This is a genomic window from Hyphomicrobiales bacterium (genome assembly GCA_016710435.1).
In the GTDB taxonomy this organism is placed as follows: Bacteria; Pseudomonadota; Alphaproteobacteria; order Rhizobiales; family Aestuariivirgaceae; genus Aestuariivirga.
This window is the reverse complement of sequence record JADJVV010000001.1, coordinates 1-114,485: the sequence shown is the minus strand read 5'-3', so window position 1 is coordinate 114,485 and position 114,485 is coordinate 1. Positions and strand designations below refer to the sequence as shown.

The window sequence follows — 114,485 nt, the reverse complement described above, 5'->3', positions numbered from 1 at the left end:
GGCACGGGGCGTTCCCTGGCGGACTGGCAGGCGGAGGGCGAGCGCAACGCTTTCCTGAATCAAATCAAGGTGGAACGGCACTTCGTTGATGTGCCGCGCGAACAACTTTACGAGCGCGCCGAACGGCGCTTCGACATGATGATGGAGCAGGGCGCGCTGGATGAAGTGGAGGCGCTGCCACCGTTCGAGCCGAGCCGCCCCGTGATGAAGGCGATCGGCGTGCCGCAATTGCTGGCTCATCTGCGCGGCGAAATTTCACGCGACGATGCGGTGCGCGACGCCAAGACAGCCACCCGCCACTACATCAAGCGCCAGATGACGTGGTGGCGCGGGCAGATGAAGGGCTGGCACACGGCTCAGGCTCTCGGGTAGGGTGGCGCTGCATGTCAACCCGAGGCCTTGCATGACCCCCTGGCGTACATCTCCCTATCACCGGCATTGGCTCCTGCAGCAGGCGGACCGGCTGTTCGACACCTTCCAGTATGCGAGCCTCAACCCGGCGGGCGGTTTCTTCGACCTCTATGATGATGGCCGCCCCTTCGGCACGGTGCGGCAACTTCATGCGACGACCCGCATGGTGCATTGCTTCGCCATTGCGCACCTGCTGGGGCGCCCCGGCGCTGCGGCGGTTGTCGATCATGGCATGGACTACATCTGGCGGGCGCATCGCGACGCCAGGCATGGCGGTTATTTCTGGTCGCTGGATGACACCCGCGTCATCGATGACAGCAAGCAGGCCTATGGCCATGCCTTCGTGCTGCTGGCGGCGTCGAGTGCCAAGTGCATCGGCCATCCCATGGCCGACAAGGTGATCGCAGACGTAACGGAGGTGCTGGAACAGCGCTTCTGGGAGGCCGATCCCGGCGTCACCTCGGAGGAATATGGGCGCGACTGGTCGAAGCTCTCGGACTATCGCGGGCAGAACTCCAACATGCACCTCACCGAGGCGCTGATGGCGGCCTTCGAGGCCACGGGGGAGCGCGCGTATCTGCGCAAGGCGGGGAGCATCGCGGCGTTCATCATCGGGAAACACGCCGCCGCTCTTGATTACCGCGTGGCAGAACATTTCAATGTGAACTGGGCGCTCGACAACGACTACCGCGGCTCGGAGATTTTCCGGCCCGCAGGCTCAACGCCCGGGCACTGGCTGGAATGGGCACGGCTGCTGTTGCAACTGTGGGAACTGGGCGGGCGGCAGGAGGCGTGGCTTCCGGGTGCGGCGGAGCGCCTGTTCCGCAATGCCGTGACTTTCGGCTGGGACCATGAGAAGGGCGGCTTCTTCTATACGCTGGAATGGGACAACCGTCCGCGCCTGCGCCAGAAACTGTGGTGGCCCGCAGCGGAGGGGATTGGTGCTGCGCATTGGCTCGCGGTGCAGACGGGCAACCCCTATTTCGAGGATTGGTACCGCCGCATCTGGGGCTTTTCCGCCACGCACTTCATCGACCACGCCCATGGCGGCTGGTTCCCGGAACTGGGCGAAGACTTGAAGCCGAAGCGCGGCTTCTTCACCGGCAAGCCGGACATCTACCACGCCCTGCAAGCCTGCCTCATTCCGCTCTATCCAACAGCGGGAAGCCTCACCAAGGTGATCGCAGCCGAAAGAGCGTAACCAAACGCCTGTTATCAGGGGGCGCTGACGGGGCGGTCCTTGTCGGCGGCTTTCACCAGCATGACGCCGATGCCGACGGCGACCACGGTGCCAGCCGTGGAGAGGAGGGCGGCGTTGCTCGCCAGCGGTTCCGTCGAAAGCGGCGCCCCGGGCGGCGGCGGCAGGCTTCCTGTCACTTGCGCGTCGGACTCGATGCTGGTCTGACGGAGGTCGACGGATACGCCTTCGCAGGCGTCGGCGCCGGCCATGGAATCGTTTGCCCGCTGTGCGGCGGCCTGCATTTGCGGCCCAGCCTCGGCGACATCTCCCTCCCCGGCGTAATTCGCGAAGGCGCGATCATAGGCGCCGTTCAGCAACTTGAGTTCAGCCAGGTGATCGGCGAGGCATTGGTTGAGGACGGGATCATTCTGGGTACGGACGACTTCGAGACGGGCGGCAAGGCTGGCGCGCATGCGATGCAGTTCCGCCTGCATGGCGGCGAAGTCGATTCCGGGTGCTGATGTGGCGGCCGTGGGCACGATGTGGGCCCTGGCGGGATCGGTTGCGGCATCACAGGGTTGCGGCGCAATCACGTGCACCTTGCCGGGTGCCAGTGTCAGCGTGCAGGAGGGGAAGGCGATGACGGCGCTGGCCGCGTCAGCGACGAGGATGCGGCTTCCGATGCCGATCGGTTGGTGGACAGCAACGGGTGCGAAGCCGTGGCCGGTGCTGAGCAGCACCTTGCCGGTGCTCTGCACCAGCTCGCCCGCTCCACCTGCAGCCTGTGCAATCCCTGCCATTGCCGGAAGCACAACGAGTGCCGCGCAAGCCAAAATACGTCCAGAAATCATCTCAATCGCCCCTGACACACTTCCGAAATGGAATGCCCCTGCCGGACGGCACGCTAGGGGAATTATGGTTAATGCAATCTTACCTAGCCCTGCGCCTGGCCCTGTGGCGTCATGCAGCGGAGGCAGGGCGGCGGGGGGACTTGACCTCACCCGCAGTGCACCATAGAAGGCACAGCATGAACCGCATTCTTATCGTCGTAGGACCGCGTAGCGCCGGGCAGGGTTAACCCTGCCGGAGTTTCGGTGCTGCGCGGTAAACAGGCTCCCAGAGGGGGCCTTTTTTATTGGGAAATTTGCTTCTAGAGACGCATTGCGAGAGTGAGGACAAGATGGCTGGCACAACGAACGGGGAATTGATGTCGGGCGCGGAGATCGTGCTGAAGGCGCTGGCCGACCAGGGGGTCGCCACGGTGTTCGGCTATCCCGGTGGCGCGGTTCTGCCGATCTACGACGAATTCTTCCAGCAGGACAAGGTGAAGCACATCCTTGTGCGGCACGAGCAGGGCGCCACCCACGCGGCGGAAGGCTATGCGCGCTCCACCGGAAAGGTCGGCGTGGTGCTCGCCACCTCCGGCCCCGGCGCCACCAATTGCGTGACCGGCCTCACCGATGCGTTGCTCGACTCCATTCCCATGGTCTGCCTCACCGGCCAGGTGCCGACGCATCTCATCGGCAATGACGCCTTCCAGGAATGCGACACGGTGGGCATCACGCGGCCCTGCACCAAGCACAATTGGCTGGTGAAGGACGTGAACGATCTGGCCCGCACCATCCATGAGGCCTTCTATGTGGCGCGAACGGGCCGCCCCGGTCCGGTGGTGGTCGACATTCCGAAGGACGTGCAGTTCGCCAAGGGCAAGTATGTGGGTCCGCAGGGCGTCGTGTCGCGCACCTATGCGCCGCGCGTGAAGCCGGACCAGAATGCCATCCGCGCCGCCATCGATTTGCTGGCGACGGCGAAGAGGCCATTGTTCTACACGGGCGGCGGCGTCATCAACTCCGGCCCGACGGCCTCCAAGCTGCTGCGCGAGTTCGTGGCGATGACGGGCATTCCCATCACCTCCACGCTCATGGGCCTCGGTGCCTATCCGGCGAGCGGCAAGGAATGGCTGGGCATGCTGGGCATGCACGGCACTTACGAGGCCAACATGGCCATGCATGATTGCGACGTGATGGTGTGCGTGGGTGCGCGCTTCGACGACCGCATCACCGGCCGCCTCGATGCCTTCGCGCCCTTCTCCAAGAAAATCCACATCGACATCGACCCATCCTCCATCAACAAGACAGTGAAGGTCGACATTCCGGTGGTGGGCGACGTGGCCCATGCGCTGGAAGACATGATCCGCCTGTGGAAGTCGCGTTCGCTGAAGCTCGATGCAGCCGCGCTCAAGGATTGGAAGGCGCAGATCGCCAAGTGGAAGGGCGTCGATTGCCTGCAGTACACGCCCAACAAGGACGTGATCATGCCGCAATATGCGATCGAACGCCTCTATGCCCTCACCAAGGACATGGACTGCTACATCTCCACCGAGGTGGGCCAGCACCAGATGTGGGCGGCCCAGTTCTACAAGTTCGAGGAGCCGAACCGCTGGATGACGTCCGGTGGCCTCGGCACCATGGGGTATGGCCTGCCGGCGGCGGTGGGCATGCAGGCGGCGCATCCGAAATCGCTGTGCATCTGCGTGGCGGGCGACGCGTCCGTTCTCATGAACATGCAGGAGATGAGCACAGCCATCCAGCACGGCCTGCCCATCAAGGTATTCATCCTCAACAACCAGTACATGGGCATGGTGCGGCAGTGGCAGCAGTTGCTGCACGGCAACCGCCTCTCGGAAAGCTACATGGAGTCGCTCCCGGATTTCGTGAAGCTTGCGGAGGCCTATGGCGGCACCGGCATCCGCTGCGAGAAGCCCGGCGATCTCGATGACGCCATCAAGGAAATGATCGCGGTGAAAGGCCCGGTGCTGTTTGATTGCCGCGTGGCCAATCTCGCCAACTGCTTCCCCATGATCCCGTCGGGCAAGGCACACAACGAGATGATCCTCGGCTTCGAGATCAAGGACGAAGAGGTCGGCAACGTGATCGACGCCAAAGGCAAGCAGCTGGTGTGAGGAGAACGACAATGAACGCAGCACATCTCGCCGCCACGGGTTCCGCCTACTTCCTCGATGACAAGAAGCAGGAGCCGGAAACCCACACGCTCGCCGTCATCGCCGACAACCAGCCGGGTGTGCTTGCGCGCATCATCGGCCTGTTTGCGGGCCGCGGCTACAACATCGACTCGCTCACGGTCTCGGAGACGGAGCACGAGAAGCATGTCTCGCGCTTCACCATCGTGACGACGGGCACGCCGTCGGTCATCGCGCAGATCCGCAACCAGCTGGAACGCATGGTTCCGGTGCATTCGGTGGCCGACCTCACGGTTGCCGGAAACTACCTGGCGCGCGAGCTCGCCATGGTGAAGGTGGCGGGCAAGGGTGACAAGCGCGTGGAAGCGCTCCGCCTCGCGGACGCCTTCCGCGCCCGCGTTGTCGATGCCTCGACGGATTCGTTCGTGTTCGAACTCACGGGCAAGCCCGACAAGGTGGACCAGTTCATCTCGCTCATGGTACCGCTCGGCCTCGTCGAGGTTTCCCGCACCGGCGTCGCCGCCATCCTGCGCGGGCCGGAGTCCATGAAGGGCTGAGATGACAGAAGCGCACGCCCTGCGGCGAAACGCCGTGGGTGTGCATCCGCACGCTTGTGCACGCGATACGCGCATCCCACCTGAAGAGGTGAGGGGTGCTTTACGCACGAACGTTTTCGGAGACACCAGATGTCATTCAAATATCTCTCCATCCCGCTTGCCGCGGGGCTCTGCAGTCTTGCCTTCGCCGCCGCGCCAGTTCAGGCCGGTTCGGTGACGGACGCACTGGCGCGCTGCGGCACTTCCAGCAAATCCGCCACGGTGCATTGCTGCGAGACGGTGCTGCGCAAGAACAAGAAGCCATACTGGATGGGCGACAAGACCTGTGCCCAGGTGGTGAGCTGTTCGGGTGGCGGCGGCGGCGCGCTGCTTGCCCAGGTCGCGCCGGTTGGCGCTGCAGTCGCGAAAGCCAAGGGCAAGGGCAAGAAACACCTGTGCGCGGTCTACTATCCCAAGGACACCATGCCAGGCAAAGAGTTGAAGCCCATGAAGCAGACCGGCCGGATGTAGGCACTTCCCGGCATGCAAAACGGAGGGAGGCTCGCGGGCCTCTCTCCCTCATTGCGGCGCACAGGCCCTGTCACGCGTGAAGTAGAGATGGAAGATCTCGCCATCCTTGCGATGGAAGTAGAGGCCGCATCCGTCGGGCGTCACGGACGGTCCTTCGGTCTGGCCGGTCACGACCGAGACCGGTTGGGGGATGCCCCAGGGGGATGACGTGTCGGGCCGCGTGGCGCGCAGGATCGCGAAGGCGCCGGGCCGCTTCTTCAGGAGCGCCTTCATGTCGAGGCGGGTGAAGTACAATGTCAAACCATCCCGCGATGTGGCGGGAGCGAATTCAAGTTTGTTGGTGTTGATGTTGCTCATCATCGCGTCCGCGTTGGGGAGCCGGATGAAGCGTGCGCCATCCCTTCGCGCCATGGTGATGTCTGATGTTGCGGGCACGCCGCGCAGCAGGTTCCACCGGTTTTCGGCGACATACAACGTTTCGCCATCGGCGCTGATCTCAAGGTCGATGTTCAGGCGCAGCAGTCTCTTCGGCGTGAAGTCGGTGACGAGGGGATGCACCTCCACCACTCCGGCGCCGGTGAAACGGCCTGCCCACAATGTATTTCCGGTGCTGGCATAATCCCGCGCCGAGACGAAGTAGAAGTTGCCGCGGGTATCGAGGCTGGCAACGCCATCCAGTTCCGCACTGTTGGCCCCCATGAGCGGGCCGAGATAGCGGAAGGACGTGTCGTCCATCCGCTGTGCCACATGAAGGTCTGTCTGGTCCGACGGATCATTGCGGTTGTTGAAGAAGAGCAGCCGCCCGTCGCGCGTGAGGAACGGTTCCATCATGTGACCATTGTAGCCGAGAACCTGCACCATGCGCGGAGGCGAATAGTCGGGGTTGCGCGGGCCTGCGCATGCCTGCCCAATTGCAAGCCAGAGCGCCAGTCCGACCAGTGCCCGTGCCCCCGCCCGAGCGATCTCTTTCATTTCACCACGATCCGTCCTTCAACCTTGCTCGTCACGGTGCCAAGTTTCTTCACCAGCACCATCACGTCGTTGGCGATGAGTTTGCCGCCGCGGGCGTCCACCGTCACCTTGCCACCGGCGAAGGAGGTGTAGCCATCGCCGCCGGTGAGCATGTAGTCGTTGGTGGCGAGGGTATAGGTGGCCTTGGGATCCAGCGGCTTGCCGTCGATCTCCACTGAGACGACGCGGCTGCCGGCGGGCTTCGCCTTGTCGGCCACCACCTTCATGCCGGAGACCTGCGGAAAGCGGCCCGCGCCATCCTCGATCTTGGAGAAGCCATTCTCCAGCCCGTCCCACACCTGCTGGCCCGTCACTTCTGTGAGCACGGTCACATTGCCGAAGGGCAGTTCGGTGAGGATGTCCTTGCGGGTGATCTCGCTTCCGGCGGCATATTCCTTGTCGGCGCGAATGCCGCCACCATTGGTGATGGCGATCTGCGCGCCCACGGCGTCGCGCATCGCATCGGCGATGAGGTTGCCAATCGCCGCTTCCTGCGTGCGCACCACGTTGCGGCGTGAATCGAGCGGTCCCTCAGTCTTGCCGATGACGACGTTCAATTCCTTGTCGAGTTCGGCCTTGAAGGCGTCCACGCGCTTCTGCGTCTCGGCGTCGGGCGTCACGCTGGTGGTGTCGATGAAGCGGAAGTTGGGCTCCCATTTCACCGTACGCTTGCCGTCCTTCTCCTGCACATCGACGAGAAGGTCGACCGGCACGAGGTAGTTGGCTTCCGTCGATGTATCCACATAGGCGGTGATGCCGTTGTATTGCACCACGAGATCATGGTCATCGCCGGAGAGGATCACGTCGAAGGCCTTGGAGGCGAGCATCTTCTGGTCGTCGGAATGGGGCGCCTGCACGATGCCCACGATGATGTCGGCACCATTCTTGCGCGCTTCCTGTGCGGCGGCGATGGCGCTGTCGGCGGTGGGGCCGAAGGTGAGGTCGCCCGTCGTCGCCACCTGTGGCGAGGTATCCTGCGCCACGGGGATCAGCGCCAGCTTCACGCCCGCGATCTCCTTCATGGTGACGCCGGCAAGGCCCGCCATGGGCTTTCCATCGGCGCCAGTGATGTTGATGGCGGCCCAGGGATATTTCGACTTCTTCATCGCCGCGGCGAAAACGTCGGGTCCGAAATCGAATTCATGGTTGCCGGGCACCGCCAGATCGAACGGCACGATGTTGGTGAGTTCGATCATGTTGTCGCCCTTGTCCAGGCCAGAGAGCAGGGACGGCGAAAGCATGTCGCCATCGAAGAGGTAGAGCATGTTGGGATTGGCGGCGCGCTCCACCCGGGCCACGGCGTTGAGGCGGGCGAGACCGCCCCGCGTCTTGCCGCCCTCGAAGTTATAGATGTCGCCCACCCCCAGGAGGGTGATCAACACCGGCTCGGCGTGCAGCGCGGGTGCGCTCAATGCCGTAGCGGCCGCGACGAGAAATGCCTTTGTCAGTGTCCGGACGGTCATGCTGATTCTCCTGTCTGGGCCGAGTTCAGAAAAAATCCCCGTCATTTTTGTGACGGGGACGCTAGGCCGAAGCCGATGGGATGACAATGAGACCGTCAGGCGGTGTTGGCGGTGTGGCGGGCGAACATGACCAGCATGAGCCCCGCGCCGATGATGGTGATCAACGCGCCAATGGGGAGCAGCAGCGTTTCCTGCCCGCCATCCACCATCACCTTGCCTATGATCAGAATAAGGATGCCGATCTCATATATCACGAATTGCGCCACGGCCACGCGCGAGAGCCGCAGGGCAGGGTAGGCAAAGTGCAGCAGGCCGAACAGCACCGAGGTGACGAAGCCCAGCAGGTTGATATGGGCGTGCGAGTTGCCATAGTTCATGTGGTTGCTGGCACCCAGCCAGGTGCCAAAGATCATGCCCACGATAACCCAGGCAAGCCCCAGCAAAATGTAGTTCCGATCCAAGCGTTGCATCGTTCCCTCCAATTGCAACGCCCCCAGCCGGGCGTGACTCTACGCAGTCACGGCCTGCGCCGTAAGCAATCGGAGGTCGAGGCGCACGTGAACTCCGCCAGCAGCGGGCGAGAGAGAGGCCGCTATTGCCGTGGAACGAGAAACTCTGTGGCGCGGCCCTTGTCCCATGTTCCGCGCCACACGTGATCCTTGCCGATGGTGTAGAGCACGGGATCGTTGAAGCCCGGCACAAGTGCGGTGAGCACGTTGGAAACGAGGTTGGCCTGTCCCGTGTCGCTCTTGCCGTTGCGCCAGGACCAGTTGATGCGAAGCGCGCCATTTTCAAGCATGGCCTCTGCATCCCCATAATAGGTATTTCCGTTGGGATTGCGCCCGCGCACGTAATATTTGCCCACCAGCGCATCGAGGGAGAGCGGCTTGGGCGTTGTGTCCTGCATCATTGCGGCAGGCCCCGAAGCGATGTCGCCGAGAAATGGAATATCGATCTTGTAGGCATTGGCGGGATCGAGCGATTCAAGATGCAGGAAGCCGCTGCCACCGAGTTTCGCGAGATCGGCCGGCAGGATATCGAGGATGTCGGTGTTGCTGCCTTGCAGGGCGGCGAGGGTGGTGAATGGAGTCTGTCCGCGCAGGCCGACGCTGGCGGCCACGCGCCGCGCATCGCTGGCGTTGAGGTCGATGCGCGTGGCAAGTGTTGCGGGATCGTTGCGCAGGCGCAATTCGAAGCGGCCGCTGCCGGTGTCGATGATCCCCATGTAGAGTTTCGTGTTCGTGGGCATTCCCGCCATCAGCGGCAATTCGATGGAGATGAGGCGCGTGCCGTTGCCTTCCGCCGGTGTTGCCAGGGCCCATCCCGCAGGTGGCGCGAAGGCGGGTGCCGCGCTGCCACGCTCGGTCGCCAGGCCCTGATCAATGCAGGCATCGAGCCTGGAGATGATGTTGCTGGAGCCGCGCAAGGAATGGCTGCTGCGGCCGCTGCTGAATTCGATGTCGACAGAGTTGGCCTTGGCGAACTGGTTGATGAAGCCGTTGGCCAGATAGATCGTCACATATTTCTGTCCGGCGTTCATCACCGAGTCGAAGATCTGCATGTCGGAGAAATCATAGGGCGTCTTGCCGTTGATCCAGACCTTGCCCTTGGCCTTGGCTTCGCCCGCGGCGATCAACGCGCCGATGTTGTGGACGAGGATGAAATCATCTCCCGTGATGGAACGTCCGAGTGTCAGAGTCTGGCCATTGTCGGCGCTGGTCCTGCGGGCGATGCAAGCATCGAAGGAGGGGCCGATGTATTGCTGCGCCATCAGCCATTGGGCGTTCGAGGTGTAGTCATATTCCAGCGCCTGCTGGGCGTTGGCTGCCATGGTCCAGGATGTGATGAAAGCAAATGCAGCAAGTGCGGCAGCGCGCATGTGAAACGTCCCTCGATCTTCAGCCCCCGTGCCATGCTAAGGCAAAAAAACCAAAACGGTCCAGCGTCACGGATGATGTTGAAAGTGGACTGGCAAAATTTCCGCAATCCGGCAGTTATGAATAAGCCGCTTTGGCGCTAACCGGAGGAGTGAAAAGGAGATTTGCCTTGCCCTGCCAGTTGTCCGTGAACGTCAATGCCATTGCCTTCCTGCGCAACCGCCGCGACCTGCCGTGGCCTTCCGTGGAAGGTCTGTCGCGGGTGGCGCTGGAAGCAGGCGCGCACGGCATCACGGTTCATCCGCGTCCGGACGAGCGCCACATCCGGCGAAGCGACGTCACTGTTTTGCGGCAGATGTTGCTGAAGGATTGGCCGGGCCGGGAGTTCAACATCGAGGGTTATCCGGACGAGCGCTTCCTCGCCCTGTGCGAAATGGAGAAGCCCGAGCAGGTGACGCTTGTGCCCGACGATCCATCGCAGGCCACGTCGGATCATGGTTGGGACTTCGACCGGGACGGCGCGCGGCTGAGCGGCATCATCGCGCGGCTGCACCGATCGGGCTTCCGGGTGTCGCTGTTTGTCGATCCTGATCCCGCCGCACCCGCCAAGGCGAAGGCCGTAGGGGCGGACCGTGTGGAAATCTATACAGGCCCCTATGGCGGCGCGTTGACGGAAGCTGCGATGCGCCCGGCCTTTGACAAGGTCGTGGCGACGGGCAAGGCCGCGGCTTCAGCGGGCGTCGGCCTCAATGCGGGGCACGATCTCACGCGCGAAAACCTGCCACGCCTTGTGACGGCATTGCCCAACCTGGAAGAAGTCTCAATCGGCCATGCCATCACATCGGATGCGCTCACGTTCGGAATGGCGGAAACGGTGAAGTTGTTCCGCAAGGCCATCGGGCAGGGTTGATTGGGATCAGCCGTTCTCCGGCTTGAGGGGCAGAGGTAGTGGGGCATTGGCACTGCCGATCTTGAGTTCGACAGTGGTGAAGCTCAGCACCGTGTCGCCGATATTCTCAAGGTCATGCACCATGCTCTCGCCCTTGCCGAAACTGTAATGGCGCGTGGTGCCGAGTACATATTCGGTGTCGGCCACGCGGCCATCGGCATGGTGTGAGCGCGACTTGCCACCACTCGTCGCTGTCCAGAAATAGTTCAGCACGTGCTTGTGGAAGCCGACGCGCTCTCCCGGCCGGAGCTCGATCCGCCAGACGCGCACGGCATCCGTTTCGGAGAGGAGGCGCTGGCCCACCATGCCGTTCCCTTCCATGGCCTTTTCCATTTCGGCCTTGCGCAGGTCGTCCATCATGTTTCGATCTCCGCGTAGAGAACCACCAGCGAGGTGCAATCCAGCGGCATCACCGGATTGGTGTAAATCATCCGCGTATGCTGCCCGCGCTCCTCAAAAACGGTGTTGATGAGGTCAGAGGCTCCGTTCAGACATTTGGGGTGGTCCTTGAAATTTTCGTCCACGCCCATGGTGCCTTCCAGCCGCACGATGCGCTTGACCTTCGACAGGGTACCAAGCGCGTCCCGCAGTTGCGCAATGGCATTGAGGCAGGAGAGCTGGCAGGACAGATATCCTTGTTCCCCCGTGAGTTCACGACCGATCTTGCCGACATAGACGAGCTTGCCATCTCGCCATGGCAGGTTGCCCGAGGTCATGACGAGATTGCCCGTGATGGCCCACGGCACATAGTTCGCAACCGCTGCCGCAGGCGGGGGCAGGGCAAGGCCGAGTTTGTCGATGCGGTCTTCTGGCGTCATGTCCACCTGTCCTTTGCAGCGACGTTATCACCCACGCGCGGGATGGCAACAACGCCGGTTTTTCCTTTCCCGCGTGTTGCAGCCGTGGCATGCGCTGGCCATGACGATCACCAGCGCCGACATCCTCACTCTCGCCTCCATTGGCCTTGTGCAATTGCTGGCGGTGATATCACCGGGGCCGTCCTTCCTCATCACGGCGCGCACCGCCGTCGCACGGTCGCGGCTTGATGGCGTGAAGGTGGCGCTGGGCCTGGGTGCCGGCACGGTGATCTGGGCGGGGGCTGCGCTGTTCGGTCTCAACGCGCTGTTCCACGCCGTGCCTGTGCTGTTCCTCGTGATGAAATTTGCTGGCGCCCTGTTCCTGTTGTGGATCGCCTATCAGATCTTCGTGCACGCGAAAGTTCCGTTGAAGCTCGACGATGCTGCCGAGCAGGGCAATCCGTTTGTGCGCGGCCTCCTGGTGCAACTGAGCAATCCCAAGGTCATGGTGTTTTTCGGTTCGATCTTCATCGCCATGCTGCCCGCAAATCCGCCGCTGTGGATGTTGCTGGCGCTGCTTGCCATCGTGTCGCTCAATGAAGTGTGGTGGTATTCCGTGGTGGCGCTGTTCTTCGGCTCAGGCCCGGTGCGCAATTTCTATCTCCGCGCCAAGACGTGGATCGACCGCGTGACTGGCTTGTTCCTCGGCGCGCTCGGATTGCGCCTCTTGTGGAACGCCGCCTTCAGCGACTGAACGCGCTGCTTCAGCTTTCGTTAAGCATGTCCGGCTAGCATTTGTGTCCCCGAGGAGGCCGCGGTCACACTTGTGCCGCATTGTGGCCCCGAGAGTTCACCCCGGGACGGCATCATCACGTAAGTATTCGCTGCGCGGCGACGCGGCGGACTGAGCGGGTACATGTCGCAATCGCCTCTACCGAAAACACCACCCAAATCATCACAGGATTACAAGGCCCGCTTCGGCGTTGTGCCCAATGCACCGCAACCCAAGATGACGCGGCTGCAGGCGCGGCGTGCCAAGCGCAAGCGCTTCCGCCTCGGCATGGTCGTGTTTGCGCTGCTGCTGGGGACGGCAGCAGGCACAGCCTTCCTGATCGGGCAGGATTTCAACCGCATCGGCACATTGATGCAGGCGGCGTTCCCGTCGCAGAAGAGTGCTCCAGCCCCTGCGCCTGCCGCTCCGGCCCCGGTTGCCGAAGCACCACCCGCGCCAGCCGCTGTTCCTGCGCAGCCCGCCGCCGTGGCAGAAAATTCTCCGCCGCCGTCGCCCGTCGCGCCGGTTGATGATGCGAGCACGTCGGAGGCACCTGTGGTGGCGGAAGAATCCGTCACGCCAGAACCGGTCACGGCAGAACCCGTTACGCCAGAGCCAGAAGCTCAACCCGCGCCCGCCGTTGCGGACGCTGAACCTGTTGCGGCGGCACCCGTGCCTGCACCTCCACCCGTGATCGAACCCGAACCGGCGCCTGCCGGTGCCGTTCCGCCACCGCCCGTGGAAGTCACCTCCGCGCCGCTCGATACGGCGGAGGCTGCGCCTGCACCAGCCCCGACATCACCGCCCGTGGCGGAGGCCGTGCCTTTTCCCAGCACGGTGATCGTGGGAGCAACGCCCGCGAACCAGGATGTGACCGTCACGGAGAATGCACCTGCGGCCACAACCGCGCTGCAGCCGCAAGCCGTGCCGCAGCCTGATGCAGCGCCAGCAGTGGAAGCTCCGGCGCAGGTTGCCGTTGCTGTCACACCGCCGCCCGCCGAAACGCCACCGGTCAAACCGCAGACGCCGCTGGTGCAGGGCCAGGTGTTCCGCGATTGCGAGAATTGCCCGGACCTCATTGTCGTCGTGCCACCCACCGGATTGCCCGCCGAGCAACTGGCGCGGGTGCGGCGCCCGGCGGATGCACCGCCGCTGCAGGCTTTCGCCATCGGCCGCTATGAGATCACCTTCGACGACTGGGCGCGCTGCATGGCGGGTGGCGGCTGCACGGCGCAGCCCGGCGATGAGGGTTGGGGCCGCAATACGCGGCCTGTGATCAACGTTTCCTTCGATGAGGCCAATGCGCAATACATCGCCTGGCTTTCGCAGGTGACAGGCACGGCCTACCGCCTGCCGTCCGCCAGCGAATGGGATTTCGCGGAAGCGGGGGGCGGCGTCACACCGGCCACCGGCATTCCCCTCATCGATGCACAAACCGTGTGCCAGTCGGGCAATTACATCGCGGCACCGGGTGCCGCGCAGGAAGCGGCTTGTGCCGATGGCTTCCCCACAACGGCGCCGGTCGGCTCGCTCAAGGCCAATGCGCTCGGCCTGCACGACATGCGCGGCAATGTCTGGGAGTGGGTGTCCGACTGCTGGACGCCGGGCTTCACCTACAAGGTGAAGGACAGCGAGCGCGATTGCCGCAAGCATCTCCTGCGTGGCGGCTCGTGGTCCAGTCGTGCGCTGCTTTCGGCAACGCCCGCCCGCGGTTTCGAGGATGCCAAGCGTGCCAGCAAGACCATCGGCTTCCGGGTGGCGCGCGCGCTGCCCTGATTTTCCACGCCTTCACTTTTCTCTCACAACACAGACAGCGGAGACTTCAACATGACACGCGCAACCCTTCTCGCAGGTGCGGCCCTTCTCGGTATATTCACGGCGACGGCAACGCCCGCGCTGGCGCAGGGCATTATCCCCGGGCGCTCGCAGGCCGAAGACCTGAGCGGCACCTCGCTCGCCTCGCTCGGCACCATCACGCCGCAGGAACTGGCAACGGTGCAGCGGCTGCTCACGCGGCTCGCTTACCTGCCGCCGGGCAACCCCAACCGCACGCTCGATGCAGCAACGGTGGGCGCCATCGCCAATCACCTGGCGGCCGTGAACTGGCAGGGCGCCAGTCCCTCGCCTGAACAATTGCTGCGCTCGCTCTTCGGAGCGGTGTGGGTGAAGGAGGGCTGGTCCACCGGTTCGGCCCCCGGCCAGCAGATCATGGTCGGCAAGGACGAAGTGCGGCAGGCGCAGGACGCATTGAAGTCGCTGGGCGGCGCGCCGGGACCTGTCGATGGTATTTTCGGTCCGGCCACGCTTGCCGCCGTCGAAGGATTCCAGGCGGAGAATGGCATCAAGGTCACAGGGCTTCTGACGCCCACCATGCTGCACAACATCCTGCGTGCGGCCCAGTTCGGCAGCAAGCAGCCCGTGGCAACGCTTCGCATCCTGACGGCGGAAGGAATCGTCGATCCGGCGGCGCTGGCGGGCTTCGAGCAATCCACCAACATGCGCGTGATCCAGGACACCTACACGAGTTCATCCGAAACGAAAGCACTGCTGATGGCGGGCACCGCGGCCTACGACCTCATGGTGCAGGCGGGTGCGGAAATGCGCCAGGTGCTGGAGAAGGAAGACGCCGTCACCAAGATCGACCGATTGAAGATTCCCAATACGCTCCGCCTTGATACGGCAGCGCAGATGTACACCGAGGCGCTTGATCCGCTGAATGCCCATTCCATTCCCTACCTCTGGGGAACAGTGGGACTTGGCGTGAACAAGGAGAAAGTCATGAGTGTGGCGCCGGATGCACCCATGAACAGCATGGCGCTCCTGCTCGATCCGAAATACGCGGCCCCGCTGGCGAGTTGCGGCATCGCGCTCATTGATGAACCGATCGACGTCATTCCTTCCATCGTCAGCTATGTGGGGGGCGATTTCCGCAACGTCGGCATCACCGACCTCGAAGCCGTTGATGCCACGCTCTCGCAGATCAAGGACTACGTACAGGTGGTGCCCAAGGCGCAGTATGTGGATGGCCTTGCCAACGGCCGCTACTGCGCCTCCATCGGATTTTCCGGCGACGTGCTGACGGCACGCGAAGAGGCAAAGGTGAAGCAGACCGGCACCATCGCCTACACCGTGCCGAAGGAGGGCAGCGAGTTGTGGTTCCAGCTCTTTGTCATTCCGAAGAACGCCAAGAACCAGGACGCCGCGCACACGTTGATCGACTGGTTCCTCAAGCCGGAAGTGGCGGCGGCGGGCACCAAGGCGCTGCTCTACGCCAACACGGTGTGGGGCTCCGGGCCGCTGCTGGAAGCCAAGTTGCTGGACGATCCAGGCCTCTATCCGCCCCGCGAGGTCATGAGCAAACTCTCGATCCAGCCACCCCTCTCGGCTGACGTGGAAGCGGAGTTGAACCGCATCTGGTCGAAGCTGAAGAAGGGGTGAGAGCCCACCTCCGCGCCCGCTGAACGTCTGATGCCTCCTGTTGTCTCTTGCCCGCTTGCCAAAGCGCAAAACTGCGGGAAATGAGGAGAGGGAGTTTCATTTTTCGGAAGGAAGCAGGATGGGTGGTGAACAGAATCTCGACATTCTGCTTCGAACGCTGACGGCGACGCTCCACGATGGCGTTCACGTCTTTGCCACGCTGGCCAAGGGACACATGCCCGAGGGTCTTCATCCCATCATGCAATTCGAGGAGGCGGAGGGTACAACGCTGATCCTCCTGAAGCCGGAGGCGGATGCCCATGGGGTCAGGCATGAGTTTCCCTCCAGGATGATTACGCTCAATGTGCACTCGTCATTGGAAGCTGTCGGCTTTATCGCCCGTGTTGCGACGGAGCTTGCAACGCGGGGCATGGGCGTCAATCCCGTGTCCGGGTTCTATCATGATCACCTGTTCGTGCCGGTCGGGCGCGAGCAGGAGGCGATGGCTATTCTGGCCGGCATTGCCAAGTCTGCATAATGCATTGCCTTGCACCTTCCGCGCGCCTGGGATACGACTCCTGCCGTTAACTGGGCGCTGAGCGCGGTCTGCCTTCTCCATGGGCAGGCAACCGCGGCGTTGAAGCCCCGGTCAATTCGCGGGGCCAAGCAATGGAGCAAGCCTCGTGAAGACCATCATCGAACCTTTCCGCATCAAATCCGTCGAGCCTATCCGTTTTACCACGGTGGATGAACGCCGCGCGCTTCTCAAAGCCGCGCACTCCAATCTTTTCGCCATCAAATCCGATGACGTGCTGATCGACCTTCTCACCGACTCGGGCACGTCCGCCATGAGCGCGGCGCAGTGGGCCGCCGTGATGAAGGGTGACGAGAGCTATGCCGGTTCGCCGTCGTTCTTCCGCTTCGAGGCGGCGGTGCGGGATCTCATGCCCTTCAGGCACATTATCCCCACGCATCAGGGCCGCGCTGCGGAAGCGATTCTGTTCGGACTCATCGGCGGCAAGGGCCGCAAGATTCCCTCCAACACGCATTTCGATACGACGCGTGGCAACATCGAGGGCACAGGCGCCGAGGCCCATGACCTCCTCATCGCCGAGGGCCGGGAGCCTGCGCTGGACCATCCCTTCAAGGGCAACATGGATGTGATCCGGCTGGAGGCGTTCCTCAAGGAGCATGGCGATGCCGTGCCGTGCGTAATGATCACCATCACCAACAATGCAGGCGGCGGCCAGCCTGTCAGCCTTGCCAACATCCGCGCTACGGCGGCGGCGGCAAAGCGCCACGGAAAGCCTTTCATCATCGATGGCTGCCGCTTTGCCGAGAACGCCTGGTTCATCAAGCAGCGCGAGGAAGGGCAGGGCGGCCGCGCCATCAAGGACATCGTGCGCGACATGTTCGCCCTCGCCGATGGCATGACCATGAGCGCCAAGAAGGATGCCTTCGCCAACATCGGGGGCTGGCTTGCACTGAACGACGATGCCCTGGCCGAGAAGGCGCGCACGCGCCTCATCCAGACAGAAGGTTTCCCGACCTATGGTGGCCTCGCGGGGCGCGACCTCGATGCCATCGCCCAGGGCCTCAGCGAGATCATCGACGAGGATTACCTGCGCTACCGGGTGCGCACCAACGCCTACATTTCCGAGCGGCTGGATGCCATGGGCATTCCCGTGGTGAAGCCGGCGGGCGGGCATGCGGTGTTCGTGGATGCGCGGGGCTGGCTCGCGCACATCCCGCCGCTGCACTATCCGGGGCAGGCCCTGGCCGTGGCGCTCTATGAGGTGGCGGGCATCCGCTCCTGCGAGATCGGCACGGTGATGTTCGGCCGCCATCCGGACGGCAGCGAAACGCCCGCCGCCATGGACCTCGTCCGGCTGGCCATGCCGCGGCGGGTCTACACCCAGTCTCATGCCGACTACATCGTGGAGGCGTTCGGCGAGGTGGCGGCCCGGCTCAAGGCCCTCAAGGGTTTCCGCATCACCTGGGAGCCGCCGATGATGCGGCACTTCACGGCGCGGTTTGAGCCCCTCGGCTGATCGCCTGCGCGGGCGGGCGCTGGTCAGGGGTGCCTTGAAACCACCTTGCCTTGTGGCTTGCGTCCCGCTAAGCGCTGCCACGAAATCCATTCAAAAAGGGCTTGGGATATGCGCGTATATTATGACCGCGATGCGGATGTGAACCTGATCAAGGGCAAGAAGGTCGCCATCATCGGCTACGGCTCGCAGGGCCGCGCCCATGCGCTGAACCTCAAGGATTCCGGTGCCAAGGAACTGGCCGTGGGCCTCAAGAAGGGGTCGCCCACCGCCAAGAAGGTGGAAGCCGACGGCCTCAAGGTGATGACCGTCGCCGACGCCGCCAAGTGGGCCGACGTGATGATGATGGCCACGCCCGACGAACTCCAGGCCGACATCTGGCGCGACGACATCGCCCCCAACATCCGTGACGGTGCGGCGATTGCCTTCGCCCACGGCCTCAACGTGCACTTCAACCTGATCGAGCCGAAGAAGACCATCGACGTGATCATGATCGCGCCGAAGGGCCCCGGCCACACGGTGCGCGGCGAATACCAGAAGGGCGGCGGCGTGCCCTGCCTCATCGCCATCCACAACGACGCCTCGGGCAATGCCCATGACATCGCGCTCTCCTACGCCTGCGGCGTGGGCGGCGGACGTTCGGGCGTCATCGAGACGACGTTCAAGGAAGAATGCGAAACCGACCTGTTCGGCGAGCAGGTCGTCCTCTGCGGCGGCCTCGTGGAACTGATCCGCGCCGGCTTCGAAACGCTGGTCGAGGCGGGCTATGCCCCCGAGATGGCCTACTTCGAGTGCCTGCACGAAGTGAAGCTCATCGTCGACCTCATCTATGAAGGCGGCATCGCCAACATGAACTACTCGATCTCGAACACCGCCGAGTGGGGCGAGTACGTGACCGGCCCGCGCATCATCACCGACGAGACGAAGAAGGAAATGAAGCGCGTTCTGCACGACATCCAGACCGGCAAGTTCACCAGCCAGTGGATGCAGGAATGGAAGGCCGGTGGCGCCCGCTTCAAGGGCATCCGCCGCATGAACGATGGGCACCAGATTGAAGCCGTGGGCGAAAAGCTCCGCGCCATGATGCCCTGGATCGCCAAGAACAAGCTGGTGGACAAGGCACGGAACTAGGCCGCCCGACACGCTTGGTCGCGGGGCGATTCAGCATTGAAGAAAGGGCATCACGCGGCGCGTGATGCCTGATCGCCAAGAACAATCTGGTGGACAAGGCGAGGAACTAGGCCGCAGCTGCTTGTCACCGGGACTGCCCCGGTGATCCGAAAAGAATGCAAAAGGCCGTCCCAATCGGGGCGGCCTTTTCATTTGGTGCCGTAATCGCCTAACACTCTGTCCACCACAGGCGGTTCGGGGGATTCGTGATGTTGAAGTGGTTGCTGGTGTTCATTCCGGTCACGGCCTTCATGGAGTATTGGCTTCATGCGGGCGACATGTGGCTGTTCATCGTTGCGGCGCTGTCGATCATTCCGGTGGCGGCGCTGATGGGCGAGGCAACCGAGAACCTTGCGGTGCGCACCGGCCCCACGGGTGGCGGGTTGCTGAACGCGACCTTCGGCAATGCCACGGAACTCATCATTGCCTTTTTCGCCTTGCGGGCGGGCAAGGTCGAGGTGGTGAAGGCCTCCATCACGGGCTCCATGATCGCCAACCTCCTGCTGGTGCTGGGCCTTGCGCTGTTCCTCGGCGGGCTTCGCCACAAGATGCAGATCTTCAACAAGAACGCTGCGGGTTCGCTCGCCAGCCTGCTGCTGATCGTGATGATTGCCTTCATGGTGCCGGCCATCTTCGACGTGAGCGAACGCGTGGCGGGCGTGTCTCCGGCGCAGGCCCTGATCAGCGACGAGAAATTTTCACTGGCCGCGAGTTTCGTGCTGATCGGTCTCTACGCCTGCAACATCATCTTCAGCCTGTTCACCCACCGCGACCTGCTGTCGGGGAGCGACGACGAGCATGAGGGTGAGGTCTGGCCGGTGAGCCGGGGCATCGCCACGCTGGCGGTGGCGACGCTGGCCGTGGCCTGGCTTTCGGAAGTCCTGGTGGGGGCGCTGGAAGGTTTCAGCGCGCGGCTTGGCCTGTCGGAAGTCTTCGCCGGCCTCATCATCATTCCGATCATCGGCAATGCGGCGGAACATGCAGCGAGCGTCTTCGCCATCAAGAACAAGCTCGACCTGGCCATCCAGATCGCGCTTGGCGCCACGATCCAGATCGCGCTGCTGGTGGCGCCGGTGCTGGTGATTGCGTCCTATCTGCTCGGCACTCCCATGGACCTCGTGGTGCACCGCCCGCTGGAACTGGTGGCCCTGATCGGCGCCACGCTGATCACCGCCAGCGTCACGCGCGATGGTGAAACCAACTGGCTGGAAGGGGCCATGCTGCTGGGCGTCTACCTGCTGCTGGCGCTTGCTTTCTTCTTCCTGCCTTAATCCTGCTTCCCGCCCATGATCTCGCGGGCGGCGCGTTCGATGATGTCACGGACGCGCTGCTGTTCATCCGCGCCCGCGCCCGCGCGTGACATGATGGCGGCACGCAACGTGTGGATGGCATGCATGATGAGGGGAGAGGGCGGGCCGCCGCCGCCGCCTTCGGCCATGATGTCGATCCGCGTCATCAGCGCCTTCACGGCCTCTGCGTGTTCTTCAAGGTGGCTGAGGCCTTTGGCTGTCGCGGCGTAGGATTTCTTGGCGCCGCCGTCGGCCGTTACGGCAATGAGGTCCTGCTCTTCCAGCAGCGTGAGGGTGGGATAGACGGTGCCGGCGCTCGGCGCGTAGCTGCCGTTGAAGCGCGCTTCGATGGTGCGGATCAGATCATATCCGTGCGAGGGCTTGTCGGCGATGAGGGCGAGCAGCAGCAGGCGGAGGTCACCCTGGCCGAAGAGGCGCGGACTGCGCGGGCCGCCGCCTGGTCCGCCGAAGCCGAAGCCTCGGGCCCAGGGCGGTGACCACCCGCCCGCTTCACGGTGGCGGGCCCAGCCCCAGCGGGGTCCGCAGCCTGTCTTGCCCTTGTCTTTCATCGTGGTCCTGAATGCCGTTGGCCCTGCGCCGCTGTGGCAGCGCAGGGTAGCTGTTTCGGTGAGATGCCTCAACGCCCGATGCCGTCAGTCCTGCGTCGGCGCCGCGGGGGCAGGGGTTTCGCCGGCAGGGCCTTGCGTGGCGCGGAAGCCGTCATAGGCCTCCTGGTCGCGCTTGCGGCGCTGCTCCTGGCGGAAGGTGCGGAAGGCGTCGCGTTCGGCGCGCAGGTTCTGCATCACATCGGCCTGGTGCTCGTCGAAGGCGGCATTTCCGGTCCAGCGGCCGCGTCCGCGGCTGCAGTGGCGGTGATGACCGGGAGAGCCGAAGCCCGGTCCGGCAGCATAGGCCGGATCCCAGCCAGAGGCCCGGCGGCTTTTCCAGACGAAGTAGACGAGCGCTGCCACACCCAACGGCGGGAAGATGGCGAAGCCCGCCACCACGGCGGCAACCTTCATGGGATTGATGCCGGGGGCCTTGGCCCAGGCGAAGTAGTCGCGGTCACTCCAGCCGTTGCGGCGATCTTCCCACGATTTGCGGGGGTTGGCGGCGGAGTCAGTATCGGTCGTCATTTGCAGGGGTCCTTTCATGTTACGACAGTGCGTAAGATATATCTTAAGATAGTGCTTTCAAGGGGTGCTCCCGAATTTGTTTTCGCCACCGAGGATGTCGGGCATTGGTGAGCGAGGCCGATGACGGGCCCGGACGTGGCTGGCCAAGTGTTCGCCTATTCTGTGGGCTGGGTCTCCTAAACCGCTTGGGTTGCAGGCTTTTTTCTGCTCCCCCCGGGGGCGGGAGACCACAGAACCGCCGCATTCCGGTCATTTGATTTTTCGCTCTCCGTCAGGGATGGACGGGGCAGGCGGGGCATTAACCTTCTCTTAATCTTTCGCTTCCGCCCGACCCTCGCTCCTCCCATAGTCGATCGACGACGGCGAACGTGTGTTGAGTTGCAGGGCCCGGACATTGTGGTGGGGTCAAGCACCTTGTCTTGGGACGGCCCTTGCGAGGTAAGTCATATGAGTCAGCCAGATGTGTTGTCGTTTCCATCCCGCGGTCCCAAGAAGGCGAAAGGCCAGGGCGGCCTTCGTGTAAAGGAGGCTCTCCGCGATACTCTCACCATCACGCGCGGCGGTGAAGCTGTGCTCACGCAATTGCGTGAGTTGCTCATCGGCCCGCATCAACGTCTTTCCGAAGCGCGCTTCGAGGAACTGCTCGACATTCTCGATGAGCAGGACACCTTCAACCGCGGCAAGTTCGCGGAGATCGAATCCGGACTGGATGACGTGGGCGCCGAAACGGCCGACCTGCGCGGCAAGTTCGACGTGCTGAGCGAGCGCATCGACACGTTGATGCAGCAGGCGGAAGCCGAGAAGGCCGCCACGCGCCTCGCCTTCGAGGAAGCGGTGGTGAAGCTGCGCGACGAATTCGACGTGAAGGTGAAGATCCTCACCTCCACCCTGCGCGAAAGCCTGCAGGAAACCGAGGACGATACCCAGCGCGCCATCCGCGAACTTTCGGCCAGCGTGCAGACGTCGCGCACCGAATCCCGCAGCCTGTTCGAGAAGGCGCAGACGGCCTCGCTCGACTCGCTTGAGCAGCGCATCGCCCAGTGGCGCGCCGAGATCGAGGACGAACGTGCCGAAGACATGGAAAAGGTCGCGGCCTCGCTCGTGGACATCGGTCACAAGCTCCTCGGCCGGAAGCCGTCAGCGCCCTGAGGTTCCACCCATCAAGCGCAAGGCGCCGTTTTCGCGGCGCCTTGTGTTTTCGTTTGAGCGAACGTCTGGCTCAGGCCGCAAGGGCCTGGCTGTTGCGGGCCAACCACGACTCGAATGTTTCCGGCTCCTGTCCCGTGAGCGACTTGTAGTCCGCCGTCACGCCTGCCAATCCACCGCGCGCGATGTTGTCGTCGAAGGATGCAAACACCCGCGCCAGAGGCTCCGGCAGTCCAGCGCCGGTCATGCCTTGCACCAATCCTTCCACGGGGACATGCACCACAGTGAGCGGCTTTGCGGTGGCCTTGCTCACGAGGGCCGCAACCGTGTCGGTGGTGTATTCGCGGGGGCCGGTGAGCGTGTAGGTGGTGGCACCGTCCTTTGCCGAGACGAGGGCGGCGGCTGCGGCGCGGGCGAGGTCGTCGCGGCTGATGTGGGCGATGCCGCCATGGCCAGCGGCCGAAAACTGCGTGCCGGATTTCAGCGCCCCGGGAAGCGCGTGGAAGATGTTCTCGAAGTACCAGCTGTTGCGCAGGAACGTGTGTCCCTTGAAGCCGGCGGCCACGATGGCCTTCTCGGTGCCGACATGATCGGGCGCGAAGGAGACGGCTGAGGTGTCGGCTTTCTGCAGCGAGACATAGAGCACGTGACCGACGCCGGCCTTCTTCGCGGCGCGCACGGCGGCGAGGTGCTGTTCGAGTCGCTGGCCCGGCTTGTCGAGGCTGTCGGTCGAAATGAGGAGCAGGCGGGTCGCGCCCTTGAAGGCGCCGGCCAGAGCGGCTTCGTCGTCGAAAGATCCCTTGCGCACGGTGACGCCCTTGGCCGCGAGCGTGGCGAGCTTCGCCGGATCGCGGCTGACGGCGATGATCTGGCTCGGGGGAACATGATAGGTTTCCAGCAGGTGCTGGAGGGTGGCCCGGCCAAACTGGCCCGATGCGCCTGTGACGAGATACATGAGACTTCTCCTTGATGTGATCTCTTTTTGAGAGTAAGTCTCATTTATTGTGTTGGTGAAAAGGCGCAAGACGGCAGTTTTGCTGCCCATAGTTACGGAAAGGGAACCAGGAGATGGAGACCACGCAGGTGAGCGGGCCGGGCAATGGCTACCGGCAGTCGGCTGCCTTGAACGCGGCCTGTCCGATCCGGGATGTCCTGGACCGGGTGGGCGACAAGTGGAGTTCCCTGGTTCTCCTGTCGCTGCGCGACGGAACCAAGCGCTTCGGCATGTTGCGCCGGGAGATCGACGACATTTCCCAGCGCATGCTCACGGAGACGCTGCGCAAGCTGCAGCGCGACGGGTTCATTGCCCGCAAGGTGATCCCGTCCACGCCGCCACAGGTGGAATATTCACTGACACCCATGGGCCAGTCCCTGCAGGGCGCATTGGGCCTGCTGGCGGAATGGTCGGCGCAGCATCACCCCGACATTCGTGCGGCGCGGGACGCCTTCGATGCCCAGGCTGAGGCGATGGCCTGATCCGTCAGCCGCAGTCCTTCAGCCGCCACATGTCGATGGGCAGGAATTCGCGCGGCTCGATTCCGTACCACAACGCACCACCGAGATCGGGCACGAAGATGTAGGCCGGAGCCGGCTTGGCGGATTGCGGAAGATCGAGCGGCGTCAACTTGTCGTCGAACGGATACATGCGGAAAGAGCCGGCATCGCCGGATTCCGTGGCGTCCGGGTCGAGCGGCGGTTCTTCCTGCGCCATGTAATTGTAGGAATAGCCGTTGGAAGCCGTGAGGCTGTAGCGGTACTTGCGCGCCGGTGTCTTGAGCACCACGTCGAGATCGCTCCAGGCGAGGGGTTCGGGGCGGAGTTCCAGCGTCAGTTCAAAGCCATCGGCACCGGGCATCGTGTAGTGCGCGCTTTTGCCGGTGCAGTCCGCGGCTTGGCCCGAAGCCGGCAGGGCAAGCCCGGCGATTGCCAGTGCTGCGAACATGAGTGCCTTGCGCATGAATGTATCCCCCGGGTCTTCCTGTGGCTGTTGCGGCATGGTTTAACGCCTTCCCGAGGGAGTCGGAACCATGACAATTGAAAATGACATCGCGCGCATCCGGCTTCAGGAAGAGCGCCTGCGCTTTGCCACCTTCGACGAGGCCGCCGCATGGAAACTCGGCAGTGCGATGCGTGACCTTGCCCTGTCACGCAAGATACCTTTCGTCATCGACATCCGCACCGGCATCCGGCCGCTGTTCTATGCGGCACTTCCGGGCTCGGCGCCGGAGAATGCCGACTGGGTGCGGCGCAAGGTCAATACCGTCTACCGCTTCGAGGCGGCATCCTATCGCGTCGGGCTCGAATACAAGCAATCCGGCAAGGCCTTTGACCAGACGCGCGGCATGAACCCCATCGACTATGCCCCCGCAGGCGGAGGCTTCCCCATCCGCATCGGCGGGGTGGTGGCGGGCGTCGTCACGGTCTCGGGCGTGCCCCAGCGCGACGACCACAATTTCGTGGTGGAATGCCTCGCCGCCCACCTTGGCGTGCCGCTGGCCGAAATAGCGCTGGGCCCCGAAGGCGCGTGATGTCTCCTGACGTTCTCTTCTGGGTGCTGGCCGTCATCGCCACCTTTCTGGTGGGCGCATCGAAGGGTGGCGTGCCGGGGATCGGCATTCTCGCCGTACCGGTACTGTCGCAAGTCATCTCGCCCGTGGTGGCCGCAGGGCTGCTGCTGCCGCTCTATGTGCTCAGCGACTGGTACGGCCTTTGGCTCTACCGCAAGAACTACGACCTGTGGAACATCAAGATCATCAGCTTTGCCGCGATCATCGGCATCGGCATCGGTTGGGCCACGGCGCATTTCAACAGCGACGAACTCGTGAAGCTGATGGTGGGCCTGATTGGCATCTGGTACACGTTCGATCTCATCTTCAAGAACAGGCGCGCAACCGAGCCGAAGCCCGCCGATGTGCCGCGTGGGTTGTTCTGGGGCATCATCACCGGCTTTGTCAGTTTTGTGGCCCACGCCGGTGGCACGCCCTTCCAGATGTATGTGCTGCCGCAGCGGCTGGAGAAGATGGTCTATGCCGGCACGGCGACGATCACCTTCACCATCATCAACGCGCTCAAGCTGCCGCCCTATTTCTTCCTGGGGCAGATCAATCTGCAAAGCCTGGAGAAGTGCCTCTACCTCGCACCCGTGGCGCTGTTCGGCGCTTGGGCGGGATTCCGCCTGACGAAGATCATTCCCGAGCGCATCTTCTTCCGTGCGGTCGAGATCGCGCTGTTCATCGTCTCGGTCAAACTGATCTGGGATGCGATTGTGGGCTGGATGAGCTGAGGGGCGTGTCCCTGCGCCCGTGCCCTACAACCCGAATGCCATCCCCGCCGCCATGCCCATGCTGCAGCGCGGATCATTTGGACCGGTCCGCGTCAAACGCTCCCGGCAAGCTCGGTGTCGAGGCACCCCCGATACAGATAGTCCAGGCCCTTGGCGCCGACTTCATCCAGCCAGGTTTTGAAGGTTGATGAGATGCGGAAGCGGTGGGCCTGATCCACGGCCGTATCGAGCGCATAAATGTCACCGTCCTCAATGAGTCCATGCGGATTGGGCTCACCCGGTGCAACCCAATAAAAGCGCCCGTCATTGGGTGGCGTGTCCTTGTCAAGCCGTTCGCGCCAGATGTGAAAACCGCCGACGATTTTGCTCCTGTAGACCAGCAGCGGAAACTCCGCCCTGAGAGGGGCGTGAGGATCCCGCGTCAGCTTGTGGGACCGCCGCTTCGGGAAGCGCTCGGACACGGTTGTCACCCAGCGGAAATGCGGCGACTTCTCCACATCAATTGAGAACACAATGCGCCTGATATTGAGGTAGTAGAAGTGGCCCCAGGGCTCGGTTCCATCGTTCTGCAGGAGCCTGACCGGGAAGAACTGGTGCACGCCGGGCTCCAGTTCCTCAATCCGCGTCTTGATCCTCTCGCTGACGATCAGCCAACCGGCCTGATCCTTGTAGAAGTCCTGCACGACCTTTTCGACATTCTTGAACTTGAGCCACTTCGGGAAATGGTCCGGCTTTTGCGGGTGTCCCATCACGGCTTCACTCACCATGGTATCCGTGAGGAAGCGCTCTTCAGGCAGTCTTGGCCCGCGCGTGCCGAAGTATGTCTGACCGGAAGATTTGGGGACCGGATGGGGATGCGTTTCCGGATAGAGGAAACCCGGCGGATAGGTGCGCCTGCTATGCTTTGCGTTGCAATTGTAAATCATGAGATCACTCCCTCGGTCGAAGTTCTGAACACTGGCACCGGCAAGTTTTTGCGCGCGCGAAGGCAGGGCCGGGATGGCGACGTTTTCATGGGGCTGATCCCTGACACTGAAGCGCCCTGCCTACAACCCGAACGCCGTCCCCGCCGCCAATGGCGCGATGCCAAGGTACTTTGCGATGGATTGGCCGATGTCGGCGAAGCTCTCGCGCCTGCCGATTGATCCTGTTGCCAGTCCCGGTCCGGTGCAGAGCACAGGGATCTGTTCACGGCTGTGGTCGGTGCCTTTCCACGAGGGATCGTTGCCGTGGTCGGCGGTGAGGATGAGGCGGTCGCCCGGTTGCAGCAGCGCCAGGGGCTTTGCCAGCCAGCGGTCGAACTGTTCCAGCGCGCGGGCATAGCCCGGCACGTCGCGGCGGTGGCCGAAGTCCGTGTCGAAGTTGACGAAGTTCACCATCAGGAAGCCGCCGTCCTTCAGCTTCGGCATTTCGGCAAGGGTCGTGTCCATCAGCGTTTCGAAGCCAGCCACCTTCACTTCGCGGCCTGTGCCGGAGTGGGCGTAGATGTCGCCGATCTTGCCGACGCTGATCAAGTCGCGCCCGGCCTCGCTCAGCTTGTTGAGCAGCGTCGGGTGCGGCGGCAACACGGCGAAATCCTTGCGGTGGCCGGTGCGGGTGAAGGTCGTGGCCGTCTCGCCCACGAAGGGACGCGCAATGATGCGGCCGATGTTGAGATCGTAGGTGAGATCGCGGGCCACCTGGCACACGTCGTAGAGCCGTTGCAGGCCGAAGTGTTCTTCGTGCGCGGCGATCTGCAGCACGCTGTCGGCGCTGGTGTAGGCGATGGGCTTGCCGGTGCGGATGTGTTCCTCGCCGAACTCTTCGATCACCTCCGTGCCGGAGGCGTGGGCCAGGCACAGAAGGCCCGGCAGGTTGCAGCGGCTGGTGATGCCGTCAATCAGCCATTGCGGAAAAGCGGGAACGGCGTGGGGAAAATAACCCCAGTCCCTGTCCAGCGGCACGCCGGCCATTTCCCAGTGGCCGGTGATCGTGTCCTTGCCCTTGCTCACTTCGCGCGCCGCGCCCCACAGGCCGGTGACGGGTGCGCCCAGCACGTCCTTGCCCGAGATCAGTTCCGCCGCCTTGCCGAGTCCCAGCGCGGCGAGGTGGGGAATGTGGAGGCGTTCGCGTTCCGCCACATGGGTGAAGGTGTTCGCACCCTCGTCACCGAAAGCGGCGGCATCGGGGGCGCCGCCGATCCCGAAACCATCCATGATGAACAGGAAGAGGCGCGGCATCACTCAGTCCTCGCCGATGCGTTCGATGATGGAAGGGCCGCGCAGTCCCCGCGCGCCAATGCGATAGGCGGCGCGCACCAGCTTGCTGGCCTGATTGAAGCCCGCCTCGTCATTGGCGTGAATGCGCGCGATGGGCGTCGTCTTGTCCACGCTCGCCGTCTTGCCCATGAGGTTGGAGAGGCCGACGGCGTAGTCGATGGGATCGGACGCCACGCGGCGGCCGCCACCCATTTCAATCACCGCCATGCCGAGGAAGCGCGTGTCGATGTATTGCACCACACCCTCGGTGTCGGCGAAGACATCGCGCACGATGCCCGCCTGTTTGAGGTGTTGCGCTGCCGTGGTGCAGAAATCCTTCGGTCCGCCCAAGGCTGCCACCATGCGGTTGAAGTGTTCAGCGGCGCGGCCCGACGACAGGGCCTCTTCCAGCTTGGCATTGGCTTCGCCGGGGGCTGCGAGCTTGGCGCTTTCGAGGAGTTCGCTGCCGAGCGCCAGCGTCACCTCCTTCAATCGCTTGTCCTGCCGCTTGCCGGTGAGAAACGCCACGGCGTTGGCCACTTCGATGGCATTGCCGGCGCAAGTGGCCAATGGTTCGTCCATGTCGGTGATGAGAGCGGTTGTATGAAGCCCTGCGCCGTTCGCCACGGAGACGAGGCTTTCCGCCAGTTCGCGCGCACTTTCGAGCGTGGACATGAAGGCACCGGAGCCGCACTTCACGTCGAGCACGAGGTGGTCGAGGCCTGCGGCCAGCTTTTTCGAGAGGATGGAGGCGGTGATCAGCGGCACGGATTCCACCGTCGCCGTCACGTCACGGATGGCGTAGAGGCGCTTGTCGGCGGGGGCGAGGTCGGCCGTCTGGCCGATGATGGCGCAGCCTGCTTCGCGCGTGACGCTGCGGAACAGGTCGAGGCCGGGCTGGCTCACGTAGCCGGGAATGCTGTCGAGTTTGTCCAGCGTGCCGCCGGTGTGGCCAAGGCCACGGCCGGAAATCATCGGCACATAGAAACCGCAAGCCGCCAGCATGGGCGCCAGCATCAGCGAGACATTGTCGCCGATGCCGCCGGAGGAATGCTTGTCCACCACGGGGCCGGGAAGGTCCCACGTCAATTGCGTGCCAGAGTCGCGCATGGCGAGCGTCAGGCCCACCGCTTCCTCGCGGTTCATGCCCTTGAAGTAAACCGCCATGGCAAAGGCCGCGACCTGTCCTTCGGAGACGGTGCCCTTGGTCAGGCCCTCGATGAACTCCTTCACCAGTTCGCGGCTGAGGTCCTCGCCGTTGCGTTTGCGGCGGATCACTTCCTGGGGAAGCATCATTCCTTGGCATCCTTGAAAAAGCGGGTCAGCAACCGCTTCATGTTGGCGGCGGCCTTCTGGCCCTCACGCTTTGTTTCCTCATGGGAGGGATTAGCGCCTTTGATTCCGGCACCGAGATTGGTGACGACGGACAACCCGGCGACGGTCAATCCGAGGCGGCGCGCCATGATTGTTTCGGGCGCGGTGGACATGCCCACGGCGGAACCACCGATCACCTGCGCCATCCTGATTTCGGCGGGCGTCTCGAAGGAAGGGCCGGAAAACCAGACATAGACGCCCTGTTTCAGCGCAATCCTCTCCGCCTTCGCCGCCGCAAGAAAGCGCTTCCGCAAGCCGGGATCATAGGCGTTGGTCATGGGCACGAAGTTTTCATCCCCGTGCTGGCCGATCAAGGGATTCATGCCGGAATAGTTGATGTGGTCGGTGATGAGCATGATGGAGCCCGGTCCGATCGACATTTTCAGGGAGCCTGCGGCGTTGGTGAGAATGAGGGTCTCGATCCCCGCCTCCTTCAACTGGTCGAGCACGGGGCGCATCACGGCGGCATTGCCGCTCTCGTACGGGTGGGCGCGGCCTGCCAGCACCGCCACCTCCTGCCTGCCCACGGTGCCGACGTAGAGCTTGCCGGCATGGCCCGAAATCTTCGGGACGGGAAATCCGGGAAGCTCCGTGTACGGAATGACCAGCGGATCCTTCACGATCTCCACCACATCGCCCAGCGCCGAGCCGAGGATGATTGCCGTCCTGGGAGTGCGGCCTGCCAATTTCGATTTCAGTGTCATGTCAAATTCTCCGGACCGAAACTGGCGGGCAGCAGTTCGTCGAGTGTGAACGTGCGGATGAGTTCACCGCTTTCCGTGCAGCAGTGGATCTTGGTGTCGGGGCCTGCAAATTCGCGGATCTTCTGGCGGCAGCCACCGCAGGGTGTGCAGAGGGTGTCGCCGTTTCCCATCACCGCCACTTCGGTGATGCGCGTTCCGCCGGCCATGATGAGCGCCGAGATGGCCGATGGTTCGGCGCACCAGCCCTGCGGGTAGGACGCGTTCTCGATGTTGCCTCCGGCAAAGACGCGGCCCGTCTCGTCGCGCATGGCAGCGCCCACGTAGAATTTCGAATAGGGCGCATGGGCGCGGGCGCGGGCCAGTCTGGCCGCTTCGACGAGATCGCGCATGCTAGCGGTCCTTCGTGTATGGAATGCCGGAGGCCTTGGGGGGAATGCTCTTGCCGATGAAGCCCGCGAGCAGCACCACGGTCATGACGTAGGGCAGCATGTTGATGAACTGCACGGGGATTTCCACGCCGGCGAATTTCACACCCTGCAGGCGGGTGCCCATTGCCTGCAGGTATCCGAACAGCAGGCAGGCCCAGAGTGCGGGCCAGGCTCGCCAGTTGGCGAAGATGAGGGCAGCGAGCGCCATGAAGCCGCGGCCTGCCGTCATGTCGCGCACGAAACTCGCCGAAAGCGATGTGGAGATATAGGTGCCGGCAATGCCGCACAGCACGCCGGCGATGAGCACCGCCTGATAGCGCAACCGCGCCACCGAGATGCCCGCCGTATCGACGGCATGGGGGTTTTCACCCACGGCGCGCAGCCTGAGGCCGAAGCGCGTGCGCGCGAGGGCCCAGGCGGTCAGCGGCACCAAGGCAATCGTCAGGTAGGTGAGCAGGGAGTGGCCGGAGATGATGCGCGCCACCACGCCCAGCACCGGCACGTTGTAGAGTTCGGAGATGCCCGGCAGGTCGATGGGCATGAAACGGGCTTCGCTGGAGAGGGCGGGTGTGCGTCCGCCTTCCTTGAACCATTCGTTGCCCAGAACCACGGCAAGGCCCGCTGCCAGCATGTTGATGGCGACGCCGGAGACGACCTGGTTGCCGCGCTGGTTGATGGCGGCATAGCCGTGCACAAGCGCGAAGCCGACCGAGACGAGGATCGCCACGAAGAGCGCGAGCAGCGCGTTGTTGTAGAAGGCGGCGGTGGATGCGGCGGCGAAGGCGGCGATCAGCATCTTGCCCTCAAGGCCGATGTCCACAATGCCCGAGCGCTCGGACCACAGGCCGGCGAGGCAGGCGAGGATCAGCGGCACGGAGAGCCGGATGGTGGAGGAGAGCGTTTCCGCGCCGAGGAAGAGTTCCAGCATGGTCAGTCCTCCGCCCGGAAGAAGAGGGCTTCGAGCCAGGGCCGGAAGGTCTGCTCCAGCGCGCCCATGAACAGGATGACGAGGCCCTGGATCACCACGATCATGTCGCGGTTGATTTCGGGCTTGGCGAAAGAGAGTTCGGTGCCGCCCTGGTAGAGCAGGCCGAACAGCATGGCGGCGAGCACGATGCCCACGGGATGCGAACGGCCCATCAGCGCCACGGCAATGCCGACGAAGCCCGCGCCCTGCACGTATTCCAGCACGAGGCGGTGCTGGGCACCGAGCACTTCGTTCACCGCAACAAGCCCCGCAAGACCACCGGAAATCGCCATGGTCACCATGATGATCTTCTGCGGGCGGATGCCGGCGTAGATCGCCGCATCGGTGTTGGCGCCCACCGCGCGGATTTCATAGCCGAGCTTGGTGCGCCACAGCAGGTACCAGACGCCCCATGCCACGGCGAGGGCGAAGAGGAAGGTGGGGTTGAGCGGCGACGAGGGCAGGCGGTAGCCGAAGATGGCCAGGGAGAGTTCGCGGAGGCTCGGAATATAGGCACCGGTCAGGTCGAAGGTGGAGAAGTCGAAGTTGCCCACGGCGCGGCTTTCCACCGCCATCTTGCCCACGGGCCGGAGCCAGTAGTTGATGAAGTACACCATCAGGCTGGAGGCGATGAAGTTGAACATGATCGTGGTGATCACGATGTGGCTGCCGCGCCAGGCCTGCAGGTAGCCCGGCACCCAGCCCCAGAAAGCACCGAACAGGGCGGACATCAGCACCGCCAGCGGAATGACGATGGGCCAGGGCAGGAATTCAAGGCCCAAGCCCGTCATCGTGGCGCCGAGCCCCGCGATGTAGGCTTGGCCCTCGCCGCCGATGTTGAACAGTCCGGCGTGGAAGGCCACCGCCACGGCGAGGCCGGTGAAGATGAAGTTGGTGGAATAGTAGAGCAGGTAACTCCAGCCCTTGATGGAGCCGACAGCTCCCTTCAGCATGATCCACATGGCTTCCATCGGGCTTTCGCCGATGATGAGCACGACGATGCCGGAGACGAGGAGCGCCACCACGAGGTTGAGCACAGGAATGAGCGCCACATCCGCCCAGCCGGGAAGTTCGCCACGGGCCGACATCACGCGGCCTCCTTGGTGACACCGGCCATGAGCAGGCCGAGTTCGCGTTCGTTGGCTTCGGGGCCGCGCTCGCCCATCACCTTGCCGGCGAACATCACGATGATGCGGTCGGAGAGCGAGCGGATTTCGTCCAGTTCCACCGACACGAGAAGGATCGCCTTGCCCTGGTCGCGCAGATGGATGAGGCGGCGGTGGATGAATTCGATGGCGCCGATGTCGACACCGCGCGTGGGCTGGCCGACGATCAGCAGGTCGGGGTCGCGGGCGATTTCGCGGGCGAGGATGATCTTCTGCTGGTTGCCGCCGGAAAACTTGGAACTCTTCAGCAGCGGATTGCCGGGACGCACGTCGAACTCCGCCATTTCCTTGGTGCAGCGCGCCACCACCTTGTCGCGGTCGAGGCGGAAGCCGTGGCCGAGGCTCTCGTCATAATGCCAGCCGAGGATGCCGGACTCGCTTGCGTCAAAGGACGAGATGAGGCCGCGGTGCTGGCGGTCCTCCGGCACGTGGGCGAGGCCTTCCTCGCGAAGATGGCGCGGGTCGGCGAGCTGGCCGATGGACTTGCCCTCGAAGATGATTTCACCGGACGTGGGCCGCGTGATGCCGGCGATCACATCGAGCAATTCCGATTGCCCGTTGCCCGACACGCCTGCGATGCCGACGATTTCGCCGGCGCGCACGTTGAACGAAACGTTGTCGACGCGGGCGATGCCCTTCTTGTCTTTCCATGTGACGTTCTTCACGTCGAGCACGACCACGCCGGGCTTGGCGGGCGACTTGTCCACGTGCAGCAGCACGCGGCGGCCTACCATGGCTTCGGCGAGTTCTTCCACGCTGGTCTTCTTCGTCTCGAAGGTCGCCACCAGCTCGCCGCGGCGCATCACCGTCACGTGGTCGGTGATCGCCATGATCTCGCGCAGCTTGTGGGTGATGAGGATCACGGTTTTTCCCTGGTCGCGCAGCTGCCCCAGGATGCGGAAGAGATGATCGGCCTCATCGGGCGTCAGCACTCCCGTGGGTTCGTCGAGGATCAGGGTCTCGGCACCCTTGAACAGGGCTTTCAGGATTTCCACGCGCTGCTGCAGGCCCACGGGCAGTTCGCCCACGATGGCATCGGGATCGACGTCCATCTCGTAGTCCTGCGAGAGGTGGGTGAGGGTTTCGCGCGCCTTGGCCAGGGCAGGGCCGATCAGCGCGCCGCCCTCCGCGCCGAGCACTACGTTTTCCAGAACGGTGAAGGTATCCACCAGCATGAAGTGCTGGTGCACCATGCCGATGCCGTGGGCGATGGCATCCGAAGAGGAGCGGATCTTCAGCGGCTGTCCCTTGACGCGAATTTCGCCCTTGTCGGCCTGGTAGAAGCCGAAGAGGATCGACATCAGCGTGGATTTGCCCGCGCCGTTCTCGCCGATGATGCCGTGGATGGAGCCCTGCCGTATGGTCAGGGTGACATCCTTGTTGGCATGCACAGGCCCGAAGCGCTTGTCGATGCCGATGAGTTCGATGGCGGGGGTCGTGGATGGTGTCATCTGCCTTACCTCACCTCTCCCGCATGCGGGAGAGGACGACGCGAAGCGGCAGGTGAGGGAACGCCAAGCGTGACGTCCCTCACCGGCAATCGCTGCGCTTTGCCACCTCTCCCGCTGGCGGGAGAGGTGAAGCCGCGTCCTTACTCAACCGGGCACTTGTTGTCTTCGGTGTAGTCGTGAACCTTCACGGCGCCCGAGATGATGTCGGCCTTGGCCTTTTCCACCGCGGCCTGCATTTCCGGCGTCACCAGCGGCTTGTTGTTGTCGTCCATGGCGTAGCCGACGCCATCCTCGGCGAGGCCCAGCGCCTGCACGCCACCCTTGAAGCTGCCGTCCTTGCCGGATTTCATGACATTGTACACGGCCACATCCACGCGCTTCAGCATGGAGGTGAGCACCTTGCCGGGATGCAGGTAGTTCTGGTTGGCGTCGACGCCGATCGACAGCGCGCCGCCGTCAGCAGCGGCCTGCAGCACGCCGAGACCCGTGGCACCGGCAGCGGCGTAGATCACGTCCGCGCCTTGGCTCATCTGGCTCTTGGTGATTTCGCCACCCTTCACCGGATCGTTCCAGGCTGCACCCGTGTCGCCCGTCATGTTCTGGAAGACGGTCGCATCGGCCTTGGCAGCCTTCACGCCCTGCACATAGCCGCAGCCGAACTTGCGGATGAGCGGAATGTCCATGCCGCCCACGAAGCCCACCTTGCCGGACTTCGACGCCATGGCCGCCATGATGCCGACGAGATAGGAGCCTTCATGCTCCTTGAACACGATCGACTGCACGTTGGGCAGGTCCACCACCATGTCGACGATGGCGAACTTGAGATCGGGATATTCCTTGGCGACCTTTTCAAGGGCGGCAGCCTGGGCAAAACCTGCGGCGATGATGGGCGAATAGCCCTGGTCGGCGAAATTGCGGATGGCCTGTTCGCGCTGGGCTTCGTTGGCGATTTCGAATTCGCCATAGGCCACGCCGGTTTCCGTCTTGAACTTTTCGGAACCGTTGAACATCGACTCGTTGAACGACTTGTCGAACTTGCCGCCGATATCGAAGACGATGGCGGGCTTGTCGTCGGCGGCGAAGGCCGAGACGGCCATCATGGCGGTCAATGCCGCGGCGCCGAGCAGTTTCTTGATCATGGTTTTCTCCCTGTTTTTGACCATCGGGTCAACGTATCAAACCTCTTCGCCCCATGGAAGGGCAGGCGGCTTGAGCCCACAACTTCCCTGTGCATGAGTACAATTGACGCCAAAATCCGGTGCCCCGCAAGGGTTCTCGGGGCTCTTGCGCGTTGCTGCCCTGCCATCTCCCATGGCAACCGGGTTGAAGTCCGCGCACCCCGTTCACATATAGCGGCCAACGGTGTGCCGGGCCTCTTGCAGGACGGTGCATCCCACAAGGCTGCTGCAACAGGGTCTGATACGATGACGCGTGTATCTCTTTTTTCGTCTCCGCTCCTCCTCGGTTTTGAGGAGGTGGAACGACTCCTCGACCGGGCTGCGAAAATCCCCGGCGATGGCTATCCTCCCTACAACATCGAGCGCATCACATCAGGAAGCAACGGATCGGCCCGTGAGGCGTTACGTATCACGGTAGCCGTTGCTGGCTTCACGGCGGAGGACCTGGAGGTCACGCTCGAAGACCGGCAATTGCAGATCAAGGGCCGCCAGAAGGAGGACGAGCAGAAGGACTACCTGCACCGTGGCATCGCCGCCCGGCAATTCGCCCGCAGTTTCGTGCTGGCGGATGGCATGGAGGTCGGCACGGTACAGTTGCGCAACGGTTTGTTGACAATTGAGGTGCACCGTATCGAACCGGAGCGGTTGGTCCGGCGTATCATGATCAAGGATTTGAACTGATATGGACAAGACACTTGCCAAACTCGACGATGCGGCTCTCGCGGCACTTGGCGGCGGCGTGATCGGCTATGTCAAGGAAATCGAAGGCTCTGATGCGGAGCGGCTGCTGGGCGACAGGATCAATGTCTCGCCCAAGGCCAAGCTGTTCTGTCTCTACAACGCCGACGGCTCGCCCATTTCCATCTCCGGCTCCCGCGAAGCCGCCATCACCTCGGCCATGGAACACGAAATGGTGGCCGCCAGCGTGCACTGACATCCTGTACAGATGGCCCGCGTGAAAGCGGGCCATCCATTTCCATCGAAACCCGTCAGCCCCGGGGCGGGCCCTCCACCGTGACAAGCAGCACAATGTTTCCGTTGCTGCACCGGCCCGCCGCCCGATAGTTTCGGGCGATCATGAAGCTCACATTCCATACCCTCGATGTTTTCACCGCGCGCAAGTTTGGCGGCAATCCTTTGGCTGTTGTTCTGGGGGCCGATGCTCTCACCACGGAGCAGATGCAGAGCATCTGCCGCGAGTTCAATCTCTCCGAAACCAGTTTCGTGATGGCGCCCGAAGATCCCGCGCACACGGCCAAGGTCCGCATCTTCTTTCCGGGCGGCGAGATGCCGTTTGCGGGACACCCGACGCTTGGCACGGCGGCGCTGCTCGCGTCGTTGAAGCACAAGCCGGGATGCAGCTTCGAGACCACCATCATGCTTGAACTGCCGGCGGGCCTCACACCGGTGCGGGTAAGCCGCATTGCCGACCGCGTGCATGGCGTCTTCACCGCGCCCGTCGTGCCGTTCCACGCCCCGGTGACGCTGCCGTCTCTGGAAGAAACAGCCCAGGCGCTCAACCTTGATCCCGCCGACATCGGCTTCGACGGCCACGGCCTCGCCTCGCTGGAAGGGGGCCCGCGCTTCTTTTATGTCCCGGTGAAGAGCCGCGCCCTTCTGGAAAAGGCAAAGGTTCTCGAACCTTACTGGTCGAACGTTATAAAACCCATGAACGGGGTTGATGCGGCCTATCTCTACACAAGGGGTGGCGATGGCTCGGCCACGGCCTTCCGCGCGCGCATGTACGCCCCGACTGGGGGCATTCCCGAAGATCCGGCCACGGGCTCGGCGACCGCACTCCTCGCAGCACAACTCCTCACCGCCGAGCGCCTCGCCGACGGCAAACACACGTGGCAACTGGAGCAGGGTTATGAAATGGGCCGGCCGTCTGATCTCACCTTGGAAGCGGACGTGAAACAGGGCACACTCACGGCCGTGCGTGTCGGGGGCTGCGCCGTTTCCATGATGAACGGAGTGCTCGACATATGACCCTGCATCAAATTCTCCTTGCCCTGCACATTCTCGCCGCCGCCCTTGGCGTGGGGCTTGGCTTCGGCAATGCCTACAACGCGCGGCTCGCGGAAAGGCAGACGGGCGACGTGGCCCGCGGACTCGCCATGCACCGCCTTGCCATGCTGCCCTTCACCGACGGGGCGATTGCCGTGCTGATCCTCAGCGGCGGCGCACTGCTGGCCACCGGCAGCGTTCCCGCTGCCTCGCTGTGGTTCAACATCAAGATGGCAATGGTCGTCGCACTGCTGGTGTTCTACGTGATGCTGCGGCTCACCGTGCGGCAATTGCGCAAGGGCGGCCCCACACCCGCGCTGGCCCAGCGGCTGAAAGTGATCAGTCCACTGCTCGGCCTGTCGTCGGTGCTGATTGTGGTGTTCGCCGTGCTGGCGTTCGAGGTCTAGGCGAACCTTACTGGTCGATGCCCAGAAGCACCTTGGCTTCCGTGGCGACGGCCTGGCCTTCTTCGGTGTTGCCGGCGCCGCAAAGCTGCACGGCCTGGCTCTGCATGTCTTCGGCCTGGGCGCGCTTGTCGGCGTCGATTTCCTGGGTCTTCAGGGCATTGTCGATCTTGGCGATGTCGTCCTGGCAGGAATCCGCCAGCGCGGGTGCCGTGAGGCTGAAGATCACTGAGGCTGCGAAGAGGCAATGGCGAATCATGGTTGTGCTGTCCCGTCCTGACATGGTTCGGCGTGCATAAGCCTGAGGACTGTGACGAAACTTAGCCCGCCGCGGAGGCAAGGTTAATGCGGCATCCTCAGCAGGCATGCAAACGCCCCGTGCCGGGAGAAGGGGCACGGGGCGCAGGCAAAAAGCCTCGTCACTGGCTGATGGAAATGCCCAACGGCAGCGCAAGGTCCTTGGCGGAGGTCTGGCAGACAGCTTTGTCGCCAAGGGAGCGTGGGTTTGCAAAGGCGGGGGCTGCCAGGAAGGCACCCGCCAGCAGGATGGACAGCAGGATCGTTCTCATGTGCGGGTCTCCGGATGGGATGGAGTCATGTCCATGGAAACGGCCCTGCCGCCAAAAAGTTCAGTCCGGCGCTTTCACTCAGTTGTAGGCCGGACCTTCATCCACGTAGCCGTATCCCGCGGCATCCGGGTCGATCATCGCCATCAGTTCGCGCGTCAGTGTGGTGCAGCGTTCGAACTCGCCGTCGGTCTTGGCGGTCTTGGCCTGGCCTGCAAGCGCGTCTGCGGCGCGGGCGGTGGAAGGATCAAGCTGGCCCGACTGGATGATGGCGTCGGCCTTGATCAGGTCGGACACGCATTCGGCCGACATGGCGGGGGCTGCAAAGGCAGCGGTGGCGGCGAGGGCCGCCGTCGCGAGGAAAAGTTTCATGATTAAGTCTCCTTGTTTGTGGGGGAGATGATCTCGCCGTACCCCTATTAAACGGCGGGTGGCGGGAATGGTTCACGCGAAAATCCCTTGTCAGATCACATGGATGTGAGCCGGATTTGAAGCAGAATGTGACGAAACCGGGGCTGCCTCAGACGGTGTCCGGCGTTTCGTTGCAGTCGCGGCCCTTGCTGGGGTCGCGGAAGGGTCTCGGACTTTGCAGGGCGTTCTGGCAGGCCTGCACGTTGCCGGCGGCCTTGGCTGCGCGGCCGGCCTTGAGCAGTTCTTCCAGATAGGATTTCTGCGCCGGCGTGGCGGAGGGACTGGCGAGGGCGCCCTGGGCCGCATCGATCAGCGTGTCGCAGGCATCCGCCATGGCGGGACCGGCGGCGTGGCCGAGGAGCAGGGCGGCGAAGAGGGGGCGGATCATCATGGGCGGCACCTCCGGAAGCCGCGTCAGGCTATCACGCGGAAGGGGGCGGCAGAAGGGCGTGCTTGCCTTTGGCCGCGGCCTCGCTTAAGAGCCTCACCCATGCGCGATCCCCGCACCCTTCTGCTGTCGCTTCTGCTTACCAGCCCCTGAGGGCCGGCCGGGCGGAACGCGCCCTGGCTCTCCGGGGATCTTGACCACACCAGAGCCAACGCAGAAGACACAGAGTTTCCCATCATGATGATCAATCCCGCCGAGAAATACCGCGCCTATACGCCGGTCAATTTGCCCGACCGCCAGTGGCCGTCGCGCTCCATCACCAAACCGCCCATCTGGTGTTCCGTCGACCTCCGCGACGGCAACCAGTCGCTGATCGAACCCATGGGCCACGAGCGCAAGATGCGCATGTGGAACGCGCTGGTGAAGATGGGCTTCAAGGAAATCGAGATCGGCTTCCCCAGCGCCTCGCAGACGGATTTCGATTTCTGCCGCCACCTCATCGACAACAAGTGCATCCCCGATGACGTGACCATCCAGGTGCTCGTGCAGTGCCGCGAGGAACTGATCCGCCGCACCTTCGAGGGCATTCGCGGGGCCAAGTCGGCGATCGTGCATTTCTACAATTCGACCAGCGAACTGCAGCGCCGCGTCGTCTTCCAGAAGGACCGCCAGGGCATCATCGACATCGCCGTCTCGGGCGCGAAGCTCATCCGCAAGCTTGCCGATGAAAGCGGCATGACGGACGCCATCCGCTTCGAATATTCGCCGGAGAGCTTCACCGGCACGGAACTCGATTACGCCGTCGCCATCTGCGAAGCTGTCATGGACGAAATCAGGCCGACGCCCGCCAAGCCCCTGATCCTCAATCTCCCGGCGACGGTGGAGATGTCGACGCCCAACATCCACGCCGACCAGATCGAATGGTTCTGCCGTACGATCAAGAACCGCTCCTCGGTCATCATCTCGCTCCATCCGCACAACGACCGCGGCAGCGCCGTGGCCGCCACCGAACTCGGCCTGCTGGCCGGGGCGGACCGCGTCGAGGGCACGCTCTTCGGCAACGGCGAGCGCACCGGCAACGTCGACATCGTGACGCTGGCCATGAACCTGTTCACGCAAGGGGTGAACCCGGGCCTCGACTGCTCGAACATCAACGAACTCGTGCGCATGGCGGAATACTGCAACCAGCTGCCCATCCATCCGCGCCACCCCTACGCGGGCGAACTCGTCTTCACCGCGTTTTCGGGCTCGCACCAGGACGCCATCAACAAGGGCTTCAAGCACATGAAGGGCTCGAACGCGCCCCTGTGGGAAGTGCCCTATCTCCCCGTCGATCCGATGGACCTCGGGCGCAGCTACGAGGCCGTGGTGCGCATCAACTCGCAGAGCGGCAAGGGCGGCATCGCCTACATCATGGAGACGGAACACGGCATCGAGTTGCCGCGCCGCCTGCAGATCGAATTCTCCAAGGTGGTGCAGGCGATCGCCGATGGCGAGGGCGTGGAGGTGGAAGCCTCGCGCCTGTGGAACGCCTTCGAGCGCGAATACCTCGATGGCAACGGCCGTTATGGCTTCGTTGAGCACAGCGTGAAGGCGGGTGCGGGCGAGAAGGGCGAGCAGGCCGTCACCGCCAGGATCACCGTCGATGGCAAGGCCAAGACCATCAAGGGCCTCGGCAACGGCCCGGTCGATGGCTTCGTCGATGCGCTGCGCAAGGAAAGCGGTGTCGCCTTCGATGTCGCCGACTACCGCGAGCACGCCATGGGCCACGGCGCCAACGCCACGGCGGTCGCCTACGTCGAACTCCGCCTCGCCGATGGCTCAACCCTGTTCGGCGTCGGCATCGACAAGAACATCGTGGTGGCCAGCCTCAAAGCCGTGATGAGTGGCGTGAACCGGGCGGCAAGGCGCGCCTGACCATCCGTCTCCCTCTGCCCCGGCTCCGCTGGGGGAGGGACCACATCGCCATCTCACTGCTTTGCTTCACATCCCTCATCCAACCGCTCACACGCTCTCCATGGCCGGGCTTGACCCGGCCATTCAGACTTTGAGACTGTGCGACGTGGGACCCCACGCCCGCCGGCGATGGCGCCAGCGGCTTCGGCAACACGCTGCTGTTCCTGCTGGTGGCGCTGATCGTCACCGTCACCGGCGTTGTGATCGGCCTCCGCCGCAAGGAGCGTTATCCGTGGCTCGGATACGTGGCGCTGGCGCTGTGGGTGCTGCCGGTGATGGTGGGGTGAAGTATTCCGCGGATGAAGTTGGAAAAGTACTGACGCGCAGCAGTTTGTGCTCAACTTAATATTTTGGAAGTTAAAGCTCGCAGCAGTCTAAGCAGACTGACATTTTTTTAGTAGTTCAATCGCTTTGCTGCGATCATCATCGGACTTGAAGTATAATCTTGCGCTCTTTTCACCTAGTGATTTGACAATGTTGCTTACTTCGCCCAAAGACTGGGGCTCGCCATCTTTCTTGATCAATATGTTTTTGAGGAAGTTTTTTTCCATGACGGCGTATTGTTTGTAGGATTTTGCCGGAATTACATCTGGAACAAAATCAATCTTCTCATTCTTTAGCGCGTCTACAAATTTCATCGCAAGATTTGACTTTACCGCACCTGAGTTGGAAGCGGGAAGTTCAAGGCATTTGTAAAGGTCTCGTGAGAAATATCTCTTAGCCAAACTGGTGGCAGAACCGAATTTTCCCTCGGATATGGAGTGGAGAGCATGTATAATAGATGTGTCATCAAGTTGTAGGTAGTTATCAAGGTCCCGACTTCCCTTTTCTAGAAAGTACCGAAATATTTTCTGAGACTTGGCAATTTCTGAATCTGCGTTCGATGTTACAAATTCTCGGAGACAGTCTCGAACGACATGTTGCACGGCTCGAGTAGTTTTGTGGAAGTATACTTCCTTGTACATCTTCATGTATGAGATAACAAATTCTTCTGCTGAGCCAATTCCTTTTTCCAAAACAACAAATGAGAATTCTTTTTGTCCCTTTATGGGATCAATTGGCACTTCTTCGATTCGCAAGCTGTCGAACAACCAAGCTAGGTCGATTGCGGATGACTGAATTCCAGTATGATAGCGATCTCTCGCAAGAAAATCTAAGCGGTCGCAATCCATTTGGCTAGAAATTATAGTCGTGTATGGTGAGTAACCTGGCTCTTCACTGAAGAACTTTACTACCTCATCAATTATTCCCTGTTGTTCCAGGATGTCTTTGATCTCTGTTTCTTCAACTATTTTTCGTGTTATTGCCTCGTGTTCTTCATCAATATTAAGGCTAGAAGAAATTTCTTCGAATACATGTGAATATGGACCGTGCCCAATATCATGTAGCAAAGCGGCCGCAATAGTCGCTTTGCGCATCTTTGCATGTTCGGCATTGCCTTTGAAGATATAGGCCTTTTCGAATGCGTCCAGCATTCTTCGGGCCATTTGCATGGCGCCTAGGACATGGGCAAAACGCGTGTGCGTGGCTCCAGGATAGACGAATTCAGAAAACCCCAACTGTTTGATCCGACGTAGCCGTTGCACAGGGAATGTCGCCAACAGCCGCCACAGCAGTTTGTCCTCTTCGCTACTCGAGAAAAAGCTGATTAGATTGTGAATCGGATCCCTTATCCGCTGGTCTCTCAGTAGCTCATTACCAAGGGGCATAGTCAGTTGATGGACTCAATTTCCTGAATGATCTTGAAAGATCGATTAACCACCTCAGGAACCGACTTTGTCGGCTTCAGCCGAGTAGTTTTTGACACCGCCTCAAGCTTATCAAGGCCCAACTTCAAATAGTATTGAATTGTCGCAGCCACTTCAAGGTCGACATTTGAATACTTATCTAAGTTCTCCAAGGCCCTTGAATATCTTTCTTCGAGCTTGAGTGATTTTGAATTATCACTAATCGTATAAACGGTGGTGAACATTCGCCATTGGCCAACTTGTTCTTCTGCTTCGCTCAATAGACCAAAAAAAGATAGCTGTTCAGCAGCACCAGCAATTTCTTTGCTGTAGGGTCCAAAATCCCAAATCCTGAACTCTGCATCGCAAGAGGCGCCGATTGATTGGAGAAGAAACGCAAACTTTTGAAGACGTTTCTTGCCCCTCACCTTGTGGTGGGGCGCGCTTGAAACAATTGCCAAGACGAAATCAGATGCGTCCAATTGCCTGCCCAATGTATTGCTGATTCCCGCAGATTCGCGTGGAACGATACGGGAACACCTATTAAGAATTCATTAATGTGTCAAGGTAGGCAGTTTGTTTTTCTGTTTATTGTGATCTCACATCCAATTCTGCATTTGTTGGCCATATTCGGGAAATGCTTCAATTTCCTCCTCAATCCCGCCAGAAGCCTATTGCTTAGCGCTGTCAGTGTGTGAGGTTCGAATCTCGGACTTGACTCCCTCCCAAACTAGGACTATATGCCTTTTCGATGGTTCTGGAAAGGAGAGGGTCAGTGTCGCGAGCTTGTCTTCACTGCCAGTGCCATGAGCAGCGCCTGCGTCGGGGGTTCAAAGCAAGCCTTCGACCCGGGAGCCGGATGCGCACCCCTTGGGCACTAGGGTCCAAGCGCGGTTTACCGCAGTTCACCCACAGACTGCAGCACGCCCCGTGCTGCTGGCGGCCGGGCCCTGGCGCCCTTGCGTGCCGCCCGCCGTGGATTGGCGAGTGTGCGCCTTGCAGGCCAAAACCGCTGCGTTCCGTCATGCCGCCGCCCGGGCCTCGCCCGGATGCGGCCCGGCTTCGGGCTTTCCACCGGTTCTTCCTCCACCACGTAGCTACAGGCCTGGAGCCGGAGCGGAACATTCCTCTCCGCCCTCACGACCCCGCGGGATGGCGCGCCATGTGGTGATGCCATCCCGCGCCCGTTTGACTGCGCATGCTGCGAGGCCGCCTCGCGGCACCTCGGGCATGAGGGACTCCTGTCTCCCTCAGCCAGGGACGCATCGTGCATGCGCCCCCACGCCGTCATCATCCTCCAGCCGAAAGGAATTGCCCCATGCCCCGCAAGGCCCCGCCTGACCCCTATCGCTCGCTCACGCCGTGGGCGGGTTTCACGCCGCGCGAGCGCAAGCGCGCCGTGCCGCTGCCGCGCTGTCCCTCGGCCCAGTGCCGCCGCACCAAGGCCTGCTGCATGGCGATCGACGGGCTTTATTGCCGCCGCACCCACATCACGCCGGAAGAGGTGCGCACGCTCAAGCGCCAACAGGGCGGCAAGGGGCCTGCGCACCGTGCCGAATGGGAAACGTTGCCATCACGGCCCAGCCTCGAACAGGTGGAGGCCTATCGCATCGCCTCCGACATGACCCTCGCCCGCGCCGAGGCCCAGGCCGCGCAACGGCTGGCGCAGTGGAAGGCGGGCAGCCTTGATCACGCCTATGGCCGCTACGAGGCGCGCGGCGTGTGGATGACGGCGCCGGAGCGGCGCTATGTGGAAGATGAGCAGCGGAAGCCGTGATGCGTGAGGCGGGGATGGCGTGATGGGGACTGCGCGGGCAGGGGGTTGAATTCCGCCCCGCCGCCGCCCCACATCCACCTCACTTGCCCGCCACCTTTGCCGTTCCATCGCTCCCGGAGTCCGTCATGCTGCAATTCTTTCGTCCGAAGTCGTTCCGCATGTGGGCCATTGTTGCCTCGCTGTTTGCGGTGTTCAACGTGACGGGTGCAGCCTTCGGCGTGGCGCGCGATTCGGATTCCCCCTGTGTTTATGGCGATTGCGCGGATGCCGGCGGCGATGTGGCAACGGGCACAGATGTCCGCCGCCGCCATTCGGACGTGGTGTGAAAACCCTTCGCCGGATTCTGGGCGGCGTGGCGCTGCTCGGCGTGGTGGGTGCGGGCGTGTTCGCTGCCATGGGGCCGGCGCGGGTGTGGGATTGGTTCGGTGCGGCGGATCTGGGGCCCGTCGATTTCGCCACGCTGCAGCGGCGCGCCACCGGCAATGATGCGCTGGCCTGTCCGGACGGGCTGTGCGGCGCGCGGGCGGATCAGGTGACGGCGCTGTACCCTGTGCCCGCCGTGGCCCTGCGGCAGGCGTTTTCCAAGGCGATTGCGGGCGAACCCCGTGTCACCATCGTTGCGGCGGATGAGGCGGCGCTCACCGACCGCTATATCCAGCGCACGGCGCTCATGGGTTTTCCCGATACCATCGTGGTGCAGTATTTCGACCGGCCGGGCGGGCAATCGACGCTGGCGCTGTCGTCGCGCTCGCGGTTCGGCAAGGGGGACATGGGCGTCAACCGCGCCCGCGTGGCGCGCTGGCTGGCGCTGCTGGCGGCGCAGGTGCGGCCGCTGCCGTGAGGCCCGGCAATTTCCTGTTCGCGTTGTGCAAAACAGGGGTGGACAAGGGCCGCGGCCTCGCCTATGACCCGCCCCGTTCCCGGCGCGGCGCCGCTTTTCAGCCAGCCAAAACCCGGCAACTTCCACGAAGGATGGGCGATTAGCTCAGGTGGTAGAGCAGCTGACTCTTAATCAGCGGGTCGAAGGTTCGAGTCCTTCATCGCCCACCATCCTTCTGCTGGTCCGTATAGCCCGCCACCGCCGCCCGCACCCGCGCCACTTTATAGGCGTCGATGATCGAGAGGGCATAGACGAACAATCCCCCCGCCAGCCGCCCCACCGTCGAGGTTTCGGGGCCGGACGTCACGATGGTGAATCCGCCCAGCAGCAGAATGAAAAAGACGAAGATCAGTCCGCGCGCGGGCTGGCGGTTCAGCACCTGGCCAACACCCGGCAATACGACCGAGGTGAGCAGGACGAGATGGGGATTCATTGGCTGGGTCATTTTGTGTCTGCGCTGGCAAGAGTGTGGGCGAGATCGCGCAGGCGGTCCAGCGCGGACTTGATGGTGGCGCGCGGCAGGGGCGTTCCCATCTCGGCATCGCGGAAGAGGAGATAGCGCGTGCGGTTGGCTTCCTCCGCCAGCATCACGAGGCGCAGGCCCTTGGGCGAAATCACCAGCTCTTTCACCTGTGGATCGGCCAGCAGCGCGCGCGTCGCCGCCAGCAGCGCAGCAAGATCGGGCAGCGCCGCCGCATTGTCGGTGCGAATGGCGCAATCGGCGGGGAAGCCCGGCGGGACTTCGATCTGGATCGGCAGCCTGGCGAAATTGGAAAAGGGCTCAACCCCGCGCGGGCGCATCATGATGTCGAGTGTGGCCTGCACAGGCTGCGGCTCGGTGAGGGTATAGAGCACCCACAGCGCAGGCAGCTTGCGGTAATTCAGCGTGTCGGGTGTCACCTGCAAATCGTAGCTGAGCCCGGCGTAGGTTCCGGCGATACGGGGGAAGCCTGTTTCAATGATGCGCTTGCGACCGTCGCTGAAAAGGTCTTCGGCGGAATCGAAGAGGGCGGAACGGCGCTGGGCGCGAAGGCGCCCATCCTGCCACCACATCCAGGCGATGCGGCCGAAGAGAACGCCCGCGAGTGCCAACAACAGCAGCTTGATCAACCAGACAGTCATCGCAATCCAGATACAGGGGAAAAAAATGGTCCGGGGCGGGCCCGGACCATCGTGTGCGTTTGCGAAAGCCTTCGCTCAGTAGCCCCTGGGGCGCGGCCACGGCATGGTGAACTGGTCGCCGCGCTTCACGAAGCGGTAGCGCCAGAAGTGGAACCACAGCGACACCACGATGTAGAAACCCACCATGGCAATGAGCTGCGTGCCGTAGCCCAGGAACACGGCGAAGTAAGTCACCGCGCAGAGCGTGAGCAGAACCAGAGCCGGGACCGGGTGGAAGGGGTGTTCGTAACCGCGCTTGATGGTGTCGAGCGGCCACTTCCTCCGGAACAGGATCACGTTGATGGGCATGAAGGTATATTCCAGCAGGCCCGAGAGGATCGAGAAGGTGATCACCTGGTCCAGCGGCGCACCCAGCGCGAAGACGAGCGCGATGGGGACGAGGAAGATGATCGAGCGGTACGGCGTGCGATACTTGGGATGCACCGCGCCGAACCAGGCCGGCAGGTAGTGGTCGCGGCCCATGGCGAACCAGGCGCGCGAGGCGTCGTTGATGCAGCCGTTGGCCGAAGCCAGCGTCGAGAACAACGTGCCGATGCCGAGCAGGACGAGCAGGAAGGTCGAGCCCGAGAGGCGGCCTGCATCAAACAGCGGCACGCCAGCCTGGCCCAGATATTCCCACGGCATCAGGCCGGCGCAGACGTACCACGTCAGCGTTGCGGCGATGAGCAGGGTGATGATGCCGGCCATGGTGCCGAAGGGTAGTGCGCGCGCGGGCGAGCGCACTTCCTCGGCGGCCTGGGTCGTGCCCTCGATGCCGAGATAGTACCAGAGGCCGAAGTGCATGGCCGCCACGATGCCAATCCATCCATACGGCAAGGCGGCCTGTCCGGAGAGAAGATCGGCGTGCTTCAGGGGCGAGGCAGCACTCCACGGCATGACGCCGAGGAAGAGCAGGATGATCGCAATGAAGGCAATGGCGGTGATGACAAGGTTGAAGTTCAGCGTGGCGAGAACGCCGCGGTAGTTCAGCCAGGCCAGGAACATGATGGACAGGATGATGAACGGCCTTTGGTCGATGCCGCTGTGTCCGGCCATGTTCGCCACCGTATCCACGAGGAAGCCGATGGTGATGGCATTGCCTGCTTCCAGCATGGTGTAGGCGAACACCAGATAGAGGCCGACGTTGAAGGCCATCAGCGGGCCGATGATGTGTTTGGCCTGCGTATACTGACCACCGGCGGCCGCGACCGTGGAGGTCACTTCCGAGTCGATCATGGCGACGCAGGTGTAGAGCAGGCCGGCAAACCAGCAGGCGATCAGGGCTGCGTAAGCGCCGCCCTTGCCGACGCCGAAGTTCCAGCCCATGTATTCGCCGACGAGCACGATGCCGACACCCAGCGCCCAGACGTGGGCCGGGCCGAGAACGCGCAGAAGACTGATCTTCTCGATTTTTTCTGTTGTTGCGTTTGACATTGGTGCGTCTCTCAGAGCTTGTGCTGTTCGGTCATGGCTTCGAGTTCACCTTCGCGCGATGACGTGAGCACGTCTTCCGAATAGGTGGAGTCGATCTTGAACCAGTTGGCGATGATGAGAACCCCGAACATCGCGGAGAGGGCCCAGGCTGCGTATTCCATGTAGTTCCAGATATCCATGGCTGGCCCCTTATCTCTTTGAACCGAATTTTTCGTCGACCACGTCGCGGTACTCCTTGGTGGAGAGGCGCACGACGATGACGAAGTAACCGACCACCACCACGATCATGATGAGAAGTTCGATGGTGCTGAAGGACCAGTAGTCATAACGGGCCGTGATCATGTCGCTGACGGCGGCCGGATCAGTATAGCCGAGGGCATTCCATTTCTCGACCATCACAGGATTTTGGCCCAGCGATTCCCATGTGGGGTTTTCGACGACGGCCGGTGTCTTCGCGCCCCCGGCCATGCCAAGCCAGAGCGGAATGTAAAGGGCGCCGACGGTGAGCACGAGCAGCACGATCACGTCGATGATCTGGCCGATCTTGCTCTGGTTGGGAGGAGTGTATTTCGCCATGTGCGTCATGCCCTCAATGATGGTGGCCACGCATCTCGTCGAGATGCTTGATGTCCAGACTGTAGATGAACTGCTTGTCTTCCTTGTAGTGGCGGACAAGCGTGCCAATGGACGCTGTGTTGAACAGCAGCACCGCCGCGCCGCCAATCATGAGCACGTAGCGCCAGGGTCCCTCGGGGGCGAGGTCCCAGGTTGCGTACATGACGAAGAGCACTGCAAACCAAAGTCCGGCGACGAAAGCCCACGCGATTTTCACATCACGGGAATACATCGCCTCAATTCTTGAATTGAGGTCAGACATTTTTTCCTCTCCCGCAGGCCTGCAGTTTTTCCCCGCATGTGCCGGCCCGCCCCTTGTGTTATTGTTTGCTACGGGGCAACTTTGTTGTCTGACAGGAAAACGCCGAACGTGCCTCTTGTCAAGCGGGCGGAAGTGAACAAAAAGCGCTGCACTGCAATATCGGTGATGAAGACATGGACGAATTTCAAAACCCGCACGCCGTCAACGCAAGCGAAAACCGTTACTTAGAAGAAGCGATCGGACGCGAGGTGCGGCGTTACAGGGAGAAGCTGGGACTGACGATTTCCGAGCTTGCAAAGCAGTCGGGACTGTCAGCCGGCATGTTGTCCAAGATCGAAAACGGCGCAACGTCACCTTCACTGGCCTCGTTGCAGGCCATCAGCAGGGCGTTGCAGATTCCGTTCACGGCGCTGTTCCGGTCTTTCGAAGAGGTTCGCGACGCGACCTTCGTGAAGGCAGGGCAGGGACTCACCATCGAACGGCGTGGCACCCGGGCCGGCCATCAGTATCAGCTCCTCGGTCACAGTCCACACGGACCCGTGATGGTCGAGCCCTATCTCATCACCCTTACCCACGAGACCGACGTCTTCCCGACCTTCCAGCACAGCGGGCTCGAGTTCCTTTACATGATCGAGGGCAACGTCATTTATCGCCATGGCGACAAGACCTACGACATGCATCCTGGTGACGCGTTGTTCTTTGATGCGGAAGCGCCTCACGGTCCCGACGAAATGAAGAAGCTGCCGGCCCGGTATCTGTCGATCATCAGTTATCGCCGGGACGAGTGAACCTATTCCTGACGTGAATAAATAGTTCCTCCTAGTTGACAGAGCAAATTGCCCTGATAGGCTGCATCCCAATCGCCACAGCGGAAGGGAGTTGCACCCATGTGTGGAATTGTTGGACTTTACCTGAAAAATCAAAAGCTTCAGCCGAAGCTTGGGGCGATGTTCAAGCCCATGATCATCGAGATGACGAACCGAGGGCCGGACTCGGCCGGCGTCGCCGTCTACCGGAATCCGGTCAAGAAGAACGAGATCAAGTTTTCGCTTGCCCACGATGAATCCGATTACGACTGGAAGAAGGTCGACACCGGACTGGAACGCGCACTGAAGTGCGAGGCTTCGGTCAAGAAGATCGGCAATCACTGCATCCTCGTCACCACGGCGAAGGAAGACAAGGTGGTGAACTGGCTGAAGCACAATCATCCTGGCGTACGCATCGTGGGGTCCGGCCACACGATTGAAATCTTCAAGGAAACAGGCCTTCCCGAAAACGTCTACGACAAGTTCGAACTGGCCTCCGCCAAGGGCACGCACATCATCGGGCACACCCGCATGGCCACGGAAAGTGCCGTGACGACGGCTGGCTCGCATCCGTTTGCGACCGGTGCCGATCTTTGCCTCGTGCACAACGGCTCATTGTCGAACCACAACCGCCTGCGTGAGAACCTGCGGCGCGAAGGCATGGAATTCCAGACCGAGAACGACACGGAAGTGGCGGCTGCCTACATGACCTGGAAGCTGCGCAACGGCGCATCGCTGAAGCAGGCCATGGAAGACGGCCTCAAGGACCTTGATGGTTTCTACACCTTCCTCGTCGGTACGGCCGATGGCTTTGCCGTCGTGCGCGATCCCATCGCCTGCAAGCATGCGGTGATGGCGGAGACCGACGATTGGGTCGCCATGGCCACGGAGTGGCGGGCGATTGCACATCTTCCCGGTTCGGAAACGGCCCGCACCTGGGAACCAGAACCTGAAAAAGTCTACACATGGGGTGGCCACGCATGAGCGAAATCGACCTGAAGAAAGAAGGAGTGACGGGCGTCAACCAGCGCCTCTACAAACTCCCGAAGGACACCAATGACCGACATTGGATCATCCGCAACCCGATGGGTCAACACGCCATCGCCTGCGGCCTTGATGCGCCACTGACGGTGGAAATCCAGGGCCATGTAGGCTTCTATTGTGGCGGCATGAACAAGCACGCCGACATCATCATCCATGGCCATGCGGGTGTCGGCGTTGCCGAGAATCTGATGTCGGGCACGGTGTGGGTCAAGGGCAATGCCTCGGAATCCGCCGGTGCGACGGCCAACGGCGGATTGCTCGTCATTGACGGCGATGCCTCGTCCCGCTGCGGTATCTCGATGAAGGGCGTCGATATCGTGGTCGGCGGTTCCATCGGCCACATGTCGGCCTTCATGGCGCAGCGCGGCAACCTTGTTGTCTGCGGCGACGCGGGCGATGCCCTGGGTGACTCGATCTACGAAGCGCGCCTTTATGTGAAGGGCAAGGTCACGAGCCTCGGCTCTGACTGTATCGAGAAGGAGATGCGTGCCGAGCACCTGGAGGATCTCGCGAAACTTCTTGAGCGCGCCAGACGCAAGGACCGGCCGCAGGACTTCCGCCGCTATGGGTCTGCCCGCAAACTCTACAATTTCAACGTCGACCACGCCGACGCCTACTGAGGTCTTTCATGGACAGCAACATTCCACGCACCTTGCCGCGCAAATCGGCGACGTTCGACGACTATACGCTTTCGGAAATCCGCCGTGCCGCGACGACAGGCATCTACGATATCCGTGGTGCGGGCGCCAAGCGCCGTCTCCCGCATTTCGATGACCTCCTGTTCCTCGGTGCATCCATTTCGCGTTATCCGCTGGAAGGATACCGCGAAAAGTGCGGCACGGACGTGGTCCTCGGCACGCGTTTTGCCAAGAAGCCGATTGAGCTGAAGATCCCGATCACGATTGCTGGCATGAGCTTCGGCTCGCTCTCCGCGCAGGCCAAGGAAGCGCTGGGCCGCGGCGCGTCCATGGCCGGAACGTCGACCACGACGGGCGACGGCGGCATGACGCCTGAAGAGCGCGGCCAGTCCAGGCACCTCGTCTACCAGTATCTGCCCTCACGCTACGGCATGAACCCGGACGATCTTCGCAAGGCGGATGCCATCGAAGTCGTCGTGGGGCAGGGTGCCAAGCCCGGTGGTGGTGGCATGCTGCTCGGCCAGAAGATTTCGGACCGCGTGGCGCAAATGCGTTGCCTGCCGAAAGGCATCGACCAGCGCTCGGCCTGCCGTCATCCTGACTGGACGGGACCGGACGACCTTGAAATCAAGATTCACGAGTTGCGTGAAATCACCTCCTGGGAAAAGCCGATCTACGTGAAGGTTGGCGGCACGCGTCCCTACTACGACGTGGCGCTGGCCGTGAAGTCCGGCGCCGACGTTGTCGTCCTCGACGGCATGCAGGGCGGTACGGCTGCCACGCAGGAAGTGTTCATCGAACATGTGGGACTGCCGACGCTTGCCTGTCTCCGCCCCGCGGTGAAGGCGCTGCAGGACCTCGGCATGCACCGCAAGGTGCAGCTCATCATCTCGGGCGGCATTCGCAACGGGGCGGACGTGGCGAAGGCGCTGGCACTTGGTGCCGATGCCGTTGCCATCGGCACGGCTGCACTGGTGGCGCTGGGCGACAATGATCCGCATCTTGAGGAAGAGTACAAGGCGCTGGGAACGACGGCTGGTGCCTACGACGACTGGCACGAGGGCCGTGACCCGGCGGGCATCACCACGCAAGACCCTGATCTGGCCAAGCGCCTCGATCCGGTGAAGGCAGGGCGGCGTCTCTCCAACTACCTCAAGGTCATGACGCTCGAAGCGCAAACCGTGGCCCGCGCCTGCGGCAAGAGCCACTTGCACAATCTGGAGCCGGAAGACCTCTGCGCGTTGACGGTGGAAGCCGCGGCGATGGCAGGCGTACCACTCGCCGGGACAAGCTGGATACCGGGCCGCGGCGGATATTGATCCGCCGCACCACACACAAAAACAAAAAATCATAGGGAATGGAGACACACATGGGCGATCTCGCCAGCTTTGCGAAAGACCACAAGGAGGTCAGATTCTTCCTGTTCAATTTCACCGACCTGTTTGGCACCCAGCGTGCCAAACTTGTGCCGGTGGAGGCGGCCGCGCGGATGCAGAAGGCGGGCGCCGGTTTCGCCGGCTTTGCCACTTGGCTGGATCAGACACCGGCCCATCCCGATATTCTGGTGATGCCCGATGCATCGACCGCAATCCAGTTGCCGTGGCGTCCGGATGTGGCCTGGGTTGCTGGCGACCCCTGGATGAACGGCGAACCTCTGGCCCAGGCGCCACGTGTGGTTTTGCGCCGACTCGTTGAGAAATATTCAGCCAAAAACATGAAGTTGATGGCAGGTGTTGAACCGGAATTTCATCTGATCAATTCCGATGGCTCCGGCGTTTCCGACACCAAGGACACGCAGGACAAGCCTTGCTACGACCAGTCCGCCATCATGCGCCGCCTCGATGTGATCGGCGAAATCTGCTCGACGATGGTGAAGCTGGGCTGGGGCCCGTACCAGAACGACCATGAAGATGCGAACGGCCAGTTCGAGATCAACTGGAACTTCAACGACGCGGTGACAACCGCAGACCAGTTGGCCTTCTTCAAGTTCATGGTGAAGGCCATTGCCGAGAAGCATGGCATGCGCGCCACTTTCATGCCGAAGCCCTTCATCAACCTCACCGGCAATGGCTGCCACGTGCACCTGTCCGTGTGGGACAATGACCGCAAGAAGAACCTGTTTGAAGACGACAAGGGAGAGCTTGGCGTCTCGCAACTCGGCTATCATTTCCTGGGCGGCCTGATGCAGCATGCCGCTGCCATGGCGGCCATCACCAACCCCACGGTGAACAGCTACAAGCGCATCAACGCGCCGCGCACCATTTCCGGTGCAACGTGGTCGCCGTCGTCAATCACCTACGGCGGCAACAACCGCACCCACATGGTACGCATCCCGGACGCTGGCCGCGCCGAATACCGTTTGCCGGACGGTGCCGCCAATCCGTATCTGCTGCTTGCGTCCATCCTTGTGGCCGGCATGCACGGCATTGAAGAGAAGATGGATCCGGGCAAGCGCCTCGACATCGACATGTATGCCGAGGGCCACACGATCAAGGATGCGCGCAAGCTGCCGCTCAACCTTCTGGATGCCCTGCGCGCCTTTGAAGGTGACAGCTATCTGCAGAACGCGCTTGGCAAGGAAGTATCCGCCGGGTACCTCAAGCTCAAGCACAACGAGTGGAACCAGTATTGCCGCCATCTCACCCAGTGGGAACGCGACACCACACTGGATTGCTGAACCCGTCTCCGTGGCCGGGCGATGGTCCGGACATCCCAGCGGGTCACCGGTGCATGCGGTGATGGAGAGAAACAGAAAAGAATGAAGTACTCCGTATTTTCACTTCTCAAGAATACGCTGTCGGGACACAAGAACTGGCAGCCGGCTTGGCGTGAGCCCGAGCCGAAGAAAGATTACGACGTGGTGATCGTGGGCGGCGGCGGGCATGGTCTCGCCACCGCCTATTATCTCGCCAAGGAACACGGCATCACCAATGTGGCGGTGCTGGAGAAGTCGTGGCTCGGGTCCGGCAATATTGGACGCAACACGACGATCGTGCGTTCCAACTACATGCTGCCCGGCAACAATCCCTTCTACGAATGGTCAATGAAGTTGTGGGAAGGCCTGGAGCAGGACTTCAATTTCAATGCCATGGTGTCGCAGCGTGGCGTGCTCAATCTTTGCCACACAGATGCGCAGCGCGACGCCTTCGCGCGCCGTGGCAATGGCATGCGCATTGATGGCGTCGATGCCGAGCTTCTCGACGCCCACGACGTGAAGGCGATGTACCCGTTCTTTGATTTCGACAATCCGCGCTTCCCCATCAAGGGAGGACTGCTGCAACGGCGCGGTGGCACGGTGCGTCACGACGCGGTGGCCTGGGGCTATGCGCGCGGTGCCGACTCGCGTGGTGTCGACATCATCCAGAACTGCGAAGTCACCGGCATCCGCATCGAGAGCGGCAAGGTGGTGGGCGTTGATACCAACAAAGGCTTCATCCGGTGCAAGAAGCTTGGCCTCGCCACGGCCGGCAACTCGTCGGAAACGGCTGCCATGGCGGGATTGAAGCTCCCGATCGAGAGCCACGTCCTGCAGGCCTTCGTCTCGGAGGGTCTGAAGCCCTACATCGACGGTGTCGTGACCTTCGGTGCCGGACACTTTTATGTCTCGCAATCCGACAAGGGCGGACTGGTGTTCGGCGGCGACATCGACGGCTATAATTCGTATGCGCGGCGCGGCAACCTGCCCATGGTGGAGCACGTGATCGAAGCAGGCGTTGCCATGATCCCATCGCTGGCGCGGGTCCGCGTGCTTCGTTCCTGGGGTGGCATCATGGACATGTCCATGGATGGCTCGCCCATCATCGACAAGACACCCATTGACGGTCTCTACCTCAATGCGGGTTGGTGTTATGGCGGCTTCAAGGCAACGCCGGCTTCCGGCTGGTGCTTTGCGCACACGATTGCCAGGAACGAGTTGCACAAGCTCAACGCGGCCTACCGGCTGGACCGGTTCCGCCACGGCTACATGATCGACGAAAAAGGCCAGGGCGCGATGCCCAACCTGCACTGAGATGAGACCATGCTGATCACCTGTCCCCATTGCGGCCCCCGTCCTGTCGAGGAATTCACCTTCCTCGGCGATGCCAAGCCGCAGCGCCCGACGTCGAATGATCCGGCCACGATGGACCAGTGGTTCGACTTCGTCTACCTGCGCGACAATCCGCGCGGACCCTTCGATGAATACACCCATCATTCCGGCGGATGCCGGGCCTGGCTCGTTGTCACGCGCAACACGCAAACCCATACTGTTCTGGCCGTGGTGACAGCGCGCGACTATGCGAAAAAACGCGGGAGGGCTGGCGCATGACCTCCTTCCGTCTGGACCGCGGTGGCCTCATCGATCGTGACAGCACGCTGACATTCCGTTTCGACGGCAAGAGCTTCACCGGGCACCACGGGGATACGCTGGCGTCGGCACTTCTCGCCAACGGCGTGACGCTGATGGGCCGTTCGTTCAAATACCATCGTCCGCGCAGCGTCATCACAGCAGGTGCTGCCGAACCAAATGCGCTGGTTGAGCTGCGGGAGGGCGGGCGCAAGGAGCCCAACACCCGCGCACCGATGATCGAATTGTATGATGGACTGGTTGCGAACAGCCAGAACCGTTGGCCGTCCCTGAACTTCGATGTGGGTGCCCTGAACGGGCTTGCCTCCAAGATGTTCGTGGCGGGCTTCTACTACAAGACCTTCATGTGGCCCGCGAAGTTCTGGGAAATGATCTACGAGCCCATCATTCGCAAGGCTGCGGGGCTCGGTACGGCCTCGAAGGAACCCGATCCCGACAAATACGAGAAGTCCTACGCCCATTGCGACCTTCTGGTGATCGGTTCAGGACCCGCCGGCCTGATGGCGGCCTTGACGGCGGGGCGCAGCGGCGCCCGCGTCATTCTTGTCGATGAAGGATCGCGCCTCGGCGGTTCACTGTTGTTCGAGACGGAAGAGATCGACGGCCGGAGCGGCTTCGACTGGTCGCAAGGCGTGATCGCCGAACTGGCCTCCATGCCCAATGTCACGCTCATGCCGCGCAGCACGGTGTTCGGCTGGTTTGACGGCAACATCTTCGGCGCGGTTGAGCGTGTGAACGATCACGTTTCCGAACCATCGCCCTACGAGCCGCGGCAGCGTTATTGGCGCATCCTTGCCAAGAAAGCGGTGTTGGCGGCCGGAGCGGAAGAGCGTCCGATTGCCTTCGGTGGCAACGACGTGCCGGGTGTCATGACCGCATCCGCCATGCGCCATTACGCCAACCGTTACGCAGCAGCTGCAGGCCGCAACGTGATGGTCTTCACCAACAATGACTCCGGCTATCGCACGGCGCGGGATTTCAAGGCCCGTGGCGTGAATGTTGCCGTCATCGTGGATAGCCGTGCCGACGCGAAGGCTGATGCTGGCGGCGTTCCCGTGTTGCGCGGCCGTGCGCTGGCCGACGTGGCGGGCGGCAAGCTGGTCAATGGCGCCGAACTTACCGATGGCACACACGTGTCCTGCGATGCGGTGGCGATGTCCGGGGGCTGGTCGCCCATTGTCAACCTCATGTGCCATCGTGGGGCCAAGCCGGTGTGGAACGAGGCCATCGCGGCCTTCGTGCCGCCGGATGTGGGACCGCAATTCGTGGCGGCCGGTTCTGCCGCAGGCCACATGCTGCTCTCCGAATGCCTCGCTGATGGAGCCCGCGCCGGTACCAGCGGCAAGGCGGCGGCGTTACCGAAATGCCGCGACGAAGCCTATTCCATCTCTCCGTTGTGGTGGGTGAAGGAGAGCCACGGCAAGGCCTTCATCGACTACCAGAACGATTCCACCGCGAAGGACCTGCCGCTCGCCGCGCGCGAAGGCTACACCGACATTGAACTGGCCAAGCGCTACACCACCACGGGCATGGCCACGGATCAGGGCAAGCTCGGCAACATCAATGCCATTGCCATCCTTGCCGAAGCGACAGGCAAGTCCATCTCAGAGGTGGGCACCACCACGTTCCGGCCCTTCTACACGCCGGTCTCGTTCGGTGCCTTCGCGGGGCCCTTCACGGGGCATCACTTCCAGCCCGTTCGCAAGACGCCGCTCCATGACTGGGCCGATGAACTGGGTGCGGTGTTTGTGGAGACAGGGCTGTGGATGCGGTCCTCGTGGTTTCCGCGCGCGGGAGAGGACTGGCTTGCCGCCGCAAGCCGTGAGGTCCTCGCCACCCGCAGTGGCGTTGGACTTTGCGATGTCTCGACGCTGGGCAAGATCGACGTTCAGGGCCGCGATGCCGGCGTGTTCCTTGACAAGCTCTATTGCAACACCTTCTCCACGCTGGCGGTTGGCAAGGCGCGCTACGGGTTGATGCTGCGCGAAGATGGCATCGTCATGGATGACGGCACCACTTCGCGGCTGGCGGATGATCGCTACGTGATGACCACGACCACGGCCAACGCCGCGAAGATAATGAGCCACATGGAATTCTGCCATCAGGCGCTGTGGCCCGATCTCGATGTTCAATATGTCTCGGTCACCGAGCAGTGGGCGCAAATGGCGGTGGCGGGTCCCAAGTCGCGGGCCACGCTGCAGAAGATAGTCGATGGCCTCGTCCTGAGCGACGCGACGGTGCCTTACCTGGCGGTGCTGCCGATCACCATCCTGGGCGGCATGCCGGCGCGGCTCTTCCGCATCTCCTTCTCCGGCGAGCACGCATACGAACTCGCCGTTCCGGCCGATTTCGGCAGCATGGTTGCGCGCTCCCTCATGCAGGCGGGCGATGAATTCGGCATCACACCTTATGGCGTGGAGGCGCTTTCGATCATGCGCATCGAAAAGGGCCATGTGGCGGGCGGCGAGTTGAACGGCACGACCACGGCGGCAGATCTTGGCCTCGGCAAGATGATGTCGTCGAAGAAGGATTACATCGGCCGCATGATGGCGGGCCGCGAGGGCCTCACCGATCCGTCGCGTCCCTGCGTCGTCGGCATACGTCCGGTGGACAAGGCGGACAAGCTGCGCTCCGGGTCCCATCTGCTCACGCGCGGCACGAAGCCCTCCATGGCGAATGACCAGGGCTACATCACCTCAGTGGCGTGGTCGCCCATGCTCGAGATGTGGCTCGGCCTCGCCCTGCTGAAAGACGGCCGCAAGCGCGTTGGCGAGGTGGTGCAGGTGTTTGATGGCCTGCGCAACATCCACATGCTGGCGGAGATTTGCGATCCCATGCATTTCGACAAGGAGAATGCGAGGCTCCATGGCTAAGGCAGCACGCGCGACCGAACCCACTTTCAACCGCTTGTCGCCGCTGGCGGATGTGACGGTGCAGGGCCGTTTCGGGGCGGACAAGGGACAGCCGGGTGTCACGCTCTCGGTGCGGCATCCCCTGTCGATCGTCACGGTGATCGCCCGAAAGGGCAAGGCCAAGGCCCTTGCGGATGGGCTGGCAAACTACAAGGGTGCGGTCGTCCTGTGGGCGGGACCCGACCAGTATTCTGTCCAGGCGGAAGGCCGGGGCGAGGGGGTGCTTGCCGCAGAGTTGTCGATGATGTTCGCCGGTATCGCGTCGGTGTCGGACCAGAGCCACGGTCGGGTTGTCCTGCGCATCGCCGGAGACAGGGCGCGGACGGTGCTGGCCAAGGGCACGCCGGTTGACCTCCATCCTGATGTCTTTCCTGTGGGCAAATCGGCACTGACGCAGATGGCCCATGTTGGTGTGCACCTTACGCGCGTGGGTGACGACACCTTTGACCTGTCGGTGTTCCGTGGCTTTTCCGAGAGCTTCTGGGAGTGGCTGTCGGAACAGGCGGAGGAGTTTGGCTACCTCGTCCGTTGACGGACGAAAATCTGTGGCTGTTGATCAGCGTCAATGCGTCTTTACCGGGGGTGATTGAAAGTTCCTGCAATTCAAAACCGACGACAGACAAGGAGACTGACATGACGACCAAGATCCTTTGCGCCACCGATGGGACCGTCCATTCACAGCACGCGGTTGAACTCGCCGCGACGCTCGCCAGCCGCCTGGGTGTGCCGCTGGCCATTTGCACCGTCAATGTCGCCCGTGGCGGCGCGCGCGGTCCGCTCATCCTGTCGATGGATGATGCCAAGGTGAAGAAGATTCTGGATGGAGCCGCCGGCATCGCCCGCGCCGCCAATGTGAAGACGGTCGAGGAAGTGTCCCTCAAGGCGCGGGAAGCGGCGGCGGCCATTGTGCAGTACGCGGAAGACAATGGTTATGACCACATCATCTGTGGCACGGGCGACAAGCACGGTGTTTCGCGCCTGATGTTGGGGTCCGTCGCAGCCGATGTGGCAAGCCGGGCCCATTGCACGGTCACTGTCGCCCGCTAACTCCTCAGTTCATCGCGTCCGCCATGTGGCGGCCCGCCTTCTTGTCCGCGATGTGGCGGTAGAGATTGCGGGCGCTCACGCCCATGGCGCGGGCGGCGGCTTCGCGGTTGCCGCCATGGGCCTGCAGCATGCGTTCGATATAGGCGTCCTTCAGTTGCTCCATCGACGGTGAATGGTCGAAGTCCAGCGAAAATGCCTTCGGGCCCGCTTCGCCTGCTTCCGGTAGCGACAGGTGGCGCGGCCAGATCGTGCCATCATCGGCGGACATCAGCAATCCTCGCTCCACCACGTTCCGCAGTTCGCGGATGTTTCCGGGCCAATCATAAGCCATGAGCAGGGCTTCCGTGGAGGCATGGAAATGCTTTCGAACGTTACGCATGAAGTTGCGCGACTCGAGGAAGTGCCGCGCAAGGACGAGAATGTCGTCGCGCCGTTCGCGCAGGGGCGGCACGGTGATGACGAAGGGCGAGAGGCGGTAGAACAGGTCGCCGCGGAATTTGCCCTCTTTCACCCACTCCGAAAGATTGCGGTTTGTGGCCGTGACGAAGCGCACGTTGGCGGAAATATCGCGCGTGCCGCCGAGGCGGCGGAAGCGCGAGGTTTCCAGCACGCGCAGGAGCTTTGCCTGGATCGCCGGGCTGATTTCGCCGATTTCGTCGAGGAAGACAGTAGAGCCTTCAGCCACTTCGATCAGGCCTTCCTTCTTGCGGTCCGCTCCCGTAAAGGCGCCACGCTCGTGCCCGAACAGTTCGGACTCGAGCAGGTTCTCGTGCAACGAAGCGCAGTCGATCGTCACCAGTTGGTGCTCGCCGCGGGTACTGGAGAGATGGATGCTTTCCGCCACCAATTCCTTGCCGACACCGCTTTCACCCTGGATCAGCACTGTTGTATCCGCGGGCGCAACGAGGCCCACGAGTTGCATCACCTTCAGGTATCCCGGACTGAGACCGACCATGCGGCTGTTACCGGCCACCTTGTGCTTGCTCTCGAAGTGTTCGAGCTTGCGCCGCATGTCTTCTGTCTCGATTGCGCGTTTCACCGCGATGTCGAGACGGCCGGAGGACACGGGCTTGATCAGGTAGTCGGCAGCGCCGGCCTGCACCGCCTGCACCGCCTGGTCAATGGAGCCGAAGGCCGTGAGGATGATGACGGGGCATATTTCGCGGAAGCGGCTGATAGCTTCGATGCCCTGACCATCGGGCAAACGGATGTCGAGAATGGCGAGTGCGGGCTCCGCACCCTGGATGGCTTTCTCGGCCTCGGCGAGCGTGCGCACCCCGGTGGCGGCAAAGCCTTGCCGGTGCAACTGGTCTGTCAGCATGCGGTTGAGCGGCGGATCATCCTCGACGACGAGGATTTGCCTCTTGCGGCTGTCGTTCACGATTGCGGGTCTCCGGAATGATCAGGGTCGGGAAGGGTGACGCGGAAGGTGCTGCCTTCACCCACGGTGCTGGTGAGGGTGAGTTCACCGTTCAGGCGTTCCACCGTGGAGTGGCAGATGGCGAGACCGAGACCCGTGCCAGTGGAACCGTCGGCCCGTTTGGACCAGAACGGCCAGAAGATGCGTGCGCGGTCCTCTGCGGAAATGCCAACGCCCGTGTCGGTGAAGCTCACGCCCACGCGGCCGTTTCTGGCCCCCGCAACAACGGTGAGGGTGCCGCCCCTAGGCATGGCGTGGATTGCATTCTGGGCGAGATTGACAAAGACGATGCCGAGATCGCTCTCATTGGCAATGGCGCGGGGATTGCCCTTGATATCGAGCGTGGTCGCCACACCTGCCTGTGCCGCCTGGTAGGTGAGAAGGGACATCACGTCCTTCAGCAGCGGGGCAAGATCGAGAAGCATCTTCTCCTGCGATGAAGGTTCGCTCACCCGCAGCAGGCGCGAAGTCACGTCGAGGCAGCGTTGGATCTCGCGGTCGGCGGTGGCGATGTAGCTTTCGCCGGACACATCTTCGCCCCGGGCCGCCATGTCGCTCCGCATCGCCTCCATGGCGAGATGGATGGACCAGAGCGGATTGTGGATTTCGTGGGCGATGCCCGTCGCCAGCTGGCCGATTTCCGCAAGGCGCTGGCCGTGCGACGCCTCGGCCTGGTTGGAGAGGTCGCGAATCGATTCCACGATGCAGGGAAGGGACTTGCCATCTTGCTCCAACAGCACGCGGGCAGCCGAAACCTCAACAAACACTTCGCTGCCGTCGGCGCGCTCGTGGCGATGGCGGCATTTCACACTGCTCTTGCCATGATCCGAAAGCTCCACCATGGGGCAGGGCACCAGCGTCGGGGAGCAGGGCGCCTTGAGCCTGTGACTGGACAGATAGCAGGGCAGACCCAGAACCTGGTCCGGAGTTACTCCCAGCTGGCTGCAGTAGGCGGCGTTCACTTTCAGGATGCGGTAGTCGGGGCCGATGACGCGCATGCCGTCGGGGGCCGCGTCCAACACGTCCTGGACGAAGCGTTCGTTGGCCTGCACGGCGCGCACATTGGCGCCCACATGGGCGGCCATGGCGTTGAAACGCTGGCCCAGATCGGCAAGTTCTCCGCTGCCATGCACCAGGGTGCGGGCTTCAAGGTTGCCGTCCGAGAAGCGGCTGGCCGCTTCGGCGATGTTCGCCACGGGTTGCAAAACGTGATGCTTCACCGCCATCATGATGGCGTAGAGGGCGGCCAGCAATACAGCGAAGCCTGCCGCGGCCAGCAACAGGCCTGCGCGCCAGTAGTCGCGCACCACATCCCCGGCATCAAGGTCGACCACAAGAACACCGTTGTCAGCCAGAGCGGTGGCGCCGCCCACAGGTGTGAAACTGCGGATCACATTCTTGCCGGCGGCAGTGGTCGTGAACTGCGGTCGTTCCGGCCACGGCACGGGCAGGACGTGGCCGCTGACCACCGCGAAGGTTTTTCCTTGGATGCTGGCATCAGATGAGGCGCGAATGTCTCCGTTGGTGGTGATGAGGGAGATGGCTGTCACGCCATCTTCGCGGGAAAGACGCGTGATTGCGTCACTTATGGCGCCGCCGTCGTTTCTCATCACCGCGCTGCGGAGTGCGAATTCCAGAACCGAACTCTGTTGCGCTGCCATGCGCGCGTGGCCTTCGATCAGGCGATTGCGCAGTGCCACCACGAACAGCGTCAGGAAGAGCAGCGAACAGGCCGTCAGCACCACGGCGAGCACCATCAGGATTCGCCGCCCCAGCGACGATCCGAACAGTGCGAGTGTGGGCTGGACACGATCTGTCATGCCAGGCCTGCAAGCCGCTGCAAAAGTCCTTCGGAGGGCAGGTCCGCGGCTGTGAGTTCGATGACGTGGCCGATCATTTGCGCAGGAAGATCGTGGGCGAAGAGGGTGAGCGGCAGGATGAGGCGCTGCGGCCAGTCTTGTGCGGCGGCCTCCGCAAACCACGCTTCACGCACTTCGCGGGCAAAGAGCGAAAGCATGGCCTCCGCATTGTGCAATACCACGTCACGGCCATGGATCATTTCAGCATGGGCCGTTTCGGTGAGTGCGCGGGGTGCCAGATTTGAAGCCTGCCAACCGAGTGGCGCCATCTTCTGTTTACGGAAATCGACCAGCCGTGCCTGCAGCGCGGAGGCCATCGCCTGCACCAGGTCAGGACGATAGCCGGGGAATACGACGGCGCAGGCACAGGATGCAGGCAATGCATCGCGCCACGCCAAGACAGGTTGAAGCCACGCGGCGACAGCCGTGGGTGTTGTCATGACTCATCCTTTCCCAACGTGATTGTGCTGCCGGATTGGCAGGCCTGTCTTTGATTGGTGTCAAAGCAGTGGGGATGTCACCAACTGGGCTCCACGCCGGGCATGAAAGGACGCTCCGTTTCCGTGACCTCCTCTGCGTTGACGGCGATCCGTTCCTGGCGCGGTTCGCCGGTGACGCCCTCCAGCAACGCGCGGACCGAGAGCAGAACGGCTTCGGTTACGAGTGCTAGTCCGCTGTAGAATGCGGTGTTTGCCCGTTGGGCCACGCCACCAAGGAAATCTTTCGACCAGAGCAGCAGGTGCTGATCGAGAAAGCGGCCTGCATCGCGCGCCGCGGTTCCACCGGCGTCGCGCAACAGCGTGGATACGAATTCCAGTTCATGCACCAGATGGTCATCGGCGCGCTTGCGCCAGTCGGGAGCGGTCAATCCGTAATGCGCATACCAGTTCCGCACCTCAAACATGGGGCCCTGCCGTTCGATGTGATCATCGGTGAGCCAATAGGATTCGTTTGGGGCCACGCGCTTGCCGAAGGTGAGATAGAGATCGGCATAATCCACCCACAGCGCATCCACGCAATTGGGGGAGAGATCGGAGAGGCCGTCGTCAAGCAACCGCAAGCCCTGTTCCATTCCGTCGCCCTTCACCTGTAGTGCAAACCAGTCGCCGGCAGGTGCGGCGGCGAGGCTTTGCAGCATCTCCATGTCCGGCTCGCTGTCATGCAGGCGGGCGAGGACCGCGAGATCATCGGCGGCGGCAGCGAGAACCTGCCGCTGTTCCAGTGTCAGGAGGGGGGCGGGACTGTCCATGTCAGCTCTCCACTTTGCCCTTGGAGTGCGGCACGAAGACGATGGAGGGATTGGTGAGGCTGGGGTCGGCCATGTTCTTCACTTGGCGCACGATTTCATCATTGGGTCCGCGCGCCTTCGTCTCGTAGGTTCCGCCGCGCAGTTCCTCGATCGGCCCCACGTCCAGCACGCGCATCATGCAGGCCATGACGCAATAGGGGCGGCGGCCCGCGTCCATTTCGTCCACGCACATGTTGCACTTCTTCACCGTGTTGCTGTCGGGGTCGTATTGCGGCGCGCCGAAGGGGCAGGCGGCTTCGCAGCGGCGGCAGCCAATGCAGAGCGTGGAATCAATATCGACGATGCCGTCCTTCTGGCGCTTGAAGATCGCGCCTGTCGGGCAGGTAGGCAGACAGGCGGGTTGTGCACAGTGATTGCACGACATGTTCACCTTGAAGGCATAGACCTCCGGATAGGTGCCGCCTTCGATGTATTGCACCCGGCGGAAACGCGGGCCGGGTGCCAGGCCGTTCTTGTCCTTGCAGGCGATTTCGCAGGCGCGGCAACCAATGCAGTCCACATTGTTGTGGATGAAGCCCCACTGCACGTCGGGCGTTACCGGTGCATAGCCTTCGGCCTTCACCTTGGCGGCGGCTTCGCGAATTTTCTTCTTGTCGAGAACTTGAGCCATGATTGTCTGCTCTCCGCCTTACTGGTCGCGCCGGAAGATGAAGCTGCGGGCCGTGGCCAGCTCATCCCATCCGGGCCGGTGTTGCAGGTCGGTTTTCCGGATGTCACACAGCACCGTGTTGTAGGCGAAGGCACCGGCGGGGCTGGGTTCGTCCAGCGTCAGGAAGTCCGGGTTGCCGGAGCGGTCGGTGCCATCCTCGGCGATGTCCATCCATGCGCCTTCATGCATTACCGCGACGCCTGGCATGCAGCGTTCGGTGACAAAGACGGGGAGGACCACCTTGCCGCGGTCGTTGAAGACCTCGACGGTGTCGCCCGTCACGACGCCAATCTTCCTGGCATCGCCCGTGTACATGGTCACTTCCTGCGTGAAGGTCTCGCGCAGCCACGGGATGTTGTTGAAGATCGAGTGGGTGCGCCAGCGCGGGTGCGGCGAGATCAGGTGATATGGATGGCTCTTGGTCTTCTCGCTGTTGAGCGACTCCCATGGCTCTATCCATTTTGGAATGGAGGGGATTTCCGTACCGTAGCGGGTGCGGGTCCAGTCGGTGACCTGGGCCAGTTCCGTGGACAGGATTTCGATTCTGCCGGAGGCCGTCTCGAAGGGAATGCCGTCACGGATCTGCGCGCGGAAAGCCACGTGGGGTTCCGGCAGGATGAACTTGTGGATGCCCCGCCGCTTGAACGTCGCCCAATCGATGCCGGGATTCTGGTTGGGGATGACCTTGAAGTTCCACCAGTCCGAGAGATAGGCCTCGTCCGTTGCCGTGTTGTCGTGGAAGTAATCGCGGTTGGCCTTGGGATTGTAGCCGGGGCCGAAGCCCAGGCGATAGGCCAGCTCGGTGAAGACCTGGAAGTCGGTCTTCGATTCACCCATGGGTTCGATCACCTTGGGCCGATGGATGTAGTAGTGTCCCTTGTACCAGGGCAGTGCCACGTCATGGCGCTCGAAGTGCGTGGCGATGGGCAGCAGATAGTCGGCCCAGATGCCCGTCGGCGTGATGGTGGAATCCATGCACACCAGCAGGCTCTCGCCGTCGCCATAGGAGTCCAGCTTGCGGATGGCCTGGATTTCCTTGTTGATGTTGGTCAACTGGTTCAGCCAGTCCGACCCCTGCCAGAAGATGCCGCGAATGTTTGGGATCACGCCGTCAAACTGGTCGTCACGCGGCCACAGTCCGAGGTCTTCGCGCTTCAGGTTGGGGTAGTTGAGCACAGCATGGGCCCAACGGTCCGACTTGATGGAGGCATACCACACATTGGCAAACTGGTCGTAGGGGTAGGCGACGGCCTCGGAGTGCCAGCCCTTGCCGATGCCTTCCGAGCAGCCACCCAGCACGCCGATGTTGCCGGTCATGGCCTGCACGGCGGCGGCCATGCGGTTGTACTGTTCGCCGTAAGCGTTGCGCCCCGGCGCCCACGACGCCTTCAAGGCCGCGGGCTTGGTGGTCGCATACATGTCGGCGAGTTTCTTGATGTCGTCGGCCTTCACGCCGCAAATGGGTTCGGCCCATTCGGGTGACTTCGGCTGGCCGTCGTATGTGCCGAGAATGTAGTCCTTGAAATTCTCCTTGCCCCGCGCCCATTGCGGCATGGTGCCGGCGTCCATGCCTTGCGTGAAGCGGTCGATGAAGGCCTGGTCTTGCAGGTTGTTGGTGAAGATGTAGTGGGCCATGGCGGCGAGCATGGCCGCATCCGTATTCGGCTTGATCGGAATCCACCACGCGTCATAGGCCGCGGCCGAGTCCGTATATTGCGGATCGATCACGACGAACTTGCAGCCGCGCTGCTTGGCCATGCGCATGTAGTAGAAGGTGTTGCCGCCGTGGAAGGTGTAGGCCGGGTTCCATCCCCACATGATGATGAGCTTGGAGTGCGCGAAGGCATCGTCCTCGTTGCCGTCCTGAATGGTGCCGAAGGTCGTGCGTGACGAGAACTTGGTGCCCTCGTAGGAGGGAATGGACCACGACGAGGTGCGGCAGCCGAACATGCCCATGAAGCGTCCCAGCAGTCCTTCCACCTGGTCGGACTTGTGCAGCACGCCATAGGAGGCACCGGCATAGCTCTGGTCGAGCAGGGCTGTCGGGCCAAACTTGTTCTTGAGATACACCATGCGTTCGGAAATATCGGTGAGCGCCTGTTCCCAGGTGACACGCTTGAACTTTCCCTCACCGCGCTTGCCTACGCGCTTCATGGGGTAGAGCAGGCGTTCGGGTGAATAGAGGCGCAGGCGATAGGAACGTCCGCGCAGACAGGCGCGCATCTGCGGCATTTCTTCCGTGTCGGTGTTGAAAGCATCACCCTGGTAGGTGCCGTTGTCCGTTGACAGGCGGACGATGACGTCGCCCTTCTTGTGGGCGACGAGCATGTGGCGCGAGCCGCAATTGTGGGCGCAACTCGTCACGACCGTTTCGAGGTCGTCGTCTTTCGGATAAGGTTCGTAGGCAAAAGCATTGGCCTTGGTGGCCAGTGCGCCGGGAACGAGTCCTGCCGCAAGCGTCGCCGCACCGCCTTTCAGCACCTTGCGGCGGTTGGGGTTCAGCAGGCCGAGGAGGGGATTGCCTTTGGCTTGATAGGTCACTGTCATTCTCCTGCAGGCATCACTGTGCGGCTTTGATCTGGTAACGGGGGTCGGACTCGGTCTTCCGGTCCTTCGCCCAATCGGGAACGGTGCTGGCATCCATGCCGGGCCAGGGATGGCGCGGGTAGCGATAGGACGTCATGTACCAGGCGCGGCCTCCGTGGCAGCCGTAGCAAACGTCGGAGCTTTCCTTCGCCAGATCCTCGATGGTGGCGGCGTTGAGGTAAGTGACGTTGTGGCGGTTGGTGCGGAAGAGCTCACCGTGGCAGGTCAGGCAGCCGTTGGGCGCGTCGGCGTTCTCCAGATCCTTGCGCGCTTCCGGCCACGGCCCGGGAAGGCCCATGATGTTCACCGGGTCGGGCATGGCACCATGACAGCGCAAGCACGTCTCGCTGGGGTTCACCATCTTGCGCAACGTGAAGGGTTGGCTGCCGTTGTTGGAGGTCATGTCGGCAGCGGCCACCGTCATGTGCGGGCTTTCCTCGCGCGGATCATTCCCCTGGTGGCAGAAGGTGCACTTGAGGTTCATCACGGCCTTGGCGTAGGGCGACGACATGTGACGCTGGTGGAAGGTCATCTGCGCACCGTCATAGGTCGCCAGCGTCTGGTACCAGGCAAGCGAGGATTGCGCTTCGAGTCCAGCTGGCGACATTTCACGCACGGCCGTGTCGAGCACCTCCTGGTGGCACACCAGGCATTCGCCATTGGTGGCTGTGTCGATCGCGGGCTTGAAGTGCAGGGGATGATATTTGGCGCGCTGGCGGTCCATGCCGGACAGCGTCTTCTTCAGCGCTTCGACGGCTGCCACTTCGGCGGCGGTTTCCTCGGCCGTGGGCGCAGGCGGGTCGCTGTAGGTGATTGCAGGTGGCGCATCGGGGGCGGCCGGTTCTGCTGGGGATGAGGCTGCAGCCGCGCCAGCAACCGGTGCTTCACCTGCTGGGGCAGCGGTGGTGGCCGGTTCGTCCGCTGACGCGGCTGCAGGCGCTGCGGCACCGGCGCCAGCGGCAGCTGCGCCAAGGCCAAGGTCCGCCGCAGCGACTGGTGAATCTGAATTCTGCGCCAGGAAGGCGATGACGTCGGCCCGTTCCTTGTCCTTGGGCAGGCCCGCGAAGGCCATCTTGGTGCCTTTCACCGTTCCCTTCACATCCTTGAGGTACACATCAAGCAGTTGCGGCGTCCATGCTTCAGCGGCTTTCGCCTTCATGGCGTCGGAATATTTGTAGCCCTCTACCGATGCGACGGGGCGGTTCAGCACGCCATGGAGAGAAGGCCCAACGCCGTTCTTTCCCTTGTCAGTGGCATGGCAGGATTTGCACTTGGCGAACACGGCCTTGCCCGCAGTGGCATCCGGTACGCCGGAAGCGGCTTCGGCGACGGGTGCGGCAACAGCGGGCGCTGCAGTTTCCGTCTGCGCCACTTGCTGTTTCGTCAGCGCAGGAGAAGGTGCTGCTTCCATTGTACCTCCCGCATCGACCTTCATGCCCGGTGGGTCCGGCGGCGAGAGATCGGGGCGCGCAACGCCGAAGGTGCTGAGCGCATTCACGGCAATCACAATACCAGCGGCCAGCGTGACGAAGAGTCCGGCCTCCTGCAGTTTTTTCATTTTCTGGATTCCATCACTTGGAGAATGCGCTGGGGAAGAAAGCTCCCCCAGCGCGAGGTCGTGGGATCAGTTGGCAGGCGGGGTGAATTCTCCACCCTGCATGCCACCCATGCCGGACATTCCGCCCATGCCGGACATTCCGCCCATGCCGGACATGCCGCCCATGCCGGACATTCCGCCCATGCCGGACATTCCGCCCATGCCGGACATGCCGCCCATGCCGGACATGCCGCCCATGCCCGTCATGCCGCCGGGAGCAGCGTAGGTATATTGCGTGCAGACCCAACCGCCGCCGTTACCTGCCATGCCGCCCATGCCGGACATTCCGCCCATGCCGGACATGCCGCCCATGCCAGACATGCCGCCCATGCCGGACATGCCGCCCATGCCGGACATTCCGCCCATGCCCTGCTGGGCTTCTTCAGCGACTGCGGGAACAGCAGCCAGCACCGCGATTGCACTGGCTGCGAAAAGCATTCGCTTCATCGACTTCGTCATGATCGTATTCCTTCCGATTGAATGTCGCGCGGAGTTTTGGACGCTTCGGCATGCGCGAGTGCCGTTGCGCCATTCGTTGAATCAGTTGGCGGGTTCAGCAGGCTTGCTGGGGTGCCAACCGCGAATGTCGTACGGCCCTGTCATTCCGGGATGGAGGAAGGGCGAAAACCAGTTTCCCTGATTGACAAGGAACTTGAGGCTTGCGGGAAAGGGTTTCGAAACGCCCGTCAAAGCGGCGCTGTACCAGCCGTCGGGCTTAGCCATTTCGGCGATCACCGGCGCACCCGCCGGACGCATGCTTGGCTGCAGGCCTGCAATCTCGCTGGCACTCACAGGGGTAATCGCCACGGGCAGGAGGAGCACCATGGCTGTGACCAGGAGACGAGATCGTGGCATGCGTTGAACCCCCGCTGTATTTGCTTTGCCTTAACCATCGCAAACCACATGCCAGCTGGAAAAATAGCGCCAAGACATTGAAAAATATCAATTTTATATGAGGGCAGTTCCAGAGCGCGGCGCTCGGGAATTGACAAAAAGTCAGTGGTTTTCGGGCTTGACGGGAGAACGTCCGATGATATCGCCCTTTTCAGCCATGACATTTTGGCAGCGTAATTGACTGGGCCGGCCCAAGCGCAATGAACACGGCGAAAACCATGATTTCAGGCTTCGGCGCCCATCGCCATCTCAGCCCTTGGGAGCGGTGGAAAAGGCGTGGCTGCCGCTCTAGTGTCGGGATGATTCCCCGTTTTCTTCCGGAGTGACAGCATGAACCTCGAACACGTTTCCATCGGCCGCAATCCACCGAAGGAGGTCAACGTCATCGTCGAGGTGCCGGTGGGCGGCGAACCCATCAAGTATGAGATGGACAAGAAGTCGGGGGCGCTGGTGCTGGATCGCTTCCTGTATACCTCCATGCGCTATCCCGGAAACTACGGCTTCATTCCGCACACGCTTTCAGATGATGGCGATCCGATCGACGTGCTCATCGCCAATCAGCGCGGCATCATTCCCGGCGCCATTGTGGCAGTGCGCCCCGTGGGCGTGCTCAAGATGCAGGACGAAGCCGGCGGCGACGAGAAGGTGATTGCCGTGCCCGTGCCGCGCCTCACCCGCCGCTATGAGAGCGTGCACAATTACAAGGATCTGCCGGAAATCACCCTGCAGCAGATCGAGCACTTCTTCGCCCACTACAAGGACCTTGAAACCACCAAGTGGGTGAAGGTCATCGGCTGGGGCGATGCGGCCGAGGCAGAAGACATGATCCTCGCCGCGATCAAGCGCGCCAAGACCTGAGCGCAGCCCCGCCCGTCTCGCGGGCCGGTAGAAGCAAGGAGCCGGTTGACGGCATCTCGGGCTCGGGCTTGCATGGGGCATGGGCCTGATACGTGCCGCGTTCATCATGCTTGCCACAACGCTTGCCGCTCCGCCGGGGCAGGCGGGAACACTGGAAGACATTCACGCGCGTGGGATTGTGAATTGTGCAGTTGCCGCCTCCGCGCCCGGACTTTCGGAGATGCAGGATGGCAAGCGCAGCGGTTTGGCCATCGACTTCTGCGCCCTGATCGCCGCCGCTGTCGTCGGCCGCGCCGAGGCGGTGGCGATCATCGAGGTGGGTGCAGAGGACGGGGCCATCGCACTTCAGGCCGGAGAGGCCGACATCCTGCTTGCACCGCGCCCCTGGAAACTCGGTCCGGAGGTGCGGGATGGCGTCTTCCTCGTCGAACCGCTGCTGACCCGGTCCCGCGATGGTGCGGTGTTCGGCCCACAGGTGCGGCAGGGCGACGACAGCTGGTTCGTGGCGGTGCGCTGGGTTCTCGCGCTGGCGCGCGCTTCGTCTGCGCCAGGAGATGAAGCTGCAGACGCTTTCGCGGAGCTGGGACTCCAGTCCAGCGCGAGACAGAAAATAACTTCTTTTTCAGGTAGTTATCAAGAACTTCTGGAACGGCACATGAAAGCGTTTACGGACGATGGCTGGCAGGCTGTGACGCCGCCACCCGGCATGCAGTTCTGAGTGCGCGGGGCCTCAGCCGTTGGGGTCCTGGAACGAAGGTGCCACGGGGCGAAGTGGCGGGCGCGTCGCACCGAAGACGGCAGGCCGCGGGGCCTGGCGCATCTGCTGCTCCGGCGGCGGGGGAATCTGCGGCTGGTTCATCGAAGCGGTCGGGATGTTGCTCTCGATCACGACATCCTGGTTGCCGCCCACGAGCATCAGATGCTCGACATCGTCGCGGCGGATGAGGACGAGGCGCCTCGTCTTGTCCAGTTCATAGTATTCAGCGATGCCGAGGCGGGAACCGCGGCGGCCGCGAACCCGGCCGTTGAAGGAGCGGATGATCATCGCCGCGCCCACCAGAACCACGAGGGCGATCAGGATCAGGGCAATGACGGTGTAGTAGGGTTGCAGAAACTCCATGACTCGGTCCTCACATCCACTCGGGTCACATAGATTAGCCCATTCCGGTTAAGGAATCACTGACCATGTTGGCCCTCCCGCCCGCGGGCGCGTTTGCCGATTCACTGGCCGGGCCGAATGCCTATACTGCTCTTGATTCGGGATGGGGTTGATGACTGAACGAGACGATTCACGGGCGCCCACGCCCGCGGGCGGTGGCGCGGGCCGCCGGCTTCCGGCTGTTGCCCTCCTCACCCTTGGCGCACTCGCAGTGGCTTCGGTCTTCATCTACCTCGCGCAACGGGGCGGAGAGGCCCAGCAGCTCCTGCTGCCGGGCGTTGTGGCACTCGCCGCCATGGCGCTCCTCGGCGTGGTGGGTGGCAAGATCCTGAACCGCACGACGGCGGGCCCCACCGACCTTGTGCAGGCGATGGCGGATGCAACAGGCGACGCCATGGTGGTGGCGGACAGCAAGGGGCGGCTGCTGCATGCCAATACGGCCTTCGTCGCATTGGCCGCGAAGGCAGGGCAAGCGCGTCTCGCCGGCATGGACGTGTTGTTCGCGGGCTATCCCGATTTTGCCGAACCCATCTATCAGCTCGCGCAGGCGGCCGCCTCGGCACGGGCAATGTCGCGCGATGTGCGGCTTCCGGCCAATTCATCCGTGCCCGGAGCATCTCCGGAGGGCGCGCGCTGGATCAGACTGTCCGTGTCGCCGCTGCCGCAGGGCGATGGCCGCGTGTTGTGGCGGATGACCGACATCACGGCGGACCGCCATGGGCAGGAGACCGCCTTTGCCCGCCTGCAATACATCATCACCTATCTCGATCACGCGCCCGCGGGATTCTTTTCGCTCCTGCCGGATGGCCGCGTCGACTACATCAACGCCACGCTGGCGGAGTGGCTGAACCTTGATCTTGCAGCCGCCGAAAACGAGAAGATGCCGCTGGCGCGCCTCGTGGGCGAGGATGCCGCGCGGCACATGACATCGGTACAGGGCGGGGCGAATGTCTCGCATGTGGACCGCTTCATCGCTTCCCTGCCGAAGGGCAACAGCACGCTGTCCGTGGACATCATTTTCCGCAGTGATTTCGATGGAGAGGGGAGGCCGCTGCCGTCACGCGCCATGGTGATGCAGAAGCCGGAGTCAGCCGTGGTGGAGACTGGCGGCAACTGGTTCGATCTGCTGGCCACGGCGTCGCCCATCGGCGTTGCCGTGTTCACCAAGACGGGCGAGTTGCGCCGCGCCAACTCGCCGTTCCTCGCGCTCTCTGCGGAACTGAAACTCCACGGCGCCGTGAGCAATGCGGTGCGCGAGATGGATCGCCCGGCACTCGCCGCGGCGCTCAAGGATGCACTGGCCCGTCCGGGCAAGGCGGCGGGCTGCGAGGTCATGCTGAACAACCAGCCGCCGCGCGCCGTTCAGCTTTCGCTCTGCGACGTCGGTGATTCCGTTGCCGCCTTTGCGCTGGACCGCACGGAGGCGCGGGCGCTCGAAGTGCAGCTTGCGCAGAGTCAGAAGATGCAGGCCGTGGGCCAACTGGCGTCTGGAATCGCGCACGACTTCAACAATGTGCTGACGCCGATCATCGGCTTTGCCGACTTGCTGCTCACGAAGATGCGTCCCACCGATGCGGCCTTCGCCGACATCATGAACATCAAGCAGAATGCCAACCGCGCAGCCAATCTCGTGCGCCAGTTGCTGGCCTTCTCGCGCAAGCAGACGCTGCAGCCGCGCGTCACGCTGCTCAGCGAAGCCATGTCGGACCTCGGCAACCTCCTGGGGCGCGTGCTGGGTGAGAGGATCGGCTTCGACATCAATCACGGGCGCGACCTGGGCTACGTGCTGGTGGACTTCAACCAGTTCGAACAGGTGGTCATCAACCTCGCGGTCAATGCGCGCGATGCCATGCCGAACGGGGGGCGCCTGTCGGTTAAGACATATAATGTGTCGAAGGAACAGTCGCAGGGCGGCCGGCACAAGTTGCCCGAGGCGGAATATGTGGTGTGCGAAGTGGCCGACACGGGCACGGGAATCCCCAAGGACATCCTGGAGAAAATCTGGGAGCCCTTCTTCTCCACCAAGGACGTGGGCAAGGGCACGGGGCTCGGCCTCTCCATGGTCTACGGCATCGTCAAGCAGACGGGTGGTTTCATCTACTGCGACAGCGAAATCGGCAAGGGCACAACCTTCACCATCTATCTCCCGCGCCACTATCCGCAGGTGTCCGAACAACCTGTGCCCGCCGCCGAAAAGGTCGAAGCACCGCGCGCCGACCTCACCGGCCGCGGGCGCATCCTTGTCGTGGAGGACGAAGATTCCGTCCGCGCCTTTGCGGTGCGTGCCCTCGCCTCTCGCGGCTACACCGTGGTGGAAGCCGATTCGGGCGAGCGCGGCCTTGAGGTGATTGAGGACGACAAGGAAGGTTTCGAAGTCATCCTCTCTGACGTTGTCATGCCGGAGATGGACGGGCCGACAATGCTCTCCGAAATCCGCAAGCGCGGCGTCACCAGCCGCTTCATCTTCATGTCGGGCTATGCAGAGGACGCGTTTGAGCGCAATCTCGAAAATCCGGATGACTTCGCCTTCATCCAGAAGCCGTTCACGCTGAAGCAACTGGTTGAGAAGGTGAAAGAGGTGATGGGATGACACGCAAACGCCACGCGACGCTCGCCGAAATTTCCCGCAGCCTGGCGGACGGCAAGGTCACCGCACGCGGTCTTGCCGAGGAGTCGCTGGCGCGCATCGCCAATCCAAATGGCGAAGGAGCCCGGGCCTTCATTCATGTTGATCCGGTGCGGGTGATGCATCAGGCGGACGAGCAGGATGCCTTGCGGAGGGCAGGGCGGGCGCCATCGCCGCTGGCCGGCATTCCCATCGGCATCAAGGATCTTTTCGATGTCGCCGGCGAAGTGACGACGGCGGGATCGCGCCTTCTTGCCGCCGGGAAACCCGCCGACCGCGACAGCGATGCGGTGGCGGCTGTGCGGCAGGCGGGCATGGTGATCCTCGGCCGTACCAACATGACGGAGTTCGCTTACTCTGGCGTCGGCATCAATCCGCACTACGGCACGCCATTGTCCGTGTACGGACGGTTGGACAAGCGTATTCCCGGCGGCTCTTCATCGGGCTCTGGCGTCGCAGTTGCGGAAGGCATGTGCCCCGTTGCTCTGGGCTCAGACACCGGCGGCTCATGCCGCATTCCTGCAGCGTTCAATGGCGTGGTCGGATTCAAATCCTCGGCGCAGCGGGTGAGCAAGCGCGGGGTCTATCCCTTGTCACTGACGCTGGATTCGGTTGGCCCCATCGCCAATTCGGTGGCGTGTTGTGTTGCTGTCGACGCGCTCCTGTCCGGCACAACAGCACCGGCTCCCGGTGAAGTGCGGCGGACGATGCGCCTTGGCGTCCTCACCGATTATGTGCTGGACGGGCTGGATGACACGGTGGCCCGCGATTTCGCGGCGGCGGTGAAACGGCTCGAAGCGGCAGGGTACCGGATCGAGAATGTTTCATTCCCCGAAATCCAGGAGATGCCCCAGTTTCTTGCCAACGGCGGCATCGCTGGGGCGGAAGCCTGGGCGCACCATGCCCCCATCATTGCCGCACATGAGGCTGAATATGACCCGCGCGTGGTGAGTCGCATCCGCTTCGGAGAGAAAATCACGGCTGAAGATCTCGCCCGGATCAGGGCTCGCCGCGCAGAGGTGATTGCCCGCTTCGCGGCCATCGCCCAAGGCTATGACGCCATCATTTGTCCGACAGTGGCGATCATCCCGCCCCCCATCGCTGCGCTTGCGGATGAGAGCGATTATCGCAGGCTGAACGGCCTGTGCCTGCGCAACACTTATGTGTTCAACACCCTGGATGCCTGCGCCATCAGCTTGCCGATGCAACCTGAAGGTGGTGCTCCGACCGGATTGATGATGGCCCTGCCGAATGGCCACGACGCTGCCCTGTTCCAGGCTGCGGCCGCAGCAGAAGCTGCAATTCAGGGCTAAGAACCGCCTTTTCTGCAACTTATAGTATATTTTCTGGTCGCCCGTAAGGTTCTCTTCAACCCTCGTTAGAATTTGCTTAACAAATCACGTATTAGTTGTGTATGTGATTTGCATGCAACCAAAGAGGGTGTCATGGACGGCGGGAAACTTCTGGGACGTTTGCTGACCTCGTCAGCGCTATGGCGGGTCGAAGCTCCGATGGCGCCGGATGGTGCCGGGTCCGCAGGTCATCAGCCCGCGCGTCCGGTCCGGCCGGCACGGCTCGCTGGTCTCACGGTCCTCGAACCGCGCGTCCTGTTCGACGCGGCCCTGGGGGACACGCTGGACCAGGCGGCCGATTCGGTGAACACCGATGATATCCAGCCGGTGCCACTCTACGACGATGTGCTGATCGCCGCGCTCGTCGGTCCCGGCACGCCTGATCTTCCGCCACCGCCTGTATCCATTGCCTTCGTGGACGCGCAGGTGGAGGGCTATGGGCAGATCATCGCCGAACTTCCCGTCAATGCCGAGGTGCATCTCCTCACGGCCGAGGCGGATGGATTGTCGCAGATGGCGCAGGTCCTGTCGGGGCGCAGCAACATCGCTGCCGTTCACATCATTTCCCATGGCACGGCCGGCAGCCTGACGCTGGGATCAGCGACACTCACCGCCGAGACCATGAGCGGCGAACATGCCGATGAGCTGTCGGTGATCGCGGCATCGCTGTCTCCTGATGCTGACATCATGATCTATGGTTGCGACTTCGGTGCAGGTGAGCAGGGCGTGGAAGCCGTGAACCTGCTGGCAGCTCTCACGGGCGCAGATGTTGCGGCATCGTCCGACGACACCGGCGCCGCCGTGCAGGGCGGTGACTGGGACCTCGAAGAAACCGTGGGCGTCATTGACACGGCCAGCCTTGCCGCCCCTGGGTGGGACGGGCTCCTTACGAAGTCGGTGATCAATGCAGCGGGCGGCGCATTGGCCGACGGTTCGGATGGCCTGCGCATCCATGTGATGACCAACGGCCAGTACCAGATCACCTATCACGGCGCGAATCAGCTCTATAACGCGACGCTTGCCGATACGTCGGTCAACATCTTCAACGGCATCTACATGGCCGTGGGTTCGACTGTGGTGGGGCCGGGCACCACCTCAGGCGGCGCGGAGGCCAACGCGCCGGGTCAGATCGCGGGCGACGTCACGTTCCGTGAATTGTCGCAAACATCCACGGGTGCGGGTTCCGCAACCAATCCCTACCGCGTGACCACGTCGCTATACTACAACGCGGGCGGCACGACCGCCTATGAAGCGGCGAGCGACTACAAGGTCGATGTCGTCACGGAATATGTCTATCCCAACGGCTACATGACGCTGAACGTCACCGTCACGCCGCCACCCAGCAACGCGCAGCCCATCAAGATCTACCACTCGCTCGATACCTTCCTTGCAGGCGGCGACAATGGTCCGGCCTTCTCGTTGCCGCAGAATCTTGCGTCCACCAACAACACCACGGGCAATCCCTCTCTCGTGGCCGTGCGCAAGGACCCCGGTGGCCCCAATGACAGCTTCGTGGGCTTTGCCGAAGCACAGGGCGGGCGCGAGTTCGATTACTGGTACTCGGCAGCCTATGACGGCACCAATCTCTATGCGGCCGGCATGAACAACGGTGGCGACATCATCAATACGTGGAACACCAATGCCGCGACGGACAACGGCGTGGCCGTGCAGTTCACGCTGGGCGCCGTCAATACAGTCCAGACCTGGAGCTACCTCGTCTCGTTCACCAGCGAGGCGACGATTGACCTGGATGCCGACAACTCTTCGGGCGCGACCGGCAGCGCCTATCAGGCCACGTACAACATGGGCTCCGGCGCCACCATTCCCGTCGTGGATACGGATGCCCACATCGCCAACGTCACGGGCGACATCCAGCAGGTGCGCGCCACACTCAGCAACGCACAGGCGGGCGACAGCCTGACCATCAACGCGGGTGCCTTGCCGGTGGGCGTGCAGATTGTTTCACAAACCGGCAGCCAGATCGTTCTCGGCGCGGTCGGCGTGCCGCAGACGGAGGCGACGTTCGACCTGGCTCTGCATGCACTCGGGTTCACCACGTCAAGCAGCAGTCTCTCCGCCCGCACGGTCAATTTCGCCGTCACCAATGAACTGGGAGTTGAGGGCTTTGCCAGCGCCTCCACCATCGGCATCAACCAACCGCCCGCTGCCCATGCCGACGTTATCTACGGTGATCCGGCAACATTGCTGACCGGCAATCTCTTTGCCAACAACGGCAACGGTGCGGATGCAGACCCGGAGGCTGATCCCTTCGCGATCACGGCCATCAATGGCGCGGCCTTCACAGTCGGCGTGCCCATCACGCTGAGCCACGGCACGCTGACCATCACCAACGCCGCCACGGGTGCCTTCACCTTCCTGGCGAGCAACAGCTCCGTGGCCGACCAGCCCTTCACCTACACCATCACGGACTCCGACGGCGGCACCTCCACGGCAACCGTCAACCTCAATCCCGACGCCGATGGTGACGGTGTCAGCAACGCCGTGGACATCGACGACGACAACGACGGCATTCTCGACACGACCGAGCAGATTCCGTTCGGTCCGGAACTTGTGGTCAACGGCTCGGTGAGTTCCACTGCCAGCTGGGCCAGTACACGGCCGGCGACGGCAGGCCTCAACACGGGTGTGATCACGGAAATAGGTGATACGGACGGCACGGGGCCGCTCGGCACGACCATCTACAACACCACGCCCATCCACATCATCAACGGCGCAACATACGACTTTTCGTTCCTCGCCGCCCAAAGCTCGGGCAATGCCATTCTGGCAAATGCCCATTGGGTCCTCTTCGACGTTGCCACTCCGGCCATCAACCAGACCATCGGGCCCATGATGTCGACAGGCGGCAGCGGCACTGCGACTGGCACCCTGCTGCCTTTCACGTGGACGCCCTACAACAGCAGCCTGACGGCGAGTTTGCCGACAGGGGACTACCGGCTTGCCTTGGTCTGGGACGTGGGCGGCACGGGTGCTGCGCGTGACATTCTGATTGACGATGTTTCGCTCCGGCAAACCAACCTCGTGCGCGATACGGATGCGGATGGCATTTCTGACCATCTCGACATCGACAGCGACAACGATGGCATCACCGACAACGTGGAGGCGCAGGCGACGGCTGGTTACCTGGCGCCATCGGGCACCGACACCGATCACGACGGCCTCGACAACGCCTATGACGCAACAACAAGTGCCGGGGCAGGCGGCTCGAATGGGCTTTCCCCCGTCAACACCGATGGGGCGGACACCCCCGACTACATCGACTCCGACAGCGACAACCAAGGGGCGGCGGATATCGTCGAGCGTGGCGACGGCCAGGCGACGTCCATCACATCCACAACCGATACCGATGGCGATGGCCTGCTGGACATCTTCGAGGGTTCGGACGCCAATGACGGCTTTGACGTCAACGACCAGAATCTGAACGGTGCCATCTTCACGCTTGCCGACAGCGACAACGATACGGCCGCGACTGGCGCCGGTGCCGTGCCGCTGACCTCCGATCTCGACTACCGCGACAACATCACGCCACCGAACCTGCCGCCGGTCGTTGATCTTGACGGCGCCTTGCCACTCTCCAACGGCACGTTACCTGCAACGCCGCCGGACAATGCCTGGCAAGTGGCACTTTATGGCGGGCATTTCGGTGTACCCGGTTCGATCAATCCCACCTCCGTTGCCGAGAACGGTGCGCCTGGCGTGCCCACGCTGCACGGCGTTGGCTACGCGCCGCAGGGCTCGATCACCTTCAACGACCCGAACATTCCAATCACGGACAATCCGAGGGACAGCCTGATCGCTTCCGGGTTCAGCTATGCCGCAAATCCCGTGAACGGCGACTACACACCCGGCAATGGCGTGTGGGCCATGGTCATGAGCCGCACGCTGACGCAGGATGCGACAATCGTTGTGGGTGCGCCCGGGCAATATTTCGACGACCACGCCGAACTCTTCATCAACGGTGTCAAGGTCGACACGATCATCGGCTGGTATCCGAGCCTGCCTGCAAGCGAAGTCATCAGCTACGCGGCTTCCGCGGGCGACGTTGTGGAAATCCGGCTCACCAACGTGAATGGACTCGGCGGCTTCAACGTGTCGCTCAATACGGCCGAGCAACCGAACGACCTGGACTACAGTGCCACATTCACGGAAGGCGGCACGCCCGTTGCCGTGACGCTTCAGACACGCGCAATTGTCGCGGATGCCGAGAACGCCATCACCTCGCTTTCCATCGCGGCGGCAGGGATCATGAACGGCGCAGCCGAACACGTCACCATTGCCGGCCAGGATTTTGACCTCGCCACCACCGCGAGCCACGCCGTAACTGTGGGCGGAACCGCGCTTGCCATTTCCTATGATGCCGCGACGCAGGCCTTCACGGTCCAGAATGCAGCGGGGGCATCCTTGCCCATGGAGCTGGCGGACCTTGATGCAATGCTCCGCAGCATCACCTATGAGAACACCTCCGAAGGTGCGACCGCTGGCGACCGCACACTCACCTTCACGGTCACCGACGCGGGTGGACTGACATCTGCGCCCGCAGTGTCCACCATCACCGTCATTCCGGTGAACGACGGTCCGGTGGCAGTGGCAGACAGCATTGTGACGCTGGAGGACAGCTTTGCCGTCATTGATGTCACTGCCAATGACGTTGACCTTGATGGTGATGTGCTCACCGTCACGGAAATCAATGGCCAGGCCATCTCCATTGGCGGGCCTGCCGTTGCGGTTGCCCATGGCGGCGTCACGCTCGACGCTGCGGGCAGGGTGGTTTTCACGCCGTCGATGGACTACTTCGGCACCACCACGTTCGCCTGCACCATCGATGACGGACATGGCGGCACGGCCACGGCAGGCGTCATCGCCGATGTGCAGCCGGTCAACGATGCTCCTGTTGCGATCATCAACCAGATCGGAACCGGCGATCTCATTGTTGTCGACAGCGCCGTGCCGGATGCGGCCGGACTGATCGCGGCGCTTCCTCCGGATGCAACGGTCATTGTCATTCCCACGGGTGTGGACGGTGTGGAATACCTGGCGCAGGCACTGACCGCGTTCAGTGATATTCCTGCCCTCCACGTCCTCAGCCATGGTGATACGGGTGCGCTGCACCTCGGCACGAGCAGGCTCGATGTGGCGAGCATTTCCTCCACCTATCAGGACCTTCTCGCACGAATCGGCACGCACATGTCAGCGGCAGGTGACATCCTCGTCTATGGCTGCAACTTCGGCCAGAACGATGCAGCAGTCGCGGCGATGGCGGCGGCGACGCAGGCCGACATCGCTGCCTCGACGGACAACACCGGCGGTGCAGCGGGCGACAACTGGCTTCTGGAGAAAGTCTCCGGCGCCGTGGAGTCGACTGCAATCGCGGCACCCGCGTGGGGCGGCGAGTTGACGTTGAAGAATACCGGCGCGTGGACAGTCGCGGGCAACACCGCCACGGAGAGTTCCACCGGCATCACCACCACCATCACCTTCGCACCGGTCAGCGGCAACGCGGCCTTCAACACCATCAGCGCCCAGACCTTCAACACCATCAACGCCTTCAATGCGGCGTCGGTGCAGGGTGCAGCCTCCCTCGGCTTCGTCTTCGTCTGGGACAACACGCCGGAAGGTCCTGTCTCTGCGGCGTCAACCGATGCCGGCACGGGCACGGTCACGATCACCTTCTCGAAACCTGTGACCGACCCCATCATCAACATCGACCGGGTCGGGGGATTGGGCGGAAGCAGCACCAATTCCTCGCTGTGGACCGTAACCACGCCGGGCGCCACCCTTAGCAAGGTCTCCGGCAGCTCATCGCTCAATGTGACAGCGACGCAGTTCAACCGCACGGTTGGCGGCACATCGGTGAATACGGAATCGAGCCTCACCGACGGGACGGGAACCGCCGCTGGCTCCATCCGCGTCAATGGCACCTATTCGACGCTCACATTCTCACTCACCGGAACGGGCGTGGAGGGTGCAGGTTCGGACGGTGTGGAGATCGGGCTCACCCTCAACGTGAACCAGACGCCGAGCGCTTCGGCCACCACCTATACCACCGCGGAAGATACGCCCAAGGCCCTGACGGGCGTGAGCTTCGGGGACGTGGATGCGGCCGCCGGCAATGTCACGGTCACGCTCTCGGTCCTGCATGGCACACTCGACATCAACACGTCCGTGGGCGGTGGCGTCACGGCCGGGCAGGTGACCGGCGACAACTCCGGCACGATCACCATCACCGCACCGCTCAGCGCGATCAACGCAACGCTCGCCAATGCGTCAGGTCTGCTCTACACGCCGACGCTCAACTATACCGGCAGCGACACGCTCACCGCCGCCATCAATGACAATGGAAACACCGGGGCAGGCGGACCGCTTTCGGCCGCCACCACGGCGCCCATCGTCATCACGCCGGTGAACGACGCACCCATCGATGGCAATGAGGCCGCGACGGTGACCGAAGATCAGACGCTGACAGTTGCGGCCCTGTCCGGACTTCTGGCCAACACCACGGATGTGGATGGCGGCACGGCTTCGGTCACGCAATTCGTCATCAGCGGCACGACCCATCCCGTCAGCAGCGGCAGCCCCGGTGTGGCCGTGTTGCCGGAAGGCACACTGACGATCAGGGCGGACGGTTCCTACACCTTCGCGCCGGCTTCAAATTACGCCGGAGCACTTCCGCTCGTCACCTATATGGTGGCGGATGGCGCGGGTGGCACGGCGACCTCCACGCTCACCCTTTCCATGCAGGCGGTCAATGATCCGCCACTCATCGATCTCGACGGCAACAACTCATCGGGCGCCACCAACGCGGACTATGTCGCCACCTACATCGAGAATGCGCCCGGAATTGCCATCGCCGATGGTGCGGACCTCATCATCTCCGACGTGGACAATGCCATCGTCGAGATGACCGTGACACTGACCGATGGGAAGGTGGGCGATACCTTCAACTTCCCGTCGTCACTGCCGGGTGGCGTAACCGCCTCCATCGTGCCCGCTGCAACACTCACCACTGCCGGACCACTCACCGTCACCTTCACGGGCTCTCCCACAACAACAGCTGCGGACTGGCAGGCGATTCTGGCTTCCGTGACGCTTCTCCCGTCCACCAACAACGTCAACAACCCCGATCCGGCAGACCGTCACATCACCGTACAGGTATCGGACGACAGCAGCGCCACGTCCAACATCGCTGCATCGACAATCCATGTGGTGCCGCAGAACGACCCGCCGACACTTGACCTCGACGACGACAACTCGGGCGGCATCAACGCCGGCAACGTGCTGGTGCAATACACCGAGAATGCTGCCGCGACCCCGCTGAACAGCATCATCGTCACCAGCGATCTTGACGACACGAACTACGAGTCGGCCACGGTTGTTCACACCAATCCGCAGCCGGGCGACCAGATCTCCGTCAATGGCGTCATTGTCTCGGACGGAAGCAGCGGCACCGTCGCCGGCATTGCCTACATCGTGACGACGAATATCTCCGGCCAACTGGTCATTTCCTTCTCGGGAACCGCAACGCTTGCGAACTACAAGACAGCGTTGGAATCCGTTTCCTTCGCCAACAGCAGCGACAACCCCGCAACCGTTCAGCGCGACATCACCTTCCAGGTCAACGATGGGCTCGACAATTCGCCGCTCCGCCATGCCTATGTGAACGTGACGGCGGTCAATGACCCGCCGGTGGGCTCTCCGATCCCGCAGCAGGCCGGAGCGGATGCCGCGGCGCTGACCCCGCTCGACGCGGCGAGCTACTTCACCGATCCCGACAACGCGACGCTCACCTACAGCCTCGCACCCGGCGCACCCGCCTGGCTGTCGATCAATCCCGCAACGGGTGTCATCAGCGGCACGCCCCCGCACGATGCCAGCACCACGACCAACGGCAGCACGCCGGGCGTCTGGGATGTGACCGTGATCGCCAGTGATGGCGGCACACCCAATCTGTCGGGAAGCGTTGCCCTCTCCTACGCCATCACCAACCCGTCGCCGGTCGCGCAAGATGATGAGTTCTCAGTCACGGAGGGCACGGTTCTCCCGGCTCAGAATGTCTTTGCCGCCAATGGCAGCGGCCTCGATGCCGATCCCGATGGCGACACATTCAGCGTTTCAGCTGTAGGCGGGTTGGCAGGCCAGGTGGGGACGCCCACAGCCGGCAGCGCCGGAGGCCTGTTCACCATTGCGTCGGACGGAACCGTCACCTTCACCGAGAGCGGCCAGTTCGAAGACCTGGCTACCGGCGAGACACGCGACACCACAATCACCTATGAGATCACCGACAGTGATGGTGGCACATCGACGGCGACCGTGACGATCACCGTCACCGGCACCAACGACCAGCCAACCGTGACGGCAGCGCTGGCCAATGTGGCAGGCGCGGATGCAGGCGTTGTTGCCGGCATCGATGTGTCCGGCACTTTCTCTGATGCCGACTCAAGCGATGTGTTGGCCTATTCTGCAACGGGGTTGCCGGCTGGACTGAGCATCGATCCGGCAACTGGCATCATCTCCGGCACCATCGCTCCGTCCGCTTCGCAGAATGGCAATACCGGCGCGCCGGATGCCGGTGTCTATGCCGTTGTTGTCACGGCCAGCGATGGCCACGGCGGCATCATCTCGGACAACTTTACTTATACCATCAGCAACCCGCCGCCGGTGGCGCAGGACGATACGTTCTCAGGCGATGAGAACACCGTCGCCACGGGCGGCAACGTTCTCGCCAGCAACGGCAGTGGCCCCGACAGTGATCCGGATGGCGATGCGCTTCATGTCGGCGACGTAGACGGCTCACCCGCTGACGTGGGCGTTCCCGTCGCAGGCTCGAGCGGCGGATTTTTCACCATCGCGAGCGATGGCAGCCTGACCTTCGATCCCAATGGTGACTTCGAAAGCCTCGCGGCGGGCGAGAGCGTCACGACCTCCGTGTCCTATCAGGTGAGCGACAATGAAGGTGGCATCAGCACCGCTACCGTCACCTACACCGTGACGGGCGTCAATGACGCGCCTATGCCGCTGAACCCGCTCGACCCCGGCACACCGCCAGCGGATCCGAATGCCTTCATCCCGCAGCAGGCGGGAAATGACGGTGCGGCCGCAACGCCGCTCGATGTCTCGCTGTATGCCCACGATCCCGATGCCAGCGACACACTCACCTTCAGCCTCAATCCCGCGGAGCTGCCTCCCGGATTGACCTTCGACGGAACGACGGTCACCGGAACCTACGACGCCGCTGCCTCGCAGGGCGGTCCTGCGGGCGATGGAGTGTACCCCGTCACACTCACGGTCAGTGATGGCCACGGCGGCAGCTTCATGACCGTCATCGTCTTCACCGTCGGCAACCCTCCGCCCGTCGCACAGGATGATGCGGTGAGTGCGGGTGAAGACACAAGCTTTACCGGCAGCGTCTTCGCCAACAACGGAAGTGGCGTGGACTCAGACCCGGATAGCGATGCATTCACCGTCACGGCCGTGGGCGGAAATGCTGTTGGCGTGGGGACGGCAGTTCCCGGAACCGGTGGCGGCCTTTTCACCGTCGCGGCGAATGGCGATTTCACCTTCGATCCGGGTACCGATTTCAACGGATTGGACATCGGAGAAACCGCGCAGTCCACAGTAACCTACACGATCACGGACGCCGAAGGCGCTACCTCCACCGCAACCGTGACCGTGTCCATCGTCGGAGCCAACGACACCCCCGTGGTCATTGACCCGTCCAACCCGGGCACGCCGGACAATCCGGCCCCGGCTGCTGATCCGCTGAACATCATCCCGGATGTGGCGGCGACCGACGGGGCGACGCCGGCTCCCGTCGATGTGGGCAGCTTCCTGGCCGATCCCGATGGCGAGCCCCTGAGCTTCACGGCGACGGGGCTTCCACCCGGCATGGTGATCGATCCCGCGACCGGCATCATCAGCGGCACGCTTCCCGCCGATGCCTCGCAGGCCGGACCCTACACCGTGACGGTCACGGCGACGGACCCGGATGGCGCCTCGGTGCAGACCACCGTCACCTACACCGTCAGCAACCTGCCGCCGCTGGCTGTCGATGACACGGCGTCCGTTGGCGAGGACTCTGCGAATGTGAGCGGCAACGTCATCACCGGGGCAGGGGCGGACGCCGACACCGCTCCCGATGCCGATCCGCTCACCGTGGCGGCGGCGGTTCAGGGTGCATCTCCGGTCACCATCGGCACGCCCTTCACCACCAGTGGCGGCGGTGTCCTCACCCTCAATGCCGACGGGTCCTACAGCTTCGTTCCGGGCACGGCCTACAACGGCCTCGATGCGGGCGAGACGGCGACCGAGACCATCACCTACACGATCGATGACGGCAATGGCGGCACCGCTACCGCGACGCTGGTCATCACGGTTGCGGGAGCCAACGACACCCCCGTGGTCATTGACCCGTCCAACCCGGGCACGCCGGACAATCCGGTTCCGGCTGCTGATCCGCTGAACATCATCCCGGATGTGGCGGCGACCGACGGGGCGACGCCGGCTCCCGTCGATGTGGGCAGCTTCCTGGCCGATCCCGATGGCGAGCCCCTGAGCTTCACGGCGACGGGCCTGCCACCCGGCATGGTGATCGATCCCGCGACCGGCATCATCAGCGGCACGCTTCCCGCCGATGCCTCGCAGGCCGGACCCTACACCGTGACGGTCACGGCGACGGACCCGGATGGCGCCTCGGTGCAGACCACCGTCACCTACACCGTCAGCAACCTGCCGCCGCTGGCTGTCGATGACACGGCGTCCGTTGGCGAGGACTCTGCGAATGTGAGCGGCAACGTCATCACCGGGGCAGGGGCGGACGCCGACACCGCTCCCGATGCCGATCCGCTCACCGTGGCAGCGGCGGTTCAGGGTGCATCTCCGGTCACCATCGGCACGCCCTTCACCACGGCAGGCGGCGGTGTCCTCACCCTCAATGCCGACGGGTCCTACAGCTTCGTTCCGGGCACGGCCTACAACGGCCTCGATGCGGGCGAGACGGCGACCGAGACCATCACCTACACGATCGATGACGGCAATGGCGGCACCGCTACCGCGACGCTGGTCATCACGGTTGCGGGAGCCAACGACACCCCCGTGGTCATTGACCCGTCCAACCCGGGCACGCCGGACAATCCGGTTCCGGCTGCTGATCCGCTGAACATCATCCCGGATGTGGCGGCGACCGACGGGGCGACGCCGGCTCCCGTCGATGTGGGCAGCTTCCTGGCCGATCCCGATGGCGAGCCCCTGAGCTTCACGGCGACGGGGCTTCCACCCGGCATGGTGATCGATCCCGCGACCGGCATCATCAGCGGCACGCTTCCCGCCGATGCCTCGCAGGCCGGACCCTACACCGTGACGGTCACGGCGACGGACCCGGATGGCGCCTCGGTGCAGACCACCGTCACCTACACCGTCAGCAACCTGCCGCCGCTGGCTGTCGATGACACGGCGTCCGTTGGCGAGGACTCTGCGAATGTGAGCGGCAACGTCATCACCGGGGCAGGGGCGGACGCCGACACCGCTCCCGATGCCGATCCGCTCACCGTGGCAGCGGCGGTTCAGGGTGCATCTCCGGTCACCATCGGCACGCCCTTCACCACGGCAGGCGGCGGTGTCCTCACCCTCAATGCCGACGGGTCCTACAGCTTCGTTCCGGGCACGGCCTACAACGGCCTCGATGCGGGCGAGACGGCGACCGAGACCATCACCTACACGATCGATGACGGCAATGGCGGCACCGCTACCGCGACGCTGGTCATCACGGTTGCGGGAGCCAACGACACCCCCGTGGTCATTGACCCGTCCAACCCGGGCACGCCGGACAATCCGGTCCCCGCCGCTGATCCGCTGAACATCATCCCGGATGTGGCGGCGACCGACGGGGCGACGCCGGCTCCCGTCGATGTGGGCAGCTTCCTGGCCGATCCCGATGGCGAGCCCCTGAGCTTCACGGCGACGGGGCTTCCACCCGGCATGGTGATCGATCCCGCGACCGGCATCATCAGCGGCACGCTTCCCGCCGATGCCTCGCAGGCCGGACCCTACACCGTGACGGTCACGGCGACGGACCCGGATGGCGCCTCGGTGCAGACCACCGTCACCTACACCGTCAGCAACCTGCCGCCGCTGGCTGTCGATGACACGGCGTCCGTTGGCGAGGACTCTGCGAATGTGAGCGGCAACGTCATCACCGGGGCAGGGGCGGACGCCGACACCGCTCCCGATGCCGATCCGCTCACCGTGGCAGCGGCGGTTCAGGGTGCATCTCCGGTCACCATCGGCACGCCCTTCACCACGGCAGGCGGCGGTGTCCTCACCCTCAATGCCGACGGGTCCTACAGCTTCGTTCCGGGCACGGCCTACAACGGCCTCGATGCGGGCGAGACGGCGACCGAGACCATCACCTACACGATCGATGACGGCAATGGCGGCACCGCTACCGCGACGCTGGTCATCACGGTTGCGGGAGCCAACGACACCCCCGTGGTCATTGACCCGTCCAACCCGGGCACGCCGGACAATCCGGTTCCGGCTGCTGATCCGCTGAACATCATCCCGGATGTGGCGGCGACCGACGGGGCGACGCCGGCTCCCGTCGATGTGGGCAGCTTCCTGGCCGATCCCGATGGCGAGCCCCTGAGCTTCACGGCGACGGGGCTTCCACCCGGCATGGTGATCGATCCCGCGACCGGCATCATCAGCGGCACGCTTCCCGCCGATGCCTCGCAGGCCGGACCCTACACCGTGACGGTCACGGCGACGGACCCGGATGGCGCCTCGGTGCAGACCACCGTCACCTACACCGTCAGCAACCTGCCGCCGCTGGCTGTCGATGACTCCTCGACCAACACCGAAGACACGCCGCAATCCGGCAATGTGCTGACGGATCCAGCCACGGGTGATGCCGACACGGGCCCCGACTCAGACCCGTTGTTTGTCACCATGCTTAACGGCCAGCCTGTCGGCGCGGTCACGCCCGCGACCATCGTGCTCACCCATGGCACCTTGGTGATGCAGGCGAACGGCACGTGGTCGTTCCAACCCAACAGCACTGCAAACACACTCGCGGTGGGTGAGGTGGTCATCGAGACAGTCACCTATACGGTCTCGGATGGCAATGGTGGCACGGACACGGCGACGCTCGATATCGAAATCACCGGCGTGAATGATGCGCCCGTCACACTCGCACCCGCAGCCGATCAGGCCGCCAACGAGGGTGACAGCGTGACCACGCCCGTGGCACAGCTGTTCGGCGATCCCGACAGCAGCGACACGCTGACCTTCTCGGCGACGGGGCTTCCTGCCGGGCTTGTGATTGATCCGGCCACCGGCGTCATCAGCGGCACGGTTGCGCTGGGAGCCTCCGCAGATGGTCCCTACACGGTGACCATCACGGCCGATGATGGTCACGGTGGAACGGCATCGCTCACCTTCGCGTGGGAAGTGATCATGCCGGCTGCGCCAATGCCGGGCCCGTCACCGTCGCCGGAGCAATTGCCACCGATCGACGCGGGCAGGACTGCTCCCGCCGATATCGTGATATCAGAAATGGTGAATGATCTCGGCGACCTCCATGGCACGCCAGACCTGGGCCACGATGTCATCCTCAACGCCGTCGAAGGACTTGCGTCACTGAACAGCGCGGCAGACCTTGGCCGCGGTGACGACATCATCGGCCGGCTCGTGGAGTGGGCCCAGCGCCAGGGCCGCAGGGCAAGCTGGATGCACCAGTTGCTCGATGACCTCGCCGTTCATCCCTACATCGGCGACAGCATTTCGCTGGCTCTCTCGCTTGCCGATCATCCCATGCTGACAGTGAAGACGCTGATCAAGAATGATGCACTCTTCGTCGGTATCGACAAGCTGGATCACGGCGTGACGGTGACGGGCATCACGGGTCCGCACGGTGAAGCGCTTCCCGACACTGTGGCCGTGATTGATTCGCAGACGCTCGTGGTGAACATCCGGCCAGACCGCCAGCCGCTGCAGCTGATGATCCATGCCAGCGACGGCACGGGCCGCAGCCTGCGGTGGCCGATCATGGTCAATCCCACTTCGTCGGAAGCGGAGCCTGACGCCGGAAGCGGTGACCATATCTCCGCCCTGATCGAGGACATGCGGATGCAGATCGCCCGCATCGCGCGGCACGAGGGGCCACCTGTCGAGATGGCGCTCGCCGCGGAGTGAGTGATGTTTTCGCATGTCCTGCAACACAATCCAGAGTTTAAAACAATGAACAAACACATCCCTGAGCGGCAGCGCTCCATCGCCCATCCCATCTTGCCCTTGGCAATGCTTCTCACCGCCAGCCTGCTTGCGGGCTGCTCGGTGAAGCCGCAACTGATCGGCAGTGACGAGATGAACGGCTTCGTCACCACAAATGCCGAGCAACTGGTGGCGAACCAGGAACCGGTGTCGGGGGCCATCGGACTCTATGAGGCCATGGCCCGGGCGCTGAAGTACAATCTCGACCATCGCGTCGAGATGATGAACGTGGCGCTTGCTGCGCGTGTGGCGGACGTGAAATCCGCCGCCATGCTGCCGCAGGTGGTCGCGGCCTCGGGATACAATGGCCGCGACCCATCGGCGGGGGGCTATTCGCGGTCGCTCACCACGGGCGTGAAATCCGCCGATGCCACGACCTCTCTCGAACGCAATACGCTGGCGGCGGATGTCACTGCATCGTGGAACGTGCTTGATTTCGGCCTCTCCTATGTGCGGGCCAAGCAGGCAAGCAATGAGGCGCTGATTGCCGAAGAGCGGCGGCGCAAGATCGTCAACCGCATTGTCGAGGACGTGCGCACGGCCTACTGGCGCGCGGTCACGGCGGAACATCTGCTTGGCGGCCTGCAATCGCTGGAGGGCAGGGTGGATCACGCGCTCTCCAATTCGCGCTCGCTGGCGCGGGAAGGGGCGCTTTCGCCGCTCACTGCGCTCACCTACCAGCGCGAACTGGTGGACATCCGCAAGCAGATTCACGAACTGGAACTGGAACTGAAGACGGCCAAGATCCAGCTTGCGGCACTCATGAACATTCCGCCGGGAAGCGCCTTCAAACTGCAGGTGCCGTCGCGCGAACAGACCGCTCTCAAGCTGACGCAGTCCGGCAACCAACTCGTGGAACTGGCGATGACCCACAGGCCGGAACTGCGCGAGGCCCTGCTGAAGGCCCGCATCAGCAAACAGGAGGCCGATGCGGCGTTGCTGCAATTGCTTCCGGGCATCCAGGTGTTTGGCGGCGCCAACTGGGACTCGAATGACCTTCTTTTCCATTCCAACTGGCTGGCGTGGGGTGCCAAGGCGAGCTGGAACGTGATGCGCGTGTTCTCCTATCCGGCCATCAAGAAGGAAAACGAGGCACGCGATGATGTGGAACGCACGCAGGCGCTGGCGCTCACCATGGCGGTATTCACGCAGGTGCATGCGGCGCGCGCCCGTTACGCCCAGCAATCGCTGATCCTCAAGGATGCCAGCGACTACCTCGCGGTGCAGCAGCGCATTCTCTCGCAGGTGCGCGCCTCCGCTGCCGAGGATGCAACGAGCGAGCAGGCCCTCATCCGCGAAGAGATGAACACACTTGTTGCTTCGGTGAAGCGCGACATTGCCCACGCCGACCTGCAGAACGCATTCGCCAACATCTACGCGACAGTCGGTATCGATCCCTACGGCGAGAATGTCACGGGAGGAGAAAACGTGAAGACCCTCGCGGCGCACTTGCGCGGGGTGTGGCTGGAACGCGGCGACAGGTCTGGCGGCTGAGGGCATGATCATGGGGTGGGGAGAGATCATGAAGACGTCACTGGTTGCGCTGTTGTTCGCAGGCGCTTTGCCTGCGGCCGCAGGGGCGCAGGAGGCAACGGCGCGCGGCGTCGTGACGGCGCTGACGGAGGCGACGATCGCGGTGGACTATACGGCGCGCGTTTCAAAGCTGCCGAAACTTGAAGGCGAGATGTTTGCAAAGGGCGACACGTTGATCGTGTTCGACTGCCGCAAATATGCTGCCGAGGTGACGGCTGCCCGGGCGCAGGCCAGGGCGCGCGAACTGGTGATGGTCAACAACCGGCGGCTTCTCGCCAAGGGCGCCATGGGTGCAAACGAGGTGCGCGTATCGGAAGCCGAATACGAGCAGGCGCGGGCCGAGGCGCAGGCCTTGCAGGCGCGCACGGGCAGTTGCGACTTCAAGGCGCCGTTCGACGGCCGTCTGGTGGAGCGCATCGTGCAGGAACACGAAAGCCCCGCGCCCAACCAGCCCCTCATCAGGATTGTCGACATGACGCGGCTCGAAATCGAGACGATCATTCCTTCCAAATGGCTGACGCGGGTGAAGGCCGGCGACAGCTTCACGTTCACCGTGGACGAGACGGGTGAAACGCTTGCGGCCGAAGTGGTGCGGATGGGCGCCACTGTCGATCCCGTGAGCCAGACCATCAAGGCCTTCGGCATTCTCAAAGACCCCGGATTTTCAGTTCTGCCTGGCATGAGTGGGACGGCAACGTTCCACGCGGCTGGCAGCTGAGGCCGGGTGCGCTCGCTCTCTCCCCAGTAAAGGCGGCTTATCAACATGAACAGCCCCTACCGCGCGCACCCGGCCTTCACCCCTTCACCTGTTCCCGGAAACACCATCCCGTTTCCGGGCGGGCAGGGGAAGGCAACCCCACACGCACCTCCGCCGGCTGCTGCACCGGCGGAGTCAACACTCAGGCTCGTCAAGCTGGTCACATTGGAAGGCGAGATCCGGCAATTGCCGGCGGCAGCGGCCATTCTCTTCCATGCCCTCAATGATTCCCGCGCGCTGCTCGGTTTCCAGCAGGGCTGGTTTCTGCGCCGTTCGCGCTCGGGCCGTTTCACTGTCGAAGCCGTTTCGGACGTGCCCTCCATCGACGTGACGGCACCGCTGATCCAGTCGGTCACGCGCACGGTCAATGCCTGCAAGCTGGCGCGCGAACCGCAGGAACTTGCCCTGACAGCGGTGTCACCGACGCTGCTCCACGGACTTCTCTTGCCACTCTCGGACCGGAAGGGCGAGGTCTTTGCCGTCATCCTGCTGGCGCGGGCGACAGCATGGTCTGTTCCTGACCGTTCGGTGGCGCAGCGGGCGATGGCGACATACGCACATGCGCTGTGTGCCCTCACGCCACCCTTGCTCTTGCGCAAGCTCTCGCTGCCGCGTTGGGCGATGATCGGCGTTCCCCTGGTGCTGGCGCTTCTTCTTCTGGTGCCGGTGCCGATGACGGCGCTCGCTCCGTTCGAGGTGGTGGCCGATGAACCACGCCTCGTGACCGCACCGATGGATGGCGCGATTGCACGCGTTTCCGCCGAGGCCAATAGCCCGGTGCGGCGCGGCGAAGAATTGTTCGCGCTGGAGGATACGCAGTTGCAAGCCGAGGCCGCGATTGCGGCGCAGAAGGTGCAGGTGGCCGAGAGCCGGCTGGCGACGGCGCGGAATGGCGCATTTCAGGATGTGGAGTTGAAGCGAACGCTGGCGACGGCGGAGCAGGAGTTGCTGCTGGCCCAGGCTGAACGGGACTATGCCGCGAGCCTTCTGGCGCGCAGCGTGGTGCGGGCGGATCGTGACGGTCTCCTGATCTACTCCGCGCGGAACGATTGGCTGGGCAGGCCGGTACGGACGGGGGAGAAGGTGATGGAGATCGCCGACCCCGCCCGCGTCACCTACCGCATCGAGCTTGCGGTTGCCGATGCCATCACGCTGGATGGAGAGAAGAGCGTGTGGCTGTTCCTCGATGCAGACCCGTTGCACCCGCGCAGTGGCATGCTCACCGAGACGAGCTATCACGCCCATCCCACGGCAGCGGGCGGCATGGCCTTTGTGCTGATGGCAGCAGCATCGGACAGCGCTCTGCCGGAACGGATCGGCTTGCGCGGCACGGCGCAGATCGTGGGCGATCGTGTGCCATTGGGCTTCTATCTTTTGCGGCGGCCCATCGCGGCGCTGCGCCAGCATTTCGGCTGGTAGCATGCAGGCGGTCCGCCAGGCAGCACCGGCCCCGGAAGCGTTTCCGCGCCTGCGGGCCGGTGTCACGTTGAGCGATGCGGGGTATGACCGAACGGGCATGGCAGGCTTTGTGCTGCATGACCCGGTCCGCCACCGCTTCTACCGGCTGTCTTCCGCACTGGCGCGGATCCTGGTGCGGGGCGCGCCAGCAGGCGGAGCGGCTGAGGCACAGGAACTCGCCGACTTTCTGAAACGCCAGCGGCTTGTGGAAGGTGCCATGTCCGCAGGACTGTTGCAGGAATGGCAGGCCCAGCAGCAATCCGTGCCGGCGCGCATTCTCCACTCCTATCTTTCCTTCCGCATTCCGCTGGTCAATCCGCAGCCTTTCCTGGATGCCCTGTTGCCGGTGGCGCGACTGCTGGTGTCGCGGGTGGTGATTGCCGCTGTGCTGCTCTCGGCTCTGCTTGGCCTCTATTTTGCGGGGCGGCAGTGGGATCACTTCAAGGCGACCTTCATGGACTACCTCACGCCGCAGGGTGCGCTGCTCTATGGCGTGACGCTGACGGGACTGAAGGTGTTCCATGAGTTGGGACACGGCTTCACGGCGCGGCACCATGGCTGCAACGTGCCGGTGATGGGCATCAATTTTCTGGTGATGACACCGATGCTCTACACTGACGCCAGCGATGCCTGGCGGCTGCCATCGCGCAAGCAGCGTTTCCTCATCGGCGCTGCGGGCGTGCTGACGGAGATGGCCATCGCCAGCCTGGCACTGCTGTTGTGGGTCTTCCTGCCGGACGGGCCGTTGCGCTCCGCCACATATTTCATTGCGGCGACGGCGTGGATCATGAGCCTCACCGTCAACTTGTCGCCATTCATGCGCTTTGACGGCTATCACATGCTGGTGGATGCAACAGGTCTGCACAGCATTGGCCCGCGGGCCTTTGCGCTGGCGACGTGGCAGTTGCGCGACCTGCTGTTCCAGACGGGAGAACCGCTCCCGGAATTCCACCCCCCGGCGCGGCGGCGGGCATTGGTGGCGCTGGCGGTGGGTACGTGGATCTACCGGCTCACCGTGTTCGGCGGCATTGCCGTGCTCGTCTATCACATGTTCCCGAAGGCCGTGGGCCTGCCGCTCGGGTTCATCGAGATTCACTGGTTCATCGTGAAGCCGGTCCTCCGTGAACTGATGAATTGGAAGGAGTTGGGCATGAAGCGGCTGCTGGGCACACAACGTTCGCGCATGGTGGTGGGAGGGCTGGCGGTGCTGATGCTTCTCGCGGCACTTCCGCTGGACCGCCATGTGGCGGTGCCGGCTGTTCTCACGCCTGCGCAAGAGAGTCGCCTCTATGCACCGGAGCCCGCACAGTTGCGGTCCTTGCAGGTGAAGCCCGGCGACGCGGTGAGGGCAGGAGAGGTGCTGGCCGTGTTGCAGGCGCCGGAGATTGCCTATCGCCGGCAATCGGCCAGGCTCAGGCTTGCCATCACCGATGCCAAGCTGGCGCGGTTGGCGGCGGACGCGCATGACCGGGCGCAACTCCGCATTCTCACCGACGAGCGCGCGGCCATCACGGCCGAACTGGACGGTCTTTCGGCACGGGAGGAGCGTCTTGTCCTGCGCGCGCCCTTCGATGGCGTGGTGGCCGAGCGCATGGAGGCCCTGGCGCCGCCGCAATGGGTCTCGCCGGAACAGATGCTGTTGCAGGTGTTTGTGCCAGAGGGTGCCGTCATCAACGGACTTGTGGCCGAGCGGGAGTCGGGGCGGCTGACGGCCGGGGCGAGGGGACGTTTCATCGGCGATGACGGCGCGACATCCGCCGTGACGGCGCGCCTCGCGGTGATCGGCAATCCGGGCGGGGCGGGTCCGGCGGTGGCCTATCTTGCGGCGCGCCATGGCGGCTCCATCCTCACCGCGCCGGAAGGTGCTGCGGGGCGGGATGTGCCGGTGCAGGGCTATCTGCCGCTGATCCTGGCTGCCGACGGGCCGGCGCCAACCATGGCGCGGCGGGGGCAGGTGGTGGTGGAAGCGGCCCCGCAGAGTTTCCTCGGATTCGTTCTGGGGCGGGTGGTGACGGTCTTCCTGCGGGAAAGCGGGTTCTGATCGCCCAGAATCAGTGCAGCGTTGGGCAAACCTTTGTGCGCACGGGCTTTTCCCGCTGCGCAAAAGGGGACTTGCAAACGGAACCAAAATAGAACATACAAGAAACACCGGTGGAACTTGCTGCCGGGTCTGTCAGTTCAATTGCTTCATCGCCACCCCAGTGAAATAAGGATCGGGAACAATGGGTCAAGCTGCTCTCCGGGTTGTTGAGAATTCCATGGACAAGAACAAGGCGCTGGATGCTGCGCTGAGCCAGATCGAACGGGCGTTCGGCAAGGGCTCGATCATGAAGCTGGGAGCCAACCAGGCCATGGAGGTGGAAGCCATCTCCACCGGGTCGCTGGGGCTTGATATCGCGCTGGGCATTGGTGGCCTTCCCAAGGGCCGCATCATTGAAATCTACGGGCCGGAATCCTCCGGCAAGACCACCCTTGCGCTACATGTGCTGGCGGAAGCCCAGAAGAGGGGCGGCATCTGCGCCTTCGTGGACGCCGAGCATGCCCTCGACCCCGTTTATGCCAAGAAGCTGGGCGTGAACATCGACGACCTGCTGATCTCGCAGCCGGACACGGGCGAACAGGCGCTGGAAATCGCCGATACGCTGGTGCGCTCCGGTGCCATCGAGGTGCTGGTGGTCGACTCGGTTGCCGCCCTCACGCCGAAGGCGGAACTGGAAGGCGAGATGGGCGATTCCCTGCCCGGCCTGCAGGCCCGCCTGATGAGCCAGGCCATGCGCAAGCTCACGGCCTCCATCTCCAAGTCGAACTGCATGGTGATCTTCATCAACCAGATCCGCATGAAGATTGGCGTCATGTTCGGTTCGCCCGAAACGACGACGGGTGGCAACGCCCTCAAGTTCTACGCCTCCGTGCGCCTCGACATCCGCCGCATCGGCGCCATCAAGGAGCGCGACGAGGTGGTGGGCAACCAGACCCGCGTGAAGGTGGTCAAGAACAAGGTGGCGCCGCCCTTCAAGATGGTGGAATTCGACATCATGTACGGCGAAGGCATTTCCAAGGTCGGCGAACTGGTCGATCTCGGTGTCACGGCCGGTGTGGTCGAGAAGTCCGGTTCGTGGTTCTCCCACAATGGCGAGCGCATCGGGCAGGGCCGTGAAAACGCCAAGACCTTCCTCCGCCAGAATCCGGACATGGCCAACACCATCGAGGCCGCAATCCGCGCCAATGCCGGGCTCATTGCCGCCCGCATCGCCGACAAGGGCGGTGCCGAGGCCGGCGACGACGAGTGAGGCAGGCCGCTGTTGGCTCCGGACCGCACTGGTCCGGACCGCTTCCTTCCCGTAACCCCTTTTGGCCGGTGGCCTTTGCGTCGGGATGTTCCCACCCGTCCGGGGCATCCTGAAAGGCCTGCGTTATCCGGCCAAACTTGCGAGACGTCATCCTGAAGGTCCGGCCCGGTTTCGCAGCCTGCCGGATTTTCTGCCCCACGCTCGCTCTCCAGACACCCCTGGCTGCCCCGCCGGGGGTGTCTTTCGTTGTGGGCGGCCCGCGCGGGCGTCATTGCTGGCGCAATGCCCGCAACAAATCCGGACGGGAATTCTGGACAGGCCGCGGCCCCCCGCATATAGACGCCCCCACGTTTCGCCCCTCCAGAAAGAGACACCGAGCCCATGACCGCCGGCCTTGCGCAGATCCGTTCGACCTTCCTCGACTTCTTCAAGCGTCAGGGCCATGAAATCGTGGCTTCGTCGCCGCTCGTGCCGCGCAACGACCCGACGCTCATGTTCGCCAACTCGGGCATGGTGCAGTTCAAGAACGTCTTCACCGGCATGGAGAAGCGCCCCTACACCCGCGCCACCACGGCGCAGAAGTGCGTGCGTGCCGGCGGCAAGCACAACGACCTCGACAACGTGGGCTACACCGCCCGCCACCACACCTTCTTCGAAATGCTCGGCAACTTTTCCTTCGGCGACTACTTCAAGCCGGATGCGATTGCCTGGGCCTGGGAACTGGTGACGAAGGAATACGGCCTGCCCAAGGACAAGCTCACCGTCACGGTCTACCACGACGACGACCAGGCCTTCGACCTGTGGAAGAAGGTGGCAGGGCTTCCCGACAGCCGCATCATCCGCATCCCGACCAATGACAACTTCTGGCGCATGGGCGACACCGGGCCCTGCGGTCCGTGCTCGGAAATCTTCTTCGATCACGGCGACAAGATTCCGGGTGGCCCTCCCGGCAGCGCGGATGCCGATGGCGACCGCTTCATCGAAATCTGGAATCTCGTGTTCATGCAGTTCGAGGAGCAGCCGGGCGGCGGCCGCGTGAGCCTGCCGCGTCCGTCGATCGATACCGGCATGGGTCTCGAGCGCATCGCCGCGGTGCTGCAGGGCACGCACGACAACTACGAGACGGACCTGTTCCGGGCGTTGATCGCCGCCATCATCGACCAGACCCATGTGCCCGCCGAAGGTGCGGCCAAGGCGTCGAACCGCGTGATCGCCGATCACTTGCGCGCCTCGTCCTTCCTCATTGCCGATGGCGTGCTGCCGTCGAATGAAGGCCGCGGCTATGTTCTGCGCCGCATCATGCGCCGCGCCATGCGCCACGCCGAACTGCTGGGCATGAAGGAACCGCTGATGTGGAAGCTGGTGCCCGCGCTGGTGCGCGAGATGGGTGCCGCCTATCCCGAACTGGTGCGCGCGCAGGATCTCATCACCGAGACGCTGCGCCTGGAGGAAGGCCGCTTCCGCAAGACGCTGGAGCGCGGCCTGCGACTACTCGATGATGAATCGGCGAGCCTGGCGAAGGGCAGCACCTTCTCCGGCACCACCGCCTTCAAGCTCTATGATACCTACGGCTTCCCGCTGGACCTGACGCAGGATGCGCTGAAGTCGCGCGGCATCACGGTGGATGAAGCGGCATTCAACGGGGCCATGGAAAAGCAGAAGGCCGAAGCGCGCGCCGCCTGGAAGGGCACGGGCGAGGCGCAGACCGAGAGTGTGTGGTTTGAACTGCGCGAGAAGCTGGGCGCCACGGAATTCCTCGGCTACGACACGGAAACGGCGGAAGGCCTCATCACGGCGCTTGTGGCCAACGGCAAGCAGGTGACAAGCCTGAAGACGGGCGAGCAGGGCGCCATCGTCGTCAACCAGACTCCCTTCTACGCCGAGTCCGGCGGACAGTCCGGCGACCGCGGCGTCATCAAGACGGCCGATGGCGCGGTGTTCCAGGTGTCAGACACGCTGAAGCGGGCGGGCGATGTGTTCGTGCACATGGGCACCGTGGAAAGCGGCGAGGTGAAACTCAACGTCGCGGCCGAACTCATTGTCGATCACGGGCGCCGCTCGGGCAACCGGCAGCATCACTCGGCCACGCATCTCCTGCATGAGGCGCTCCGCCTCACGCTCGGCACCCATGTGGCGCAGAAGGGCTCGCTTGTCGAACCGAACCGCCTGCGCTTCGACATTTCGCACAACAAGTCCATCAGCCGCGAGGAGCTGGCGGAGGTCGAGCAGATCGCCAACGAGATCGTCACGCAGAACGATGCGGTGACAACGCGGCTGATGAGCGTCGATGCCGCCATCGGCGAAGGCGCCATGGCGCTGTTCGGCGAGAAGTATGGCGATGAAGTGCGCGTCGTCTCCATGGGCCGCAATGCCCATGGCGCGGGCCGCCCCATCTATTCGCTCGAACTGTGCGGCGGCACGCATGTGGGCCGCACGGGCGACATCGGCCTGATCAAGGTCGTCTCGGAAGGTGCCGTCTCTGCCGGCGTGCGCCGCATCGAGGCGCTGGCGGGCGCGGCGGCGCGGGCTTATCTCGAAGCACAGGACCGGCGCGTGCAGGCGGCTGCGGCGGCCCTCAAGGTGCCGCAGGCGGATATCGTCACGCGCATCGAAACAGTCCTCGATGAAAACCGCAAGCTGGAACGCGAACTGGCCGAGGCGCGCAAGCAGCTTGCCATGGGCGGCGGTGCCAAGGGCAGCGGTGGCGACATCACCGAGGTGAATGGCGTGAAACTGATGGCGCGCGTGCTCAAGGGCGTTTCACCGCAGGATTTGAAGCCGCTGGCCGATGAAGGCAAGAAGACCGTGGGTTCGGGCGTCGTGGCGCTGGTTGCGGTATCGGAAGATGGCAAGGGTGCCGTGGTTGTCGGCGTCACGGCCGATCTCGCGGGCAAGGTCAACGCCATCGATCTGGTGAAGCTCGGTGCAGCAGCCATGGGCGGCAAGGGCGGTGGTGGCCGCCCCGACATGGCCCAGGCCGGCGGCCCCGATGGCGCCAAGGCGGACGATGCGCTCGCGGCGATCAAATCGGCCCTTTAACGATCACCATGGATGGCCCGCCTGAAGCGGGTCATGAGGGGATCATCACGTCTGCGATCGCCAGCGCTCTGTGTCGTGATCGGGATGCTGATGCGTCCGGTAGCGTCCCCGCGCCGCGGCGGGGTTGTTCTCGTTCGTCGTTTCCGCTGGCAGGCCGGGCATGGTGTCGAACCACGCAACCTTGCTCTCCACGCCGACCTGGCCTTCCAGCGTCACGGCATTGGGATCGTCAAGCGTGCCGATGGCGATCTCGATTTGGTTGTCGCCGTCTTCCTGCATGAACAGCGGCGTTCCGCAATCCGCACAGAAGCCGCGCGCAACAGGATCCGATGAGCGGTAGAGCGCAGGCTTGCCGCGTGTCCAGGTGAAACCTTCATGCGGCACGCTGACGAGCGGTGCGCCGAAACTGCCAAAGGCCTTCTGGCACATGCGGCAATGACAGATCGAGGCGCGGCCGAGTGCGCCATTGAAATGATAGCGCACTGCGCCGCATTGGCATCCGCCACTCTTGCCGTCCATGCCACCTCCGCGTGCATTAAATCTTTAACAGTCCCTTTACCATAACCCGTCCATTTTGCCGGGCCAGCACTGATTTTTGATTGCCTCGCGGTCCGGGACGCGATGCCCACACTGTTTCTTGGAGATGACCTTGGTCAAGGCGATGGCATCACGCGTGGCGGGCTTGCGGCTTACCGCAATCATCTGCGTACTTCTTGTCCCCATCCTGCTGCTCAGCCAACTGACCCTCAACAATCTTCGCCGCGACATCAGCGTCGTCGATCGCGAGAGCAAGGGCGTGCTCCTCGCCAACATCATCATGCCGGTGGCGATCGGCCTCGCGGATGGCACGTACACGGGGCAGAAGAGCGCCGATGAACTGGTGAAGGGCGATGCGCTTGCAGCTGACCTCGGCATGGCGACAGCCTATGACGAACTGAAGGGCCGCGTGCGCGAACCCAGCATCGGCACCAGCGAGAAGCTGGCGCATCTGGTGCGCGCCATCGGCGTGCTCGGCACCGAATCGTCGCTGCTGCTTGATACGGAACCGGAAGCCACTTTTCTGGCGCAGACCAATATCCAGAACCTGCCGGAGATGCTGCTCAGTTTCCACGGCCTGCACGCCTCGCTGCAGGAGTCGATCGCTTCAAGCGGCATCGACACAACGGAAGTGAAATCGCTGCTCTATAATCTCGGCAATCTCGCGCAGTCCATCGAGCGCACGCGCAAGTCGGTGGTGCGGGCGCAGGCGAGCAGCAACAATGTCGCGACCTATGACACCTCGCTCGAACTGGTGGATGCCATCAGTGACGACGTGAAGCTCACCTTTGACGTGATTGCTGCCTCGCAACCCGGGGCGGAATGGCTGTCGCTGACGATGCTGTCGCAGCAGACGCTTGACCCCAACAAGAAATACCGCTTGGAGCGTGGCGTGTGGGAGCAGACGATGCAACGCCTCGCCGGGCTTCTCGACCGGCGTTCGGCGAACCTGCGCAACCAGCTGTATTGGCACATGGGTATCGTGGCGCTGTGTGTGCTGCTGGGTGCGGGTGCGGCGATCGGCATGTTCCGTTCCACCTTGCGGCGGCTGGATCATGTGGAACTGGCCAAGAGCCAGGCGGACCAGGCGCGCGTCGAGGCCGAGGCGATGGCCGACCGCATCACCCATGTGAATGATGAAGTGACGGCACTGAATCGCGACCTCGCCGACAAGATGCTGCGCCTGAAGCAGGCGCAGGACGAACTGGTGAAGCGCGGCCGCATGGAACAACTCGGCCAGTTGACCGCGACCGTGGCCCACGAAATCCGCAATCCTCTGGGCGCTGTGCGCACCTCGGCCTTCCTGCTCGAGCGCAAGGTGAGAGGCAAGGGGCTGGGCGTTGAAACGCAGATCGAGCGCATCAACAAGGGTGTGACTCGCTGCGATGACATCATCACGCAGTTGCTTGATTACTCCCGTACCAAGCAACTCACCTGCCGGCCCGACAAGCTGGACAACTGGCTGGCGGCGGCTGTGGAGGAAGAAGCGCAGCGGCTGCCGGCAGTCGTGGACATCACCTGCACATTGGGGCTTGGTGAACTTCTCGTGCCATTTGACCCCGGCCGCCTGCGGCGGGCCGTCATCAACCTCATCAACAATGCCTGCGAGGCGATGGTGGGAACGGGGGATGATCCCTCGCGCTTTGCCACGGCGCATCCGCGGCTCGATATTTCCACTCACCGCGCGGGGCTGGATATTGTCATTCGCGTGGCGGACAACGGGCCCGGAATTTCGGCTGACAATCTCGCGAAGATCCGCGAGCCGCTCTACACCACCAAGAGTTTCGGCACGGGCCTTGGCCTGCCTGCGGTGGAGAAAATCCTGGAACAGCACGGTGGCCACCTCGAAGTTTCCTCGGTCGCCGGCAAGGGATCGCAGTTCGACATTCATCTGCCTGTTGAAGGCGGGATGCAAAGCATGACGGAGGCCGCGTGATGACAGCCCTCAGTATCCTTGTTGTTGACGACGATATCGACAATGCCCACTCGCTGGGCGAGTTGTTCGAAATCGAAGGCCATAACGTGCGCGTGGTCCATTCAGGTGAGGATGCCATCTCGGCCTATTGCCGCGAGACATTTGACGTCGCCTTCATGGACGTGATGATGCCGGGCAAGAACGGCGTGGAAAGTTTTCTGGAAATCCGCCGCCTCAAGCCCTCGGCGCGGGTGTTCATGATGACGGGCTACAGTGTGGAGGAACTGCTGCTGCAGGCGATCCGCGGTGGCGCGCTGGGCGTTCTTGATAAGCCGTTTGATGTGAACGAGATCCTCAGCATCACGGAGCAGGTGGGGCCGGGGGCGTGGTGCTTGCACCGCCGCTGGCGCCTGGACAACTTGTGGGCGATTCCATTCATGCGGCCCTCAGCACGTCCGGCCGCAATTGCCAGATGGTGCGCCGCGCCGGCACGCGGCCGTGGCCCGTGAATGACGACATACTGGTGATCGACACGGGCCTGCCACTGATCGACGAGGTGTCCGTTCTGTCCGGATTCAAGGGCCTCGGGCACACCGGTCCCGCCTTCCTCATTCCGCCGCCGCAGATGATCCACAGCGATGATCTTCCCCTGCTGCGCGACATCGGCGTCACCGGTGTCCTGAACAAGCCGTTCGATCCGCTCGAACTGCTCAACCGACTTCCCCATCTTGCCGCGTGAAAGGACCCCCATGAGCCGCCAGTTGAATATCCTCGTTGTCGATGATGATGCCGCCAATGCGGAGTCGCTTGCCGAACTCTTCGCCATGGACAACCATCGCGTGATCGTGGCCTATGACGGTGAGCAGGCCATCGAAGCTTTCAGCCTGAACAAGGTGGATGTGGGCTTCTTCGACGTGATGATGCCGAAGAGGAATGGCGTGGACAGCTTCATGCAGATCAAGCGTCTCAACCCGGATGCGCGCGTCTACTTCATGACCGGCTACAGCGCCGACGACCTCATCGATCAGGCGGTGAAGGGTGGTGCGCTCGGTGTCTTCAGCAAGCCCGTGGATGTGGGCCGCATCCTGGAGACCGTGGAACGCGAAGCGGCCTGACCGGACGCGGCGGAAGCCTGAACCTGGGAGAAAACCATGGTCAACGACAATACGCCGCCCAAGCGGCTTGAAGACCCGCAGGTGCTGCTCAGCATCCTCGACAATCTTCCGACGTCGATCTTCGTCAAGGATGAAGACCTGAACTTCGTCTATTCCAACGCGCTGCACTGCAAGCTCATCGAGCGCAGCGAAGCTGAACTGCTGGGAAAATCGGACAGGGAGTTCTGGCCTGCGGAGACAGTGAAGGGCTTCGAGGAACACGACCGCAGCGTGATCGACAGCGGGCAGGTGAACATCTCGGAGGAAACGGTACCGGGCGAGAATGGCGGAAGGCAACCGCTGCTGACGCGCAAGGCCCGGCTGGCAGGGCCGGATGGAAAGACCTATCTCATCGGCACGAACACGGATCTGGGGGAGATCAAGAAACGCGAGGACCAATACAAGGCACTGACGGAGACGGTACCCGTAGGCGTGCTGCAGCTTGATGAGGATGGCACGGTTGCCTTCGCCAATCCGCTGCTCAATGCCTATTGCGGCGGGGATGGTGCGGCGGAGTCAAAATCCGAACTGATCGAGCGCATCAAGGCGGAGCATCCGGAGTTTCCCGGTGCTTCCTGCAAATTTGAAATGGAGATCTCGGCGCTGGGCGTGCCGCGCCGCAGCGTGATCGTCATCAGTTCGGGATGGTTGTGGATCGGCGGCACGCAGCGCTCTGCCATCATCAGCATTGTCGACGTGAGCGAGATGACGGAATTGCGCCGCATCAACGACGAGGTCTTGCGCCTCAACCGTGAACTGGCCAGCAACATGAAGCGGCTGAAAGAAGCGCAAGACGAGTTGGTGAAGAAGGGCCGCATGGAGCAGTTGGGGCAGCTGACCGCGACCGTGGCGCACGAACTGCGCAATCCGCTGGGCGCGGTGCGCACATCCGCCTTCCTCATGGAGCGCAAGCTCAAGGGCAAGGGCACGGACGTGGAGCCGCAGATCGAGCGCATCAACAAGGGCATCATCCGCTGCGACAATATCATCACGCAGCTTCTGGATTTCTCGCGCACCAAGCAGCTCAATTGCCAGTCCGGCGACCTCGACCAGTGGCTGGCTCAGGTGCTGGACGAGGAAGCAAAAAAGTTGCCGGCGGCCGTCACCATCACGTGCAACCTGGGTCTGGAGGGGCGCAGCGTGCCGTTCGATCCGGGCGCCTGCAGCGCGCTGTCGTCAACCTCATGGCGAATGCCTGCGAGGCGCTTGTGGGGCAGGGCGATGATCCGGCGAAGTTCGCGCGGCCTGATCCCGCGATTACCGTGACAACATCACTCCGTGAAGGCGGCGCCGTGATTGCGGTGAGCGACAACGGCCCGGGCATCACGCCGGAGGTTCTGGAGCGCATCCGCGAACCGCTGTTCACCACCAAGAGCTTCGGCACGGGGCTTGGCGTTCCGGCGATCGAGCAGATCACCATCCAGCATGGCGGACGCCTGGAGGTTTCATCGACGCCGGGCGAGGGCGCGCTGTTCTCCATGTGGCTGCCGCTCACGGTGCCTCAGCCCGAGGCCACGGACGCGGCGTAAGGCACGCAAGGCGGAGAAATTCTGAACGGAGTTTCGCCGCTAGTGCTTCAATTCCACCACGACATCGCCTGACACAGGATCGGTGAGGCCGAGGCCGTTGCCCTGGTCTTCCAGCATGTCGCGAATCTTGTCGAGCATGCCGATCATCTGCGGCCGGGCGGAGACAATGCTGTCGAACGAGTCCCACTTGGCCACGAGGCAATAGGCGCGGTCCCCCGTCTTCACCAGTGCACCTTCGCGCAGTCCGGCGATAGCCTGCGCTGTGCGATGGAATTCCACGAAGTCCTTTTCGCGGGCCGGCTTCACCTTGAAACGAACGATGTTGTAGGCGGTCATGACGTCCTCCATGGAGGTTGAACGCACCCGGGTGCCGGGGACGTTACTCCATGGCGCGCCGCATTTCCATGACCGTCCTGAAACGCGAATGGCCGGGCGCGGCCCGGCCATCAGGGTAATTCACCTTGGCAACGGGATCAGCCGATCGCCTTCTCGAGGTTCTTGTCCACGGCCTGAATGAAGCCTTCCGTGGTGAGCCACTGCTGCTCGGGGCCAACGAGAACCGCAAGGTCCTTCGTCATCTTGCCTTCCTCGATGGTTGCGACCGTTACCTTCTCCAGCGTCTCGGCGAAGCGGAGGAGCTTGGCATTGTCATCGAGCTTGGCGCGGTGCTTCAGGCCGCCCGTCCAGGCGAAGATGGACGCGGTGGAGTTCGTCGAGGTGGCCTTGCCCTGCTGGTGCAGGCGGTAGTGGCGCGTCACCGTGCCGTGGGCGGCTTCCGATCCCACCGTCTTGCCATCGGGCGTGATGAGCACGGAGGTCATGAGGCCGAGCGAGCCGTAGCCCTGCGCCACGAGGTCGGATTGCACGTCGCCGTCGTAATTCTTGCAGGCCCAGATGTAGCCGCCGGTCCACTTCATGGCGGAGGCCACCATGTCGTCGATCAGGCGATGCTCGTAGGTGATGCCCAGCTTCTCGTAGTCGGCCTTGTATTCGGCTTCGTAGATGGCCTGGAAGATGTCCTTGAAGCGGCCGTCATAGGCCTTGAGGATTGTGTTCTTGGAGGAGAAATAGACCGGCAGCTTGCGCTGCTTGCCGTAGGTGAGCGAGGCGCGGGCGAACTCCTTGATGGAGTCATCGAGGTTGTACATGGCCATGGCGACGCCGCCGCCGGGGGCCTTGAACACTTCCTTCTCGATCACCGTACCATCATCGCCCTTGAAGGTGATGGTGAGCGTGCCCTTGCCGGGATAGACGAAATCCGTCGCACGATACTGGTCGCCGAAGGCATGGCGGCCGATGATGATGGGCTGAGTCCAGCCGGGCACGAGGCGCGGCACGTTCTTGCAGATGATGGGTTCGCGGAAGATGACGCCACCCAGGATGTTGCGGATGGTGCCGTTGGGCGACTTCCACATCTGCTTCAGGTTGAATTCCTTCACGCGCGCTTCGTCCGGCGTGATGGTGGCGCACTTCACGCCCACGCCATATTTCTTGATGGCATTGGCGGAATCGACTGTCACCTTGTCCTCGGTCTTGTCGCGGTTTTCGACCGAGAGGTCATAATAGTGGAGGTCGACGTCGAGGTAGGGAAGGATGAGTTCCTTCTTGATCTGGTCCCAGATGATGCGGGTCATCTCGTCGCCATCGAGTTCGACGACCGGGTTGGCGACTTTGATCTTGTCCATTTTGACCTCGTTGTGCAGTGCGGAAAATCTGCAGCGCCTATAGCAGCGGCAAGGCCATCCCGCAAATGCGACGGAGGGATAAAGGGGTTGCGTGCGGTCCCTTTGACATGGCACCCAGAGCGTGGCACCCGGTGAACCATGCCCCGCCACCGCCCCTTCGGCCAACGCCCTGCGTTACCCGCCTTACGTCAAGTATATCGTGGCGCTGCTGTGCCATTCCTTCGCGGCGCAAATCATGACCGTCGCCATCGGCTGGCAGGTCTACGACATCACCCGCGACCCCTGGATGCTGGGGCTGATCGGCTTGTCGCAGTTCATGCCGGCACTGGTGCTGGTGCTGGTGACGGGGCTGGTGGCGGACCGCTTCAACAGGCGCATGATCATGGGGCTTTGCCTTTCGCTGGAAATGCTGTGTGGCCTGGCATTCCTGTTCTTCACGCTGGCGCATCCCGGTGCGGTTTGGCCCATGTTCGTGATCCTTGCGGTGCTGGGGCTGGCGCGCGCCTTCCTTGCGCCCGCAGCGGATGCGCTCACCCAACCTCCTGTCGCGCGAGGCCATTCCGCATGGCATCTCGCTCAACTCGATGAGCTGGCAATTGGCGAACATCACCGGGCCTGTGGCGGGCGGCCTTCTTTATGGCATCGCGGGTGAAGCGGCCTATGGCACGGCGGCGTGCTTGTCAGCGCTCGCGGTGGTGCTTGTCATTGCCATGCGGCGCACAACGCAAAGCAACCGGGTGGAGGAAACCACGATCCACACGTTGCTGGCAGGCTTCCGCTTCATCAAGTCCGAGCCCGTGGTGCTGGGGGCGATTTCGCTTGATCTCTTCGCGGTGCTGCTCGGCGGTGCGACGGCGCTGATGCCGGTCTATGCGCGCGACATCCTGCAGGTGAATGAGTTGGGTCTTGGCTTGCTGCGCTCGGCGCCAGGGGTCGGCGCTGTTGCCATGGCACTGTGGCTCGCCAAGTACGGCATCAAGGACCACGCAGGGCGCATCCTGTTTGTGTGCGTGGCGGCGTTCGGGGTGTTCACTGTTGTCTTCGGCGTGTCGGTGTGGCTGCCGTTGTCGATCTTCGCCCTCATGATGATGGGCGCCTTCGACATGGTTTCGGTTTATGTGCGCGAAACGCTGATGCAGCTGTGGACTCCGGACGACGTGCGCGGCCGCGTGAACGCCGTGAACCGCGTGTTCATCGGGGCCTCGAATGAACTGGGCGAGTTCCGTGCCGGCAGCGTTGCGGCACTGTTGTCCGCCAAGACGGCGGTGGTGATGGGCGGCGTCGGCACCATGGCAGTCGCAGTCCTGTGGGGCCGCATGTTCCCTGGCCTGCGCGAAGCGCGGAAGCTGGAAGCGCGTCCCTCGGCACGCGAGACCGCCACGGCCTGACACTTTGTCGTGCGACAGTGCGTGCAGCGCAAAAGCCCCGGATCGCGATCCCGGATTGATTTAGATCAAAGGCTTATCCTTTTCTCTTCTTAGACTAATTCCAATCAGGGATGCCGAATTGCCAGTCCGACTCACCTGATCCTGCTGCGGAGCGGGGCAAGCTCAGGAACGCCGCTCCACTTTCGGAATGGTACAACCATGAAACTCAAGACATTCGCAATCGCCCTCATCGCGGGGTGGCCATCTCTTCGGCTGCGCTGGCGGCCGACGATCTCCGGGCCAAGGCCACGGAAGCCTTCAAGCCGCTTCCCCTCCACCATCCCCAGCGTGAAGGACAACCCGATCACGCCGGAAAGATCGCGCTCGGCAAGGCTCTGTTCTTTGATACCCGCATGTCGAAATCGGGCGTGTTCTCGTGCAACTCCTGTCACAACCTCGCAACGGGTGGCGACGACAACCTCGAAACGTCCATCGGCCACGGCTGGCAGAAGGGCCCGCGCAACGCGCCGACCGCGCTCAACGCCGTGCTCAATGAAGCACAGTTCTGGGATGGCCGCGCCGAAGACCTGAAGGCCCAGGCCAAGGGTCCGGTGCAGGCTGGTGTTGAAATGGCCAACACCGCCGACCAGGTGGTCGCGACACTCAAGTCCATGCCCGCCTATGGCGAAGGCTTCAAGGCCGCTTTCCCCGGCGAAGCGGACCCTGTGAGCTTCGACAATTTCGCCAAGGCAATCGAGGCGTTCGAAGCGACGCTGATCACACCCGCGCCGTTCGACGCCTATCTGAACGGCGACGACGCCGCACTCTCGGACGAGCAGAAGGCCGGCATGGCCTTGTTCATCGACAAGGGGTGCTCGTCTTGCCACAACGGCGTGAACGTGGGTGGCCACGGCTACTATCCGTTCGGTGTCGTCGAGAAGCCCGGTGGTGATGTGCTGCCGGCCAAGGACAAGGGCCGTTTCCAGGTGACCAAGACGGCGGACGACTCCTACGTCTTCCGCGCCGCACCGCTGCGCAACATTGCGCTCACCGCGCCTTACTTCCACTCCGGCAAGGTGTGGGATCTGAAGCAGGCCGTGGGCATCATGGGTTCCTCGCAGCTTGGTGCTGAACTGAGCGACGACGAAGAAACCAAGATCGTGGCCTTCCTCGGCGCGCTCACCGGCAAGCTGCCGGACGTCACGCTGCCAGTGCTGCCGGCAGAAACGGCCGACACGCCGCGGCCCACCGGTGAAGTGAAGTAGTTCCACCACTGGCTTTCAGTACGGACGCCACCCCGCAAGCTGCGGGGTGGCGTTTTTCGTTGTGCAGGCAGGCCGTTTCATGCGGCGTTCATGTTGTGATACGTATGTGCGGGGGGCAGATTCTTCGGCGGAGATTATCCTGATGTTGCGACTGACCTTGGCAAGTGCGCTGGTGGCCCTTTCGTTTGCCATTCCGGCGTGGGCCGACAATGCGGAATTCGATGCGACGCTGGCAAAGGATGCGGCCAAATCCGCCGACAGTGCGCTGGTGGGGCGCTATGAGGGTGCCTTCATCGTCGGACAGACGAAAAAGGCCTTCGACGAACTGACCCTGCCGAACGGTCCGGCGCAGGGCGAAGAATATGCCGATGACAAGAAGTTCACATCAACGATGACCGTGCAGGGCCGCGTGACGCGCACCCTTTATGTGGCGCCCCAGGGCCGCTTCGTCGCTGGAGGTCTTCGCCAACTATGTGGAGGATCTCAAGGCGAAGGGCTTCACGATCGCCTATGAATGCGCCAAGGAGGCCTGCGGGCCGAGCTTCAAGCTGCTCAGTTACAACTGGAACAACAAGGCTTCGCTCGTCGTCTCTGAAGAGGCTGATACGCTGCGCGGGATGGCCTCGCAGGCGATGTTCGATTCCGTGATCGACCCGCGCTATGCGCTGCTGAAATCGGGCGAGGCGGGCAACGAAACCTATGTCTCCGTCCTGGCGGCGCAGAACCCGGGGTGGCAGTTTCGGTGACATGTCGCAGGCCCTGCAGGACCGCGTGGGCGTGCTGTTGCAGATCGTCGAGCCGAAAGCGCGAGCAGAAGATCGTGACACTGTCGGCCGATGAAATCGGTGCGGACCTCGCCAACGCCGGCCGCGTGGTGCTCTATGGCATCTTCTTCGATTTCGACAAGGCGGTGATCAAGCCCGAGAGTCAGGAGCAGATCGACCAGATGGTCGCCTATCTCGACGGCAATCCGGATGTAAAGGTCTACGTCACGGGCCATACGGACAACCAGGGTGGTCTCGACTACAATCTCAAGCTCTCCGGGGCGCGCGCCATTGCGGTCACCAAGGCGCTGGCGAAGTCGGGGGTGGATGCCAAGCGCATGACGCCCAAGGCCGTGGGGCCGTTGGCGCCGCTCGCCTCCAATGACGAGGAAGAGGGAAGCGCCAAGAACCGCCGCGTGGAACTCGTGAAGCAGTAGGCTCGCCAGCGTTCTTCACTGGCATCGGCGGCTAATCCGGCGCAGGGTATGGGCGGCCGGCGGACACTGTTTCAAGCATTCATCCCAAAAGAGGGCGGGCCGATGACCCAGACTCCTGCGATGCAATTCAATGATGGTGCGGCCTACGAACGGCTGATGGGCCGTTGGAGCCGCAAAGTGGGCGCGGATTTCCTCTCATGGATCGCCGTGCCGCCCGGCCAGTCGTGGCTCGATGTTGGCTGTGGCAACGGCGCTTTACGGAGGAGATCGTGGCGCGCGCGGTGCCGTCCGCGGTGACGGGCGTTGATCCGTCGCCGGGGCAGATCGCCCATGCCAAGACCCGGGCCTGCGCCGCGCTGGCGCAATTCGACATCGGTGATGCCCAACAGCTTCCGTCTGGGACGCCCTGTTTGATGCGGGCGTGATGGCGCTGGTCATTGCCTTCCTTGCCGATCCGCTGAAGGGGGCGAAGGAATTGAAACGCGTGGTGAAGCCGGGTGGGATCGCCGCCACCTACATGTGGGATTTGCCGGGAGGCGGGGTGCCCACTTCTCCATTCTACAAGACGCTGAAGGGCATGGGCCTGGACGTGCCGCATCCGCAAAGTGCCGAAATCTCCCGGCAGCAGGCACTTGAGCACTTGTGGAGAGACGCTGGTTTTCACGAGGTCGAGACAACGCCGCTCACGATTACCGTGCGCTTTACCGATTTCGACGATTTCTGGGAATCCAACCACCAGCCTGTCGGACCCCAGGCCGAGCGGTTGCGCAATCTCTCCGACGCGCAAAGGCAGGAATTGCAGAAGCGGCTGAAGGAAAGCCTTCTCCCTGGCCCGGATGGCAGCATCTCGTATCAGGCCGTGGCCAACGCGGTGAAGGGCAAGGCGTAAGGCAGGGATGACCGGGCGGCGGGCTATCACCGCCCCCGAATTTGCTTTTTCGGGGGGGAAACTGCCGCTATTCCACCGCCATGGCAGGCACAGACTCGACGCGCAAGATCGACTTCGGCCCGGCGCCTTCGGTGGTGCTGGTCAATCCGCAGTTGGGCGAGAACATCGGCATGGCAGCGAGGGCCATGGCGAATTTCGGGTTGTTCGACCTGAAGCTTGTGGACCCACGCGAGGGCTGGGACCGGGAGAGGGCCGTCGCCGCCGCCTCCGGTGCTCATGAAACTGTGGAAAAATCGTCCATTTTCAATACCCTGGAAGAAGCGCTTCACGAAACACATTATGTTTATGCAACCACGGCCCGGCCGCGCGGCATGACCAAGGAGGTCATGACGCCGGAGCAGGCGGGGCTGGACATGCGCGCCCGCGTTGCCCGTGGCGAGAAGATTGCGCTGATGTTCGGGCGGGAACGCTACGGCCTCAACAACGAAGAAGTTTCGCTGGCGGATGTGATTGTGACGGCACCGGTGAACCCCGCTTACGCCTCCCTCAACATTGCGCAGGCCGTGCTGCTGATGGGCTACGAGTGGTTCAAGCACGAAGCCACTTCGCTGGGCCAGGCGACGCCGGAGCTTCCGGCGCTGGAAGGCCCCGGCCTGCAGATGCCGGACACGCGGCCCGCCACCAAGGAGGAACTCTACGGCTTCTACGATCACCTCGAGCGCGAACTGTGGACGGCGGGATTCTTCAAGACGGATGAGAAGCGCCCCGGCATGATGCGCAACATCCGGAATATCTTCGCGCGCACCGCAGTTTCGGCACAAGAGGTGAGCACATTGCGCGGCATCATCTCGTCGCTCACACGCGTGCACGAGCTGCGGAAGATGAAGAAGAACGAATAGCAGGTTCCCCATGCCGACCGCGAAGCCCCGCATCCTCCTCTTCGACTCCGGCATGGGCGGCTTGACCGTGGCGCGGGCCGTGGCGCGGCAGATGCCCGATGCCCATCTCGTCTATGCCGCCGACAACGCCGCCTTTCCCTATGGTGCATGGAAGGAGAAGGAGCTTGCCCGCCGCATCGTGATGGTGATCGGCAAGCTCATCGACGAGGTTCATCCGGATGTGGTGGTGATTGCCTGCAACACGGCCTCCACCATCGCGCTCGCGGATTTGCGGGCGGCCTACAAAGGTGCCTTTCGTCGGCACGGTGCCCGCCATCATTCCAAGCCCGCTGCGCAGACGAAATCGGGTGTGATCGGCGTCCTCGCCACGCCGGGCACGGTGAGCCGCGAATACACCCATTCTCTGATCCACACCTTCGCCTTTCACTGCAAGGTGATCCTCCATGGCGCGCCGCGCCTTGCTGAAATCGCCGAGCGCAAGCTCAAGGGCACCGTCATCCTCACCTCCGCGCGGCAGTGCCTCGGAAACTCTCACCGCCTACGCCTCGATGGGTTTTCCGAAGCACATGGTGATTGACTTGCCGGCCTAGGGCAGACGATTTTCGCCTACCGGTAGATCCCCAGCGTCAGCCCTCGCACCAGATGCTTCTGAACGATCAGCACGAAGATGAAGGCGGGGACGAGGGCCGTGGTGGTGAGGGCGGAGATGAGGCCCCACATGTTCATGATGAGGACGCCGGCCTGCACCGGCATCAACCGCATGTTCTGGGTGAGGAACAGCGACAAAAGGAACTCCGTCCAGGAGAAGATGAAGCAGAGGATCGCCGTCGTGGCGAGTCCGCCCTTCATCAGCGGCAGCACGACATGGAGAAATGTTTCGCCACGCGAGGCCCCATCCAGCCGCGCGGCTTCCGACACTTCATGCGGCACGTCATCGAAGAAGGATTTCAGCAACAGCACGGCAAAGGGCAAGTTGAGTGCGGCATGGGCCAGTGCCACGCCCAGGCGCGTATCGAGCAGGCCCCAGCCGTGATAGAGCCCGACGAGCGGGAACACGATGGCGATGGGTGGCAGGAAGCGTTGCAGGATCACCGTGCGGCGGAGCGTGGTGCTGCCGCGGAAGGTCATCTGCGAGAGCGCGTAGGCCATGGGCGTAGCCGCCAGCAGCACGATGGCGCTGGAGAGCAGGGCGACAGATGTGGAGTCGACCAGGCTCTGCCGGGAGTCGAAAATGGTGCCTTCCACGCCCAGTATGACAAGGGCGAAATTGGAGAGCGTTGGTGTGAAGTCCAGCCGCAGCATGCGGGCGATATCCAGCAGTGCATCGGCAGGTGTGAAAGCAGAAAGCCCCACCACAGCAGGGGCATCACGTAAAGACTCACAAGGACGACGGCGGACACATCGCGGGCCCGGGATTTCAACTGGCGCATCGCGGCGCAAACTGCGGGCGGGGCGGCCCCGTCCACGCAGTTTGCCTTTCAAGCTGCCATGCGC

General features: G+C 62.9%; 106 protein-coding genes, 1 tRNA gene and 1 pseudogene (1 of these 108 running past the window's edge). 62 read left to right on the top strand and 46 right to left on the bottom strand.

What is annotated here, in order from left to right:
- Together miaA and IPM06_00535 are read left to right on the top strand one after the other, a co-directional pair.
- Positions 1–372: the end of a tRNA (adenosine(37)-N6)-dimethylallyltransferase MiaA gene (gene miaA, locus IPM06_00540; protein MBK8768899.1), read on the top strand. The gene continues 504 nt to the left of window position 1, outside the view; 372 of the gene's 876 nt are visible here — the last part of the coding sequence; the start codon falls outside the window, past its left edge; the stop codon is at positions 370–372.
- Between the two features lie 31 nt (positions 373–403).
- The gene (locus IPM06_00535; protein MBK8768898.1) at positions 404–1,612 is read left to right on the top strand and encodes an AGE family epimerase/isomerase; all 1,209 of its coding nucleotides are present in this window, start codon (positions 404–406) and stop codon (positions 1,610–1,612) included.
- Between the two features lie 14 nt (positions 1,613–1,626).
- Here the strand turns inward: IPM06_00535 and IPM06_00530 are convergent, their stop codons facing one another.
- Positions 1,627–2,391, bottom strand: coding sequence for a hypothetical protein (locus IPM06_00530; GenBank protein ID MBK8768897.1), 765 nt, complete (start codon positions 2,389–2,391; stop codon positions 1,627–1,629).
- Between the two features lie 407 nt (positions 2,392–2,798).
- Here IPM06_00530 and IPM06_00525 point away from each other — a divergent pair, with 407 nt between their 5' ends.
- The 3 genes from IPM06_00525 to IPM06_00515 all read left to right on the top strand — a co-directional run bounded on the left by IPM06_00525 (position 2,799) and on the right by IPM06_00515 (position 5,638).
- On the top strand, positions 2,799–4,553 hold the full coding sequence (locus IPM06_00525; protein MBK8768896.1) for an acetolactate synthase 3 large subunit: 1,755 nt from the start codon (positions 2,799–2,801) through the stop codon (positions 4,551–4,553).
- An 11-nt stretch (positions 4,554–4,564) separates the two neighbouring features.
- On the top strand, positions 4,565–5,128 hold the full coding sequence (gene ilvN, locus IPM06_00520; protein MBK8768895.1) for an acetolactate synthase small subunit: 564 nt from the start codon (positions 4,565–4,567) through the stop codon (positions 5,126–5,128).
- A 129-nt stretch (positions 5,129–5,257) separates the two neighbouring features.
- Positions 5,258–5,638 (top strand): hypothetical protein, encoded by a 381-nt coding sequence (locus IPM06_00515; GenBank protein MBK8768894.1) that lies wholly within the window; start codon positions 5,258–5,260, stop codon positions 5,636–5,638.
- Between the two features lie 48 nt (positions 5,639–5,686).
- Here IPM06_00515 and IPM06_00510 read toward each other — a convergent pair whose 3' ends face one another.
- The 4 genes from IPM06_00510 to IPM06_00495 all read right to left on the bottom strand — a co-directional run bounded on the left by IPM06_00510 (position 5,687) and on the right by IPM06_00495 (position 9,991).
- Positions 5,687–6,610, bottom strand: a complete 924-nt coding sequence (locus tag IPM06_00510) for a PD40 domain-containing protein (protein MBK8768893.1) — start codon at positions 6,608–6,610, stop codon at positions 5,687–5,689.
- Entirely contained in the window at positions 6,607–8,112 is a 1,506-nt protein-coding gene (locus IPM06_00505) for a bifunctional metallophosphatase/5'-nucleotidase (protein MBK8768892.1), read from the bottom strand. The genes IPM06_00510 and IPM06_00505 overlap by 4 nt, the downstream gene beginning before the upstream one ends.
- A gap of 95 nt (positions 8,113–8,207) precedes the next feature.
- Positions 8,208–8,582: a hypothetical protein gene (locus IPM06_00500; GenBank protein MBK8768891.1), complete on the bottom strand. Its 375-nt coding sequence runs from the start codon at positions 8,580–8,582 to the stop codon at positions 8,208–8,210.
- 122 nt (positions 8,583–8,704) lie between these two features.
- Complete coding sequence (locus tag IPM06_00495; protein ID MBK8768890.1) at positions 8,705–9,991, bottom strand: hypothetical protein; 1,287 nt, start codon at positions 9,989–9,991, stop codon at positions 8,705–8,707.
- A gap of 167 nt (positions 9,992–10,158) precedes the next feature.
- On the opposite strand from IPM06_00495, the gene IPM06_00490 reads away from it, so the two are divergent.
- On the top strand, positions 10,159–10,899 hold the full coding sequence (locus IPM06_00490; protein ID MBK8768889.1) for a pyridoxine 5'-phosphate synthase: 741 nt from the start codon (positions 10,159–10,161) through the stop codon (positions 10,897–10,899).
- A gap of 6 nt (positions 10,900–10,905) precedes the next feature.
- Here IPM06_00490 and IPM06_00485 read toward each other — a convergent pair whose 3' ends face one another.
- Complete coding sequence (locus tag IPM06_00485; protein ID MBK8768888.1) at positions 10,906–11,298, bottom strand: hypothetical protein; 393 nt, start codon at positions 11,296–11,298, stop codon at positions 10,906–10,908.
- A complete protein-coding gene (locus IPM06_00480) occupies positions 11,295–11,756 on the bottom strand; it encodes a RidA family protein (GenBank protein MBK8768887.1) in 462 nt (153 codons plus the stop codon). The genes IPM06_00485 and IPM06_00480 overlap by 4 nt, the downstream gene beginning before the upstream one ends.
- A gap of 100 nt (positions 11,757–11,856) precedes the next feature.
- Here IPM06_00480 and IPM06_00475 point away from each other — a divergent pair, with 100 nt between their 5' ends.
- The 7 genes from IPM06_00475 (at position 11,857) to cax (ending at position 20,413) form a co-directional block, all read left to right on the top strand.
- Positions 11,857–12,489: a LysE family transporter gene (locus IPM06_00475; protein ID MBK8768886.1), complete on the top strand. Its 633-nt coding sequence runs from the start codon at positions 11,857–11,859 to the stop codon at positions 12,487–12,489.
- A 162-nt stretch (positions 12,490–12,651) separates the two neighbouring features.
- A complete protein-coding gene (locus tag IPM06_00470; GenBank protein ID MBK8768885.1) occupies positions 12,652–14,283 on the top strand; it encodes an SUMF1/EgtB/PvdO family nonheme iron enzyme in 1,632 nt (543 codons plus the stop codon).
- Between the two features lie 51 nt (positions 14,284–14,334).
- Complete coding sequence (locus IPM06_00465) at positions 14,335–15,945, top strand: extracellular solute-binding protein (protein MBK8768884.1); 1,611 nt, start codon at positions 14,335–14,337, stop codon at positions 15,943–15,945.
- 118 nt (positions 15,946–16,063) lie between these two features.
- Entirely contained in the window at positions 16,064–16,462 is a 399-nt protein-coding gene (locus IPM06_00460; protein ID MBK8768883.1) for an ACT domain-containing protein, read from the top strand.
- 145 nt (positions 16,463–16,607) lie between these two features.
- On the top strand, positions 16,608–17,975 hold the full coding sequence (locus IPM06_00455; protein MBK8768882.1) for a tryptophanase: 1,368 nt from the start codon (positions 16,608–16,610) through the stop codon (positions 17,973–17,975).
- 108 nt (positions 17,976–18,083) lie between these two features.
- Positions 18,084–19,103, top strand: a complete 1,020-nt coding sequence (ilvC, locus tag IPM06_00450) for a ketol-acid reductoisomerase (protein ID MBK8768881.1) — start codon at positions 18,084–18,086, stop codon at positions 19,101–19,103.
- Between the two features lie 248 nt (positions 19,104–19,351).
- Positions 19,352–20,413, top strand: a complete 1,062-nt coding sequence (gene cax / locus IPM06_00445) for a calcium/proton exchanger (GenBank protein MBK8768880.1) — start codon at positions 19,352–19,354, stop codon at positions 20,411–20,413.
- Here cax and IPM06_00440 read toward each other — a convergent pair.
- Together IPM06_00440 and IPM06_00435 are read right to left on the bottom strand one after the other, a co-directional pair.
- On the bottom strand, positions 20,410–21,000 hold the full coding sequence (locus IPM06_00440; protein MBK8768879.1) for a PadR family transcriptional regulator: 591 nt from the start codon (positions 20,998–21,000) through the stop codon (positions 20,410–20,412). The two genes, cax and IPM06_00440, sit on opposite strands and share 4 nt — an antisense overlap.
- 84 nt (positions 21,001–21,084) lie before the next feature.
- Positions 21,085–21,567 (bottom strand): DUF2852 domain-containing protein, encoded by a 483-nt coding sequence (locus IPM06_00435; GenBank protein MBK8768878.1) that lies wholly within the window; start codon positions 21,565–21,567, stop codon positions 21,085–21,087.
- A 447-nt stretch (positions 21,568–22,014) separates the two neighbouring features.
- On the opposite strand from IPM06_00435, the gene IPM06_00430 reads away from it, so the two are divergent.
- Positions 22,015–22,716: a hypothetical protein gene (locus tag IPM06_00430; GenBank protein ID MBK8768877.1), complete on the top strand. Its 702-nt coding sequence runs from the start codon at positions 22,015–22,017 to the stop codon at positions 22,714–22,716.
- Between the two features lie 70 nt (positions 22,717–22,786).
- Here the strand turns inward: IPM06_00430 and IPM06_00425 are convergent, their stop codons facing one another.
- On the bottom strand, positions 22,787–23,668 hold the full coding sequence (locus IPM06_00425; GenBank protein ID MBK8768876.1) for an SDR family oxidoreductase: 882 nt from the start codon (positions 23,666–23,668) through the stop codon (positions 22,787–22,789).
- Between the two features lie 113 nt (positions 23,669–23,781).
- Between IPM06_00425 and IPM06_00420 the strand changes: the two genes are divergently transcribed.
- Complete coding sequence (locus tag IPM06_00420; protein ID MBK8768875.1) at positions 23,782–24,189, top strand: helix-turn-helix transcriptional regulator; 408 nt, start codon at positions 23,782–23,784, stop codon at positions 24,187–24,189.
- 4 nt (positions 24,190–24,193) lie between these two features.
- Here IPM06_00420 and IPM06_00415 read toward each other — a convergent pair whose 3' ends face one another.
- Positions 24,194–24,670: a hypothetical protein gene (locus tag IPM06_00415; protein ID MBK8768874.1), complete on the bottom strand. Its 477-nt coding sequence runs from the start codon at positions 24,668–24,670 to the stop codon at positions 24,194–24,196.
- Between the two features lie 70 nt (positions 24,671–24,740).
- Here IPM06_00415 and IPM06_00410 point away from each other — a divergent pair, with 70 nt between their 5' ends.
- Together IPM06_00410 and IPM06_00405 are read left to right on the top strand one after the other, a co-directional pair.
- Positions 24,741–25,241 (top strand): heme-degrading domain-containing protein, encoded by a 501-nt coding sequence (locus IPM06_00410; GenBank protein ID MBK8768873.1) that lies wholly within the window; start codon positions 24,741–24,743, stop codon positions 25,239–25,241.
- Positions 25,238–25,996 carry a sulfite exporter TauE/SafE family protein gene (locus tag IPM06_00405; GenBank protein ID MBK8768872.1) on the top strand — a complete coding sequence of 253 codons (759 nt, stop codon included), beginning with the start codon at positions 25,238–25,240 and terminating at the stop codon, positions 25,994–25,996. The genes IPM06_00410 and IPM06_00405 overlap by 4 nt, the downstream gene beginning before the upstream one ends.
- 92 nt (positions 25,997–26,088) lie before the next feature.
- Here IPM06_00405 and IPM06_00400 read toward each other — a convergent pair whose 3' ends face one another.
- From IPM06_00400 to IPM06_00360, 9 genes are all read right to left on the bottom strand, one after another.
- Complete coding sequence (locus IPM06_00400; GenBank protein ID MBK8768871.1) at positions 26,089–26,922, bottom strand: hypothetical protein; 834 nt, start codon at positions 26,920–26,922, stop codon at positions 26,089–26,091.
- Between the two features lie 120 nt (positions 26,923–27,042).
- Positions 27,043–28,215 carry a phosphopentomutase gene (locus IPM06_00395; protein MBK8768870.1) on the bottom strand — a complete coding sequence of 391 codons (1,173 nt, stop codon included), beginning with the start codon at positions 28,213–28,215 and terminating at the stop codon, positions 27,043–27,045.
- A 3-nt stretch (positions 28,216–28,218) separates the two neighbouring features.
- A complete protein-coding gene (gene deoA, locus IPM06_00390; GenBank protein ID MBK8768869.1) occupies positions 28,219–29,529 on the bottom strand; it encodes a thymidine phosphorylase in 1,311 nt (436 codons plus the stop codon).
- Positions 29,526–30,311: a purine-nucleoside phosphorylase gene (locus tag IPM06_00385; protein MBK8768868.1), complete on the bottom strand. Its 786-nt coding sequence runs from the start codon at positions 30,309–30,311 to the stop codon at positions 29,526–29,528. The genes deoA and IPM06_00385 overlap by 4 nt, the downstream gene beginning before the upstream one ends.
- Positions 30,308–30,700 (bottom strand): cytidine deaminase, encoded by a 393-nt coding sequence (gene cdd / locus IPM06_00380; protein ID MBK8768867.1) that lies wholly within the window; start codon positions 30,698–30,700, stop codon positions 30,308–30,310. Before cdd ends, IPM06_00385 begins: the two co-directional genes overlap by 4 nt.
- 1 nt (position 30,701) lies before the next feature.
- Positions 30,702–31,667 (bottom strand): ABC transporter permease, encoded by a 966-nt coding sequence (locus IPM06_00375; GenBank protein ID MBK8768866.1) that lies wholly within the window; start codon positions 31,665–31,667, stop codon positions 30,702–30,704.
- Between the two features lie 2 nt (positions 31,668–31,669).
- Positions 31,670–32,794: an ABC transporter permease gene (locus IPM06_00370; protein MBK8768865.1), complete on the bottom strand. Its 1,125-nt coding sequence runs from the start codon at positions 32,792–32,794 to the stop codon at positions 31,670–31,672.
- Complete coding sequence (locus tag IPM06_00365; GenBank protein MBK8768864.1) at positions 32,794–34,323, bottom strand: ABC transporter ATP-binding protein; 1,530 nt, start codon at positions 34,321–34,323, stop codon at positions 32,794–32,796. Before IPM06_00365 ends, IPM06_00370 begins: the two co-directional genes overlap by 1 nt.
- A gap of 140 nt (positions 34,324–34,463) precedes the next feature.
- A complete protein-coding gene (locus tag IPM06_00360; GenBank protein MBK8768863.1) occupies positions 34,464–35,462 on the bottom strand; it encodes a BMP family ABC transporter substrate-binding protein in 999 nt (332 codons plus the stop codon).
- 285 nt (positions 35,463–35,747) lie between these two features.
- On the opposite strand from IPM06_00360, the gene IPM06_00355 reads away from it, so the two are divergent.
- The 4 genes from IPM06_00355 (at position 35,748) to IPM06_00340 (ending at position 37,915) form a co-directional block, all read left to right on the top strand.
- On the top strand, positions 35,748–36,182 hold the full coding sequence (locus IPM06_00355; protein ID MBK8768862.1) for an Hsp20 family protein: 435 nt from the start codon (positions 35,748–35,750) through the stop codon (positions 36,180–36,182).
- A 1-nt stretch (position 36,183) separates the two neighbouring features.
- Complete coding sequence (locus IPM06_00350) at positions 36,184–36,435, top strand: DUF1150 family protein (GenBank protein MBK8768861.1); 252 nt, start codon at positions 36,184–36,186, stop codon at positions 36,433–36,435.
- A 143-nt stretch (positions 36,436–36,578) separates the two neighbouring features.
- Positions 36,579–37,490, top strand: coding sequence for a PhzF family phenazine biosynthesis protein (locus tag IPM06_00345; GenBank protein MBK8768860.1), 912 nt, complete (start codon positions 36,579–36,581; stop codon positions 37,488–37,490).
- Positions 37,487–37,915 (top strand): DUF2269 family protein, encoded by a 429-nt coding sequence (locus IPM06_00340; GenBank protein ID MBK8768859.1) that lies wholly within the window; start codon positions 37,487–37,489, stop codon positions 37,913–37,915. The genes IPM06_00345 and IPM06_00340 overlap by 4 nt, the downstream gene beginning before the upstream one ends.
- A gap of 7 nt (positions 37,916–37,922) precedes the next feature.
- On the opposite strand, the gene IPM06_00335 is transcribed toward IPM06_00340, so the two are convergent.
- From IPM06_00335 to IPM06_00320, 4 genes are all read right to left on the bottom strand, one after another.
- The gene (locus tag IPM06_00335; GenBank protein MBK8768858.1) at positions 37,923–38,171 is read right to left on the bottom strand and encodes a hypothetical protein; all 249 of its coding nucleotides are present in this window, start codon (positions 38,169–38,171) and stop codon (positions 37,923–37,925) included.
- Between the two features lie 160 nt (positions 38,172–38,331).
- Positions 38,332–38,481: a hypothetical protein gene (locus IPM06_00330; protein ID MBK8768857.1), complete on the bottom strand. Its 150-nt coding sequence runs from the start codon at positions 38,479–38,481 to the stop codon at positions 38,332–38,334.
- A 78-nt stretch (positions 38,482–38,559) separates the two neighbouring features.
- Entirely contained in the window at positions 38,560–38,850 is a 291-nt protein-coding gene (locus IPM06_00325) for a hypothetical protein (GenBank protein ID MBK8768856.1), read from the bottom strand.
- Between the two features lie 148 nt (positions 38,851–38,998).
- Positions 38,999–39,280 (bottom strand): hypothetical protein, encoded by a 282-nt coding sequence (locus IPM06_00320; GenBank protein ID MBK8768855.1) that lies wholly within the window; start codon positions 39,278–39,280, stop codon positions 38,999–39,001.
- A 234-nt stretch (positions 39,281–39,514) separates the two neighbouring features.
- On the opposite strand from IPM06_00320, the gene leuA reads away from it, so the two are divergent.
- The gene (gene leuA, locus IPM06_00315; GenBank protein ID MBK8768854.1) at positions 39,515–41,194 is read left to right on the top strand and encodes a 2-isopropylmalate synthase; all 1,680 of its coding nucleotides are present in this window, start codon (positions 39,515–39,517) and stop codon (positions 41,192–41,194) included.
- A 413-nt stretch (positions 41,195–41,607) separates the two neighbouring features.
- Here leuA and IPM06_00310 read toward each other — a convergent pair whose 3' ends face one another.
- On the bottom strand, positions 41,608–42,792 hold the full coding sequence (locus IPM06_00310; GenBank protein MBK8768853.1) for an HD domain-containing protein: 1,185 nt from the start codon (positions 42,790–42,792) through the stop codon (positions 41,608–41,610).
- Positions 42,793–42,944: 152 nt separating this feature from the next.
- Positions 42,945–43,442, bottom strand: a complete 498-nt coding sequence (locus tag IPM06_00305) for a hypothetical protein (GenBank protein ID MBK8768852.1) — start codon at positions 43,440–43,442, stop codon at positions 42,945–42,947.
- An 836-nt stretch (positions 43,443–44,278) separates the two neighbouring features.
- On the opposite strand from IPM06_00305, the gene IPM06_00300 reads away from it, so the two are divergent.
- The 4 genes from IPM06_00300 (at position 44,279) to IPM06_00285 (ending at position 45,787) form a co-directional block, all read left to right on the top strand.
- Complete coding sequence (locus IPM06_00300; GenBank protein MBK8768851.1) at positions 44,279–44,737, top strand: hypothetical protein; 459 nt, start codon at positions 44,279–44,281, stop codon at positions 44,735–44,737.
- 125 nt (positions 44,738–44,862) lie between these two features.
- A complete protein-coding gene (locus IPM06_00295; protein ID MBK8768850.1) occupies positions 44,863–45,063 on the top strand; it encodes a hypothetical protein in 201 nt (66 codons plus the stop codon).
- Positions 45,060–45,578: a DUF1499 domain-containing protein gene (locus IPM06_00290; protein ID MBK8768849.1), complete on the top strand. Its 519-nt coding sequence runs from the start codon at positions 45,060–45,062 to the stop codon at positions 45,576–45,578. Before IPM06_00295 ends, IPM06_00290 begins: the two co-directional genes overlap by 4 nt.
- A 133-nt stretch (positions 45,579–45,711) precedes the next feature.
- Positions 45,712–45,787 (top strand) — tRNA-Lys (locus IPM06_00285).
- On the opposite strand, the gene IPM06_00280 is transcribed toward IPM06_00285, so the two are convergent.
- The 6 genes from IPM06_00280 to IPM06_00255 form a co-directional block, all read right to left on the bottom strand.
- Positions 45,775–46,062 (bottom strand): hypothetical protein, encoded by a 288-nt coding sequence (locus IPM06_00280; protein ID MBK8768848.1) that lies wholly within the window; start codon positions 46,060–46,062, stop codon positions 45,775–45,777. The genes IPM06_00285 and IPM06_00280 overlap by 13 nt on opposite strands.
- Complete coding sequence (locus IPM06_00275) at positions 46,059–46,739, bottom strand: hypothetical protein (protein ID MBK8768847.1); 681 nt, start codon at positions 46,737–46,739, stop codon at positions 46,059–46,061. Before IPM06_00275 ends, IPM06_00280 begins: the two co-directional genes overlap by 4 nt.
- A gap of 75 nt (positions 46,740–46,814) precedes the next feature.
- A complete protein-coding gene (locus IPM06_00270; GenBank protein MBK8768846.1) occupies positions 46,815–48,212 on the bottom strand; it encodes an amino acid permease in 1,398 nt (465 codons plus the stop codon).
- A gap of 11 nt (positions 48,213–48,223) precedes the next feature.
- A complete protein-coding gene (locus IPM06_00265; GenBank protein MBK8768845.1) occupies positions 48,224–48,391 on the bottom strand; it encodes a hypothetical protein in 168 nt (55 codons plus the stop codon).
- 10 nt (positions 48,392–48,401) lie between these two features.
- On the bottom strand, positions 48,402–48,788 hold the full coding sequence (locus tag IPM06_00260; GenBank protein ID MBK8768844.1) for a hypothetical protein: 387 nt from the start codon (positions 48,786–48,788) through the stop codon (positions 48,402–48,404).
- A 13-nt stretch (positions 48,789–48,801) separates the two neighbouring features.
- On the bottom strand, positions 48,802–49,089 hold the full coding sequence (locus tag IPM06_00255; protein MBK8768843.1) for a hypothetical protein: 288 nt from the start codon (positions 49,087–49,089) through the stop codon (positions 48,802–48,804).
- 173 nt (positions 49,090–49,262) lie between these two features.
- Here IPM06_00255 and IPM06_00250 point away from each other — a divergent pair, with 173 nt between their 5' ends.
- The 10 genes from IPM06_00250 to IPM06_00205 all read left to right on the top strand — a co-directional run bounded on the left by IPM06_00250 (position 49,263) and on the right by IPM06_00205 (position 59,881).
- Positions 49,263–49,877: a helix-turn-helix transcriptional regulator gene (locus IPM06_00250; protein MBK8768842.1), complete on the top strand. Its 615-nt coding sequence runs from the start codon at positions 49,263–49,265 to the stop codon at positions 49,875–49,877.
- A 99-nt stretch (positions 49,878–49,976) separates the two neighbouring features.
- Positions 49,977–50,879 (top strand): glutamine amidotransferase family protein, encoded by a 903-nt coding sequence (locus tag IPM06_00245; protein ID MBK8768841.1) that lies wholly within the window; start codon positions 49,977–49,979, stop codon positions 50,877–50,879.
- Positions 50,876–51,559: a protein glxC gene (locus IPM06_00240; GenBank protein ID MBK8768840.1), complete on the top strand. Its 684-nt coding sequence runs from the start codon at positions 50,876–50,878 to the stop codon at positions 51,557–51,559. Before IPM06_00245 ends, IPM06_00240 begins: the two co-directional genes overlap by 4 nt.
- A gap of 8 nt (positions 51,560–51,567) precedes the next feature.
- The gene (locus tag IPM06_00235) at positions 51,568–52,896 is read left to right on the top strand and encodes an FMN-binding glutamate synthase family protein (protein ID MBK8768839.1); all 1,329 of its coding nucleotides are present in this window, start codon (positions 51,568–51,570) and stop codon (positions 52,894–52,896) included.
- 38 nt (positions 52,897–52,934) lie between these two features.
- On the top strand, positions 52,935–54,254 hold the full coding sequence (gene glnT / locus IPM06_00230) for a type III glutamate--ammonia ligase (protein MBK8768838.1): 1,320 nt from the start codon (positions 52,935–52,937) through the stop codon (positions 54,252–54,254).
- Between the two features lie 81 nt (positions 54,255–54,335).
- Entirely contained in the window at positions 54,336–55,586 is a 1,251-nt protein-coding gene (locus tag IPM06_00225; protein MBK8768837.1) for a sarcosine oxidase subunit beta family protein, read from the top strand.
- Positions 55,587–55,595: 9 nt separating this feature from the next.
- A complete protein-coding gene (locus IPM06_00220) occupies positions 55,596–55,883 on the top strand; it encodes a sarcosine oxidase subunit delta (GenBank protein MBK8768836.1) in 288 nt (95 codons plus the stop codon).
- Positions 55,880–58,795 carry a sarcosine oxidase subunit alpha family protein gene (locus IPM06_00215; protein MBK8768835.1) on the top strand — a complete coding sequence of 972 codons (2,916 nt, stop codon included), beginning with the start codon at positions 55,880–55,882 and terminating at the stop codon, positions 58,793–58,795. Before IPM06_00220 ends, IPM06_00215 begins: the two co-directional genes overlap by 4 nt.
- Positions 58,788–59,366, top strand: coding sequence for a sarcosine oxidase subunit gamma (locus IPM06_00210; GenBank protein MBK8768834.1), 579 nt, complete (start codon positions 58,788–58,790; stop codon positions 59,364–59,366). Before IPM06_00215 ends, IPM06_00210 begins: the two co-directional genes overlap by 8 nt.
- Before the next feature lie 101 nt (positions 59,367–59,467).
- Complete coding sequence (locus tag IPM06_00205; protein ID MBK8768833.1) at positions 59,468–59,881, top strand: universal stress protein; 414 nt, start codon at positions 59,468–59,470, stop codon at positions 59,879–59,881.
- Between the two features lie 4 nt (positions 59,882–59,885).
- Here the strand turns inward: IPM06_00205 and IPM06_00200 are convergent, their stop codons facing one another.
- The 9 genes from IPM06_00200 to IPM06_00160 form a co-directional block, all read right to left on the bottom strand.
- Complete coding sequence (locus IPM06_00200; GenBank protein ID MBK8768832.1) at positions 59,886–61,202, bottom strand: sigma-54-dependent Fis family transcriptional regulator; 1,317 nt, start codon at positions 61,200–61,202, stop codon at positions 59,886–59,888.
- 56 nt (positions 61,203–61,258) lie between these two features.
- Positions 61,259–63,121 (bottom strand): HAMP domain-containing protein, encoded by a 1,863-nt coding sequence (locus IPM06_00195; GenBank protein ID MBK8768831.1) that lies wholly within the window; start codon positions 63,119–63,121, stop codon positions 61,259–61,261.
- Positions 63,118–63,600 (bottom strand): hypothetical protein, encoded by a 483-nt coding sequence (locus IPM06_00190; GenBank protein MBK8768830.1) that lies wholly within the window; start codon positions 63,598–63,600, stop codon positions 63,118–63,120. The genes IPM06_00195 and IPM06_00190 overlap by 4 nt, the downstream gene beginning before the upstream one ends.
- A gap of 77 nt (positions 63,601–63,677) precedes the next feature.
- Complete coding sequence (locus tag IPM06_00185) at positions 63,678–64,409, bottom strand: molecular chaperone TorD family protein (GenBank protein ID MBK8768829.1); 732 nt, start codon at positions 64,407–64,409, stop codon at positions 63,678–63,680.
- 1 nt (position 64,410) lies between these two features.
- Positions 64,411–65,079 (bottom strand): 4Fe-4S dicluster domain-containing protein, encoded by a 669-nt coding sequence (locus IPM06_00180; GenBank protein ID MBK8768828.1) that lies wholly within the window; start codon positions 65,077–65,079, stop codon positions 64,411–64,413.
- Positions 65,080–65,097: 18 nt separating this feature from the next.
- The gene (locus IPM06_00175) at positions 65,098–67,665 is read right to left on the bottom strand and encodes a molybdopterin-dependent oxidoreductase (protein ID MBK8768827.1); all 2,568 of its coding nucleotides are present in this window, start codon (positions 67,663–67,665) and stop codon (positions 65,098–65,100) included.
- Positions 67,666–67,678: 13 nt separating this feature from the next.
- Positions 67,679–69,262, bottom strand: coding sequence for a cytochrome c family protein (locus IPM06_00170; GenBank protein MBK8768826.1), 1,584 nt, complete (start codon positions 69,260–69,262; stop codon positions 67,679–67,681).
- Between the two features lie 66 nt (positions 69,263–69,328).
- On the bottom strand, positions 69,329–69,760 hold the full coding sequence (locus IPM06_00165) for a hypothetical protein (GenBank protein MBK8768825.1): 432 nt from the start codon (positions 69,758–69,760) through the stop codon (positions 69,329–69,331).
- Between the two features lie 81 nt (positions 69,761–69,841).
- On the bottom strand, positions 69,842–70,156 hold the full coding sequence (locus tag IPM06_00160; GenBank protein ID MBK8768824.1) for a hypothetical protein: 315 nt from the start codon (positions 70,154–70,156) through the stop codon (positions 69,842–69,844).
- Between the two features lie 369 nt (positions 70,157–70,525).
- Here IPM06_00160 and ppa point away from each other — a divergent pair, with 369 nt between their 5' ends.
- Positions 70,526–71,053, top strand: coding sequence for an inorganic diphosphatase (gene ppa / locus IPM06_00155; GenBank protein MBK8768823.1), 528 nt, complete (start codon positions 70,526–70,528; stop codon positions 71,051–71,053).
- A 79-nt stretch (positions 71,054–71,132) separates the two neighbouring features.
- Positions 71,133–71,771, top strand: a complete 639-nt coding sequence (locus IPM06_00150) for a hypothetical protein (protein MBK8768822.1) — start codon at positions 71,133–71,135, stop codon at positions 71,769–71,771.
- Positions 71,772–71,783: 12 nt separating this feature from the next.
- Here IPM06_00150 and IPM06_00145 read toward each other — a convergent pair whose 3' ends face one another.
- The gene (locus IPM06_00145) at positions 71,784–72,173 is read right to left on the bottom strand and encodes a flagellar biosynthetic protein FliO (GenBank protein ID MBK8768821.1); all 390 of its coding nucleotides are present in this window, start codon (positions 72,171–72,173) and stop codon (positions 71,784–71,786) included.
- A 151-nt stretch (positions 72,174–72,324) separates the two neighbouring features.
- On the opposite strand from IPM06_00145, the gene IPM06_00140 reads away from it, so the two are divergent.
- From IPM06_00140 to alaS, 9 genes are all read left to right on the top strand, one after another.
- Entirely contained in the window at positions 72,325–74,802 is a 2,478-nt protein-coding gene (locus IPM06_00140; protein MBK8768820.1) for a response regulator, read from the top strand.
- Complete coding sequence (locus IPM06_00135) at positions 74,799–76,151, top strand: amidase (GenBank protein ID MBK8768819.1); 1,353 nt, start codon at positions 74,799–74,801, stop codon at positions 76,149–76,151. The genes IPM06_00140 and IPM06_00135 overlap by 4 nt, the downstream gene beginning before the upstream one ends.
- Before the next feature lie 132 nt (positions 76,152–76,283).
- A complete protein-coding gene (locus IPM06_00130; protein ID MBK8768818.1) occupies positions 76,284–90,395 on the top strand; it encodes a tandem-95 repeat protein in 14,112 nt (4,703 codons plus the stop codon).
- A gap of 255 nt (positions 90,396–90,650) precedes the next feature.
- Positions 90,651–91,967, top strand: coding sequence for a TolC family protein (locus IPM06_00125; GenBank protein ID MBK8768817.1), 1,317 nt, complete (start codon positions 90,651–90,653; stop codon positions 91,965–91,967).
- 28 nt (positions 91,968–91,995) lie between these two features.
- Entirely contained in the window at positions 91,996–92,724 is a 729-nt protein-coding gene (locus IPM06_00120; GenBank protein ID MBK8768816.1) for an efflux RND transporter periplasmic adaptor subunit, read from the top strand.
- A gap of 45 nt (positions 92,725–92,769) precedes the next feature.
- Positions 92,770–94,182, top strand: a complete 1,413-nt coding sequence (locus IPM06_00115) for an HlyD family efflux transporter periplasmic adaptor subunit (GenBank protein ID MBK8768815.1) — start codon at positions 92,770–92,772, stop codon at positions 94,180–94,182.
- A 1-nt stretch (position 94,183) separates the two neighbouring features.
- Positions 94,184–96,262 (top strand): HlyD family efflux transporter periplasmic adaptor subunit, encoded by a 2,079-nt coding sequence (locus IPM06_00110; protein MBK8768814.1) that lies wholly within the window; start codon positions 94,184–94,186, stop codon positions 96,260–96,262.
- A gap of 181 nt (positions 96,263–96,443) precedes the next feature.
- Positions 96,444–97,511, top strand: coding sequence for a recombinase RecA (gene recA, locus IPM06_00105; protein ID MBK8768813.1), 1,068 nt, complete (start codon positions 96,444–96,446; stop codon positions 97,509–97,511).
- Between the two features lie 381 nt (positions 97,512–97,892).
- Positions 97,893–100,550, top strand: a complete 2,658-nt coding sequence (alaS, locus tag IPM06_00100) for an alanine--tRNA ligase (protein MBK8768812.1) — start codon at positions 97,893–97,895, stop codon at positions 100,548–100,550.
- Positions 100,551–100,595: 45 nt separating this feature from the next.
- Here the strand turns inward: alaS and IPM06_00095 are convergent, their stop codons facing one another.
- Positions 100,596–101,069: a GFA family protein gene (locus IPM06_00095; protein MBK8768811.1), complete on the bottom strand. Its 474-nt coding sequence runs from the start codon at positions 101,067–101,069 to the stop codon at positions 100,596–100,598.
- A gap of 130 nt (positions 101,070–101,199) precedes the next feature.
- Here IPM06_00095 and IPM06_00090 point away from each other — a divergent pair, with 130 nt between their 5' ends.
- Genes IPM06_00090 through IPM06_00065 form a run of 6 tightly spaced genes read left to right on the top strand, consistent with a single transcriptional unit; the run spans position 101,200 to position 105,685 of the window.
- Positions 101,200–103,023 carry a HAMP domain-containing histidine kinase gene (locus IPM06_00090; protein MBK8768810.1) on the top strand — a complete coding sequence of 608 codons (1,824 nt, stop codon included), beginning with the start codon at positions 101,200–101,202 and terminating at the stop codon, positions 103,021–103,023.
- Positions 103,023–103,511 carry a response regulator gene (locus IPM06_00085; GenBank protein ID MBK8768809.1) on the top strand — a complete coding sequence of 163 codons (489 nt, stop codon included), beginning with the start codon at positions 103,023–103,025 and terminating at the stop codon, positions 103,509–103,511. Before IPM06_00090 ends, IPM06_00085 begins: the two co-directional genes overlap by 1 nt.
- Positions 103,508–103,741, top strand: a complete 234-nt coding sequence (locus IPM06_00080; GenBank protein ID MBK8768808.1) for a hypothetical protein — start codon at positions 103,508–103,510, stop codon at positions 103,739–103,741. The genes IPM06_00085 and IPM06_00080 overlap by 4 nt, the downstream gene beginning before the upstream one ends.
- Before the next feature lie 10 nt (positions 103,742–103,751).
- Complete coding sequence (locus IPM06_00075) at positions 103,752–104,117, top strand: response regulator (GenBank protein MBK8768807.1); 366 nt, start codon at positions 103,752–103,754, stop codon at positions 104,115–104,117.
- A gap of 36 nt (positions 104,118–104,153) precedes the next feature.
- The gene (locus IPM06_00070) at positions 104,154–105,422 is read left to right on the top strand and encodes a PAS domain-containing protein (GenBank protein MBK8768806.1); all 1,269 of its coding nucleotides are present in this window, start codon (positions 104,154–104,156) and stop codon (positions 105,420–105,422) included.
- Positions 105,341–105,685 carry a sensor histidine kinase gene (locus tag IPM06_00065; protein MBK8768805.1) on the top strand — a complete coding sequence of 115 codons (345 nt, stop codon included), beginning with the start codon at positions 105,341–105,343 and terminating at the stop codon, positions 105,683–105,685. Before IPM06_00070 ends, IPM06_00065 begins: the two co-directional genes overlap by 82 nt.
- Before the next feature lie 39 nt (positions 105,686–105,724).
- Here IPM06_00065 and IPM06_00060 read toward each other — a convergent pair whose 3' ends face one another.
- Positions 105,725–106,021, bottom strand: coding sequence for a DUF718 domain-containing protein (locus tag IPM06_00060; GenBank protein ID MBK8768804.1), 297 nt, complete (start codon positions 106,019–106,021; stop codon positions 105,725–105,727).
- Between the two features lie 137 nt (positions 106,022–106,158).
- Entirely contained in the window at positions 106,159–107,370 is a 1,212-nt protein-coding gene (locus tag IPM06_00055) for an NADP-dependent isocitrate dehydrogenase (GenBank protein MBK8768803.1), read from the bottom strand.
- A gap of 235 nt (positions 107,371–107,605) precedes the next feature.
- Here IPM06_00055 and IPM06_00050 point away from each other — a divergent pair.
- The 9 genes and pseudogenes from IPM06_00050 to IPM06_00010 all read left to right on the top strand — a co-directional run bounded on the left by IPM06_00050 (position 107,606) and on the right by IPM06_00010 (position 113,568).
- Positions 107,606–108,758 (top strand): annotated as a pseudogene (locus IPM06_00050) (MFS transporter).
- A gap of 110 nt (positions 108,759–108,868) precedes the next feature.
- Positions 108,869–110,002: a cytochrome-c peroxidase gene (locus IPM06_00045; GenBank protein MBK8768802.1), complete on the top strand. Its 1,134-nt coding sequence runs from the start codon at positions 108,869–108,871 to the stop codon at positions 110,000–110,002.
- A 142-nt stretch (positions 110,003–110,144) separates the two neighbouring features.
- On the top strand, positions 110,145–110,516 hold the full coding sequence (locus tag IPM06_00040) for a hypothetical protein (protein ID MBK8768801.1): 372 nt from the start codon (positions 110,145–110,147) through the stop codon (positions 110,514–110,516).
- Positions 110,476–110,748, top strand: coding sequence for a hypothetical protein (locus IPM06_00035; GenBank protein ID MBK8768800.1), 273 nt, complete (start codon positions 110,476–110,478; stop codon positions 110,746–110,748). The genes IPM06_00040 and IPM06_00035 overlap by 41 nt, the downstream gene beginning before the upstream one ends.
- A gap of 74 nt (positions 110,749–110,822) precedes the next feature.
- Entirely contained in the window at positions 110,823–111,203 is a 381-nt protein-coding gene (locus IPM06_00030; GenBank protein MBK8768799.1) for an OmpA family protein, read from the top strand.
- Between the two features lie 197 nt (positions 111,204–111,400).
- Positions 111,401–111,628, top strand: coding sequence for a class I SAM-dependent methyltransferase (locus IPM06_00025; GenBank protein MBK8768798.1), 228 nt, complete (start codon positions 111,401–111,403; stop codon positions 111,626–111,628).
- On the top strand, positions 111,628–112,092 hold the full coding sequence (locus tag IPM06_00020) for a hypothetical protein (GenBank protein MBK8768797.1): 465 nt from the start codon (positions 111,628–111,630) through the stop codon (positions 112,090–112,092). Before IPM06_00025 ends, IPM06_00020 begins: the two co-directional genes overlap by 1 nt.
- 80 nt (positions 112,093–112,172) lie before the next feature.
- Positions 112,173–112,991 (top strand): RNA methyltransferase, encoded by an 819-nt coding sequence (locus IPM06_00015; GenBank protein ID MBK8768796.1) that lies wholly within the window; start codon positions 112,173–112,175, stop codon positions 112,989–112,991.
- A gap of 10 nt (positions 112,992–113,001) precedes the next feature.
- Complete coding sequence (locus IPM06_00010; protein ID MBK8768795.1) at positions 113,002–113,568, top strand: aspartate/glutamate racemase family protein; 567 nt, start codon at positions 113,002–113,004, stop codon at positions 113,566–113,568.
- A gap of 29 nt (positions 113,569–113,597) precedes the next feature.
- Here IPM06_00010 and IPM06_00005 read toward each other — a convergent pair whose 3' ends face one another.
- Positions 113,598–114,344, bottom strand: a complete 747-nt coding sequence (locus IPM06_00005) for a carbohydrate ABC transporter permease (protein MBK8768794.1) — start codon at positions 114,342–114,344, stop codon at positions 113,598–113,600.
- Positions 114,345–114,485: the final 141 nt, after the last annotated feature.

Excerpts from the sequence above, each read along its gene's own strand:
- IPM06_00060 (MBK8768804.1), bottom strand. The coding sequence starts at position 106,021 with ATGACCGCCTACAACATCGTTCGTTTCAAGGTGAAGCCGGCCCGCGAA.
- ppa (MBK8768823.1), top strand. The coding sequence starts at position 70,526 with ATGAACCTCGAACACGTTTCCATCGGCCGCAATCCACCGAAGGAGGTC.
- IPM06_00350 (MBK8768861.1), top strand. The coding sequence starts at position 36,184 with ATGGACAAGACACTTGCCAAACTCGACGATGCGGCTCTCGCGGCACTT.
- IPM06_00370 (MBK8768865.1), bottom strand. The coding sequence starts at position 32,794 with ATGTCGGCCCGTGGCGAACTTCCCGGCTGGGCGGATGTGGCGCTCATT.
- IPM06_00365 (MBK8768864.1), bottom strand. The coding sequence starts at position 34,323 with ATGACACCATCCACGACCCCCGCCATCGAACTCATCGGCATCGACAAG.
- IPM06_00085 (MBK8768809.1), top strand. The coding sequence starts at position 103,023 with ATGACAGCCCTCAGTATCCTTGTTGTTGACGACGATATCGACAATGCC.
- IPM06_00415 (MBK8768874.1), bottom strand. The coding sequence starts at position 24,670 with ATGCGCAAGGCACTCATGTTCGCAGCACTGGCAATCGCCGGGCTTGCC.
- IPM06_00055 (MBK8768803.1), bottom strand. The coding sequence starts at position 107,370 with ATGGACAAGATCAAAGTCGCCAACCCGGTCGTCGAACTCGATGGCGAC.
- IPM06_00205 (MBK8768833.1), top strand. The coding sequence starts at position 59,468 with ATGACGACCAAGATCCTTTGCGCCACCGATGGGACCGTCCATTCACAG.
- IPM06_00210 (MBK8768834.1), top strand. The coding sequence starts at position 58,788 with ATGGCTAAGGCAGCACGCGCGACCGAACCCACTTTCAACCGCTTGTCG.
- IPM06_00130 (MBK8768818.1), top strand. The coding sequence starts at position 76,284 with ATGGACGGCGGGAAACTTCTGGGACGTTTGCTGACCTCGTCAGCGCTA.
- leuA (MBK8768854.1), top strand. The coding sequence starts at position 39,515 with ATGATGATCAATCCCGCCGAGAAATACCGCGCCTATACGCCGGTCAAT.
- IPM06_00440 (MBK8768879.1), bottom strand. The coding sequence starts at position 21,000 with ATGAAAGACAAGGGCAAGACAGGCTGCGGACCCCGCTGGGGCTGGGCC.
- IPM06_00510 (MBK8768893.1), bottom strand. The coding sequence starts at position 6,610 with ATGAAAGAGATCGCTCGGGCGGGGGCACGGGCACTGGTCGGACTGGCG.
- glnT (MBK8768838.1), top strand. The coding sequence starts at position 52,935 with ATGGAGACACACATGGGCGATCTCGCCAGCTTTGCGAAAGACCACAAG.
- IPM06_00040 (MBK8768801.1), top strand. The coding sequence starts at position 110,145 with ATGTTGCGACTGACCTTGGCAAGTGCGCTGGTGGCCCTTTCGTTTGCC.
- IPM06_00420 (MBK8768875.1), top strand. The coding sequence starts at position 23,782 with ATGGAGACCACGCAGGTGAGCGGGCCGGGCAATGGCTACCGGCAGTCG.
- IPM06_00025 (MBK8768798.1), top strand. The coding sequence starts at position 111,401 with ATGGATCGCCGTGCCGCCCGGCCAGTCGTGGCTCGATGTTGGCTGTGG.
- IPM06_00150 (MBK8768822.1), top strand. The coding sequence starts at position 71,133 with ATGGGCCTGATACGTGCCGCGTTCATCATGCTTGCCACAACGCTTGCC.
- IPM06_00280 (MBK8768848.1), bottom strand. The coding sequence starts at position 46,062 with ATGACCCAGCCAATGAATCCCCATCTCGTCCTGCTCACCTCGGTCGTA.
- IPM06_00070 (MBK8768806.1), top strand. The coding sequence starts at position 104,154 with ATGGTCAACGACAATACGCCGCCCAAGCGGCTTGAAGACCCGCAGGTG.
- IPM06_00165 (MBK8768825.1), bottom strand. The coding sequence starts at position 69,760 with ATGACGAAGTCGATGAAGCGAATGCTTTTCGCAGCCAGTGCAATCGCG.
- IPM06_00220 (MBK8768836.1), top strand. The coding sequence starts at position 55,596 with ATGCTGATCACCTGTCCCCATTGCGGCCCCCGTCCTGTCGAGGAATTC.
- IPM06_00190 (MBK8768830.1), bottom strand. The coding sequence starts at position 63,600 with ATGACAACACCCACGGCTGTCGCCGCGTGGCTTCAACCTGTCTTGGCG.
- IPM06_00330 (MBK8768857.1), bottom strand. The coding sequence starts at position 38,481 with ATGAGAACGATCCTGCTGTCCATCCTGCTGGCGGGTGCCTTCCTGGCA.
- alaS (MBK8768812.1), top strand. The coding sequence starts at position 97,893 with ATGACCGCCGGCCTTGCGCAGATCCGTTCGACCTTCCTCGACTTCTTC.
- IPM06_00505 (MBK8768892.1), bottom strand. The coding sequence starts at position 8,112 with ATGACCGTCCGGACACTGACAAAGGCATTTCTCGTCGCGGCCGCTACG.
- IPM06_00065 (MBK8768805.1), top strand. The coding sequence starts at position 105,341 with ATGGCGAATGCCTGCGAGGCGCTTGTGGGGCAGGGCGATGATCCGGCG.
- IPM06_00215 (MBK8768835.1), top strand. The coding sequence starts at position 55,880 with ATGACCTCCTTCCGTCTGGACCGCGGTGGCCTCATCGATCGTGACAGC.
- cax (MBK8768880.1), top strand. The coding sequence starts at position 19,352 with ATGTTGAAGTGGTTGCTGGTGTTCATTCCGGTCACGGCCTTCATGGAG.
- deoA (MBK8768869.1), bottom strand. The coding sequence starts at position 29,529 with ATGATGCTTCCCCAGGAAGTGATCCGCCGCAAACGCAACGGCGAGGAC.
- IPM06_00240 (MBK8768840.1), top strand. The coding sequence starts at position 50,876 with ATGAGCGAAATCGACCTGAAGAAAGAAGGAGTGACGGGCGTCAACCAG.
- IPM06_00435 (MBK8768878.1), bottom strand. The coding sequence starts at position 21,567 with ATGACGACCGATACTGACTCCGCCGCCAACCCCCGCAAATCGTGGGAA.
- IPM06_00430 (MBK8768877.1), top strand. The coding sequence starts at position 22,015 with ATGAGTCAGCCAGATGTGTTGTCGTTTCCATCCCGCGGTCCCAAGAAG.
- IPM06_00425 (MBK8768876.1), bottom strand. The coding sequence starts at position 23,668 with ATGTATCTCGTCACAGGCGCATCGGGCCAGTTTGGCCGGGCCACCCTC.
- IPM06_00275 (MBK8768847.1), bottom strand. The coding sequence starts at position 46,739 with ATGACTGTCTGGTTGATCAAGCTGCTGTTGTTGGCACTCGCGGGCGTT.
- IPM06_00265 (MBK8768845.1), bottom strand. The coding sequence starts at position 48,391 with ATGGATATCTGGAACTACATGGAATACGCAGCCTGGGCCCTCTCCGCG.
- IPM06_00135 (MBK8768819.1), top strand. The coding sequence starts at position 74,799 with ATGACACGCAAACGCCACGCGACGCTCGCCGAAATTTCCCGCAGCCTG.
- IPM06_00145 (MBK8768821.1), bottom strand. The coding sequence starts at position 72,173 with ATGGAGTTTCTGCAACCCTACTACACCGTCATTGCCCTGATCCTGATC.
- IPM06_00020 (MBK8768797.1), top strand. The coding sequence starts at position 111,628 with ATGGCGCTGGTCATTGCCTTCCTTGCCGATCCGCTGAAGGGGGCGAAG.
- IPM06_00120 (MBK8768816.1), top strand. The coding sequence starts at position 91,996 with ATGAAGACGTCACTGGTTGCGCTGTTGTTCGCAGGCGCTTTGCCTGCG.
- IPM06_00075 (MBK8768807.1), top strand. The coding sequence starts at position 103,752 with ATGAGCCGCCAGTTGAATATCCTCGTTGTCGATGATGATGCCGCCAAT.
- IPM06_00480 (MBK8768887.1), bottom strand. The coding sequence starts at position 11,756 with ATGACGCCAGAAGACCGCATCGACAAACTCGGCCTTGCCCTGCCCCCG.
- IPM06_00095 (MBK8768811.1), bottom strand. The coding sequence starts at position 101,069 with ATGGACGGCAAGAGTGGCGGATGCCAATGCGGCGCAGTGCGCTATCAT.
- IPM06_00495 (MBK8768890.1), bottom strand. The coding sequence starts at position 9,991 with ATGCGCGCTGCCGCACTTGCTGCATTTGCTTTCATCACATCCTGGACC.
- IPM06_00260 (MBK8768844.1), bottom strand. The coding sequence starts at position 48,788 with ATGGCGAAATACACTCCTCCCAACCAGAGCAAGATCGGCCAGATCATC.
- cdd (MBK8768867.1), bottom strand. The coding sequence starts at position 30,700 with ATGCGCGATCTCGTCGAAGCGGCCAGACTGGCCCGCGCCCGCGCCCAT.
- IPM06_00045 (MBK8768802.1), top strand. The coding sequence starts at position 108,869 with ATGCCGAATTGCCAGTCCGACTCACCTGATCCTGCTGCGGAGCGGGGC.
- IPM06_00525 (MBK8768896.1), top strand. The coding sequence starts at position 2,799 with ATGTCGGGCGCGGAGATCGTGCTGAAGGCGCTGGCCGACCAGGGGGTC.
- IPM06_00115 (MBK8768815.1), top strand. The coding sequence starts at position 92,770 with ATGAACAGCCCCTACCGCGCGCACCCGGCCTTCACCCCTTCACCTGTT.
- IPM06_00195 (MBK8768831.1), bottom strand. The coding sequence starts at position 63,121 with ATGACAGATCGTGTCCAGCCCACACTCGCACTGTTCGGATCGTCGCTG.
- IPM06_00375 (MBK8768866.1), bottom strand. The coding sequence starts at position 31,667 with ATGCTGGAACTCTTCCTCGGCGCGGAAACGCTCTCCTCCACCATCCGG.
- IPM06_00200 (MBK8768832.1), bottom strand. The coding sequence starts at position 61,202 with ATGCTGACAGACCAGTTGCACCGGCAAGGCTTTGCCGCCACCGGGGTG.
- IPM06_00335 (MBK8768858.1), bottom strand. The coding sequence starts at position 38,171 with ATGATTCGCCATTGCCTCTTCGCAGCCTCAGTGATCTTCAGCCTCACG.
- IPM06_00410 (MBK8768873.1), top strand. The coding sequence starts at position 24,741 with ATGACAATTGAAAATGACATCGCGCGCATCCGGCTTCAGGAAGAGCGC.
- IPM06_00125 (MBK8768817.1), top strand. The coding sequence starts at position 90,651 with ATGGCCCGGGCGCTGAAGTACAATCTCGACCATCGCGTCGAGATGATG.
- IPM06_00235 (MBK8768839.1), top strand. The coding sequence starts at position 51,568 with ATGGACAGCAACATTCCACGCACCTTGCCGCGCAAATCGGCGACGTTC.
- IPM06_00160 (MBK8768824.1), bottom strand. The coding sequence starts at position 70,156 with ATGCCACGATCTCGTCTCCTGGTCACAGCCATGGTGCTCCTCCTGCCC.
- IPM06_00180 (MBK8768828.1), bottom strand. The coding sequence starts at position 65,079 with ATGGCTCAAGTTCTCGACAAGAAGAAAATTCGCGAAGCCGCCGCCAAG.
- IPM06_00360 (MBK8768863.1), bottom strand. The coding sequence starts at position 35,462 with ATGATCAAGAAACTGCTCGGCGCCGCGGCATTGACCGCCATGATGGCC.
- IPM06_00295 (MBK8768850.1), top strand. The coding sequence starts at position 44,863 with ATGCTGCAATTCTTTCGTCCGAAGTCGTTCCGCATGTGGGCCATTGTT.
- IPM06_00010 (MBK8768795.1), top strand. The coding sequence starts at position 113,002 with ATGCCGACCGCGAAGCCCCGCATCCTCCTCTTCGACTCCGGCATGGGC.
- IPM06_00175 (MBK8768827.1), bottom strand. The coding sequence starts at position 67,665 with ATGACAGTGACCTATCAAGCCAAAGGCAATCCCCTCCTCGGCCTGCTG.
- IPM06_00345 (MBK8768860.1), top strand. The coding sequence starts at position 36,579 with ATGAAGCTCACATTCCATACCCTCGATGTTTTCACCGCGCGCAAGTTT.
- IPM06_00170 (MBK8768826.1), bottom strand. The coding sequence starts at position 69,262 with ATGAAAAAACTGCAGGAGGCCGGACTCTTCGTCACGCTGGCCGCTGGT.
- IPM06_00500 (MBK8768891.1), bottom strand. The coding sequence starts at position 8,582 with ATGCAACGCTTGGATCGGAACTACATTTTGCTGGGGCTTGCCTGGGTT.
- IPM06_00245 (MBK8768841.1), top strand. The coding sequence starts at position 49,977 with ATGTGTGGAATTGTTGGACTTTACCTGAAAAATCAAAAGCTTCAGCCG.
- IPM06_00515 (MBK8768894.1), top strand. The coding sequence starts at position 5,258 with ATGTCATTCAAATATCTCTCCATCCCGCTTGCCGCGGGGCTCTGCAGT.
- IPM06_00475 (MBK8768886.1), top strand. The coding sequence starts at position 11,857 with ATGACGATCACCAGCGCCGACATCCTCACTCTCGCCTCCATTGGCCTT.
- ilvN (MBK8768895.1), top strand. The coding sequence starts at position 4,565 with ATGAACGCAGCACATCTCGCCGCCACGGGTTCCGCCTACTTCCTCGAT.
- IPM06_00340 (MBK8768859.1), top strand. The coding sequence starts at position 37,487 with ATGACCCTGCATCAAATTCTCCTTGCCCTGCACATTCTCGCCGCCGCC.
- IPM06_00140 (MBK8768820.1), top strand. The coding sequence starts at position 72,325 with ATGACTGAACGAGACGATTCACGGGCGCCCACGCCCGCGGGCGGTGGC.
- recA (MBK8768813.1), top strand. The coding sequence starts at position 96,444 with ATGGGTCAAGCTGCTCTCCGGGTTGTTGAGAATTCCATGGACAAGAAC.
- IPM06_00485 (MBK8768888.1), bottom strand. The coding sequence starts at position 11,298 with ATGATGGACGACCTGCGCAAGGCCGAAATGGAAAAGGCCATGGAAGGG.
- IPM06_00250 (MBK8768842.1), top strand. The coding sequence starts at position 49,263 with ATGGACGAATTTCAAAACCCGCACGCCGTCAACGCAAGCGAAAACCGT.
- IPM06_00530 (MBK8768897.1), bottom strand. The coding sequence starts at position 2,391 with ATGGCAGGGATTGCACAGGCTGCAGGTGGAGCGGGCGAGCTGGTGCAG.
- IPM06_00535 (MBK8768898.1), top strand. The coding sequence starts at position 404 with ATGACCCCCTGGCGTACATCTCCCTATCACCGGCATTGGCTCCTGCAG.
- IPM06_00015 (MBK8768796.1), top strand. The coding sequence starts at position 112,173 with ATGGCAGGCACAGACTCGACGCGCAAGATCGACTTCGGCCCGGCGCCT.
- IPM06_00385 (MBK8768868.1), bottom strand. The coding sequence starts at position 30,311 with ATGACACTGAAATCGAAATTGGCAGGCCGCACTCCCAGGACGGCAATC.
- IPM06_00460 (MBK8768883.1), top strand. The coding sequence starts at position 16,064 with ATGGGTGGTGAACAGAATCTCGACATTCTGCTTCGAACGCTGACGGCG.
- IPM06_00400 (MBK8768871.1), bottom strand. The coding sequence starts at position 26,922 with ATGATTTACAATTGCAACGCAAAGCATAGCAGGCGCACCTATCCGCCG.
- IPM06_00325 (MBK8768856.1), bottom strand. The coding sequence starts at position 38,850 with ATGAAACTTTTCCTCGCGACGGCGGCCCTCGCCGCCACCGCTGCCTTT.
- IPM06_00300 (MBK8768851.1), top strand. The coding sequence starts at position 44,279 with ATGCCCCGCAAGGCCCCGCCTGACCCCTATCGCTCGCTCACGCCGTGG.
- IPM06_00225 (MBK8768837.1), top strand. The coding sequence starts at position 54,336 with ATGAAGTACTCCGTATTTTCACTTCTCAAGAATACGCTGTCGGGACAC.
- IPM06_00110 (MBK8768814.1), top strand. The coding sequence starts at position 94,184 with ATGCAGGCGGTCCGCCAGGCAGCACCGGCCCCGGAAGCGTTTCCGCGC.
- IPM06_00465 (MBK8768884.1), top strand. The coding sequence starts at position 14,335 with ATGACACGCGCAACCCTTCTCGCAGGTGCGGCCCTTCTCGGTATATTC.
- IPM06_00255 (MBK8768843.1), bottom strand. The coding sequence starts at position 49,089 with ATGTCTGACCTCAATTCAAGAATTGAGGCGATGTATTCCCGTGATGTG.
- IPM06_00320 (MBK8768855.1), bottom strand. The coding sequence starts at position 39,280 with ATGATGATCCGCCCCCTCTTCGCCGCCCTGCTCCTCGGCCACGCCGCC.
- IPM06_00270 (MBK8768846.1), bottom strand. The coding sequence starts at position 48,212 with ATGTCAAACGCAACAACAGAAAAAATCGAGAAGATCAGTCTTCTGCGC.
- IPM06_00185 (MBK8768829.1), bottom strand. The coding sequence starts at position 64,409 with ATGGACAGTCCCGCCCCCCTCCTGACACTGGAACAGCGGCAGGTTCTC.
- IPM06_00355 (MBK8768862.1), top strand. The coding sequence starts at position 35,748 with ATGACGCGTGTATCTCTTTTTTCGTCTCCGCTCCTCCTCGGTTTTGAG.
- IPM06_00395 (MBK8768870.1), bottom strand. The coding sequence starts at position 28,215 with ATGCCGCGCCTCTTCCTGTTCATCATGGATGGTTTCGGGATCGGCGGC.
- ilvC (MBK8768881.1), top strand. The coding sequence starts at position 18,084 with ATGCGCGTATATTATGACCGCGATGCGGATGTGAACCTGATCAAGGGC.
- IPM06_00470 (MBK8768885.1), top strand. The coding sequence starts at position 12,652 with ATGTCGCAATCGCCTCTACCGAAAACACCACCCAAATCATCACAGGAT.